We start from the raw sequence: 114432 nt of genomic DNA, 5'->3' as shown, positions 1-114432 counted from the left end.
CACGAGGCGCTCGCCGCGCAGATCCTCACCGAGTCCGAGGCCGGCCTCGCCTTCCGCTGCCCCCTGGTGCGGGACGTGGTCTACGAGAACCTGTCCACCTCCGTCCGCCGCGCGCTGCACCGCGAGGCGGCGAGCGTCCTGGAACAGGAGTCGGGCCGCCCCCCGGCGGAGACGGCCCGGCACATCATGCTCGGCACCCGGCCCGGCGAGGAGTCCGCCGGGCGGCTGCGCGACTTCGTCGCCCAACTGGGCCGCTCACCGGCCGCGCTGGGGGAGTCGGTGCGCGCCCTGGAAGAGGTCGACCGGTACGGCGAGGCCCGGGCCCTGGTCAACGACGTGCTCGGCGCCGCCGAACTGGACCCGGCCGCCCGCAGCGGCATCCTGGTCGCCCTCTCCGGCGCCGCCCTGAACACCGGCCAGGACCACGGCACCGCCGGCCACGCCAGCGACGCCCTGCGCGCCCCCGGCCTCGCCCCCGGCCTCCGGGCCCGGCTCCTGTCCGTCCACGCCTCCGGCCAACTCGCCTACGGGCGCGACGAGCTGGCCGAGGAGATGGCCCGCGAGGCCATCCGGCAGGGCGCCGACAGCCGCGACACCGAGGCCCGCGTCCTGGGCGCCATGACCCTCAGCCGCCTCGCCCTGGAGCGCGGACGCCTGCGGGAGGCGTCCTTCCGGGCCTGCGAGGCCGTCCATCTCGCCCACCTCGGCGGCATCGACACCCTCCACCCGCAGTTACTGCTGGCCCCGGCGCGCGCCGCCCTGGACGACTTCGAACAGGCCGAGATCATGCTGCACCTCGGCGAACGCGACGCGGAGAAGTCCGGCAACACCTGGCTGCGCCCCGCCTGGGCCTACCAGCGCGCCCGCCTGTGGCTGGCCGCCGGGCGACTGGACGAGGCGGAGCGCGCCGCCGACGCCGCCCGGGAGAGCGCCGAACCCCGCAGCCCCCTGGGCGTGCGGGTGCTCGCCACGCTCAGCCACCTGGCGCTGCTGCGCGACGACCTGTCCACCGCCTGGTACCACCTGCGCCGCGCCGGACTCGGCCCGGTGGAGAACCTGCCCTCCCGGCCCGAGGACGTCCTGTGGCGGCACGGGCTGCTGCGGCTCGCCGAAGGCGGCCCCGAGACGGCGTTCGCGACCCTGCGCCCCGTCTACGACGCCCTGCCGCGCCGCACCGCGCTGCTGAGCCGGGAGCCGCAGGCCGCCGCCGTCCTCGTCCGCGTCGCCCGCTGCGCCGGGGAGGGCGAGTGCGCCCGCACCGTCGTGCACGCCATCCGCGAACTGGCCGCCCAGCACCCGGAGATCCCTTCCCTCCAAGGTGCCGCGGCCCACGCGGAAGGCGTCCTGCGCGACGATCCCCAGCTCCTCGAACGCGCCAACGCCGCCTACCGGCACGCCCCCCGCCCCCTGGCGCGGGCGGCGGCGCTGGAGGACACCGGGCTGCTGCTGCGCGGCGTCCGGCCGACCCGGGCGACCGCCCGGCTGCGCGCCGCGCTGAACCTGTACGAGGAGACCGGGGCCCGCTGGCACGCCCGCCGCGTCCGGCGGTGGCTGGACGCCGGCCCCGACGCCTCCCCGGGCGGACCGCCACCCGGGCCCGGCCTCGGCTGGGGGACGCTCACGGAGAGCGAGCGCCGGGTGGCCGTCCTGGTCGCCGAAGGGCTGACCAACCGCGAGGTCGCCAAACGGCTGCACATCTCGCCCCACACGGTGGACAGCCACCTGCGGCACTGCTTCGCCAAACTCGCCGTCAACAACCGGGTCGCGCTGACCAGAACGGTGCTGGACCACCACCGGCCCGATCCCGGGAACACGTGATGGCGCACGCCGCACCCACCGGGACAAGGTGGAGCGACAGGGCCGCGGCGTGCCCGCCGCGCGCCCACGGCGAGCGCCGCCCGCCGGCCGCCGCGCCGCTTCTCCGACGCTCCCACCGCACCTTCACCACCTCCACCGCGAAAGGAACGACCGTGCCCTCATCACCCACCGAACCCATCGCGACCGGCCCGCCCGACCGCGGCGGCGGTCTCCTGGACCGCGTCCTCGGCCCGGCGCCCGGACCCTTCGCGATCCTTCGGCGACCTGCCCATCGGGGGAGGCAGGAGCTGGAGGTCCTGGCAGGACCGGTCCACCGGATCGAGGACCTGGCCGGCCTCGGCGCGCTGTGCGCGAGGGCCGCGGCGGAGGCCACGACGGAGCCCGCTGCGGGGGCCCCGTCGCAGGCCCCGGCGGGGGACGGCGCCCGGTCGGGGGACCGGGCGCCCCGCCCCGGGGACGGGCCCGCCGGTGACGGCGCCGCGCCCGGCCCCGGGTGGGCGGCCGACGAGCGGCACGACGTGCTCGCCCTGCTGCCCTACCGGCAGATCACCGAGCGCGGGTTCGCCTGCCACGACGGCGGCGAACCCGTCCTCGCCCTGCGCGTCCGCGAACGCGAGGACCACCCGCTGGCCGACGCGCTCGCCCGGCTGGAGGCGCCCGGCGCGCCCGCGGCCGGGCGGGCGGCGCTCGGCACCGCCGAGGTCGCCTTCGACGTGGACGACGCCGCGTACGCCCACTCCGTGCGCCGCGTCATCGACGAGGAGATAGGCAGCGGCTCCGGCGCCAACTTCGTCATCCGCCGCACGCTCGGCGCCCGCCTGCCGGGACCGCCGCACCGGACGGCCCTGGCGATGTTCGCCCGCCTGCTGCGCCGGGAGACCGGCGCCTACTGGACCTTCGTCGTCCACACGGGCGAGCAGACCTTCGTCGGCGCCACGCCCGAACGGCACGTCGTCCTCGCGAAGGGCACGGCGGTGATGAACCCGATCAGCGGCACCTACCGGCACCCGCCCGGCGGCGCCGACCTGGACGGCCTGCTGACCTTCCTCGCCGACCGCAAGGAGACCGACGAGCTGACCATGGTCGTGGACGAGGAACTCAAGATGATGGCCCAGGTGTGCGCGGACGGGGGCCGCGTGAAGGGCCCCTACCTCAAGACCATGGCCCGCCTCACCCACACCGAATACCTGCTGGAAGGTGCCAGCGACCGGGACCCGGTGGACATCCTGCGGGCCACCATGTTCGCCCCCACCGTGACCGGCAGCCCACTGGAGAACGCCTGCCGCGTCATCACCCGGCACGAGCGGGGCAGCCGCGGCTACTACAGCGGCGTCGCGGCCCTGATCGGACGGGACCGGCAGGACCGCCCGTCCCTGGACTCCGCGATCCTCATCCGCACCGCCGAACTCGACCCGGAGGGCGCGCTGCGGCTCAGCGTCGGCGCCACCCTGGTCCGGCACTCCGACCCGGCGTCGGAGGCCGCCGAGACCCGGGCCAAGGCCGCGAGCCTGCTGGACGCCGCGGGCCTGCGGCTGAGGGGCGGGGAGCCGGGGGGCGCGGGGGAGGATCCGGCCGGTGAAGTCGACGGGCCGGTGGCAGCTGACATACCGTCAGGGAACGCGTCCCTCGGCGACCATCCCCGCGTCAAAGAAGCCCTCGACCGCCGCAACGACGCCCTCGCGGACTTCTGGCTGCACGGCCGCACCCCGCAACGGTGTGCGGGCGGCGGGCCGCTGGCCGGACTGCGCACCCTGGTCGTGGACGCCGAGGACTCCTTCACCGCCATGCTCGCCGTCCTGCTGCGCTCCCTGGGCGCCCGTACCGACGTACGCCCCCACGACCGGGCCCGGGCCGCGCTCACCGGCGCGGACCACGACCTGGTCGTGGTCGGGCCGGGCCCCGGCGACCCGCGCGACCCGGCCGATCCCCGGATCGCCCATCTGCGGCGGATCGTCGACGACCTGCTCGCCGGGCGCACCGCGTTCCTGGCGGTGTGCCTGGGTCACCAGGTCCTCGCGCGGCGGCTGGGCCTGGACGTCCGGCCGCGCTCCACACCCGGCCAGGGCGCCCAGGCCGAGATCGGCTTCTTCGGCCGGCGCCGGACCGTGGGCTTCTACAACACCTTCGCCGCCTTCACCGGGACCGACCACCTGACCTGCGCCGGGGTGCCCGGCCGGATCGAGGTCGCCCGCGACCCGCGGACCGGCGAAGTCCACGGGCTGCGCGGCCCCGGCTTCGCGTCCGCCCAGTTCCACCCCGAGTCGGTACTGACGAGGGACGGCCGCTCGGCGGTGGCCGACCTCGCCGCCGACGCCCTGACCGTCCGCCCCGCGCGGCGACCCGCCGCGCCCGCACGGAGGAGCGCATGACCAGCCCAGCGGAATCTTCCGCCCCCACGACCACCCGGTACCCCTCCCGCCCGGAGCCCGGCCCCGCGCCGCGCCCCCGGCCGGGCCGGACCGGCGTGACCGCACCGAGCGGACCGGCGGAGACGGGGGAGATCGAGGTCGACGCCTACCTCGCCGACGTCCGGCCCGCCGCCCCGCACCCGTACGCCGCCGAACGCGCCCGGCACACCGTCCGCGACACCCAGCAACCGCCCTGGCAGGACCACCCCGCCCTCGGCCCCGTCAAGGACCGGCTCGCCGCGTCCGTCCCGCTGGTCACCAGTGAGGAAGTGCGGGAGCTGCGCGGCGCGCTGGCGGCGGTGGCCCGAGGGCGGGCCACCGTCCTCCAGGCCGGGGACTGCGCGGAGAGCCTGTACGAGTGCACGCCCGCCCACGCACGGCAGCGCGCGGACACCCTCGACCGGCTCGGCGACCACCTCCAGCGCGGCTCCGGCCGCACCGTGGTCCGGATCGGCCGCATGGCGGGGCAGTTCGCCAAGCCCCGCTCCCGGCCCACCGAACGCGTCGGCGGCCTCGAACTGCCCGCCTTCCGCGGGCACCTGGTCAACTCCGAGGCGCCGACCGAGGACGCCCGCCGCGCCGACCCGTACCGGATGCTCCAGGCGCGGCTGGCCGCCGCCACCGTCGGCGGGGTGCTGCGCGAGGCCCGCGCCGCCCGCGCGGCGCGGCCGGGGACCGCCGCGCACACGGGGCCGTGGACCAGTCACGAGGCGCTGGTGCTGGACTACGAAACCCCGCTGGTGCGCACCGACCCGTCCACCGGCGGCCGGCTCCTGACGTCCACCCACTTCCCGTGGGTGGGGGAGCGCACCCGGCAGCCGGGCTCCCCGAACGTGGCGCTGCTGGCGGACATCGACAACCCCGTCGGCTGCAAGATCGGCCCCGGCACCACGCCCGACGAGGTGCTGCAGCTGTGCCAGACGCTGGACCCGGAGCGCACCCCGGGCCGGCTCACCCTCATCGTCCGGATGGGCCGGACCCGGATCTCCGAGGCACTGCCGCCCATCGTCGCCACCGTGCGGCGCGCCGGGCACCCCGTGGTGTGGCTGTGCGACCCGATGCACGGCAACACGACCACGGCCGGCGACGGCCGCAAGACCCGCTACCTCGCGGACCTGATCGCCGAGGCCGCGGCCTTCCGCTCCGTACTGGAGCGGCAGGGGCAGCACCCGGGCGGCGTCCACCTGGAGGTCGCGGCCGGCGAGGTGACCGAATGCGTCGGCGGCCCGATCCACTCCGAGGACCAACTCGGCCACCGGTACACCACGTTGTGCGATCCCCGGCTCAACCCGGAGCAGGCCGAGCGCTTCCTGAACACCTGGGCGTGATCGGGCGGCCCGGGCTCGGACGTTCCGGGGCGCGTGTACGGAAAGACGCGCGCCCCGGGACCGGGCCAGGTGGAACGCACCAGGAACCAGGAGCCAGGCACCAAAAGCCAGAAACCAGGCAACCCCGCACCCAGGAACCAGGAACCAGAAATCAAGGAACGAGGACGATGGACCTCAGCGACACCCGGCGCGGCACGACCGCGCTGGTCACCGGCGGGGCCGGCGGTATCGGCGCCGCCGTCGTCCGCAAACTCGCCGCCCAGGGCATGACCGTGGCCGCGACCGACACCGACGCCGAGGCGCTGACCCCCTTGATCAAGGAGGTCAGGGAGAACGGCGGCACGGCCCACGCGTACACCGTGGACGTCTCCGACAGCGCCGCGGTGAACGCCACCGTGGACCAGGTGGAACGGGCCACCGGCCCCATCGAGCACCTGGTCAACGTCGCGGGCGTGCTGCGGACCGGCTCGGCCCTGACGCTCAGCGACGAGGACTGGGCCGCCACGTTCGCGGTCAACACCGACGGCGTCTTCCACGTCTCGCGCGCCGTGGGGCGCCGGATGGCCGGCCGCCGCCGCGGCGCGATCGTGACCGTGACCTCCAACGCCGCGTCCGTACCGCGCACTCAGATGGCCGCCTACGGCGCGTCCAAGGCCGCGGCGACCATGTTCACCAAGACGCTCGGCCTCGAACTGGCACAGTACGGGGTGCGCTGCAACATCGTGGCCCCCGGATCGACCAACACCCGGATGCTGCGCTCCATGTGGGCCGACGCGCACGGCCCGCGGGCCACGCTGGACGGCTCGCTGAGCTCGTACCGCGTCGGCATCCCCCTGCGCCGGCTCGCCCAGCCGGAGGACGTGGCGGAGGCGGTCGCCTTCCTCCTCTCCGGCGCCGCCGCCCACATCACCATGCACGACCTGTATGTGGACGGGGGCGCGGCCCTGGGCCGCTGAGCCACCGACCCCGGGGACGGGGCGTCGGGCACCTGAAGGCGGGCGGCGCGTGGCCGCCCGCCGGAGGGGCCCGCACCCGCCGCACCGGCTCCGCCCGGCAGCCGGCGAGGAACGCGGACCAAGCCGGAACCGCCGGACGCCACCGAAAGCCGACGGCCTACCCCAGCCCGCCGATCACCGCCCGACCACCACCGACCACCAACCAAGGAGCCCGCAAGTGCGGATACCCGCCGACGTCACCTACCCGATGCCCTCGGGTGCCCGGCAGCCGGACGAGGGACCACCGTGGCGGCCCGTCCGTGACCGGGCGGTCGTCCTCGTCCACGACATGCAGCGCTACTTCCTGGACTTCTTCCGCCCCGGCACCTCGCCCCGCGACGACCTGGTCCGCAACGTCGCGGCCCTCCTGGACGCCGCGCGCGCCGCAGGGATCCCCGTCTTCTACACGGCGCAGCCGGGCGCCATGTCGGCCGCGGACCGCGGGCTGCTGCGCGACCTGTGGGGGCCGGGCATGAGCGCCGAACCCCGCCACCGGGAGATCCTGCCCGAGGTCGCCCCCAAGCACGGCGACACCGTGCTGACGAAGTGGCGCTACAGCGCCTTCTCCCGGACCGACCTGCTGGAGCGGATGACCGACCTGGGCCGCGACCAGCTCGTCATCTGCGGCGTCTACGCCCACATCGGCTGCCTGATGACCGCCGTCGACGCGTTCAGCGCGGACATCCAGCCGTTCCTGGTCGCGGACGCGCTGGCCGACTTCTCGCCGCGGTACCACGCGCTCGCCCTGGACTACGCGCGCGACCGCTGCGCGGCCACGCCGGTGACCGCCGACCTGCTGCGGACCTTCGTCCCGGAGACGGAGCGTTCCGGTCATGCGGGCTGACGGCGCGATACGCGCTGACGGGGGCACACGGGCCGACGGAGTCATACGGGCCGACGGCGGCACACGGGCCGACAGGGGCATACAGGCCGACCAGATGCGGAGCGTGGAGCGGGACGCGGACGCCGAGCCGCGCCGGATCGTCGTCGGGATGACCGGCGCCACCGGCGCCGTCTTCGGCATCCGGCTGCTGGAGGCGCTGTCGGCGCTCCCGGACGTCGAGACGCACCTGGTGCTGAGCCGCTGGGCCCGCTCGACCATCACCCTGGAGACCGACTGGACCGTGGGCGAGGTGACCCGGCTCGCCGACTTCTCCTACCGGCCCGACGACCAGGGAGCCCGGATCTCCAGCGGTTCGTTCCGCACCGAGGGCATGGTGATCGTCCCGTGCAGCATGAAGACGCTGGCGGCGATCCGCACGGGCTACACCGACGGCCTGCTCGCCCGCGCCGCCGACGTCACCCTCAAGGAACGCCGCCGACTCGTCCTGATGCCCCGTGAGGCGCCCCTGAGCGACATCCACTTGGAGAACATGCTGGCGCTGTCCCGGATGGGCGCCGTCCTCGTCCCGCCGATGCCGGCCTTCTACAACGCGCCGCAGGTGATCGACGACATCGTCGACCACATCGTCGCGCGGACGCTGGACCAGTTCGGCCTCCGCGTCCCGGCCCGCCGCTGGGCGGGGATGCGCGCGGCCCGCCTCCGGGCCGCCCAGTGACGCGGTTGCCGGCGCCACCGCCTCCGAACCACGACGTACCCGACCCTTCCGAAGACGAGGACCCCATGGCGTACGACGACCTCCGCGGCTACCTGGAGGCACTCGACAAGCAGGGCCAACTGATCGCCGTCCGCGACCGGGTGGACCCCGAACCGGACCTGGCCGCCGCCGCCAACGCCGCGGCCCGGATGGGCCCCGACGCGCCCGCGCTCTACTTCGACCAGGTCACCGGATTCGCCGACGCCCGGATCGCGCTGAACGTGCACGGCTCGTGGGCCAACCACGCGGTGGCGCTCGGGCTGCCGCCGGACACGCCGGTCACCGAGCAGGTGGCGGAGTTCGGCCGCCGCTGGGCGACCTTCCCGGTCGTGCCCGAGCGCCGCGCCGACCCGCCGTTCCTCGCCCACACGCTCGAAGGCGAGGACGTGGACCTCTACCAAGTGCTGCCCCTGTTCCGCCTCAACGTCCACGACGGCGGCTTCTACATCGACAAGGCGGCCGTCATCAGCCGCGACCCCGAGGACCCGGAGCACTTCGGCAAGCAGAACGTCGGCATCTACCGCCTCCAGGCCAAGGGCGTCAACCGGCTCGGCATCCAGCCCGGTTCCATCCACGACATCGCCCGCCACATCCGGGTGGCCGAGGAGCGCGGCCAGGACCTGCCGGTGGCCATCGCGCTCGGCAACGAGCCGGTGATCTCCATCGTGGCGGCGACCCCGATGGGATACGAGGAATCGGAGTACGAACTCGCCGGAGCGCTCCGCGGCGCCCCCGCCCCCATCACGAGCGCGCCCCTGACCGGACTCGACGTTCCGTGGGGGAGCGAAGTCGTGCTGGAAGGCGTGATCGAGGGCCGGAAGCGGGAGATCGAGGGCCCCTTCGGCGAGTTCACCGGCCACTACTCGGGCGGGCGGCGGATGCCCGTCATCCGCGTCGACCGCATCTCCTACCGCTCCCGCCCCATCTTCGAGCACCTCTACCTCGGCCTGCCCTGGACCGAGATCGACTACCTCATCGGCCCGGCCACCTGCGTACCGCTGCTCCAGCAGCTCCGCGCGGAGTTCCCCGAGGTCAAGGCCGTCAACGCGATGTACACGCACGGCCTGCTGGCGATCGTCTCCACGGCGGCCCGGTACGGCGGCTTCGCCCGGGCGGTGGGGCTGCGCACCATGACCACCCCGCACGGCCTGGGCTACTGCAAGGTCGTCATCGTCGTCGACGAGACGGTGGACCCGTTCGACCTGCCCCAGGTGATGTGGGCGATGTCCACGAAGGTCAACCCGGTCGACGACGTGATCGTGCTGCCCCACATGTCGATCCTGCCGCTCGACCCGTCCTCCCAGCCGCCCGGCATGAGCGGCAAGCTCGTCATCGACGCCACCACGCCCGCCCACCCGGACGCCCGCGGTCACCACGGCACCCCTGTGCGGGACCTCCCGGAGACGGGGGAGTGGGTGGAACGCCTGCGGGCGCTGGCCCAGACGAACCGGCGCTGACAACCTGTTCCGTTCTGTTCCGTTCCTGTTTCCCTCCCTTCCGTTCTGTTGCGGTTCCGCTCCCTATCCGTTCCGACCGTCACAGGCCCGTCCCGCTTCCCGACACCGGGTCACGCCCCGGAAACCGATCCAGCCACGAAAACCGATCCAGCCCCGGAAACAGACCCACCTCAGGAGTCCCCAATGACGACGTGTCCTCGCTGCCCGGCGGACCAGACGTTCCGCGTCGCCACCGCGCCGGTCGGCGCCGTCTGGGAGGTCCGCCAGTGCGGACGCTGCTGGTACACCTGGCGCAGCACGGAGCCGGCCGCGCGCCGGGACCCCGGTCACTTCCCGGCCGACTTCCGGATGTCCCCGCAGACCATCGCCGAGGCGCCCCAGATGCCCGCGGTCCCTCCGCTCGCCCCGGGCGTCGCGGAGCGCGGACTCCCGTCGTCCTCGTCACCGGGCGCCGATCCGTCCGGCAAGCCCTCCCCGGAACGCGCCGAACGGCCCGCACCGGGCGCCGGACACCAGGAGGGCCGGTCATGAGAAGGCCGCTGTGGGTCAGCCGACGGTACGCGCTCGCCGGAGCGACGGCCCTCACGGCGGGGCTGCTGGCCCGGCACACCGCGACGGCCCGGGCGACGGGTACCGCGGACGTGGCGGGCAAGGGTCCGAGGCCGGGTGATCTCCGGTTCACCGTGACGGACCGGTTCCGGCCGGTCGACCTGCTGCCGCCGCGCTTCGCGCGGTTCGAACGGGGCCGGGCGGCCCCGACACCCGGCCCGGTGCTCGCCCCGTCCGGCCCCGTGGCACCGTTCGCCACCGTCGTCGCGGACGTCGCCGAGGAGGCCGCGGCGATGTCCGTCAGCTTGGGGCTGACCTCGGTGGACGGCCGTACGGCGGTGCGTGCGCGATACGAAGGGGGCCGGGACGGCCGGGTCGCCATCGAGGTCGTACGGCCCACGGGCACCACCACCGTCGCGACCGCCCCCGCCGCGCTGCGCGCGCCCTTCCGGCTGGCCTTCACACTCACCGGCGACACCGTGTCCGCCTTCGTCTCCTCCGACGACCCGGCGCTTCCGTGGCGTCCCCTGCTGACGGACCGTCAGGGAGTGTTCCGGCTGCTCGACCTGCGCGACCCCCGCCTCCTGAGCACCCTGCGCTACTCCTTCCACACCTCCGGCGTCACGCTGCGCAAGGTCCGCGCCGGATACTTCGGCCAGCTGGGGCTGCGGGACCTGCACGTGGTGCGCGAGGTCGGCGGGCGGCCCTACGTCCGGGACGGCCGGGTGTTCTTCGTGGCCGGGTGCGCGGGCGCCGGGTTCTCGCAGGCGGCCCACGCGGGGGTGTGGGCCATGGACCCGGAGCACCCGGCCCGCATGGAACCGGTCGCCAAGCTCTTCTTCGCCCGCGACGGCCTGCGGTACAACGACCACGGCGGCCAGATCCTGCACGACCCGGCGCGTGACCGGTTCATCGTCGTGGCCTGCGGCGGCAACCTCCCGGCCCCCGGCGTCCGCGTCTACCACACCACCACCGAGAAGGACGTGCTCAACGGCGTCCATGTCCTGGACTCCCGGCCGCTGGACCTGCCGTACACCCGCAGCGCCTGGGACCCCGCCCTCGTCCGGTCCGACGGCCGCTGGCACTGGGCGTTCGTGGACGTCACCGCGTACCAGCCGAACCTGTCGTTCCACCCGGTGCTGGCCACCGCCGCACCCAACGGCGACTACCACCAGGGCATCACGCTCACCCACGACGGCCGCCGGTTCCCCCAGCTCGAAGGCTGCCGCTGGCAGCGGTTCGACGGCACCCCGTACCTCCTCACCAGCGACCGGGCCGGCCGCCGCTACCCCGTCCACGACCTGGCCCTCCGCCCGCACGGCTACCTCGACGCCCCGTACCCGTCGGGCACGCCCTTCCCGGGCGTGTTCCCCTGGCGTGGCGCCCGCGATCCGCACGGCTGGCGGCTGGTCACCTTCGACGAGAGCCCGTACGAGGACCACGTCATCGGCTACGGCACGCACGGCGCCGTGGTCGCCATGCGCGGCGGCCGTCGCGGGACGCGCGCCCGGGGGTGAAGCCGACTCGCCACTTCGGGGCGGGAGCGGGACGGAATGGGCCAGAGGCGGAAACACGGGTCAGAGCCGGGAACGGGGGCGGGCGCTGGGGCTGCGGTGGCACCTCGCCTTCGGCGGTGGGGCGGTCCCGGGCCTGAGCCGGAGGGGGAGTCGGGCTGTCGGCGGGAGGGCGTCTCCGGGTTGGTGCCGGACGGCAGTCGGGCTGTCGGCGGGAGGGCGTCTCCGGGTTGGTGCCGGACGGCAGCCGGGCCGTCGGGCGGCAGGGCATCCCCGGGCCTGCGACCAGGGAGCAGCCGGATCACAGGGAAAAGGGCATCCCCGGACCCGCGCCGGAAAGGCAGCCGGACCGTGGGCACCAGGGGCATCCCCGCCCCGACGCCCCCTTCCGCAACCCGGCGCTGTCCGGGACCCTCGGTGCGCCACCCGTCGGCCCACCGCACCCCAGGAGCTGCCGTGCCCCCGGTCCCCTGCCGCCGCACGCCCGTCACCGCCGGACCCACCCGTACGGAGGCGGAGCCGCCCCGCGCCGCCACCAGACGCACGCCGCTCACCCGCCGCGTCGCCCTGCGCGCCGTGGCGGCGACCGCCGCCACCGGGCCGGCCCTGGCCTACGGCGCGGGCCCCGCCACGGCGCACGACACGGTGGCGGCCGACGTCTCCGAACACGGTGACCGGCTGCGCGTGACGACCTTCAACCTCCGGTACGCCTCGGCCACCCCGCCCCACTCCTGGCCCGAACGCCGCCCCGCCATGCGCGCCCTGCTGCGCCGCGCGGCCCCGCACCTGGTCGGCACCCAAGAGGGCCTGTACGCGCAACTCCGCGACATCGAGGCGGACCTCGGCCCCGCCTACGCCTGGCTGGGCACCGGCCGGGCGGGCGGCAGCCAGGACGAGTTCATGGCGATCTTCTACGACCGCCGCAGACTGGCTCCGCTCGCCTACGACCACTTCTGGCTGTCCGACACCCCGTACCTGATCGGTTCGACGAGCTGGGGCAACACCGTCATCCGCATGGTGACGTGGGTGCGCTTCCGGGACCTGCGCACCGAGAACGAGTTCTACGCCCTGAACACCCACCTCGATCACGCCCACCAGTACGCCCGCGAGCGCTCCGCCACCCTGATCACCGACCGGTTGCGCGCCCTGGACCCCGCACTGCCCCGCGTGGTCACCGGCGACTTCAACGTCCCGGCCCACAAGAACCCCGTCTACACCACCCTGCTCGACGGCGGAAACCTCGTGGACACCTGGGACACCGCCGAGGAACGCGGCCCCGCCTACGGCACCTTCCACGGCTACCGACCGCCGGTACCGGACGGCGACCGCATCGACTGGATCCTCACCTCGCCGTCCGTCCACACCCACCGCGCCACCATCGACACCTTCTCCCGGGACGGCCAGTTCCCCAGCGACCACCTACCAGTGCACACCGTCCTGGAACTCTGAGCGACAGCGCACGGGCGGGACCGGACGGCCCCGGGACGCGGCCCCGCCGTCACTCCAGCCCGGTGACCCGCATCGTGATGTTGAGCCGTCCCCCGGCCAGCCCCGTGGCCGGATCACCCGTCCCCGGGTACACCTTCGTCACCCCGTGGTACGCGAACCGCGACGCCCCGCCGAACACGAACAGATCACCCGATGCCAGCTCGATGTCCGTGTACGGCCGAGTCCGCGTCTCGGTATTGCCGAATCGGAAAAGACACGTATCGCCCAGACTGAGCGAGACCACGGGGTCGCCGGTCCGCTCGTCCTTGTCCTGGTGCATGCCCATCTTCGCTCGGCCGTCGTAGAAGTTGATCAACGCGGTGTCCGGGGTGTAGCCGGCAGCCGCCGACGCGTCCTCGTAGGCGTCGGCGACCGCCCGGCGGCCCAGCGCCACCATCCAGTCCGGGAACGGGGCCACCGCGGCGCCGTTGACGTCGTCGGCCGTGCGCCGGTACGCGTACGGCTGCCAGTGCCAGCCCACACAGACCGTCCGCACGGACATCACCCCGCCGCCCGGCAACCGGGTGTGCCGAATCGGCACCGGCCCGCGCGCCCACTCCCGGCAGACGGCGACCAGCTCCCGTTGCTCCTCCAGACTCAGCCAGTCCGGTACGTGCACCGCCCCGGGCGCCGGGCGCGTACGGGGCCGGGGGCCGGGACCGAACCCGGGCAGGACCTCGTTCACCGCGGCCTCCGGGTCCCACCGGAGCCGAGGCCACCCGGCGACCCGGCCCGCACGCGAGCCCACCGTCCCGCTCTCACACGCCCTCCAGCTCCAGCAGCCGCCGCTTGCGCTCCAGCCCGCCCGCGTACCCGGTGAGGGTGCCGTCCGCCCCGATCACCCGGTGGCACGGGCGGACGATCAACAGCGGATTGGCGCCGATCGCCGCCCCCAGGGCACGGACCGCGCCCCGCGCGATACCGGCCCGCTCGGCCAGCCGGCCGTAGCTCGTCGTGGTGCCGTAGGGGATGTCCTCCAGTGCCGCCCAGACCCGCCGCTGGAAGGCCGTCCCCCGGGGCGGCTCCGCGTAGGCGATGTCGAATGTGGTGCGCTGCCCGGCGAAGTACGCCGCGAGCTGCCCGGCGATCTCCGCGAACGCCCCCGGGGCGTTCCGCCACCCCTCCCGCACGGTCGCGCCGCCCTTCTGGCCCGGCGTCGACAGGGAGGCCAGCGCGGTACCGCCGGGGGCGTCCGCCCGCTCCTCACCGACCAGCAGCAGCTCGCCCAGAGGGCTCCCGACCTTCGCGTAGAGCACCGCGGCGTCCCGCCCCGTCATCGCCTCGCCCATCCTTCTTCCTCGCCTCTTCCTCGTATCCGCCGTGCCTGCCGTCTCCGTTCCCGGTGGCACGGGCTCCCCGCCCGCACCGGGACGTCTCTCGAAGACCCATCGGTAGGGGATCGCACTCACGCCACCACTGTGCGGCGGAACGCCTCCGTCCGCTGGCGGAAATCGGACGGGGAGGTCGCGGCCCGGCACTCCCGCGAAGGCGGGCCGTCCGGGGCCACTCACCAAGGGAAACGGTACGCACACCGCACCCGCGAAAGACGAACGCCCCGGCGGCGAGCACACCACCGCCGGTGGGCGTCCGCCCTGCTCTACGCGGCTCCGGAGGAGCTGTCACCGCGTACCGCGAGCGTCCACGTCTCCAGCAGCTCGACGTACCGCACCCGGTCCTGGGCCGTCCACGGCCGGTCCCGGCGGGCGCGCACGAACCGCCGGATCGCCTCATTGGCTTCGGCGGCGGGAACGGGCACAGCGGCCCGTTCGGCGGGATTCGGGGACATGAGCCACATGCTAGGGGCCCCCACTGACAACGCATCCCCTTAACGGAGATCCCTCCTCCGCCCGGCACCCTCCACCACCCGGACCGGCCGCCGCCCATCGCCTTGACCAGGAGAGAACCCGACCCGCCCGACGCGGCAAGCCGACGCATTGTGGCCATTCACACACGTTCCGCTGCCACCTGGGGGCGGGGGACCGGAACGCGCACCGGCCCGACCGGGCCGGTGCGGAGCAGACGATTCCGGGACGAACTTGTGACCTGCCTCGTCGTTCACCGGGCGAGTCCCGGTTGTAGCATCACTTGCTCGCGTACCGGCGGGCCAAAAGCCATGGCTGGTGGCACCCGTCCCGTTCCACGTAATGGTCGACAAGGCCTGCGACACGGGTTGAGGGACATCGGGGGGCCGGCGGAGAATCGAGGGGAAGCCCGCTAACAGGGAAGGTCGCGGAACCGCTTCATCCACCGTCCTGCTGTCTCCGCCAGTTGGGTGTGGGCGGGTACTCAGATCTCGTTTGGTCTTGGGGACGGTTGTGGCTTCGGGCGCGCTCAGTTCTTGGAGGGGGGAAGGCGTCCGCGACGCCGCAGCTCCTCGATGACGTAGCGCTTCAGCTCTCGGATGTCGGCCGCTGTGAGATTGTCGGTCACGGCGATGGCCGCGGCCTGTACGGAGTTCTCGATGTCGGTCTGCAAGTCGTGTGTGGCGGTGAGCGGATAAGACATGTTGAGGGCGGGAAGACTTTCGGCCATGGAGATCTGGGCGGCTCTGTCAAGTACGTCACGGCAGGTGCCCTGAGCCCAGCCGAGAACGAGCTCGATTTTTCGGTAAGTGACGTCACGGACGGGCTCACCTGCTTCGGCCTTGTTATAGGTCGTGATGGTGATCCCGGCCGCTCGTGCTGCGTCGATCTTGTGCAGGCCAAGCTCGATGCGCCGCTTGGCGATCAGCATGGCGAGGCGTTGAAGTGCGGCACTGTCTCGTGGGGCGGCCATGTCTTACATCATCGCAGGAGCCGTCAGGAACAGCTAGGAACAGTGGGAAGCTGACCGATTCATTCACTTTCCAGACGTCAGACAACGGCGAGAAAGTGCCGCATGAGACAAGTTACCGTTACGTATTACTAGAAAACACCATTAGGTGCGGCTACCTTTTCCTGCATGAAATTCTCCCCACCCACCTTTCGGGTGAACGGGGCGGCACTACGCGCCATGCGTATGCGTCAAGGGCTCGGGGTGAGAGAAACCGCCGAGGCCGTCGGGCTCAGCCGCAGTTACATCCAACGGTTGGAAACAGGCATCCGGCAGCGCATGAGACCGGCCACGTACGCCGCACTCCGCGACTTCTTCAATGCCACCGACGAGCAGCTGCTGGTTCAGCAGGAAGACCCGTCCGCAGAGTCGTGAACTGGTCTCCCCGAGGCCGTATCCGCCATCTCCTCCGTTGAGTACGAAGGTATTTTCACACGTGTCGGCCGCGAGGGGCGGAGAATGCGCCATCGCGAGTCGGCCGGACGCGGATGGTGTGATCCCTGTCGAAAAGGCTCGGCTCCTCCTGCGGGCGCGGCGCTGGGCCGAGAGGTACTGCGCGGCCTCTGTGGGAGTTTCTGCCGGTGGTAAGAGAGCCCTGCCGGTGCGGGTGGCATGGAAACGATGCCGCGTTGACCGGCCGGCTCGGCAGCCGTAGGCGTGGAAGTGAGCCGTCATGGGCGGACTTCCACGGCGAGAACCCGCAGGCGGAAGCGTCGTGCCTGCCCCTGTCCCGTCGTCGGCCGCCAATGCGGCGAGCCATGACCGGCGACCACGGGACGAAGAGCGGAAACCGGGCGTTGCGCACATCGGGGACCCAGGGAACCTGGCGTGTTTCACCCGCCATCAGTTGGGGGAGAGGAGTGCCGTTCATGAACGAATCCCACGGATCGCTTCTGCGGTCCGCGGCGCGGGAGCTTCACGATGCCGGACTGTGCGTTCTGCCCGTCAAAGTGAATGACGGAGTGGTCAGCGGCGTCCGCGGCTGGACCTTGTACAAGTCCGTCCGGTCCACGCCTGAGCAGCATGACGCGTGGTTCACCGGAACCCGGCACACCGGGATCGGCGTGGTGCACGGCAAGGTTTCGGGCAACCTGGAGACGATCGAGTTCAAAGGGCACGCTGTTCGCGACGGCCTCCTGGACGAGGTCACCGACATTCTCACGGGGGCCGGGTTCGGCCGGGAATGGCGCACGATTCTCAGCGGTTGGGTCACCGAATCCCCCTGCGGGGACCGATGTTTCCGTGTCCGTGTGGTTGGTGCTTCGGTGCCCCGAAGTACCAAGCTCGCCCGCCGTCTCGCCCGCGAGGTGGAATACACCCAGCAGGAACACCGGCGCCTCGCGAAAAGACCGCGGGCGGAGATCGTTCGCGTCCGGATCGAAACCCGAGGTGAGGGCGACTTCGGTGCCGTGGAACCTTCTTACCTCGGTGTTCGTACTTCCGGCAGGACCTACCGGCGCTATGCGGGCAGCCCTGCCACCATTCCCGTCCTGGCCGCTGACACCATGGCGGTCATCCGTGATGTCTGTCGCATGATCGATTCCCTGCCGAAATCAACGAAAGCCAGGACCGCGCCGTACCTTCGAAGGCCTTTGACGGAAGGGCAAGCCGGCCCCACTGATAACTTCGACGACCGGGTGCCCTGGAAAGACATCATCGGTGTCATTTTCGAACCCGTGCTCAGTCGGGGGCATAGGACCTATTGGCGCGAGAAGGGAAGGGGTAAGGGCGTTTCGGCAGTCACTGAGGAAACGGACAAAGGCAACCGTGTCCGCGTCTTGAGCACCTCCACCCCGTTTTCGCCTGAAACCTCCTATGGCAAGTTTTCCGCCTACGCGCAGGTGCATCACGGCGGGGATCACAGGAAGGCCTTACGCGCTCTTGTCGGGCAGGGATACGGGAGCGATCCCGCGGCGCCTTACCCCGCCGCCGGTTCTGCCGGGATCGTGCGGGATGAGACGCCGTCCGCGGGGATCGCTACCGCGTTGCCCAATGACTTGCCATCAAGGTCCCACGCTGCGGCGCGCCGGACGCGCGACCGCTCCAGGATGGACATGACCAACGAGGCCGAGGCCATGGAGCAGCTTCTGGCCGCCATGGCCGATGGTCGGCTGCCCGGTCTGTACCGGCGCTCCGGTGGTCTGTGCAGGGTGAGCGAGAACGGACAGGACGGTCCGCTGATACGGCAGCTCGATCCTGACAATCTGCGCGCCTACTTCAACGACCACGTGACCACGTTCATCACCACCAATGATCCGATAACCCGGACTCCCAAGAGAGTCCGCACCCTGGTCACACGGAAAACCTGCGCTACCGTCCTCGGACGCGAGGACTGGCCCGTGCCCCCACTTCGTGGAGTCGTCACCTCGCCTGTCGTCCGGCCTGACGATTCCGTTCTCGCAAAACCCGGCTACGACCCCGCCACCGGCCTCTACCTTCATCCCCATGTACCCCTGCGCCGACTGGGGCCCGCACTCACCCGGGGCAGCGTGGACAGGGCAAGGAAAGTCGTCCTGGACACCATGCTGGCCGGCTTCCCGTGGGTGGAAGCCTCAGACCGGGCCCAGTACGTCGGCGCACTCCTGGCCCCGATCCTCCGGCCTCGTCTGCCTGGGCCCACCCCCCTGGTCGTCATCACCACGATGGGATCAGACAGCGTTGCAACCCTGCTCAAAGACGTTTTCAAGTATCTGTACGGGCTCAGTGAGGCGGTGTGGCCCAAGGACGAGGCAGAACTGCGCAAGGTGCTCACCACGCAGCTGCGGGGCACTTGTGAGCCGGTCGTGTGCTTCGATGGCTTCCCGCAAGGCTGCGTCATCTCGTCACCCGTGCTCTCCTCTTTACTGATGAGAGAGACGTGGCGGGACCGCCTCCTCGGCAGCAACGAGATCGTCACCATCCCCAACGATCGGCTGTGGATCGTCAACGGGAACGATCTGCGTACTTCCAGCGACAACAGCGGGCAAACCCTGCGGATCCGCATTGATCCCGCTCGTTCCCATCCTGCTGCGCGTGGTGGCTTCGAGGCCGGTGATCTGCGGCCGTGGCTGACGAAGAATGCTTCTGCCGTCGTCGCGGCGCTGGTCACGATGGTTCGTGGCTGGCTCGCCGCAGGCGCTCCCACATTCCAGGCCCGGACGGGTGACCATTCGTCCTGGGGCGGTGCTGTCGCCGGTCTCCTGGGCCACCTCGGGATCACCGGGTGGCCGGCCGAGAGCGGAGAGGGGGCGATCGGCCCAGTCGGTGAGACGGACACATGATTCCGGGGCAAAGCGCGTCGCATGCCAGCGGTTCAGAGGCGCCGTGCTCTCCGGTTCCGGTACTGCCGCTGGGCCCCGCGGTGTTGTGCAAAACGCCACTGCCGCGCTGCTGCGCCTCCGCTTTCCGGGAACGGCCTACGGAGCGGTGCCTTCCGCTGATGTTCCTCGCCCGCGCCTGGGTGCCTGAAGGTGGTGCTCGCACGGCGAGAGCGGGGTCGTCTCCAGTACCAGAAGACGGACGGCTTCAACGTACGCGGCCAACTGATCGACCCACAACAGACCGGCCTCACGACGCAGGCAGTACGAGTCGCCCGGGGAACCGGAGTCGACAGCCAAGCAAATGCCCCCTTCTTGGCCGGCGGCGGACGGCCACCACGCGAGGTGCACGCGCAAGGCCATGTCGGTGACGCCGTCGAACGTAGGCGCCGACATGTGCAACGGTGCACCGTAGTGATGCACGTCTTCAAGGAAGTGCAACTCTTCTGCGGAGTGGTCGAGTACGCACCAGTGGGGGCAGACAAGAGTGGTCCGTCGGCCACGTACTGAGGCAGTGACATGACGTAGGGCGGTATGCCCCGTGGCAGTCAGCGTGCACAGGGCCGGAACGTCGGCTCGGTCCGGGTCGGGGGGCTCGCCGAGAGACGCAGAAATAGACTCCACGTGAAGTCCTTTCTCAATCTGAGGACTTGGTGACGAGCGAGATGTGAACTCGCTGGTCAGACCGGTGGGGTAGGCGTAGATATCCCGGCTGCTGCCAGTGCGGGAAGTGGGCGGGGACGGGAGATCAGGAACCTAGCTCACGGAAGGGAACCGGCTGGATCGGCACCGTCGGAATCCGGCTCCTCCGGGAAGCAAGGAAAGATCCAAAGCTGCACGGAGTGCCATGATTCCGCACTTTTACCGATGTACGGAGCCATGGCGCCTTGCGCGTGCTGACCTGCGTTAACAGCTGTGAACGAAGGTTCGCTGCTCTCGTGAAGGGCGTGTCGGCGGTGCTGGTTCCGTGCTGGATGACCCGGTGGGCATGGTGGGAACTCGACCAAATCGCGATCCCGAATGACCGCAGATGACAAGCTATGGCTGCTCATTTGTCGCGTGTGTGAGAGACATCAGGCGGTCTCGACCCGACGGACGACTTCCTCGGAGGTGGGGCCGGTTCGTGACGGTGGGCAGCGGTTACGGCTCGCCCAGCAGCGCGGTGACTCCGGATGAGCGGGGTCGTCGGCCGCGCACTCCACGGGTCGGGTGGTGCCCGATCGGAGAACCGGTGGCGCGGGCGTGCACGCTTTCACCGTTTCCTGCCTGGGCTGGGCCGAGCGCAGTGCCGGTTCCCCATGTGGTTCGACCCTCGCGTGGGGCTGGCGGATTGCTGTGCTGACGCGGTTGCCCAACAGATTCGAGCCATGAGAAAGCAGCGCGACAGCTGTGGTCTTCGGGCGGTTGACCAGCTTCGCAAAGAAGGGCTGTCTCTGTTGAAGACCTGCTTCGCCACGCCCTCACCCCGCCGATTCCCCCGCGTGCGGGCTCAGGACACCCGCCGCCACCAGGGCGAACAGGGCAAGGCCGAGCAGGACGCGGTAGATGACGAACGGCATGAAGCTCCGGGTGGAGATATAGCGCATAAACCACGCAATAACGGCGTATCCCACCACGAAAGCAATAACCGTCGCGAAAATCGTCGGCCCCCAGGAAACGTGGCCCTTTCCCGCGTCCTTGAGTTCGTAGGCGCCGGAGGCCAGGACGGCCGGGATGGCGAGGAGGAAGGAATAGCGGGCCGCGGACTCGCGGGTGTAGCCCATCAGAAGGCCGCCGCTGATGGTGGCGCCGGAGCGGGAGACGCCCGGGACCAGGGCCATGGCCTGGCAGATGCCGAACAGCAGGCCGTCCCGCACGTTCAGGTCGGTGAGCGACTTGCGCGTCCTGACGGCGCGGTGCCGTCCGCCGGACTCGTCACGGGCGGCCAGCCGGTCCGCGATGCCGAGGACGATGCCGAGGACCACCAGGGTCGTGGCGATCAGGCGCAGGTCGCGGAAGGGGCCCTCGATGGCGTCCTTGAGGGTGACGCCCAGTACGCCGATGGGGATCGAGCCGACGATGACCAGCCAGCCCATCTGGGCGTCGTGGTCGCGCCGCGTCTCCCGGTCGAACAGGGAACGCGCCCAGGCGGAGACGATGCGGCCGATGTCCTTGCGGAAGTAGATCAGGACGGCGGCCTCGGTACCGATCTGGGTGATGGCGGTGAACGCCGCGCCGGGGTCGTGCCAGCCCGCGAACGCCGCGGTCAGCCGCAGGTGGGCGCTCGACGAGATCGGCAGGAACTCGGTCAGCCCTTGGATCAGGCCGAGGACGAAGGATTCGAACCAAGACATGGGAATTTCGCTATCCAGAGGTTGGACCGGGCTCTTACCAGCGAGAACGGGGGAGAGGCCGGGGCGGGAGCGGTGGGCCGGGCGATGCGGAACGGTGCGGTCGGTCCGGTACGGAACGGCGCGATCGGTCCGGTAGGGAACGGTGCGGTCGGTCCGGTGCGGAGATACGACGGGGAGGGGACGGCGTGACAGGGCCCGGTCCCCTCCGGGCCGTCGTCGGGGTGGCGATCGCCGGGCGATCGGGGGCAGCGTAGCGCCCGAAGGTGACGGGGTGGCTGAAGGGCTTGGATGGCCCTCGCGCCGTGGACGACCGGTTTCGTGGCGGGGCTCGCGGTCGGGGTTCTTCGGTGGCCCCGCGGCCGGTGGTGGCAGGAGTCCGCCGAGGGTGGCGGGGCCCGCCGGTGCCGGGGCGGCAGGGCCTGTCCGGCCGGCGAGACGGCCGGCCGGTGTGGCCAACTGCCGCCCGTACGAAAATCGTTCGACGGGGGAAGCCGGTCACGGAAAGATATGGCACATGTTCCGGCAGCCCTTCCCCGTGCTCCCGTCCGCGGTCGCGGACGCGCCGAAGGCTGCCGTGGAATCGTCGGCGTCCGTCATCGCCGGCCACCTCAGGGAAGCCCTGCCGGGGAGGGCCTGCCGGTCCACCGCCACCACTCCCCTCACCGTGTCCGACGCCCTTGCCCCGTTCACCGCCTGCGCGGGTGCGACCGGCGGCACGCGAAGCTGACCCTCTCCGGAAAGTCCGGCGGACCCCGTAGGGGGAGGGTCGGCGAGACCTCGGGGTCCCCACGGCGTCCCGGCGCCGCATCACCGCGTTGTTGCGAGGAAGCACCGCCATGTCCAAGACCGCTTACGTCCGCACCAAGCCGCACCTGAACATCGGCACCATGGGCCACGTCGACCACGGGAAGACCACGCTCACCGCAGCCATCACCAAGGTCCTCAGCGACCAGGGCAGCGGCGCCTACGTGCCCTTCGACCGGATCGACCGGGCTCCCGAGGAGGTGACCCGGGGGATCACCATCAACCTCGCGCACGTCGAGTACGAGACCGACACCCGGCACTACGCCCACGTGGACATGCCCGGCCACGCCGACTTCGTCAAGAACATGGTCACCGGCGCCGCCCAGCTCGACGGCGCGATCCTCGTCGTCTCCGCGCTCGACGGGATCATGCCGCAGACCTCCGAGCACGTGCTGCTCGCCAAACAGGTGGGCGTCCAGCACATCGTCGTCGCCCTCAACAAGGCCGACGCGGGCGACCCCGAGCTGACGGACCTGGTGGAACTGGAGGTCAGGGAACTGCTCGCCGCGCACGGCTACGACGGCGAGCACGTGCCCGTCGTCCGGGTCTCCGGACTGCGGGCGCTGGAGGGCGACCCGCGGTGGACGCACGCGATCGAGGCGCTGCTGGACGCCGTGGACACCTACGTCCCGATGCCGCGCCGGCACCTCGACGCGCCGTTCCTCCTGCCGGTGGAGAACGTGCTGACGATCACCGGCCGCGGAACGGTGGTCACCGGGGCCGTCGAACGCGGCGCGGTGCGCGCCGGCGACCGGGTGGAGGTGCTGGGGGCGGACGTCGAGACGACCGTCACCAGCCTGGAGACGTTCGGCAAGCCGATGGAGTCCGCCGAAGCCGGCGACAACGTGGCGCTGCTGCTCCGCGGCGTCCACCGCGACCAGGTGCGCCGCGGGCACGTCGTCGCCGCCGTGGGCAGCGTGACGCCGCGACGCCGGTTCACCGCCGACGTGTACGTCCTGTCCGCCGCGGAGGGCGGGCGCCGGACGGCGGTGACCACGGGCTACCGGCCGCAGTTCTACATCCGCACCGCGGACGTGGCCGGCGACCTCGACCTCGGCCCGCGGGGCGTGGCCCGCCCCGGCGAGCGGGTCACCGCGACGGTGACCCTGGACCGTGACGTCCCCCTGGAGCCCGGCCTCGGGTTCGCCATCCGGGAGGGCGGCCGGACGGTCGGCGCGGGCACGGTCCGCACGGTGGAGGCGTGAGAAGTCCTCAGAGGAGGGGCTCCTAGAAGGAGAACGGGTCGTCCGGAGGGAACCTTCCGGACGACCCGGTTCCTTCTCGTCAACCGCGCATCCCCTCGACGACGCTCGCGAACTCGCAGTCGCCGTACCCCGCGGCGATCGCCCGGTCCACGAGGCCCTTGACGGTGGCCGGCACATCGGTGCTGATGCCGCGGTCCTGCGAGGCCTTGACGATGTGACCGAGGCCGGAGGTGTGGATGGCGAGGACGTCCGCGTCCTTGGAGTACCGCCCGGTGCCGATGTCCTCGGCCATGCTCGCCGCGACGGACGGGAACTGGGCCAGGATGGCGCCCAGGTGCGGTACGAGGTCCTGGGGCGGCACGCCTTCCCCGCCGGCCAGCGCGAAGGCGTGGACCATCCCGGCCAGACCGGCGTAGTAGAGGCTCAGCACCGCCACTTCGTGGGCCGTGGCCGTCCCGGCGTCGGGGCCGAGGTAGGGCGCCCGTCCGGCCAGGGCCTTGAGCGTGGCCGCGTGCGCGGTGTGGGCGCGGTGCGCACCGCTGTAGAGGATGGTCCCTTCGGGACTGCCGAGCTGGGTGGGCGGCATCAGCATCGCGCCGCTGAGGTACGCGATGTCGTGTTCGGCCGCCCACGCGGCGAGTCCGCGGTTGTTCCCGGGGGTGTCGGAGGTGAGGTTGACCAGCGCCTTGCCGGTCAGCGTCGGCCCGATCGGCTCCAGGACCCGGCGGACGGCCTCGTGGTCCAGTACGCAGACGATCACCAGGGGGCTCGCGGCCACCGCGTCGGCCGCCGTCCGCGCGCGCAGCGCGCCCCGCGCGACGAGTGCGTCGGCCTTGGCCGGGGTCCGGTTCCACACCGTGGTCGGATGCCCGGCCGCCAGCAGGCAGCGGGCCAACTGCCGCCCCATCGCACCCAGTCCGAGCACGGAGACAGGGGTGGGCTGCGCGGTGGTCGCAGGGGCTCGTTCCATCATGTACTCCTCACATCGTCCCCGGGGGATCGGCGTCGCGGGCGGGGCCGGGCCGGGAGTGTCACGCTCGTCGAGTGGACGGGCAGCGCGCGAACGCTCCGAGCCGCCTGATCATCAAGGCAGCCGCTCCGGGGTTCCTCCGGACCGGGGGCCGTTTCGATCAAGGATGCTGTAATGGCCTTATGCATCAGAACCCTTACGGGGAAGATCCCGTCCGGTTCATGGTCCGGCTCGCGGCCGAGCCACCGCGCACCCCCGAGGAATTCGCCGAACGCTGCCGGGCCGCGGGCATGGCCATCGACCGCCCGGTGGGTGCGGGAGACCTGGCGGAGATACGGGACTACATCCCGCGCTGGGTGGCCGTCGCCGACGCGGGCACCCCCGGAGAACGGGCCGCCCTGCTCAACGCGCTGCTGGCCGACTCCGCCGCCCACCCGCGCGTGACCGACCACGCGGACGGCGGCTGGCACCTCCACTACCGCGACGACGGCCTCGGCCTGGGCGCCGTCGTCCGGGCGGTGGTCAGCGTGGGCACGGCCCTGCATCTGACCGGGCGCGGCATGGACCGCCTCGGCCGCTGCGCGCTGGCCGAATGCGGGCGCGTGTACGCCGACTTCACCCGCGGCGGACGGCAGCGCTACTGCTCCCACGCCTGCGCCAACCGCGACGCGGTGCGGCGCCACCGGGCCCGACGAGCGGCGGGGAGCCGGAGCTGATCCCCCGGCACGCGGGCCGTGCGAGCCCACACGGCCGACGCGCGGCCCGTGCCGGGGAAACCCGCGCCATGCGGATGCGTCGGCGCCGGAACGCGCACGCCCGGCGCGATCGTTTGTGGGGGAACGGGGAACGGCCGGTGGACACGGGCGCCAAGGGGCGGGCCGTCGGGCCGAAAGCGTTCCGCGGAACGGTCCGCGGCGGGCGAGAAGGGGCGGAAGACGATGGCGGACACGGCACTCGTACTGGGCGGCGGCGGATTCACAGGCATCGGGTGGGAGATCGGGGTGCTGGCCGGTCTCGCGCGGGCCGGCGTCGACCTCGCAACCGCCGACGTGGTGGTCGGGACCTCGGCCGGCGCCCTCGTCGGCGCCCAGCTCACCTCCGGGGAGTGCACGCCGCTGGAGCTGTACGAACGGCAGCTCGCGGCCCCGGTGGAGGAGGCCGCGGCGCGGATGGGCACGGTGGCGATGGCGCGGTTCGCGTTCATCGCGCTGCGCTCGCGGGACGCGGCCGAGTTCGGCGTCCGCATGGGGCGGCTCGCGCGGTCGGCCCGCACGGTCCCGGGAACCGGCCCGCGCGAGGCCATCGCCCGGCGGCTCGGCTCGCACGACTGGCCGGCCCGGCGGCTGGTGATCACGGCGGTGGACGCGGAGACGGGGGAGCGGACGGCCTTCGACGACGGCAGCGGGATCGGACTCGTCGACGCGGTGGCGGCGAGCTGCGCGGTGCCCGGCGTCTGGCCGCCGGTGCGCGCCGCCGGGAGACGGTGGATCGACGGCGGGGTGCACTCCAGCACCAACGCCGACCTCGCCGCCGGCTACGGCCGGGTCGTCGTCCTGGCCCCGCTGGCGACGAGCGGCGGCCCGCTGCCCACCCCGCGCGCCCAGGCCGCCGAACTGGTCCGGAGCGGCGCCCGCGTGTGCGTCCTGACGCCCGACCGCGCGGCCCGCGCCGCGTTCGGCCGCAACGCCCTGGACCCCCGCAGGCGCGCCGCCGCCGCCCGGGCCAGCTACCGCCAGGCCACCGCGCACGCGCGGGCGGTGGGGCGGGTGTGGTCGCAGTGATCCCGGGTGGACCTGGGGAGCCGGCCTGTGCGAGGCACGTCGCCCGTCGCGGGGCTTCCGGAGGGAGGATGGGGACAGACCCGGGCCCGGGGCCGTCCGCGAGCTCCGCCGGAGTGGGCGCGCCGCGAGCTGTGACGCGTGGCCGGGCCTCAGACTTCGCAGGGAAGGGAATGGCCAGGCCGCGAGCTCTGACAGCGTGGCCGGGCCGTGCGTTTGAGAGCGTGCCTGGGCCGCGGGCTTCGCCGGACCGGCCGGCCCGTGCTGTGGCGGCGGGCACAATAGGGCGGTGGAACGAGCCCCCGAACCGATACCGGTCACCCGCACCGTCGAGTACGGCGTCGCGAAACTGCTGCCCGACGTGGACCGCCCGCGGGCCTGGCTGCTGACCGTGGACGGTGCCCCGCAGTCCTACGTCGACCTCGACGCCCCCACCCACCTGGAGTTCGAGTACGCGCGCCGGATCGGGCACGTCCTGGACGAGGCCGCCGAACCGGGGCTCCCCTTGGACGTGCTGCACCTGGGTGGCGGCGCGCTGACGCTGCCGCGCTACCTCGCCGCCACCCGCCCGGGGTCCCGTCAGACGGTCGTCGACGCGGACGGCGCCCTGCTGGAGCTGGTCCGCTCGCACCTGCCGCTCCCCGAGGGCGCCGACATCGCCGTCCACGCGCGGGACGCCCGCGAGGCCCTGGAAGCGGCGCCGGAGGCGGGGGCGGACATCCTGGTCGCGGACGTATTCGGGGGCTCGCGGGTGCCGGCGCACCTCACGTCCCTGGAGTACGCGCGGGCCGCCGCCCGCGCCCTGCGCCCGCGCGGGATCTACATCGCCAACCTCGCCGACAGCGCGCCCTTCACCTTCCTGCGGGGGCAACTGGCCACCTTCGCGGAGGTCTTCCCGCACATGTGCCTGATCGCCGAACCGTCCGTGCTGCGCGGACGCCGCTTCGGGAACGTCGTCCTGGTCGCCTCGCGGGCGGTACCGCCGGTCGGCCGGCTCGCCCGGCGCGCCGCGGCCGACGCCTTCCCGGCGCGGGTCGAGCACGGCGCGGCGCTGCGGCGGCTGATCGCGGACGCGGCTCCGGTGCGCGATGCTCAGGCGGTCCCCTCACCCCGGCCGCCGGAAGGTTCCTTCAGCATCGGCTGACGCGACTGGTACGGGCGGAGCAAGGGGTCCGGCGTCTTCTTTTCACGCGCCCTTTTGGAAGCGATTCCGCTTCGTTTCTTCATTCTTTCGCATCTGTCCGCGTCAGCCCGCCCGCTCGGCCCCGGCCACGGCGCCGACCACCTCGGCGTCGTCCGGGACCACCACTGTGGTGTCCTCGGCGGCGGCCGGGGCGGGTTCCGGCGGGCGGCGGGTGAGGCGCCGGACGTCCCGCACGCACAGCACACCGGCCGTCAGCACGACGATGAGCGCGGCGCAGCCCCACAGGGCGGCCGGGCGGCCGACCAGGTTCTGGACGGGACCGGCGAGCGCGGTGGCCAGCGGCACGACGGCGACCGAGCCCAGCCAGTCGTACGAGGAGACCCGGGAGAACTTCTCCTCGGGGATCTCCTGGTGCAGCGCCATCATCCACGTCACCGCGAAGACCTCGACCGACACTCCGGTGAGGAACATGACCGGTATGAGGGTGGCGGCCGGCACCGGCACCGCCAGCGCGGCGGACGGCAGGGCCAGCGGGAAGACGCACAGCGCGCCGGCGAGCAGGATGCGGCGGGGCTTGCAGCGGGTCATCACCAGCGCACCGCCGACCGTGCCCGCGCCGAAGGCGGCCAGCGCCAGTCCCCAGGGCCCGGCCCCGCCGTAGTGCTCCTCGGCCACCAGCGGCCCGTACACCGCTTCGGCCGCCGCGATGACCGCGTTGACCAGCGAGAACTGCAGGACCACCGACCACAGCCACGGCCGGGAGACCACCTCGCGCCAGCCGTCGCGCAGGTCGTGCAGCACGCCCTTGCCCGGGGCCCGGGCGGGGATGTGGCGGACGTCGAGGAAGGCCCGCAGCACCGCCGCGACGGCGAAGGACGCGGCGTCCACGGCCAGCACCCAGCCGGGACCCAGGGCGGCGACCAGGGCGCCGCCGAGCGCCGCGCCGCCGATGTTCGACCCGTTCATGGCCATGCGGAAGAACGCGAAGGCGCGCCCGGAGTGCTCACCGGAGACGCTGGCGAGCACCATGCCCTCGGACGCCGGGGCGAAGAACGCCTGGCCCGTCCCGCCGAGCGCCGCCAGCACCGCCATCTGCCACAGCCGGGGCTCGCCTGTCAGGACGAGCACCGCGAAGGCGCCCTGCGAGACGCAGTTCAGGGTGTTGGCGGCGACCATGACGCGGTGCCGGGGCAGCCGGTCGGCGACCGCGCCGCCGATGAGGAGGAAGACGACCAGCGGCACGGTGCGGGCGGCGGCGACCAGTCCGACGTCGGTGGCGGAACCCCCGGCGCCCAGGACGGCGAACGCCGTGGCGATCAGCGCCCCGGCGTTGCCGAGACCGGCGACCATGGTCGCGGCCGTGAGCAGCAGGTAGTTGCGTCCGGCCCAGGCCGGGCGGGCGCTCAGTCGCATGGCGCCGGGGGAAGGAGCCGGGCGGGGTGGTGGCGCGGGCGGGTGGCCCGGAGGACCGCGTGGCGTCGTGGGGGGTGAGGCTCGCCGCGCGGCGGTTGCTGACCTGGACACATGGGGCTCAACGATAACGGCGCCGGGGACGGCGGACCGGGCCCGGGAGGGGCTTCCACCGCAAGCTACTCGTAGGTAACGTTGCGCCATGTCCTCCGAGACCATGCCGTCGATCGGCGAGATGATGACGGCCACCGTGCCGATGGCCCGCACCCTGAACCTCGAATTCTCCGAGACCAGTCCCGAGCGGGCCGTGGTCCGCCTCCCCGACCAGGCCGACTACCACAACCACGTCGGCGGGCCGCACGCCGGCGCCATGTTCACCCTGGCCGAGTCGGCGAGCGGCGCCATCGTCCTCGCGGCGTTCGGCGACCAGCTCTCGCGGGCGGTCCCCTTGGCCGTACGGGCCGAGATCGGCTACAAGAAGCTGGCGATGGGCCCGGTCACCGCCACCGCGGAACTCGGCCGCCCGGCCGCCGACGTGGTGGCGGAACTCGACGCGGGGGAGCGCCCGGAGTTCCCGGTGCGCGTCGCCCTCACCCGCGAGGACGGCGCGGTCACCGGCGAGATGACCATCGTGTGGACGCTCCGGCCCCACTCCTAGGCCCCGGCGTCACAGCGACGCCTGCCGGGAGGGTCGCCAGGCCCGCCTGATCCGGTCGCTTCCCCTCCTTTCCGGCCCGCCTTGCGCACCGCGCACGGCGGGCCTTCGCGTCCTGTGCGGCCGGTATGACGGCGCCCGGGCGGACGCCGGAAATGGTGAATTGGTTCCGCTGTGACCAGCGGAAATTCCGATTGGCCCGATGCCCGATGAGAGGGCTGTCCGGACGTGGTGACGGGGTGTCGATCAAGTAGGCTTCCCCGGGCGTGGCGTACCGCGCGCGGAGACACGGGGGATTTCCCTCCACCGGCGTCGAGGGAATGCCGGTACCGGCCCACGGGGCCTCGGATCAGGCGGAGGAAGCGACCTTGCACATCCAGGAATGGCTGGAGAACATCCCGGCGGTGAGCGTCTACCTTCTGGTGGGCATCGTCATCGGGCTGGAGAGCCTGGGCATACCGCTGCCCGGCGAGATCGTCCTCGTCAGTTCGGCGATCCTGGCCGCGACCCAGGACCACATCAATCCGTACGTGCTGGGCGCGTGCGCCTCGGTGGGCGCGATCGTCGGTGACTCCATCGGTTATCTGATCGGCCGCAAGGGCGGGGAACCGCTGCTGCGCTGGGCCGGTCGCAAGTTCCCCAAGCACTTCGGCCCCGACCACGTCGCGATGGCCAAGGAGAAGTTCGACAAGTGGGGCATGTGGGCGGTGTTCTTCGGCCGCTTCGTCGCACTGCTGCGCATTTTCGCCGGACCGCTCGCCGGTGTGCTCAAGATGCCGTACTGGAAATTCCTCATCGCGAACGTGCTGGGCGGCATCGTGTGGGCCGGTGGGACCACCGCGCTGATCTACACCCTCGGCGTGGTCGCGGAGTCCTGGCTCAAGAGGTTCTCCTACCTGGGGCTGGTGGCCGCGGTGCTGTTCGGCATCGGTTCGTTCCTCGTGGTCAAGCGGCGCGCGAAGAAGGCCGCCGCCAAGCGCGAGGCCGAGGAGGCGGCGTCGGTGGCGCCGCCGGTCGGCGCGAACGCCGACTGACGAGGCCGCGGATCCGGGGCGGGCGCGGCGGCCGTGAAAGCGTCCCCGTCCCGGAGTTCCCGATCCTCGGGGCGGAGGGGTGCTCCGACCCGACTGTTTTATCCAGAAATCCCGCGTCCGGTGACCCCGATGGTCCCTGCCGGACGCGACGTCGGCAGCGTGTGCCGTCCGCTGCCGGACACGATCTGCCGAGGAGTTCGTCCCCATGAAATGCCTGCGTGCCAGTACCGCGACCGTGGCGGCGGTGAGCTTGCTCGCCACGGGGCTGCTCGCCGGTTGCGGCCGGGGGGACAACGTGGATCGAGTCGACCGGGTCGACGCTTCCAACGTGCCCCGCCTGCGCCCGCACGTGCGCGATGCGAGCAGCGGTGGGCCCAAGGTGGTGCAGCCCACCGGGCCGCGCTCGACCTTCACGACGGCACGGACGACCGGCGACGACGGCACGAAGATCGTCAAGACGCGCTGGCACGGCAAGAAGTCGGGGTTCACCGGCGACATATGGGCCTGGGTGCCGCCGCAGTACAACGACCCCCGGTATGCCAAGAGCGGGTTCCCGGTGCTGATCGCGCTGCCCGGCGCGTACGGATATCCGAACAATTACTGGATCGGCGGCGATTTCCAGCTCCAGGAAAAGGTGGCGGAATGGTCGCAGGAAGGTAAGACGCTGCCGTTCATCCTCGTCATGCCGGTTCTCAATCCGAAGAAGAAGTACTTCGACGGCAGTGACATCCCGGGGCAGCCGAAAATGGGCACCTGGCTCGCCGAGGATGTGCCGGACTTCGCCCGGGCCAATTTTCGTACCTACGAAAGCCGCGACGGCTGGGCATTCATGGGATCGTCGTCCGGTGGCTTCGCCGCGATGAAAACCGTCCTGAAATACCCGAACAAATTCAAGGCCGTCATCGCCAACGGGCCGGACGTCGCGCCGGACTCTCCGATGTGGAAGGGCCACCCCCGGGAGAAGCAGGCCAATGACCCGGGCTGGCTGGCCCGGCGGCTCCGGTCCAAGGGAGCGCCGGACATCTACATGGCCTTCGAGTTGGGTTCCACCGAGGAGGCGGTGCCGATCGTGAAGAAGTTCATGCGGGATCACACGGGCGGTCCTCTCCACACCACGCTGTTCGAGATCCCGAACGGCCGGCACAGCGGTCATACGTACATCCTGAAGATGGCCGATTCGCTGCACTGGATCAGCGAGAAGATGCTGGGCCCGGTGCCCGCGGCGCTGCCGAACACCTCGCGCCCTGAGTCCTGAGACACCTCCGCCCGCGCCCCTCCCGCCCGCCGGTCTCCCGAAGCCGTGGCTTAGCCTGCGGGCGGGCGCGATTCCTATGTGAACGAGGAGAACGGCTATGGCACAGGAAGCACTGATCAGCGGCGTGGGCGGGTCCGAGCCGGACGTCTCGCCGGACGCGTTCACCGCGCCCACGTCCGTCGTGGTCGGTGACGTCACGATGGCGGCCGGTTCGAGCATTTGGTACCACGCCGTGCTCAGGGCCGACTGCGGTTCGATCGTTCTCGGCGCCGACAGCAACATTCAGGACAACTGCACCGTGCACGTCGATCCAGGGTTCTCCGTCCGCGTCGGGGAGCGGGTGTCGGTCGGCCACAACGCCGTGCTGCACGGCTGCACCGTCGAGGACGACGTGCTGATCGGCATGGGCGCCACCGTCCTGAACGGGGCGCGGATCGGCGCGGGCTCGCTGGTGGCCGCGCAGGCGCTGGTCCCGCAGGGGATGGAGGTGCCGCCGGGCTCCCTGGTGGCCGGGGTGCCCGCCAAGGTCAAGCGGGAGCTGACGGCGGAGGAGCGGGAGGGCATCAAGGCCAACGCGGCCATGTACCTGGAGCTGGCGAAGAGCCACCGCGCGGCGCACGAGAGCTGATCGGGGCGGGGCGGGCGGCAGCCGTCGGGGCGGGGCGGGGTTCGGAGAGCGTGACCGGCCCCGCCGGACGCGACGCCGGCCGCCGTCACCCTGTGCCTCCTGCCGCGGGCCGTCCCGGCCGCGGCCCTGCGCCTCCCGCCGTCGGCCGTCCCGGCCGTCCCGCCCGCGGGACGCGGACCTCTCGCCCGCCGCACCGTGCCGAGGCCCGTCCGCGGGACGGGCCCGCCCCCGCCTCACCGCCCCGAGCCCCGTCCGCGGGACCGGAGCAGCCGCGGCAGCTTCCGCAGTTTCTCCAGGTACGGGTACTTCTCGCGCTGCTCGCGGGACTGCCGGTCCAGCTCCTCCACCAGCCGTTGGAAACGTTTCTCCACATCCAGCTCGTCCAGAATGCGGTCCACCTCCGCCAGCAGCGCGCCGTGCAGCTGCCACTGGCGGGGGTGGGTCTGCACTCCGGCCAGGAGCATGTGGGCGACGATCTCGCGGCTTTGCCGACTGGCGGCCAGCTCCTTGACGAGACGTTCCTCCGCCTCCTCGGCGTTGGCGCTGACCTGCGTGGTGATCAGCACCGCGAAGCTCTCCACGGCGCGTGCCATGTGCCGGAACAGTTCCCGCAGGGCCTTGGCGACGTCGTCGGGGAACAGCGGTTCGCGGGTCCGCGCCTTGGAGAGGTCGGTCAGCGTGCGGCACGCGGTGCGCAGCACCACCGCCGAGATCTCCAGGGTGTCCAGGCCGGTGCGCAGCACGACGCGGTAGAGCAGCCCCTCGCGCACCCGCGGGTTGAGCCGCAGGCTGTCCTCCGCCTGCCGGAGGGACGCGTCCACCTGGACGATGTCGTGGTCCAGCCGGCGCGCCTCATGGAGCCGGGCCGCCGCCTCGGCGACCGGGGTGTGACCGGTGACGGAGTCCCCGAGGTGCAGCAGCAGCCGGCGCATCCGGCCCGCCAGGTCCTCGATGGCCGCGCTGGCGGGCTGCACCCAGACCGGCGGGGCGAAGAAGATGTTGAAGAGCATCCCGACGACCGCGCCGATCAGCGTCTCCAGCACCCGGTCCCAGGCCGTGGGGCCCACCCGTGTCACGCCCAGCACCAGCATGGCGCTGATCGCCACCTCCTGGACGAACTCCCCGGCCTTCACGAACCGGCCGATGACCAGCGCGGCCAGGATGATCAGCCCCAGGCTCCACCAGGTCAGTCCGACCAGGGCGCTGAAGCCGATGGCGATGACCACGCCCACCACCACGGCGTTCACCCGGCGCATGCTCGTGGTGAGGGTCGCGTACAGCGTCACCTGCACGACCAGGAGCGCGGTCAGCGGGGCGGTCAGCGGCGCCGGCTCACTGCTCAGCCACAGGGCGACCACGTACGAGATGACGGCGGCCACGGTCGACCGGACCGTCTGGGTGACCACCGGTTCCCTGCGCCGTCGGACCAGATTCAGCAGCGGATCAGTTACATCAGGCACTCTTGGCCTATTCCCGCTCTGCGGCGCCGCAGGCCCCTTGGGCCACGGGGCCACCCGTGCGCCCCGCCGCCGGGTGCCCATCGAAGCGCCGCGGTCACCGCCGTACGAGGTACCGCCGGGCCGTGGTCCAGAGGGCTTTTCCGCCCGCGCCGCCCGCCCGGAGCACCCGGGAGCGGCGTCCGGTCCCCTTGGACGCGGGGCCGTCGCGCCCGCGCCGTCCGCGGGCCGACTAGGACATTCGTTCTTGGCGTGGGTCGGCGGCGCGCCGTCGTGGGGTGAAGATCACAACGGGTGACGGGCGCCGGACGGGCGGGGGCTGAGTACGGTGAGCGGGTGCCCAAGCAGAACGTGTTCTCGTCCGTGGGGTCCTGGCGGCGCCGGGCCGTGTCGCGCGCCGTCCACCGCGGCGCGCGCTGGATACGGGACGCCGGAGCCGTCACGGCCGAGCGGCCCGGCCCGTACCGCTTCCGTCGCCTGGGCGCCGGCACCCGGCTGGCCTTCCCGCAGGGCACGATCTTCGGCGACCCGTGGATCGAGGTGGGCGAGCACTGCATCGTCGCGCAGGGCGTGACGCTGACGGCCGGCATGATGCCCGACCTCGACCTCGGCCCCGACCCGATCCTGACCCTCGGCAACGGGGTGGTGCTGGGACGCGGCAGCCACGTGATCGCCGACGTCCGGCTCACGATCGGTGACGACTGCTTCTTCGGCCCCGGTGTATACGTGACGACGACCAATCACAGTTACGACGACCCGGACGTGCCGGTCGGCAAGCAGTGGCCGCGCAGCGAGCCCGTCACCATCGGCCCGGGCGGCTGGATCGGCACCAACGCGGTCATCCTGCCGGGCGCGCGGCTGGGCCGGAACGTGGTCGTGGCGGCCGGTTCGGTGGTCCGCGGCGAGGTGCCCGACCACGCGGTGGTCGCCGGGGCGCCCGCCCGGACCGTCCGGACCTGGGACCCCGAAGCGGGGTGGCAGCCGCCGCTGCGCACCCCGGCACCCGTACCGATCCCGGAGGGGATCACGCCGCAGCAACTGCTGGCGCTGGCCGAGTGGGAGGCGGAGGGGCAGGGGCCCGGGGGGCCTGCCGGGCGGCTGCCCGTGACTCCCGCCGATGAGCCGTCCGGGGAGCCGCGAGCGCGTCGTAGAGTGCCGGCGCAGCCCGCGTCCCCGGAGTAGAGGGGACAGTCGAACGGATACCGGGCGGAGGCGGCGGAGAGACCGGCGCCCCGCCCCCGCGCACGGCCTGGCCCGCCCCCAGCAGCACGAAAGCGCCTGACAACGCCCCCGGAAACCCCCTCAGGACGCGAGCAGCGCCGACCCCACCAGAGCGAGCCCGGCGCCCGTCATCTGCACGGCCCGCAGCCGTTCCTTGAGGAAGCCGAGGGCCGCGAGGGCGGTGATGACGGGGTAGAGGGAGGCGAGCACCGCGGCCATGGTGACCGGGCCGGTCCGCGCGGCGATCGCGTAGGTGCCGTTGGCGGCGACGTCCGCGAGGCCGACGAAGGCGAGCGCGGGCAGCGCGGCGCGGACCGTCGACCGGCCGCCTTCGGGCAGCGCGGGCTCGCCGCGCCGCACCTGCGCGTACAGCGCGGCCCCGCCGACCGCGACGTTGCACAGCCGCTGGACGAACAGGGCGAGGAACAGCCCGGTGACGGTCGTGGACGCCTCCGCGATCAGGGTCATCACCGCGCCGAACCCGAACGCCGAGAAGAGCGTCAGCACGATCGTCCGCCGTTCCACCGAGGCGCCGCGGAACTGCGGCCCGCCGGCCAGCAGCACGCCCGCCACCGCGACCGCCATGCCCAGCGCCTGCACCAGGCCCGGGCGCTCGCCCAGGACGATGCCGACCCCGACCGGGACGATCACCGTCCCCAGCGAACTGAGCGGCGAGACCACGCCCATCGGACCGAGGGCCAGCGCCCGGTAGAAGGCGAGCATCGCGGCCGGTCCGACCACGCCGGCCGCCACCGCCCACCACAACTGCGGCCCGGCCTCCCGCCACCCACCGGTGGCCAGCACGATGGCGCCCAGGACCAGGGTGGCGAGCGCCTGGGAGAGGACCACGACCGTCAGGGCGGGCATCCGCCGGGTGAGCAGCCCGCCGCCGAAATCGGCGAACCCCCACAGCAGGCTGGTGGCCAGGGCGAAAACGGCAGTCATGGGGAAACCTCGCAGTAAAGTGCAGTGTGCTGAACGCGGCAGTACAGCGCACCGTAGTGCAATAAGATCGACCAGGCATTCACTATATTGGACGGATGAGAGCGTGACGGATCTCGACCAGCTCACCCAGTCGCTCGCCCGCAACCTCAAGCGCTGGCGCGCGGAACGGGGTTACACGCTCGACGCCCTGGCCGCCCGGGCCGGAGTGAGCCGCGGAATGATCATCCAGATCGAGCAGGCCCGGACGAACCCCAGCGTCGGCACCACCGTCAAGCTCGCCGACGCGCTCGGCGTCAGCATCACCACCCTCCTCGACTACGAACAGGGACCACAGGTGCGGGTGGTCGGCCCCGGCGAGGCGGTGCGCATGTGGTCCACCGAGGCCGGCAGCCACACCACCCTCCTCGTGGGGGCGGAGGCCCCCGGCCCCTTCGAACTGTGGGACTGGCGGCTGATGCCCGGCGACGAAAGTGCCTCCGACCCGCACCCGCCCGGGGCCACCGAACTGATCCACGTCGCGGAGGGCGAGTTGACGCTCGTCGTGGACGGGACGGAACACCGCGTGCCCGCGGGGTCGTCGGTCACCTTCGAGGCCAAGGTGGCGCACGCCTACCGCAACGACGGTGACGAGCCGGTGCTGATGACGATGGCCGTGAGCATCCCGCTCGGCCACTGAGACGCCCGGACCCGCCCCTCAACCGTCCTGTTAGCGTGCCGGGCATGCCTGTTCCCATGGACGCCTTCGACGACCCCCGGCCCGCCCTCACCCGCCTCGACCTGCTCTGCGAGCCGGTCGCCGCCGCCCTGCGCGACTGGCGCGGCACCGTTCCCGCCGAGCAGGTCGTCCACGTCGACACGGACCCCGCGATCGCGGACACCGCTCTCCTGGTCGAGCGGTACGGCGCCTGGCTGCTGGACCAGTCCGCGAACTGCGTGGTGGTGGCGGGCAAGCGCGGCGGCGAGGTCACCCTGGCGGCGTGCGTGGTGCCCTCCAGCACGCGGGTGGACGTCAACGGCGTGGTGCGCCGCCAACTGGGCGCCCGCAAGGCCTCGTTCGCCCCCATGGACGCGGCGATCGGCGGCACCGGCATGGAGTACGGCGGCATCACCCCGATCGGACTGCCCGCCGACTGGCCGCTGTTCGTGGACGCCGCGGTCACCGACCTGCCGTACGTCCTGCTCGGCAGCGGCAGCCGGCGCGGCAAGCTCATCGTCCCCGGCAAGGCGCTGGCCGGACTGCCGGGCGCCGTGGTGCTGGAGGGGCTGGGGGTGGCGGGGTAGCGGTCGCGCTGCTGTGCCTGTGGGGGCGGATCGGCGTACGGCTTGGGGGTGAGGCGCGCATGGGGCGTCGTTCCGGGCCGTTCCCGGCGGTTGCGCGTCCGCTTCGGCGCTTCGAACGCGGAGCCCGTCACCGCGCGGGGCCCGTGGGGCGCTCCGGCCGCCCAGGTCCCTCGCGCCTTGGTCCCTGGGGGCGGCGTTTCGGGAGCCCGAGACCGTTCAGGACGGGTGGAGCGTTTCCGCCGCCCGGATCCCTCCCGCCGTCCGGCGGTTCGGTGTCCGCTTCGGCGCTTGGAGAGCCGCCACCGCCCGGCGCCCCTCCCACAGGTCCCGACCGCCACCCCGCCTCCGGTCCGTCAGCGCGCGTCGTCGCGGGAGCGCAGATCCAACGAGAGCGGGACGGAGTGTTCCGTGAAGCCCAGGCTCCGGTACAGGGGCTCGGCGTCGGCGGTGGCGTGCAGGTCGACGCGGCTGACACCGCGCGCGGCGAACCAGTCCAGCAGCGCCCGGGTGGTGGCGCGGGCGTAGCCCCGCCCCCGGTAGCGCGGATCGGTGCACACGCTGAAGACGAACCCGAACCGCCCCGACGGGTGGCCGGGCGCCGCCAGCCGCTGCTCGACCCGCCCGACGGCGCAGGCGGCGAGGTGCGGCACGTGCCCGCCGTCCGCCCCGCCGCCGTCCCCGTCTATGACGAAGGCACCCAGCGGCGCGTCCGGTTCGCCGAGCTGGCGGCGGGCCGTCTCCTCGGCCGTCCTCTCCCAGTCGCCCGGCTCGTCGCGCCCGTTCATCGCCGCGAACATCAGGCGCCGCAGCCGGACCAGTTCGGCGGCGTCCGAGGGACCCGCCATACGTGTAACGATCATGGACGGACGCTAACGCACCGTTCGCCCGGGGCCGGTCGGGGGGCGGCGCGGGCGGAGCCACGTCGATCGGGCGTCGGCGCGGCATCCGATGGGCGGAGGCCGGGTCCGCACATCGCGGACGTGCGGGAGGGGCGGGCCTGCGGCGCCGGGCGCAGACGCCGGTACGCCGAGCCGTTCCTCCGGCGCCCCTATCAGCGCCGACGGGCCATGCGCCGTTCCCGGGGCCGCTCGCCCGGGGCGGGCGGCCGTCCGGGCCCTTTGCGGGCTCCCGGCGCGGGCGCACGCTGGCCGTGCCCGGGACCGGTCGGCGCGGCCGGGTGACGGGCCGGGCACGTGCCAAGGGGGATGGCCATGCTGGAACGTGGGGGAGTCACCGCGGGGTGGTTGCGCGTCGTCGACGGGACGGCCCGGCGCTGGGCCGACGGGACGCTGCTGGGCGAACTGGCCAGGATGGAACCGGACGTCGCGGGCGCCGCCTGCACGGCTCTGCGGCGCGCCGGAACGCTGCGGACCCACCACCGCGACGAAGTCATGATCATGGAAGGGGCGCGGAGCGCGTACGTCCTGCTGTTGAACGGATTCGCCAAGGTTCTGACCGTCGATCGTTCGGGCATGGCCGCACTGACCGACATCCGGACGGCCGGTGACGTCGTCGGGGAGATCGCGGCCTTCGACGACGCGCCGCGGACGGCCACCGTCGTGGCGGCCGAGCGGATGGTGGTCCGCCGCATCGGCCAGGACGAATGGCTGCGCTGGGTCCAGCGTGACCCGGCGGCGGGTATCGCGATCAGCCGGTCCCTGGCATACCGCAGCCGCGTGGCGGCCCGCCGCCTCACCGAGTTCCGGCACGGCCCGGTCCTCGTCCGGCTGGCGAGCGCCATCCTCGACCTGGGCGAACGGTACGGCGAGCCGGTGCCCGGCGGATTCCTCGTCAGGCCCGCGCTCACCCAGGCCGAGTGGGGCCAGCTGATCGGCGCCCGGGAGCGGCGGGTGCACCACGCCCTGCACCAGCTCTCCGCCGACGGGGCCCTCACCTTCGCGCGGCGGCGGATCACCGTGCACTCCCTCGCCACCCTGCGGGGGATCGCCTCCTGGCAGGGAGAACCGTGCTGAGCCCGGCCGGGCCGGCCGGCTCCTGGCGCGTCGTGCGGGCGGCGGACGCCGTGGAGGCCGCGCCGGTCCACGTGCGGTGGCCGGAGGACGGCGAGCCGCGCCTGCTGCCCGCACCGGAGTCCGTACGGCGGCGCTGGCGGGAGCGCCTGCGGCAGGTGCGGTTGGAGGGGGAACCCGGGGGCGGGCTGTCCGTCGGGGGGATCGGTTCCGCCGACGCGCCACCGTGGCGCGGTACGTGGACGGGCGGGAACGGGGACGAGGCGGACGGTACGGGTGGTGTCCGGTACGGGATCGGTGCGGTCGGCTTTCCGCACGCCTCACTGGACGGATGGCTCCTGGCCGACGGCGACCGGGCGCGGCTGGACGCCCTGTGCCTGCTCCCCGGCAGCGGCGGAACGTGGGCCGCGGCCGTCCGGACGCGCATCGCGCTGACACGTACGGCACCGGCACGCGCGGTACCGGGGCGGTCGGCACCGGCACGCGCGGCTCCGCCCGCAGAAGACTCCGCGGAAGGCGGCGGAACGCGGCGGCGGGCGGAGCCGTGGGGACGCTCGTTCCGTGGCACCGTCGTGCCCGTGGACGAAATGGGGAACGAACTCCCCGGCCACGGGCTCGACATCACCTTCGGTCACCCGCCCCGGCTGTGCCGCGAGACCACCAGCCCGGCCATGGCGCTGTGCAGCACCGCACCGCTCGTCGAGGCAGCCGTCCAATGGATCGCGCACTGCGCCGACAGCGCGGACATCCGGGCGGAGCAGGTGCCGGACGCGGCCACACACCACCTGACCGTGGAGTACGGACCCCGGCACGAGGACATCGGCGCGCCGATCTGGAACGTCCGGCGCGACCTGCCGTCCCTGCCCGGCTTCGCCCTCCCGGTCAAGGCGGACCACGGCCGGGCCCGGCTCGTCCTGCGGGGCACCGAACTGACCGGCGTTGTGGAGCTCACCGGCCGGATCCCCGTAACCGGCGAACCGGTCACCTATCGGGCCCGGTTCGCGGCGGAGGAGAACACCACCCCGCCCCCGTCCCCCGATCCCGTCCGCGAGGCGACCACGCCGCCGGATGCGCCGCCGACCGAGCCGCTGGGCGCGCCGTCGGGCGTGCCGCAGATCGAGCCGTCGGGCGTGCCCGAGCCGGACCTGCCCCTGCCCGCCTCCCGCGACCTGCTGGAGCGGTGGTGGAGCCCGACCGGGCCCCTACGGTGGGCCGACCTGACGGAACGGGACGCGGCTGCCTGGGCCGTGCGCACCCCGCACCGCGCGGCGTCGTACGACGGCGGGCTCGTGCTCCGCTTCTTCGAGCCGTGGCAACTGGCCGTGGGACTGCTGCGGGAACCAGGAGCGGACGCGGATCGGCCCCCCGAACTCGTCGTGCTGCGGCGGGCGGAGCCGACTCGCGGGGTGTCGGAGATGGTGCCCGCAGGCGCGGGGCCGGTCCACGGAGGGCGGCAGACAGTGTCTGCGGGGTCGGAGTCGGCCCAGGGGGTGCCGGGGGCGGGGCCCGCAGGCGCGGGGCCGACCCGCGGAGAGCAGCAGACAGCGTCTACGGGGTCGGAGCCAACCCACAGAGATTCGCAGACAGTGTCTACGAGTTCGGATCAGGCCCACGAGGCACCGTGGGTGGTTACCACAGGCGCGGAGCCGCCTCACAGAAACCCGCAGACATCATCCACAGGACTGGAGTTGCCCCATGGCCCACCGCAGACAGTGTCTACAAGCCCGAAGCCGGAAGCCGCCCCGCACGACCGCTTCGCCCTGCGTGACGTAGCCCAACGGCTGGTGGTCGCCGGGCGCCACGCCGAGGCGCGCCCGCTACTGCGCCACGCGTCCGCCGCGTACGAGCGGGCCGCAGCGCAAGCCGAGGAGACCTGGCGGGACACGGGGTCCGCGCGATGGCGCGAAACCCTGATCGGCGAGTGGACCAGCCTGCTGTTCCTCCTCGACCACCAGACCATCTGCGACGCCGCCCTGGGCGATCACGAGGCGCTGGTGGACCGCCTGGCGCGGTCGGGGGAGATACGGGCGAGGCTGCTGGAGGCGGGCCGCGACCCGGGCCGGGTCCCCTACCGCCCGGAACTGGTGGCCGACACCCTCAAGGCCGCGTTGGGACAGACCCAGTACGCCGAGTACTGGCGCACCATGCTCGACCACGACGAGGAACGCGTGGACCAGCTCCAAGCCGTGGAACCCTTCCACAGCCGACTGGTACGGGCCCTGACGCGACTCGGCGAGCCCGGGGCCGCCCTCCTCGCCGCCGAGGCCGGCCGCGGCCGGGCGTTCGCGGACCTGATCGGACGAGCGGTGCCCCGGCCGCTGCGGGCGCGGCGCGCCTGGGTCTTCGGCGCCCCGCCGCCACCGAACGAGGAACGGCTGCGCCTGCTCCTGTCCCGTAGCGGACAGCCCGCCGTGGTCTACCACCTCAGCGGCGACCTGCTCGTGCGGTGGGTCGCGCTCCCCGGCGGCGACACCGTCGCGCACGCCCAGCGGCTCGACGTCCCCGAACTGGCCGCCGCCGTGCGGCGCGTACGAGTCGGCGGCCCCACCGCCACTGCCACGCAACTCACCCGCCAAGCGGACAGCGTCGGCCACCCCGGGGGCACCGAGGACGCCCTGCGACACCTGGGACAACTGCTGTGGCCGGCCGAAGTGGACGACCTGCTGCCCGACGACCCCGACCACGCCGTCACGCTGGTGCCGCACGGCCCGCTCGCCCACGTCCCCTTCGCCGCCCTCCCCGACGACGCGGGCCGCCCGTTGGTACGCCGCCACGCCTTGACCGTGCTGCCGGCGCTCTCGCTGCTCGAAGGACTCCTCGACCGCCGGGACACGCGGCGGGAGGAACGGCCCGCTCCCGCACGCCTGCTCGCCTTCGTCGCCCCCGAGCCGCTTCCCGACGGGTTGCTGCCGCTGGACGTGGCGGCCGAGTGGTTCCCCGCGCTCGTGGACGCCTACGGTCCGGCGCGCAGTACGGCCCACTACGGCCGGAACGCCACCGCCGAGCACCTGGCGCGGGAAGCCGCGGCGGCGGGCATCCTGTGCTTCGTCAGCCACGCGTCGACCTATGACGGTTCGGCGGGGACCGACCCGATGGACTCCTACGTGGCCCTGGCCGCGACGGCCGCCCACGACGGACGACTGCGCGCGGCCGAACTGGGCGGCCTGCGCACCGGCGCCGACCTGGTCGTCCTCGCCGCCTGCGAGAGCGGCCTCGGCCGGTCGACCGCGGACGGCGTGATCGGGCTCGGCCGGGCCTTCCTGGTGCGCGGCCCCACGGCCGTCCTCATGACGCTCGCCCCCGTACGGGAAACGGACGCGTTGACGGTCGTCCTGGGCTTCTTCGAGGGGTGGCTGCGCGAGGGGAGGACCCGTGCCGCCGCCCTGCGCCGCGCGCAACTGGAGCTCGCGGACACGTGCCCCGGGGACCCCGCCCGGTGGTCCCCCTACATCCTGCTCGGCCTCGGCGGCAGGGGACTCGTCCCCCCGGCCCCCGCCCACTGACCGAAAGGGCGCGGGCTCCCCGTCCGCCTCTTCGACGGGAAGGCCCATCCGCCCCTTTGACAGGAAGAAAGAAGATGACCGTGACATCCGACATCGGCCCAAAGGACTCCCGGCTCCCGAAGGGCCACCCCGCCCCGGCGAGCTCCGTGCCACAGCACTTCCCCTGGCCCGACGATGTGATCGCCACGGCCGGGCTGTACTCCGAATCCGTCCTGCTCGGCGACGAACCCCCGGCCGCCGCCAACCAGGAGAGCACGGTCTCCTTCTACCAGCCGCTGGTCTACCGACTGGACGGGGAACATCCGAACGCCGCCACCGGATCCGCGCACGTCCTCGTCTGCCTCCCCTACGACCTGGCCCCTCTCGGCGGCGCCCGCTCCTACGGAGAACTGGAGCTGGTCATCGACTTCGGCGACAGCCGGGTACGAGCCCTGGACGTGACGCCCGCCCCGGGCGGAGTGCAGCCCGACGGCACCCTCGTCTCGGTCTTCGGGCGCGGCGACCACCGCGTGCGGTGGGTGTTCCGGCCGCCGTCGCACGGGCTGCGGGCGGACGGGCACTGGAACCAGGCGTACCTGCGGCTGCCCCCGGGACTGACGCGGATCCGCTGCCGCGTCACCTGTGAGGTGACCGTCCGCCGTACGATCCTGGGCCGCCCGATGGGCACGCGGGCACGGACGGCCAAGGAGACGGATTTCCTCATCGACATCGCCGACGCCTGGCGGGGAGCGCCCCCGGCGTCCGGGCTGCCCCATCCCATGACGATCCCGGGCGCCCCCGCGGACCGGACGGCTTCCAAAGAGGGAGAGGAAGAGGAAGGGGACGAGGACCACCAAGCCCCCTGGATGCGGCGGCTTTTCCTGGCCGTGGACGTGGAGGGCTACAGCCGACGCCACAACACCCACATGGCGCGCATCCAGCGCGACCTGTCGCGCGCGGTGCGGGCCGCCTGCGCGTACGCCTCCGTCGACTGGCATCGGTGCGGCCGGCAGGTCGCGGGGGACGGCTACCTGATCATCCTGCCCCCCGGCATCGACGAACCCGCGACGGTGGCCCGCATGGTGGAAGGGCTGGTTTTCGCCCTCCACACGGCCAACAGCGACGAGGAGCGCCCAGTGGACATCGGAGCCACCCGGATGCGCGCGAGCCTGCACCAGGGGCTCATCCAAGTGGGCCCGAGCGGCTTCGTCGGCCAGGCCGTCGTCGCGCTGTTCCGGATCCTGGACTCCGCCGAGCTCCGCCGTGCGCTGAAGTCGAGCCGGACCGCGGACCTGGCCGTGGCCTGGTCGGACGCCCTCTACCAGGACATCGTGCGACACGCCTATCCGGGGCTCGACGCCCGTTCCTTCCACCAGGCGCACATCCACCTGCCGGAAAAGAACGACTTCACCGCCACCGTGTGGATCGAACTTCGCCCGCGCCCCGGCCAGAAGCCGGACGGTCCACAGCCGGACCAGCACCACGGATGACGCGCCTCCCGGCTACCCACAGGAGTCGGCGCACGGGGCCTGGACGAACGACGCGGGCGCGGATCTCGGCGAAAGCCGCTGAACCCGCACTGGGACCGGTTACCCGACGGTCCGGGCCGCTGTACTGGCGACCGGGAGCGGAGGAATTCCCCCGAGAGGCTTTCCCGCTCGGTCAGCGTCGCACGAGAAGCAGGGAGACGCACCCCCATGCCGACCATTCCCGTCACCATCCTGGGACCGAAGGAATCCGGAAAGACCGTCTATCTGTCCAGCCTTTTCCGGCGGCTGGCCGTGCAGCGCGAGGACGTGGGTTGCTTCGTCACGTGCCCACCACGGCAGAGCGACGAACTGAACCGCGCTTACAGCCGCGTCATCGGCCCCGACGGCTGGCCCGACCCCCATGCCCTCGCACACACCTGGGAATGGCGGTTCACCTGCTCGGTCCGTACCGAGCACGGCCGGATATTCAGCCCTTTCACCATCAACTACCTCGATTACACCGGAGATCACCTCGCACTGCCATCCGAGCAGGGAACGGGCAACGGGCGCGCGGTCTGGCGCTGCGTCCAGGACGCGGAGTTCCTGATGGTCCTGCTGGACGGGGCGAAGATCCTGCGCTGTTTCGACGGCGACTTCGGTCTGGTCCGCGCATTCGTGCCGGTGTTCCACGCGATCGAACAGAGCCGCGCGGTCGTGTACTTCCTGCTGACCAAATGGGACCTCCTGGAAGCGGCCGGCCATTCCCTCCGCTCGGTACTGGACTGTCTCCTCCTAGACCCGGACTTCGACGCCTTCCACCGGATCCGGCTCCGGCAGAGCCGCGCCGTGGCGCTCCGCTTCTTCCCCGTCAGCTCGGTAGGGAAGGGGTTCGCCGTCCAGGCCCCGGACGGTCGGATGCTCAAACGACGGCGGTACCGGGCTCCATGGATCAGCCCACTCCACGTCGAGATGCCGTTCATGGCCGTCCTCCCGGACCTCTTCCGGCGCGAACTCCACGAAATAGTCTCAGAGATCGCCGGGGACGAGGCATGGCGAGGAAACGGAACCCCCGCCGAAAGGGAACGGCAACTGAAACGGCTCCAAACCATAAGGAACGAGCCGACGCTGATACACGACTCGCTGGACGCCCGCGCCGCCACTTCCCCCGTTCTGCAGTCGATGAGGAAAACAGTGGCGGACGCCTTCATCGACGACCTCGACCGCCGGATAACGACATGCACGTCGGGAGGGGAAAAGGACTCCGCCGCAGCGCTGCGCCACCGGATGCTGGAGGCCCGTTCGGAAAGAGAAGCGGTGGCCGGCATGGTCGGCATGACCGAGGCCACCCTCAGCGAATTCGAAGCCACCCACTCAGGATCACTCGCCGCAGAACGCTGAACGGCAAGGAAGGCTCGTCGCACCAGCTCCGCAACGATGCCCAACCCGAGAAAAAACAAAGAACATTGCCGACCGGGGCCCGAACGACCCCGGAAATAAAGGGGGACACCGCCATGTGGATGGCCGGATTCGGAATCGCCGCACTGCTGTGGGGGGCGCTGAGCATCATCGGCGGCGCCGACAGCCCGTTCTTCCCCTGGTTGCTGGTCATCGTGGGCGTCGTCGCCCTCCTGGCCGCGAACCGTTGGCACGGCCCACGCCGGCACCCGGGCGAAAACGGATCGGTCATCGAGGAACGCCACTACTTCGGTGACCACGCCCCGCCCGAACACGAACGCCACTGGTAAGCCGCAGAAGCCGCCCACGCCCACCCACCGGCCCGCAAAGGCGGGAGCCGACAACACCGGCTCCCGCCACCCCATTAACCGCTCACCCCACAACGACGCCCCTCCGCGCCCACAAACGGCACCGACCAAAACCGGGCCGACCCAAATCCTTTCCACCCCCCACAAAGGGGCGGACGCACAACCGACGGAAGGGGACGTCCCGGGGTGCCCCCGCAGCGGACTGGGGCGCGGCGGCCGGTAACTAAATCTCGTCGGGTAAGCGCAACTGCCGCGAGGAGGTACCCCGGGGCGGCCCCGACCCTAAAAACAACGAAGCGCCCGCCCCACAACCCCACCCCGCCGAAGGCGAAACACCCCCACCCACCGAAAGCGCACCAAAAAGCCCGAGGCAATCAACCGCAGAGAAAGCCCCACTAACCCAACGAACGGAGATCGATCGCCGGACAGCGGTCCATAACCATCGCAAGCCCCGCCGCACGGACCCGCTCATACGCCGCCTCGTCGACGACACCAAGCTGGAACCACACCGCCCGCGCTCCGATCGCCACCGCCTCGTCGGCCACCGCCCCGGCCAGGTCACTGTTGACGAAGACGTCCACCACGTCCACTGGGAACGGAATCTCGGAGAGCGCGGCGTAACCCTGCTCCCCGTGCACGGTCTCCGCCTTCGGATGGACGGGAACGACGCGCTTCCCGATCCGCTGGAGCACCTCGGCCACGCCGTACGCGGCACGCAGCCGGTTGGTGGACAGACCGACGATGGCCCAGGTGTCGCCGGATTCGGTGAGGATCCGACGGGCCTCCTCAAGGTCGCCGTACACGTACCCCACCTCCCGCTGTCATCGACGCATCCGTCATAGACAACGCGAGCACGCAACTGATCATTCCAAAGAACGGCCAGGGACGGCGGCCGACCGCAAGGCAGATGCGCGGCGACCGACCCGCTCAAGGCAGGGCGGCCCAGCCCTCTCAAGGCAGGGCGGCCCGGCCCGCTCAAGAACCGGAACCGGCCCACCCAAGGGCAGGCCCCACAACGGGGCCACTCAGCTCTGAGGCCGCCGCCCATGATTGGCAGCGTTCTTCCGCCGCGCCTTCTTCTTCCGGCGCCGTTTCGACGACATGCCGTCTCCTCTCCGGTCAGGGCTCCCCGAGCTTTCTAGGGGTCGTCCAAGTAGAACGGTTTGCGAGGATTCATACCACTTTGCCGCGTCTCGTAACGGGAGGCAGACCGCATAGGGTGGCCTGATGCAGGAGCAGTACCGGACCCTCGCCCGTGCGGGCGTGCACGAGATCGAGATCAACAGGTCGCGTTTCCTCTGCACGCTCGCGCCCGTCGCCACCGAGCAGGAGGCCCAGGAGGTCATCGCGCGCGTCCGCGCGGAGCACCCCACGGCCCGGCACAACTGCTACGCGTACGTCCTCGGCGCGGACGGCGGCGTACAGAAGGCATCCGACGACGGCGAACCCGGCGGCACGGCGGGGGTGCCGATGCTCCAGATGCTGGTGCGCCGTGAGGTCCGGTACGCCGTCGCCGTCGTCACCCGCTACTTCGGCGGCATCAAACTCGGCGCCGGCGGCCTCATCCGGGCCTACGGCGGCGTCGTCGGCGAGGCGCTGGACGCGGTCGGCACCGTCGTCCGGCAGCGCTACCGGCTGGTCACGGTCACCGTCGACCACCAGCGCGCGGGACGCGTGGAGAACGACCTGCGGACGACCGGGCGCGCGGTGCGCGAAGTCACGTACGGGGCCGACGTACGGATCGAGGTGGGGCTCCCGGAGGCCGACCTCGACGCCTTCCGCGCCTGGCTGGCCGACGCCACGTCGGGAACGGCGGCCCTGGAACTGGGCGGCGAAGCGTACGGGGACGCCTGAGAGCGCGCCGGAGCGAAAGGTCTGAGAGGACGCTCCGGGACAGCCGGCCTGCCGCCGAGCGCGTCCCGGCCCCCGGCATCGCCTCCGCACGGGGACGCCTGAGAGCGCGCCGGAGCGGAAGACCTGAGAGGACGGCTCCGGGACGGCCGCCCCACCGCCGAGCGCGTCCCGGACCCCAGCATCGCCCCCGTACGGGGACGCCTGAGAGAGGCCGGAGCGGAAAGCCTGAGAGGACGGCTCCGGGACAGCCGGCCCGCCACCGAGCGCGCCCCGGCCCCCGGCACCGCCCCGAGAGGTGAGCGGACCGCACACGCACAGACCCCCGCCGCTCACACCCCGTACACCCCCACCGCCCCCCTCACCCCGGGTGGCAGAATGAGCCCCGTGGGGGGCAAGCGCCGCCAGGGGCCAACGTGGCCGGCGTCCGTCCGCCGCACCGCACCGGTGGCCCGCCGGTCGCGGCCCCGGAACGAGACACGCAGGTCGGAGCGGCTCCTTGAGATTCGTCCACACTTCCGACTGGCATCTGGGGCGTTCCTTTCACCGGGTGAACCTGCTCGACGCCCAGCGCGCTTTCCTCGACCACCTCGTCGCCACCGTCCGTGAGCACGACGTGGACGCGGTGCTCGTCTCGGGCGACATATACGACCGGGCCATCCCCCCGCTCGCCGCCGTCGAGCTCTTCGACGAGGCGCTGCACCGCCTCGCCGACCTCGGCGTCCCCACGGTCATGATCTCCGGGAACCACGATTCCGCCCGCCGTCTCGGCGTCGGCTCCGGCCTGATGGAACGGGCGGGGATCCACCTGCGGACCGATCCGGCGGGCTGCGCCACCCCGGTCGTGCTGGCGGACGCGCACGGCGACGTCGCCTTGTACGGCCTGCCGTACCTGGAACCCGCCCTCGTCCGCGCCGAGTTCGGCACCGAGAAGGCCGACCACGCCCAGGTGCTGGGCGCCGCCATGGACCGCGTGCGGGCCGACCTCGCGGGCCGCGAGCGAGGGACCCGCTCGGTGGTGCTCGCGCACGCCTTCGTCACCGGCGGCGCGCCCAGCGACAGCGAGCGGGACATCACGGTCGGCGGCGTCGCGTCCGTGCCCGCGTCCGTCTTCGACGGCGTCGACTACGCCGCGCTCGGGCACCTGCACGGCTGCCAGACGATCACCGAGCGGGTCCGCTACTCGGGTTCCCCGCTCGCGTACTCCTTCTCCGAGGTGCACCACCGCAAGTCGATGTGGCTGGTGGACCTGGACGCCGACGGCGCGGTGCACGCCGAGCGGCTCGACTGCCCGGTGCCACGCCCCCTGGCCCGCCTCCGCGGCCGGCTGGAGGACCTGCTCGCCGACCCGGCGCTGGACCGCCACCAGGACGCGTGGGTCGAGGCGACGCTCACGGACGCCGCGCGCCCGCACGAGCCGATGGCCCGGCTGGCGAAACGGTTCCCGCACGTCCTCAGCCTCTCCTTCGAGCCCGAGGACGGTCCGGCCCACTCCCTGGCCTCCTACGCCCAGCGGCTGCGCGGGCGCAGCGACCAGGAGATCGCCGAGGACTTCGTGGCGCACGTCCGGGCCGGGCGCGCCGCCGACGCGCAGGAGCGGGCCCTGCTGCGCTCGGCCATCGAGGACGTACGGACCGACGACGCGGCACGTGAGGGGGCGCGATGAGGCTGCACCGGCTCACCGTCACGGCCTTCGGGCCGTTCGGCGGCACCCAGACCGTCGACTTCGACCGCCTCTCGCAGGGCGGTCTGTTCCTCCTGCACGGTCCGACCGGCGCGGGCAAGACCTCGATCCTGGACGCGGTCTGCTTCGCGCTGTACGGGTCGGTGCCCGGCGCCCGGCAGAGCGGGCAGGCGCTGCGCAGCAACCTCGCCGACCCGCTGACGCTCACCGAGGTCGTCCTCGACCTGACCGTCGGCGGACGGCGGCTGGAGATCACCCGGCTGCCGGAGCAGCCGCGCCCCAAGAAGCGCGGCACCGGCACGACGCGGGAGAAGGCGCAGAGCCGGCTGCGCGAGTACGTCGGCACGGACGGCGGGCCGGGAACGGCCCCCGGCACCGGCCCTGGATCGAGTCCCGGCCCCGGACCGGGCCCCGCCACCGGCCACTGGAAGGCGCTCAGCCGCTCGCACCAGGAGATCGGCGAGGAGATCACACGGCTGCTCGGCATGAGCAAGGAACAGTTCTGCCAGGTCGTGCTGCTGCCGCAGGGCGACTTCGCGCGGTTCCTGCGCGCCGACGCCGAGGCCCGCGCCAAGCTGCTGGGCAAGCTGTTCGACACCGGCCGGTTCGCCGCGCTCGAAGAGGAACTGGCCGACCGGCGCCGCGCCGCCGCCGAACGGGTCACCGCCGGCGACGACGGGCTGCTGGCGCTGGCCCACCGCATCGAAGAGGCCGCGGGGGCGAGCCCGGACCTGGCCGACCCCACCGTCCCGGCCCCCGGACGGGCGGCCCGCACCGACACCCCGCCCCGCCGCGGCCGACGGACCGGCACCACGGCGGCCGGCGGCCCGGTCGCGACGGTGCCGCGACAAGCCGACCCCCACCGCACCGAGCACGAGAGCACGGCGCCCGGCCCGGGCGACCCCGGCTTCGCCGAAGCCGTCCTGGTCCGCGCCGCCGTCGCCCGGTCCGGCGCACGCGAGCGCCTGACCGCCGCCGCCTCGGCGGCGCGGCTCACCCGGGAGGCCGAGACGGCGGCGGCCGGGCACCTGGAGGCGGAGCGCGAGCGCGACCGCCTCCAGCGGCGCCACGCGCACGCCCGCGAACGCGCCGAGGCGCTGGCCGGTCAGGCGGCCGAGCACGAACGCGTCCGGGCCCGCCTGGAACGGGCGCGGGCCGCGGCCGAGGTCGCCCCCGCGCTGGCGCTCCGCGACGCCGCCTGGACCGCGCACGACGCGGCCCAGCACGCCGAACGCCGGGCCCGCGCCGCCCTGCCCCCCGACCTCGCCGGCGCCGAGGCCGACCGGCTCGCCGCCCTGGAACGGGAACTGCGGCAACAGCTCGGCTCCCTGGAGGCCGCCCGGCGCGCCGAACGCCGGGCCGCGGACATCGCCCGGGAGCGCACCGCCCTGGAACGCGAGGCGCGCGCCGACGAACAGACCCTGCTGGACACCGCCCAATGGCTGGCCGGCTGGGAGACCGAGCGAGCGCGCCTGCACCAGCGCGTGGACGCCGCCCAAGAGGCGGTGGCCCAGGCCGACGCGCTCGCCCTGCGCCTCGACACGGCGCAGCGGCAACGGGACGCGGCCCGCCTCCGGGACCAGCTCGCCACGGACCTCCGCGCCGCCGAGGAAAAGGCACAACGGGCCAAAGAACACACCCTCACCGCCCACGGGAACTGGCTCACCCTCAAGGAACGCCGCCTGGCCGGGATCGCCGCCGAACTGGCCGCCGCCCTGAAGGACGGCACCCCGTGCGCCGTCTGCGGCGCCACCGAACACCCCGCCCCGGCGCGCGCCACCGCCGCGCACGTCGACCGGGAGGCGGAGGAGCGGGCCCTGGAGGCGTTCCAGCGGGCCCAGTCCGCCGAAGCCGACGCCCGGACGGAAACCCACCTCCTCCAGGAACGCCTGACCGCCGCCACCGCTCAGGCCGGCGACGCGTCCGCGGTCGACCTCGCCCACGCCGTCCAGGAACTGCGAGCGGCCACCGACCTCGCCCGCACCAAGGCCGCAGGTCTGCACGCCGCCCGCGAGGCGCTGGCCCGCGCCGAGCGGGAGCACGAGCGACGCGACGCCGCACGCCAGGACGCCGAGCGCCGGGCCGCGGCCCGCACCTCCCGCCGGGAGGCCCTCGACCGCGAACTGGCCGTCCTCCACGACGAGCTGACACAGGCGCGAGGGGAGAGCGTCAGTGTCGCCGAGCGCGCCACCCGGCTGGAGCGGCAGGTGGCGCTCCTGGGCGCCGCCGCGGCAGCGGCCCGTACCGCGCAGGAGTGCGCCGACAAGCTGAAGGAGAGCGACGCGCGGCTGTCCGACGCCGCCTACCGCGCGGGCTTCGACACCCCGCAGGCGGCCTCCGAGGCCCAGTTGGACGACGCCCGCTGGCGCGCCCTCCAGCACCGGCTCGACCAGTGGCAGGCCGAATCGGCCGCCGTGGCCGCGGAGCTGGCCGACCCCGAGGTGACGGCCGCCGCGGCGCTGCCGCCCGCCGACCCGGACGGGGCCCGCCGCGCGCTCGACGCCGCGTCCGCCCGCTCCCGCGCCGCCGCCGCGGCCCACACCGCGGCCGCCGAACGCTGCGCCGCCCTCGACCGGCTCGCCGCCCGGGCCCACACCGAAGCCCGCGAACTGGCCCCCCTGCGCGCCGAGTACGAGCGGATCGCCCGGCTGGCCGGACTCGCCGCCGGCACCTCCGCCGAGAACGCCCGCCGGATGCGCCTGGAGTCCTACGTCCTGGCCGCCCGCCTCGAACAGGTCGCCGCCGCCGCCAGCGTCCGCCTGCACCGCATGTCCTCCGGCCGCTACACCCTCGTCCACTCCGACGAACGGTCCGGCGGCTCCCGCAGGTCAGGCCTGGGACTGCACGTCGTCGACGCCTGGACCGGCCACGAACGGGACACCGCCACCCTCTCCGGCGGCGAGACCTTCTTCGCCTCGCTCGCCCTCGCGCTCGGCCTCGCCGACGTCGTCACCGACGAGGCCGGCGGCACGCGGCTGGACACCCTCTTCATCGACGAGGGGTTCGGCAGCCTGGACGAGCAGACCCTGGACGAGGTCCTCGACGTCCTGGACTCCCTGCGCGAACGCGACCGCAGCGTCGGCATCGTCAGCCACGTCGCCGACCTCCGGCAGCGCATCCCCGCCCAGCTCCAGGTCCTCAAGGACCGGAAGGGGTCGTCGGTGCGGCACCGGGTAGCGGGGGAGTGACGGGTTCTCCGGGGCCGGGATCGACGCGGGCTCGGGGAGGGGCGTCCGGGCGCGTGGGATTCGCGGGGCGAGCGGGGTGCCTCCACGGCTTCCGTCGGAGGCGGGCGGCGTCCCGCCCGTGGTGGCGGTCAACCCGGGGTGGCGGTCAACCCGTGGTGACGGCCCGCCCCTGGCGCCGAGCCGCCGTCTTCAGAGGGTGATCGGCCGGCGCGGGAGGGGCGAGGAGTAGACGACGCTGGTCGTCACCGAGCCCAGGGCGCCGATCCGGCCCGACACCTCCTCCAGGTGCTTCATCGACCGCGCCGCCACCTTGATCACGAAGCAGTCGTCGCCCGTGACGTGGTGCGCCTCCAGGATCTCCGGCGTCGTCTCCAGCAGGTCGTGGAACGGCTTGTAGTTGCCGTTGGGATAGCGCAGCCGGACGAAGGCCAGCACCGAGAGCCCGATGCCCTCCGGATCGACCACCGCCGTGTAGCCGGAGATCACCCCGTTCTCCTCCAGGCGGCGCACCCGCTCCGTCACCGCGCTGGCGGACATGTTCACGGCACGCGCCAGCTCCGCGTATCCGGCCCGGCCGTTGCGCTGGAGGACGTCGAGGATGCGCCAGTCGGTGGCGTCAGGGGAATAACCGGTCATGGGTGGTGTCTAGCAGTGGAATCCCCGAAGGATCAAGCTTTTTGCCGACGATCATGCGTTCGCAGACCGCCCCGCCATCCATAGATTTATGGCCATGACCACGCGAACGATCACCACGCCGCCCGCCTCCGCCCCCGGCTCTGCCCCTGTCGCCCCTCCTGCCCGGGTACTCGCCGTCCCGCCGGCCGCGCCCGGCGACGCCGCGGCCTACTTCGCCGCCCGCCTCGCCTTCCACACCGACGTCGCCGACGTCCACGCCTCGCTCGCGTCCGGTGCCGGCGGGTTCGCCGTCGTGGACTCCCGCAGCACCGAAGCCTGGGACCAGGGCCACGTCCCCGGCGCCGTCCACCTGCCCACCGCGGACATCCCGCGCCTGGCACCGGACACACTGGACCCGGACGTTCCCGTGATCGTCTACTGCTGGGGCCCCGGCTGCGACGGCGCCACCCGCGCCGCCCTGGCACTGGCGCGCCTCGGCTACCGGGTCAAGGAGATGCTCGGCGGCATCGAGTACTGGATCCGGGAGGGTTACGCGGTCGAGACCTGGGAGGGCACCGCCCAGCACCCGGCCGACCCGCTGACGGCTCCGGTGGGGGCGGACGATTGCGGGTGCTGACAGGTCCCGACAGGGCACTGAAGGCCGATGACGGGACCCGCCGAGTGAGCGCGCCGACGGCGCGGCCGGACCAGCCGTCCCGCGCCGCCCGCCCGCGCCCGCTGAGTGCCCCGGCCCGCCGGGGCACTCAGCGAGGCCCGAACGGATGGGCCGGGACCTGCCCGGCCCCGGCCCACCCGCCCGTCGACCCGTTCCTCAGATCCGGGACAGTTCGGCCAGCAGGTCGTCCAGTCCCAGCGAACCCTGGGACAGCGCCGCCATGTGCCACGCCTTGAGGTCGAACGCCGCGCCGTGCCGGGCGCGGGCCGCCTCCCGGCCGCGCAGCCACGCCCGCTCGCCCAGCTTGTAACCGATCGCCTGCCCCGGGACGCCCTGGTAACGGATCACCTCGCTCTCGACGTGATCGGCCGAACGCCCACTGTGCGCGCCCAGGAACTCCTGCGCCAGCGCCGGCGTCCAGCGCTCGCCCGGGTGGAAGGGGGAGTGGTCCGGTATCTCCAGTTCCAAGTGCATGCCGATGTCGACGATGACGCGGATCGCGCGCATCATCTGCGCGTCGAGGTACCCCAGCCGCCGTTCGGGATCGGTCAGGAAACCGAGCTCGTCCATGAGCCGCTCGGCGTACAGCGCCCAGCCCTCGCAGTTGGCGCTGACCTGCCCCACCGTCACCTGGTAGCGGGAGAGTTCCGGCGCCTTGAGCGTCCACTGCGCCAATTGCAGGTGATGCCCGGGGACGCCCTCGTGGTACCAGGTGGAGACCAGGTCGTAGACGGCGAAGCTGGTCATCCCCATCGTCGGCAGCCAGGTGCGGCCGGGGCGCGTGAAGTCCAGCGACGGTTCGGTGTAGTACGGGGCGGCGGCGGTGCCGGGCGGGGCGATGTGGGACTCCACCCGCTTCACGGGCTCGGCGAGGTCGAAGTGCGTGCCGTCCAGCGCCGCGATGCTCTCGTCCATGAGGGTCTGCAGCCACTGCCGGGTCTCCTCGACCCCCTCGATCCGCTGCCCGTGCTCCTCCAGCCAGGCCAGCGCCTCCCACGGCGTCTTCGCACCGGGCAGGATCTTCGCCGCCTCCGCCCGCATCTCGTCCAGCAGACGGTGGAACTCCGACCAGCCGTACGCGTACGCGTCGTCCAGATCGAGATCCGTACCGTTGAAGTACCGGGCGAAGCGGACGTACCGCTCACGGCCCACCACATCGGGGGCACCGGCGACGCCGGGGGCGTAGTGCCCACGGAACCAGTCGCGCAGCTCCACGAGGGCCCCGGTCGCCACGGCCGCGGCCTCCTGGAGCTCGACGCGCAACGCCTCCGGCCCCGCGTCGGCGAACTCCCCGAACCAGCCCCGCCCCGTGCCGATCCACTCCTCCAACTGCCCGATCACCGTGGCGACCTGGCGCGGCCCGGCCGGCAGCTTCTGCTCCAGCCCGGCGGCGAGCGAGGCCCGGTAACCCGCCAGCGCCTCGGGCACCGCCCGCAGCCGCCGGGCGATGGCCGCCCAGTCCTCGTCCGTGTCGGTCGGGGTGACGGTGAAGATCTCGCGGACGGAGTGCACCGGCGAGGAAAGGTTGCTGACGGCCCGCAGCCCCTCCCCGGCCTCGTGCACGGCCAGCTGCGCGGTCAGCCGCTCCCGCAGCAACCGCGCACACCGCCGCTCCGCCTCGGCATCCGCCCCCGGCCGCGCCTCGGCCTCGGCCAGCTGGTTGAGCGTCGTACGCGCCAACCGGGCGATCTCCTCCTGCCCTGCGGGCGAGAAATCGGGCAACCGGTCCGCGCTGCGCGCGACACCCAGATAAGTGCCCGCGATGGGATCGAGATCGATCAGTGCGTCAACATACGCGTCAGCCACCTGACGGGGCAGCGGCCCGCCGGTGGCGGCAGTGGTGTGGGACATGGCGCCATCTTCGTATGTCCGTGCGTGTGCGTCATCCCAGTATTCGGGCGGGCGTTGGGCTTCGGGCGGGTGCGGACGAGCGGTCTCCGCACGGACACGCAAAAGGGCCGGCTGGTAGGCCGACCCCCTCGCGCGACGCGCCATGCACGCCGGTTATCCGGTACGGGCTTCCGGCCCGGCGGGCGCGTTCCCGGGCCTCTGCGCTGACACCTCGCTTGCGGGCAGACATTTTGGAGTTCACTGCCTCCGGTTGGGCACACTGGATAAGCCGCCGGGGACCAGGGGCGGCAACGACGCCGATAAATCGCGGGTCGCCGGCGAACCACACTTCTTTGACACGTCCGGCTCTGACTCGACGTACCCAGAATTGCAGACTGCTTCCCAAGTAGTCTGCGTGTCTGAGGCTGATGGTCTTCTCCGAGTGCTCAGGATTCGGCAGGACGAACCGTGTCGTTCCGTTTTTCGCTGTTTGTGCGGCTCCGGTGTGGATCTGCCAGGGATAATTGCGCAGTACGCGACGGATGCCGAGAAGCGGCAGAAGGCCACCGACGCCCAGCATGGCACCGTAGAAGACAACGAGCATCAGCGGTATCCATACCACAAGTGTCCACCCAGGGGTGGTGGCCACGGCGATCATCCAGCCGATGACAGCACTCACCGAGAGCAGCGCCACGCAGCACCGGAAAAGCACGGTGCGCAGCCAGGCCCATGGGGTGCCGGGGGATTCCCAGGCTGTTTTGTACGATGTCGGCTGCATGAGTAGCTGTGGGCTCCTGTTTTGTCGCCGATTGAGCCGAACAGGCGTAGCGCTACGGGAGGGGCTGGTTGCCCAGGGCGGGAGAATGCGTCACCAGCCAATAGGTCCAGGATTGGACAGAGGGGGAAGTCCGGCGCTCCCGAGAATCCCGGAAGCGTTATTGACTGCCGGACAACAGTTATCCGGTGCGCGCTCCCGCGCGCCGGGCGCGTTCGAGTGCCTCGGGGCTGACGCCGCGTTTGCGGGGGGACATTTTGGGATTCACCGCCTCTGACTGCGCGCACCGAAGCAAGCGATGGGGTCCGGGCGTGGCTACGACACCGATGAATCGAGGGTCACCGGCGAACCAGACTTCTTGGACACGTCCGGATTTGACTCCTCGCCTCCAAAACTCAAAACCGCTCCCCAAGTAGGTCCCGAACCTGAGTGTTACCGTTTTTCCGGCACGTTCCGGATCGGGAAATGCGAACTGTGTTGTGCCATTCTTCGCTGTTTGTGCGACTCCTGTATGGACCTGCCATGGGTAAAGCCGAAGCACCCGGCGTGTCCCGGCGAGCCGGAGGATTCCGCCACCCCCCACCATGGCGCAATAGAGAAGGACGACAAACAATGGCATCCACACGAACAGGGCCCACCCAGGCGTCAGCGCCACTGCGATCATCCACACGACGAGAGTGCCAAGCCAGAAGAGCAACACTCCCCAACGGAAGAGCGTGGTACACAGCCAGGCACGTGGTGTACTCGGATGCTCCCAAGCCGTTTTGAAAGATGTCGGTTGCATGAGTAGCTGTGGGCTCCTGTTTTGTCGCCGGTTGAGCCGAACAGGCGTAGTGCTACGGGAGGGGCTGGTTGCCCAGGGCGGGAGAATGCGTCTCCAGCCAATAGGTCCAGGATTGGACAGAGGGGGAAGTCCGGCGCTCCCGAGAATCCCGGAAGCGTTATTGACTGCCGGACAACAGTTATCCGGTGCGCGCTCCCGCGCGCCGGGCGCGTTCGAGTGCCTCGGGGCTGACGCCGCGTTTGCGGGGGGACATATCGGGGTTCAAGGCTTCGGGCTGAGCCGGACGAATGAGGCGCCGGGGCCCTGGAGTGGCGATGACGCCGACGAAACGTGGGTCGCCTGCGAACCATACTTCTTTGACGCGGCCGGCCCGGACCCCACGGATCCAAAAGCGGAAGTTACTGCCCAGGTAATCTCCCATGCGCAGAGTGACTGTCTTTTCGGGGCGCTCCGGGTTCGGGAGGACGAATCGCGTAGTTCCGTTTTTCGCTGTTTGCGCGGCTCCTGTATGCACTTGCCAGGGGTAGAGGCGAAGCACTCTACGGATCCCAAGAAGTGACATGGTGCCGACGATTCCCAGCGTGACGCCGTAGATGATGATGAACATCAACGGGACCCACACCCACAATGCCCATCTGGGTGTCGCGTCGGCAGCGACCCACAACCCGACAAAGGCTCCGAACCAGCACAGCGCGACACCGCAACGAAACAGCACGGTGCGGAACCAAGCTGAGGGCGTTCCCGGATGTTCCCATGCCGTCTTGAACGATGTCGGTTGCATGAGACGTGTCCTTCCTGAGTCAGCCGAAGATGGCACGTGCCGAGGCTACGCCCTCTGGTTCGGGGATTGATTCCCGCATGTGCTCAGGAAGTGGGTTATCGAAACTCACCATGTGCGTGATTCCCAGAAGAATGTCACGATACTGCTCATGCCCGGCAGTTGCTGTCGTGCTCAACGTGAGGACCGCGATGCGTTTACCGTCTGGGTGCGGAAGATATCCGGTCGTTTGGAACACATCCTGCTCTTCCCATTGTGTTCGGCTCTGTGTGATCGCGGCCGGTCCGCACGGCAGTTCGACGAGTTCGGCCCTTTGTGTGTTGGGAAGCGACATCGCTGCTTTGGCTGCGCTGAGTTTCGCCGGGGTCCACGGAATGCCTTGCCAGGCGATCGTGAACACGCAGCGCATTACGGATCCGTCATCGGCTTGGTGTACGCCCATGGCGAAATGGGCGATGCTCGACTGCCGGAGGAGTTGGCTCGTGGTCCAGGCATCTTCCAAGTCTGCGAGGACGGCCATGCGTTGCTCCTGCGGAACCAACTCCAGAAAAGCACGGATAGCGTCCTTCGACGCGCCTTCGGCCTCAGGATCGTCGGCAGGTGCTTGGAGCGGGATCTCAAAGAAACCGGCAGGCAACGCGAACCAGATGGCGCAATCGTTGTCGACAGCGGAGTCGTCGACGACGTATTCATATGCATCAGCTGTGAGCACGGAGCAGCACCCTTAGTGTCTTGACGAGCGTATTGCCGTGCCCCGCACCGTCGAATGTGGCGGCTCGCGCCGCATCCAGACCCGTGCTGGTTTTCTCTGCGTTTTCATTTTTGAGGTCTTCGAACATGTTCTTCCCGACTCCGTAGACACCAGTGCCCGCTCCGGCGCCCGCGACCGAGAAGTCAACGATCTTTGCAGCCCTGGCAGGATCGGCCGCACCTTTTACCAGCCATGTGGTGAGGGGGTTCTCGGCGCGCGAGATCCGGTCGGCCGCCAACATCGTCTTGGTACCGGCACTCCCTAGTTTTTGTGCGAGGGTGAGTGTTTCCCCCGCCGCCGACGCAGACCTGAAGGCCCCGACAGCCCCGCGTGCTACGGCACTTGCCCCAGGGATGACGCCCATGGCGTCACCGACGATTCCCACCGCGTTGCTCCAGAAGTCGGCATCAAACTCACCTTTGGTGAACCCGTCCTTCAGTGACGGCCAAACCTTTGGATCTGCGAGCCGGGAGCTCAGCGTCGCTGCGCTCGCCGCCGCCGCCAGGAACATCAGGGCGATGCCCAGCGGCCCCGTCGCGATAAGGGCGAGCAGTCCCGCGATGGCTGCCACGGCGCCCAAGACGTCCGTCAGGTTGTCCTTGAGCCAGTCGACAGCGCTCTCGAACCACCCCGGCTCCTCCGGAGCGAGCTTGTCCGTCGCGTCGCGGAGGGTGCGGGCGCTGTTGCGGGCGGAGGAGGAGTGTTCCTCTTGGAGGTCGCGGGCGCGTTTGAGGACGGAATCCAGTTCGCTCTGGGCGTTGTTGACCGCGTCGACCGCGCTGTTCAGGGCGGTGGTGGCGTGGTTGAGCCGGGACTGGGCGCTCTGTAGCTCGGCGTCCGTCGGGAAGGTCTGGCCGGCGAGTTTCAGGTCGGGGTTGCCCCGGGCCTGCTTCTCGGTTTTCTGGGCCGTGCCGAGCTTGTCCTTCGCGGCCTTGGCCTCGCCGTCGAGCTTCTTGGCCTGGTCCTGGTAGCCGGTGAGGTCCTTTTCCCAGCCGCCGAGCGCGGTCGCGGCCTTGAGGAGGGAGGTGTGGGCCTTTTTGAGGTTGTCGGGCAGGGCTCCGTCGAGCTCTTCGCGGAAGGCTACGGCGGCGTCGCCCTTCCATGAGGACCCGGCGCGCAGCCGTTCGACCAATTGGTGGGCGTGCTCAAGCGTTTGTGCGGACGCCTTGAGCTTGGCCTGCAGTGCGGCCACCGTGCCGATGGTGCCGGGGGCGGGGTTGAAGCCGAGGTGGGGATAGGTCTGTGTCATTTGGTGCCCGCCTTGCCGCCCGCCTTTTTGAACGCGTCCTCCAGGCCCTTCTCGACCTCTTCGTAGTTCTCCCGGGTCTTCCCCACGGCTTCGGTCAGCTTCTTGGTCTGTTCGGAGATCTGCTCGGAACCGTACTTCCAGTGCTCCTGGAATTCGTTGCAGGCGCCATCCAGGTCCTTGGTGCCGATGCCGCTGGACGAGGTGTCGCGCATCTGCTTGCGCACTTCCTCCAGGGCGGAATGCGCTTGTTCCAACGTACGCATGAACTGGCCCAGTTCCCCAAGATCGACGGAAAAATTGTTTCCCATGATCACCTTTGCGTGAGTCGCTCTGCCCGCCGGGCTGCGAGCTTACCTGGCGGTGTCAGCGCGAAGAGCACGGGTGGGGAATGTCGAGAGCGGGGAGCGGAATACAGTCAGCGACATTTCGATGAAAATGGGCGAAAGGCGGCCGTTTTGTTTCTGATCATGGTTGCGATAGGGCCCTCATTGATGCCGGACCCGGCCTGTCGATCTTCGTCGAAAGACCGGGTCCGTAATTGGCCGAAAGAGTTCGGACTGTCTGTCTATCTATCGGTGCTCCGCCGGTCCCGGGCGCGGGGCGGGAATCACGCGGTCGGGGCCGGGCCCGTGGGCAGGTTTTCCGGGCGGGCCGTGATGACGAGGGTGCCTTCCTCGATCTGGTAGTCCAGGGGGACGCCGAGGCCGCGCATCGTCGCCACCATCCCGGTGTTGGACGCCTGCGTGATCGCGTACACGCTGTCGCTCCCCGCCTCGGTCGCCATGGCGACCAGGCGGCGCAGCAGTTCGCCGCCGATGCCGCGCCGCTGCCAGGCGTCCTCGACCAGCAGCGCCACCTCGGTCTCCTCGCCGTCCCACAGCAGGTGCCCCAGCGCCACCAGCCGCCCGGAGGCGGTTTCCACGGCCAGCGTGCGGCCGAACCGCGGGCTCAGCAGGTGTTCCAGGTACCGGTCCGCCTCGGCGGTGGGGCCGGGGTAGCGCAGGCCGAGGGTGTCCGGCGAGCAGCGGGCGTGCAGGGCGCGGGCGGCGGCCAGGTCGGCGGTGTCCGCCCGCCGCACGGTGATGGCTTGGCCCTCGGGCAGCGTCAGCACGTCCCGGCGCGGTGGGATCCGGGGCCCGAGGCGGGTGTCGAGGTCGAGCAGGGCGCGGACCCGGGCGAACTCGGTCGGGGTGAAGGGCAGGTGCGGGCGCTCGATGCTCAGGGTGCCGCCGGACGGATCACGGAAGGTCATGGTGTGCTCCGCGAGCACCCCGTCCTGAGGCACCTCGTCCCGCGACACCTCGTCCCGCGGCGTCTCCCCGTCCGCTGACCGGCCACCGGACGCCCCGGCGGGCACCGAGCGGATGGTGCACCGGCCGAGCAACTGCCGCAGCGACAGCGGGAGCGCGGCGCCGTCCAGGGCGGTCCGGGTGGCCAGCCCGAGCACGCGGGCCGGGACGTCCACCAGGTCGTGGGCGTCGGCGCGCTCCATCCAGGTGTGCCGTCCGCCGGCCCCGGCCAGCGCCCGGCTCAGCTCGGCGGACGGCAGCCCGGCCGGTGTGCGGAGCAGGAACTCGTCCACCGTTCCGGACGCGAGCGGATGCGTCTGCAGGCTGAGGATGTCCACGCGGAGGCCGGCGAGCGCGGTGCACACCGCCGCGAGGCTGCCCGGTTCGTCCCGGACGGTCGTGCGGACCCGCCACAGCGCCGTCTCCGGCCGGCCTTCCTGCCCGGCGGCCGGAGCGGTGGGCGCCGTGGCGCCGGTATCGAGCGGAGTCGTGGGCCCGGTATCCAAAGGGGCTGTCGGCCCACTGTCCCTCGGCGGTGAGCCGGCGCGGCGCGTGAACCACGTGTGGAACCCGGCCGTGGCCAGCAGCGCGGCGGCCGACCCGCACAGCACGACAGGCCCGGAGGGGCCGTGCACGACGGTGTTGGCGACGGCGTCGGCCACCGCCACCGCCGAGAACAGGGCGGCCAGTTCGACGAGGTCCCGCCGCCAGTGGGGGCGGGACCTGGGGGCAGGGATCTTCTCCGTCATGGCGACAGCCTCGTACAGCGGTGTTGCCTGATCACGAACATGCTGTGACCGATGGGTAAAGGACATGTCCGACACGTACGAGTCCGGGATCCCGGCGACCTCGGCCCGCCCCCCTGGAACACGCCGTGGCCGATGGGCGGTAAAGGACATGTCCGACACGTACGAGTCCGGGATCCCGGCGACCCCGGTCCGCCGCCCCGGAACATGCCGTGGCCGATGGGCCGTAAAGGGCACCGTAAAGGACATATCTGACACGGACGTGTCCGGAAGCTCGGCGGCCTCGGTCCGCTGCCCCGTCACCGGCTGGTGAGCGCGGCCTACTGGCCCACCCGCCCCGGCTGGAGCGTCCGGCTGAACAGCACCCCGCCGCCGTCCTCCCGCAGCCGGACCGTCAGCTCCCCGCTGTCCCCGTCGATGTCCACCTCGCCGAAGAACTGCGGGTGCTCCGCCGGGGAGACGTTGGCACGCGACGGCGCCTTGACGAAGACCTGCCGGGGGCCGAACGTGCCGTCCAGCCCCACCGCCGGGAACCCGCCCGCGTTCAGCGGCCCGGAAACGAACTCCCAGAACGGCGCGAAGTCCTTGAAGGCGGCCCGCTCGGGGGAGTAGTGCTGGGCCGAGGTGTAGTGCACGTCGGCGGTCAGCCAGACGGTGCCGGTCACGCGGTGGTGCTTGATGTGCCGCAGCAGCTCCGCGATCTGCAGCTCACGGCCGAGCGGTGCGCCGGGGTCGCCCTGCGCCACCGCCTCGAAGTCCGTCTTGCCGTCCGCGACGACGAGTCCCAGCGGCAGGTCCGAGGCGATGACCTTCCACACCGCGCGGGACCGCGACAGCTCCCGCTTGAGCCACCTCAACTGCTCGCCGCCCAGGATGCCGCCCCGGTCCACGGGCTGCCGGTTGGGCGAGTTGGCGTCGCGGTACGTCCGCATGTCCAGGACGAAGACGTCCAGCAGGGGCCCCTGCCGCAGGACGCGGTAGACGCGTCCCTGCCCGTCGGGACGGAGCGTGCCGAGGGGGAAGTACTCGGCGAAGGCGCGCCGGGCCCGCGCCGCCAGCACGTCCACGTTCTTCTCCGTGTACCGGGCGTCGTCCAGGATCTGCCCGGGGTACCAGTTGTTGCGCACCTCGTGGTCGTCCCACTGGACGATCGTGGGGACCTGCGCGTTGAAACGGCGCAGGTGGCGGTCCAGCAGGTTGTAGCGGAAGTTCCCCCGGTACTCGGCCAGTGTCTCGGCGACCTTCGCCTTCTCCTCGGTGATCACGTTCCGCCACACCCGGCCGTCGGGCAGCGTGACCCGCTCGGCTATCGGGCCGTCCGCGTAGATGTTGTCGCCGCTGCACAGGAAGAAGTCGGGGTCGCGGCGGCGCATCTCCTCGTAGATCCGGTAGCCGCCGAGATCGGGGTTGATGCCCCAGCCCTGGCCCGCGAGGTCCCCCGACCACAGGAAGCGCACGTTCTCGCGCCGCCGGACGGGCGCCGTGCGGAAGGTCCCGGCGACCGGCTCGCTCGTCCGCCGGTAGTCGTCCGGGTCGGCGAGCACCACGCGGTAGTGGATCTGCTCGCCGGACGGCAGGCCGTGCAGCGCGGTGCGGCCGGTGAAGTCCGTCCCGGGGCCGACGAGCGGCCCGTGCCAGGTCCTGGCGTTGCGGAAGGACTCGGTGGCGGCCGTCTGGACGATCATCCGGGCCGGCCGGTCAGACCGTACCCACACCACGCCCGACGAGGACGTCACGTCCCCGGCCTGGACGCCCCACGCGGCGCGCGGGCGCCCCGCACGGATCTGGCCGGGCGCGGCCACGGCGGGCGCGCCCCCGGCCGCGGGGAGGGCGAGGGCGGCCGAGGCGACCGCCGCGCCGTGCAGCACCGAGCGCCGCCCGAGGGCTCTGCCGGGTCCGTGCGTCGTCATGGGAATCCTCCGTGCTTCGTCGTACGCGGGTCCACCGCCCACAACCGCCCTGGTCAGCGGGCGAGCGGGGCGGTGATGACCCGTTCGTACCGGTGGCCGGTTCCGGGCGGGCGAACGGGAGGTGAACGGGGGAGTGGGGGACGAGGATGCGGGGATCGGGGTGCGAGGGACGGCGGGGCGGACGAGGCGGCCGGCACGGTCGGGGACGTCGGATCCGTCCGCGGCTCACCGTCCGGCTGACGGCGGCACCAAGAGAGACACGGCGCGCTCGATGTCACCGGGCGGCAGATGGGCGTACCCGAGGACCAGCCGGACCCGGCCGTCGGCCTCATGGATGCCGTTCCGCGCGGCACTGAGGTAGTGCGACAGAGGGCGCACCGCCACCCCAGCGCGCCGCGCCCGTTCCAGGAGGCGTTCCCGCGGTCCGTACGCCTCCGGAAGGGTGACGATGGCGTGGAGCCCGGCCGCGATGCCGGTCACCTCGGCGTCCGGGCAGAGTGCGGCGAGCGCGGAGGTCAGGGCGTCCCGGCGGGCGCGGTAGGCGCGTTGGCAGCGGCGCAGGTGGCGGTCGTAGTCGCCGCGGGCGACGAAGTCGGCGAGCGCCCACTGGTCGAGCACCGGATGGCCGAGGTCGAGCGTGCGCTTGCGGACCGTCACCGCGTCGGCCAGCGCCTCGGGGACCACCAGCCAGCCCAGCCGGAGCCCCGGCGCGAGGGACTTGCTCACCGACCCCGCGTACGCCACCCGGTCCGGGTCCAGTCCTTGCAGTGCGCCGACGGGCGCCCGGTCGTAGCGGAAGTCCCCGTCGTAGTCGTCCTCGATCAGCAGCCCGTCGACCCCGCGGGCCCACGCGAGCAGGGCCGACCGGCGGGCAGGGGAGCAGGCGATGCCCGACGGGAACTGGTGGGCCGGCGTCAGCAACGCCGTCTGCGCGCCGCTCGCGGCCAGCGCGTCCAGCCGCGGCCCCTCGGCGTCCAGCGGCACGGGGACGGTCCGCAGACCGGTGGACGCGAAGAGCCCGGTGTGTTCCGGACTGCCCGGGTCCTCGACCGCCACCGCGCGCTGCCCTTCGGCGCTCAGGACGAAGCCGAGCAGGGTCAGCGCCTGTGCCACCCCCGAACACACCACCACCCGCTCCGGGTCGGCCACCACGCCCCGCCGCCGGGACAGCAACGCGGCGAGGGCGGAACGCAGTTCCGGCAGCCCGCGCGGATCGGGATAGCCCAGGCCCCGGTGCGGCAACCGGGCCAGCGCCCGGCGGTGCGCGGCCGACCAGGCGGCGCGCGGGAAGAGCGAGAGGTCGGGGACGCCGGGCCGGAAGTCGAGGGCCGGGCTGTCGGGCGGCACCGCGACGACCGGTTCCGTTGCTGTTGCTGTTGCTGTTGCTGTTGCTGTTGCTGTCGCGGTCCGGACCGCACCGCCCACCCACGTGCCCGAGCCGCGCACACTGCTCAGATAGCCCTCGGCCGTCAACTGCTCGTACGCCTCGGTGATCAGCCCGCGCGAGACACCGAGGTCCGCGGCCAGCTCCCGGCTGGCGGGCAGCCGGGTCCCGGTGGCGAGCCGCCCGGAACGCACCGCGTCCCGCAGCGCCTGCTGGAGCACCCGGCCGCGGCGCCGGGGCGGGGCGGACGCGGTCGGCAGCAGCAACTCCCAGGCGGCCGACCACGAAGCGCGGCCGGTGTGTGCCGGGTCTTCGCTCGCTGCGGGGTTCCGAGGCGGCCTTCTTCCGGCGGGGGCTGATTCCTCGGCGGGGGCTGATTCCTCGGTGAGCGGGGACGAGGCAGCGGGCGGTTGCGGATCTCCTGGTCCCCGCGCCCCTCGTGACGAAGTGGTCCCCGATGACGTCATGGAAGTGGACCTTAAGACGGACCGCACCCCCCGCCTACCGTCCGTCTCATGCACCGGACACCCCAACACCCGCCGCACAGGACCGCCCGGCCCGACTCGAAGGCGACGAACCCGGCTCCGTACGCGCCCACGCCGCCGGGGACGGCCAACGATGAGATGCCGGGGACAGCCAATGATGAGACGCCGGGGACAGCCAATGATGAGACGCCGGAGACGGACAACGATGAGATGCCGGAGACGGACGACCATCGGCCGTCGGGGACGGACCATGACGAGCGCCCCGGGACAGGCGACGACGCCCCCTCGGAGGCCGAAGCCGAAAGCCGTGAGCCGCCGAAGACCGAGGCCGGCAACCGTGCCCCCTCCGGGGCAGCGGCAGGCAGCCGCCGACCGCTGGAGACCGGCACTGCCCCCAACGCCCGACTCCGGGAACGGACCTCGGAACCTGATCCCATAGCGAGCCACCGCCCCGGGCGCGACGATCCCGGAAGTCACCACGCCCGGCGGCTCCGGACCGGCGCGTTCCTCGCCGCCGTCGCCTGCTTCCTGGTGGGCGGGTCGTTCACCGCGAACAGTCTGCTCGGGGACTACCCGTACGCGGGCGGCCAGGCCCTCCGGTACGCCGTCGCCTGCCTGCTCCTGTTGCCGCTGCTCGGCCGCCGGGGGACGGCACCGCTGCGTGCCCTGTCCCCGCGCCAGTGGGGGCGGCTCGCGGCGCTCGCGGCCGTCGGCATGGTCGGCTTCAACTTCGCGATCCTGGCCGCCGAACGGACCGCGGAACCGGCCGTGCCCGGCGTCCTCGTCGGCTGCGCGCCCATCGTGGTCGCGGTGATCGTCCCGCTGCTGGGCGGGCGGCGTCCGCTTCCGGCCGTCCTGTACGGGGCGTCGCTGGTGGCCGCGGGCGCGTTCACGGTGCAGGGCTGGGGCCGGACCGACGGTGCGGGTCTGTTGTTCTCCGTGGCGGCGTTGTGCGGAGAGGTCGGATTCGCCGTGCTGGCCGTGCCCGTCATCGCACCGCTGGGGCCCCGGCTCCTGTCGGCCGCGGCGTGCGGCATCGCGGCGGTGGAGGCAGCGGCGTTCGGTGTGCTGACGGACGGCCCGGGGTGGGTCCGGCTGCCGGACGCGACGGAGGCCGCGGCGCTGGGATGGCAGGCCGCGGTGGTCACGGTGATCGGCTTCGTGTGCTGGTACGCGGGCATCCAGCGGATCGGCGCCGAACGGGCCACCCTCTTCTCCGGCCTGATACCGGTGTTCGCCGCCCTGACCGCCCCGCTGGCCGGAACCGGCGGCTACGGCCCGGCACAGGCGGGCGGCAGCCTGCTGGTCGGCCTGGGCGTGGCCCTCGGCTCCGGGATGCTGCGCCGCCGGGGGACGGTGAGGACGGAGGCAGACCCCCTAGTAGTTCCCTGACCGCCTCCCCGACCGCGGAGTTGGGCACCTTGGCGCCAAACCGTCGTCGACGGACGCACCGCCGACCAGGTACGCACGCCGCCGCAGTGTGCCGCACACCACGTCCCCGAGCCGTCGATTCCGCTCATTCTCGCTGGACAACGTGGTGGCGTCCCGCTGGGATGGAAGGGTGCACACCGACTCCGTGACCGACGTGTTCGAGGAACACCGCCCCATGCTCCACGGCGTGGCCTACCGCATGCTCGGCCGGGTGGCCGACGCCGAGGACGTCGTCCAGGAGGCGTGGCTGCGCTGGTCGGCGGCCGACCACGAAGGGGTGCGCACGCCGCGCGCGTACCTGGTCCGGGTCACGACCCGGCTGGCGATCGACCGGCTGCGCCAGGCCCAGGCGAGGCGTGAGTCGTACGTCGGCCCGTGGCTGCCCGAACCGCTGGTGACCGACTTCGGCGGCCAAGCCCCGGACTCCGCCGAGCGGGCGGTGTTCACCGAGTCCGTGACGCTGGCGATGCTCGTCGTCATGGAGTCCCTCTCGCCGTTGGAACGCGCGGTGTTCGTGCTGCGCGAGGCCTTCGGCTACGGGTACGAGGAGATCGCCGGCATCCTCGACCGCGGCGAGGCGGCGGTGCGCCAGCTCGCGAGCCGCGCGCGGCGCCACGTCGAGGAGGGCAAACCGCGGTTCGAGGTGGATCCGGCCAGGCAACGCGACCTGACGGAACGGTTCCTGGCCGCTGCCGCCGGCGACGACCTGGACGGGCTGCTCAGCCTCCTCGCCGACGACGTGCGGCTCGTCGGCGACAGCGGCGGCAAGGCGAAGGCGCCGCTGCGCGTCATCGAGAGCGCCGACAAGGTCGGGCGCTTCCTGCTCGCGATCGCCGGCACCGCCGCCGAAAACCTGGAGTTCCGGTTCCTGGAGCTCAACGGGGGGATGGCGCTGATGGCGCTGTACGGCGGCGTGCCCGACGCCGTCTTCCAGGTCGACATCGTGGACGGCCGGATCCAGACCGTCTACATCATCCGCAACCCGGACAAGCTGGAGTTCCTGGCGGACCGGTAGCCGAAGGACGGGCAGCGGGGCGCGGGGCGCCGTACGGCGAGGCGTCGGCGCCCTCGGTGGCGTGGCCGGTGGTCTCCGTCCGGCGTGCGTGCCGGACGTGTCTTCGACGGGCTCCGCGCGTCGGCTCGTCCCATGCGTGGGCCCCGGTGATCGGCGTCCCGACGGCCGCCGTGAAGCGCTTCCGAAGAGCCCCGCCAGCGCCCCCGAAGTGCCTCCGAATAACCCCGCCAGCGCCCCCGAAGTGCCCCCCGCATGGGGCCGTATCGCGCCGATCGACTCTGACCGGAATTCCTCGGTCCGTGACCACCCAGCCCCCCGCCCACCCGCGGCGACGGGGCCGCCGGCGCTTGGGAAGCCTGAGGGGAACGGTTCGGCGCAGGCCCGGACCGACGCGAGCGGGAGTGGCGCGTCAGCGCGTCCCGCCTGGCCGGTGAGCCGCCTCCGTGCCGTACGGCGCGTTTGATCGCGGACGCGCGGGGGCAGACCGGGGCCCGTGCCGATAGAGGACCGGAGGACTCCGCTACGCGCCCGCGCCTCTCCTGTACGGATCCTGTACGCAACCGGTGACGGGCACCCCGCAGCGGTTTCCCCGGGATTCCTCCGCCCCCCCGCCGTACGGAAGCGGGCCACCCCGCGCTCGCGCCGGACGGCGAACGGTCCGACCGAAACCTGTCCCTGATTGGTCTTGACCAAGGGTGGGGGCCGCCATATCGTCGCAGGGATACTGCAACAACCTTTAATAAAGAAGCGCTCATATCGGAGAGCGCACGGGCCGACACCGGAATTCCGGTGGGGCGACCCGTCGGGGAAACGGCCATCGCGGAGGACAGGGTGGGGACCACGCAGCTCGAAACGGCACCGGAGCCGAAGTACTGGCACCTGAAGACCGTGCTCAGCGAGGCGCTCGACTCGGAGTTCGCGGTCGGGGAGATCCTGCCCAACGAGCGGGACCTCGCGGCCCGGTTCGGCGTCGCCCGCGCCACGCTCCGGCAGGCGCTGGAGCAACTGGAGCTGGAGGGCAGGCTGCAACGCCGCCGTGGCGTGGGCACCACCGTGGCCCCGCCCCGGATGGGTGTCGCCGTGGACCCCGCGCGGCACACCTGGCCCGGCGCACCCGGCGACGACTGGGAGCCCGTGGAGGCGACGGAGGCGGAGACGGTTCCCGCCGCGGTGGCCCGGCTGCTGGAGACCGTGCCCGGCGAGCCGGTGCACGTCGTGCGCCGCAGCCGCGTCACTCACGGTCAGCCGGTCGCGGCCGAACTGCTCTACGTCCCGGCCTCGTCCCTGCGCGGGGCACCGGAGACCGGCAAGGGGGCGGAGGGAGCGGAGCAGCCGGCCGACGCCGCGGCCCGCGCGCGGGACGTGCTGCGCCGGCTCCAGGGTCTGGAACTGGAGGGCCAGGACCGGGCGGTGGAACTGGGCTCGGCGCGCGCGGACGACGCCCGACGGCTCGACCGCCTTCCGGGCGCCCCCGTCCTCGTCGTCACCACGCGCTACTTCGCGCGGGGCCGTACCGCGGCCGTCGCCGTCTCCACCTACCGCGCCGACACCTGCCGCCTGACCTTCGGCGACAGCGAGGCGATGACGGTCCTGGCCGGCTGAGAACGGGGACGGGCCGCGGTCGCGGAGGCGTACGGGGCCTGTCGCCCCGCCTGCGGGGGCGCGATCACCCACCGCGCACCCCACCCGCACCACGGACGAACGGGCCGCCGGGAGACCTCTCCCGGCGGCCCGTTCGTCATGACGCCCGGCGGTTCACCGGTGGGCCGTGGCCGTGCCCTCCACCGCGAACAGCTGCTCCTCCACGTGGTCCAAGGCCAGCCGCAGCGCCCCCGTGGCCACCGCCGCCTCGCCCAGCAGCGACAGTTCGACGCGCGGGGGGCGCAGGCAGTACCGGTCGAGCTCGGCGCGCAGCGGGTCCAGCACGTCGTTGAGGCCGGCCGCCCAGCCGCCGACGACCACCAGCTCCGGGTCCAGGGCCAGCACCAGGGCGGCGACGTCGTGCACCAGCCGCTGGATGAAGCGGTTCACCGCGTCCCGGGCCCGCGCGTCACCGTCCCGCGCCAGCGCGAACACCCGCGCCACCTGGGCCTCGTCCAACGGGTGCAGCGGCTGCCCGGTCGTGGACAGCAGCTTCTCCGGACGCGCCCCGCGGCCCAACAGGTGCAGCGCCCCGATCTCCCCCGCCGCGCCGCCGAACCCGCGGTGCAGCCGCCCGCCGATCAGCGAGCCGGCACCCGGGCTGAGCCCCGCCAGGACGAACACCACGTCGTCGGAGTCGGCCGCCGCGCCCTTCCAATGCTCGGCGAGCGCCGCGGCGTTCGCGTCGTTCTCCACCAGTACGGGGCAGCGGAAGGAGCGCCGCAGCCGATCGCCCAGAGGCAGCCCGGTCCAGCCGGGGAGCGCCGTGCCCAGCCGCACGGTGCCGTCCGCCTCCACGATGCCGGGACTGCCCACGCCGACCGCGCGCAGCGAACCACGCGCCACACCCGTACGCCGCAGCACCTCCGCGACCACGGCGCGCACCCGCTCCAGCCGCTCGTCCGCCGAGGCGGACTCCAGGACCGGGCGTTGCGCCGAGCCGATCACCCGGCCGGCCAGGTCGGAGAGCAGGCCGGCGACGCGGTGCGGGCCGATCTCGATGCCGAGCAGGTGCCCGGCCTCCGTGCGGAAGCGGAACCGGCGGGCCGGACGGCCCTGGCGGCGCGCCGCGCCTTCCTCGGCGGGGGCCTCGGCCACCAGCCCGGCCTCGATCAGCCCCTCGACCACGCCTTCGACGGTGGGCCGGGAGAGCCCGGTCACCTTGACGAGATGGCTGAGCGTGGGGGAGTGGGCACCGCGCAGCGCGTGCAGGACCACCGTGGAGTTGATCCGTCGCAGCAGGGAGGGGTCCCCTCCGGTGAGCCGCCCCAACGTCCTTCTCCCTCGCATTGCCGGTGAGGCGGATCGTAGCCGGTCAGCCGGTGTGCGGCGAGTGGCGGGGCGGCCGGCGCCGGGGCCGGGCCGTCGGGCGCGCCGGGCGGGTGAGCGGCCGTCCACCGTGGACGCGCGGGGGTCCGCGGTTCGGCGCGGCGCTCGCACGGGCCCCGCCAACGCCGCGGTGGTGACCGATCTCACCCGGGACTCGCGCACCGGGCGCCGCTGATGGCGGGGAGACGCGTCCTCGCGCGTCGTGAGCGCGCCCAACGAGGCGGAACCGCGGGCGGCCGACGGCCGGCGACCGGCCCTATGAGGGCCAGGGCAGGTCCAGGACGTGGGGCAGCCCCAGCCGGTAGCGCGCGGCGTCCAGCGCCTTGGCGGCCTCGAACTCCGGCGGGCGGTAGGCCGGGAACAGCCGCGCCGGGCGGGCGCCGGAACCGGCTGCCTCCAGGACGGCGTTGGCGGCCCGGCGGCCCGCCTCGTTCGCGGTCTCCATCGAGGTGAAGTCGACGTTGCTGTAGGCGCGGACCCAGTCGGCGGCGAGGAAGAGGTTGGGAACGGCGGTCGCCGCGTCCGGCCGCAGGTCCCAGGAGCCGGCGTCGTTGAGCGTGTAGGGGTCGTCGTTGGCCAGTTCACCGGTGCCGGTCTCGGTGATCGCCGGGTCCAGGTGCCAGGAGTGCAGGACGCCGTCGGGAAGATAGCTGCGGCCGGTGTCCTCCAGGGCGGCCTTCATCTGCGCCCAGACCTCGCGGGCCACCTGTTCCCGGGTGCAGCGGCGGGCGGGCTTGCCGTACAGGATGCCGGGCTCGTCCCAATTGGAGACCACCACGGAGAAGGAGTCGCGCGCCTCGCCGTCACCCCAGGTCCGGGCGAAGTCCGGGCGCCAGAACTGCGACTGGCTGATGGACACCAGCGACCACGGCGAGTCGAGATAGGCCACGTGCCCCCGCACCACGGGCACCGGACGTCGCAGGTAGAACTGGATGCCCTGCGACCAGGTGCTCCGCAACCGGTCCATGGCGGCCAAGTGGGGGTCGGCCGCCCGGATGGCCGGGTTCCACAGGGCGCGCGCCTGCTCCAAGGGGGTGGCCACCACGAACCAGTCCGCCTCGATCCGCACCGTCCCCGCGCCCGTACGGGCCCGGGCGGCGGCGATCCGGCCCTGACGCAGCTCCAGCGCCTCGACCGAGTGGTCCCCGGCGAACCGCACGCCCAGTGCCCGCAGGTGCCGCGCCCACGGGTCGATCCACGCCTCGCTGGTGGGGGAGTCGAAGACGCGGTCGCCGGGCCCGTCCACGCCCCGCTGGAGGAGCGCGTACACGATGCCCTCCAGCCCCTGCCCGCAGGTGCGCGCGCTGGCGTCCGCGGGCTTGAGCGCCTGGATGACCTGCGCCCCGCCGCCCCAGATCCTGCGGTACTCCTCCGACTTGCCCTCCGCCTTGATGAAGTCGAGCCACTTGGTGTGCTCCCACTGCCCGAACTTCCGCTGCCTGCTGCTCGTCAGCAGGATCGCCAGTTGCCGGGCGAAGAACGCCGACTCGTCCACGGGCAGCCGCGTGAGCTGGGAGAGGGCACCCACCACCATGCGCCGGAGGGCGTCCGGGTCCAGTGTCCGTCCTTCGAACGGCGTGGTGGGAAGCGGCAGATCGTGCCGGGCGCCGTCACGGGCGAAGCAGATCCACGGTACGGAGGTGAGGTTGCCGTGCACGGTGCGACCGCCGTCGACGGGGATGCGCCGCAGGGTGTCCGGCAGGTTGTGGTAGAAGCCGAAGACGCCGCGGTGGCCGTGCTCACCGGGCAGATCCGCGCGCCCGCCGGTCCCCGTGCCGGGGACGGGGATGCTGCGCGCCTTGCCGCCCAACTCCCGGCGCCGCTCGTACACCGTCACCGCGAACCCGCGCTCCGCCAGCTCGTGCGCGGCCGTCAGCCCGCCGACCCCGCCGCCCAGCACCGCCACGGTGCCGGTCCGGCCCCGGCCCCGGGCAGCGGCGCGAGCGGTGCCCGCCAGACGCGGGAGGGCGACGGCGCCGGCGGTGGCGGCGCCGTATCGCAGCACCTGTCTGCGGGCGGGCCGCTCGGCCGCCGTGGCCGGGCGCGGGGGGTGGTGGCGGTCTTCGCCTGCGTGTTGCTGTGCCATGAGGGGTGTCCCTTCGCTCGCTGCGGATGGCCCGGACGAGGCTCAGGCACGCTTGCCCCGCCCGTGGCGGAAGGGAACACGAGACGCGGGGCTACCGGCGGTAAGACGCCGAGGTCCGCTCTCCGGTGTGGGGGTGGCGCCAGGAGTTGACGCCGTGTCGGCCGAGGGCGGGCCGCCGGAGCAGCGGGGACGAGAACCGACCGCCGGTCAATTGTCAGACCCTGGCGGTTTACTGACGGCATGACCACCACGCGGCACGACACCAACGGTCCCAGGCATCGGCAGGCTCCCTCCACACCGGCTCCCTCCACGTCGGCCGGTCGCCCCGCCCCGGGCGCCGCACCCCACACCGGGCCGGGAGCCCTGCCTCTCACCACGGCACGGCATGTGGCCGCGATCGACCTGCTGCGGGTCCGCGCCTTCCCGGACGCCCCGGTTCCCCTCCGCTCGCCCCCGGGCGAGAGCGGGCCGGGTTACCACCTGGCGCTGCTGGAGGAGAGCGAGCCGCTGTGGGACGCCGACCCCGCGGACGTCGAGGAGGCGGCGCACGCGTCCGGGGCGGGGCTGGCGGCCCTGGTGTCCGTCCTGTCCCTGCGATGGGGGCCGCCCGAGGTGCTGGACCTGACCGTGGAGCGGGAACGGGCCGCGATGGGTATGCCGGTCCCGGCACCGCTGGAGCGCCTCAGCGGACTCCTGGAGGAGGCATGCTCCTGGCGGATCGAGGGACGGTGGATCACGGTCGGCGCCGGACGCGGCGAGGGCGGGCCGCCCTGCCCGGAGCCCGGCCCTTCCTTCCACCTCCTGGCGGCGGTCGGGGAGGGGACGATGTCCAGGTCGGCGCCTCGGCAGGGAGCGATAGCCGGGCCGGGGCCGGGGACCCCTCCCGCCGGGCCATGAAGGTCGTCACGGGGCGGAGCGCCCGGCCGGCGGGGTCGGCGGCCCGTCCCTGGATCTCCCGTCAGTGGTCTCCGTCCCGGGGGTCCCGGCAGTGGTCCCCGTGTCCCCCGTCCCGGGTCTTCCGTCAGTGGTCCCCGTTGCGATGGTGCCGCCACGGATGGCGGAGCCGGATGTAGATGTCGCGAGCCCGGCGGCTCTCCGCCATACGGCTGCGCGCCACCAGGCGGTGGGCCTGGGCGGGGGTCTCCACCATCGGGCCCGAGCCGCGCAGCGGCTTCCCCGCCGTCTCGTGCAGGAAGAAGGTCGAGATACAGCCGATCACGCCGGCCACCATCAGGTAGTACGCCGGCACCATGTTGCTGCCGGTGGCTTCCACCAGCGCGGACGCCACCAGCGGTGTCGTACCGCCGAAGATCGAGACGGAGATGTTGAACGCGATGGACAGGGCGCCGTAACGCAGCCGGGTGGGGAAGAGCGCGGGGAGGGTGGACGCGGAGGTGCCGGCGAAGCAGACCAGCAGCAGACCCAGGATCAGGCAGCCGAAAGCGGGTTGGAGGACGCCGCCGTGACGGATGAGGAGGATGGCCGGGTAGGCGAGCGCGACCAGCGCCACGCTCCCCGCCATGAACACGGGCCGGCGCCCCCAGCGGTCCGAGGACCGGCCGACGGTCGTGATGGTCAGCGCCACCACGACCATCGTGCCCAGCACCAGCAGCTGCGCCGTCGTCTCGTCCTCGCCGAGGGTCTCGGTCATGAAGGTCGGCAGGTAGGACGTCACCATGTAGTTGGTGACGTTGTACAGGAGCACCAGCCCCATGCAGATCAGCACGGCCTGCCAGTGCTGGGTGAAGATCTCCTTCAGCCGGCCCTTGCCGGACTGCCGCGCCTCCTCCACGGGGGATTCCTCCCCGTCCGCCGTGCCGTCGCTCTCCGCCCTGTTGCGCGCCGCCTCCACTTCCTGCTGGAAGGCGGGCGTCTCCTCCAGCTTCATCCGCATGTAGAGCCCGATCAGGCCGAGCGGCCCGGCGACCAGGAAGGGAATGCGCCATCCCCAGTCCGTCAGGCCGTCCGTGCCCAGTACGGCGGTGAGCACGGTGACCAGTCCCGAGCCGAGCGCGTAGCCGACGAAGGTCCCGAAGTCGAGCCAGCTCCCGAGGAAGCCGCGCCGCTTGTCGGGCGCGTACTCGGCGATGTAGGTCGTGGCTCCCGCGTACTCGCCTCCCGTGGAGAACCCCTGCACCAGGCGGCACAGGAGCAGCAGCATGGGAGCGGTGAACCCGACGGAGGCGTAGGTGGGCAGGAAGCCCACCGCGAAGGTCGCGATCGCCATCATGATCATGGTGGCCGCCAGCACCCGCTGCCGGCCGATGCGGTCCCCCAAGGGGCCGAAGACCAGCCCGCCGAGCGGACGCACCACGAAGGCGGCGGCGAAGGTGGCGAACGTGGAGACGACCTGGGCGCCGGACGAACTGGCGGGGAAGAAGACCTTCCCCATCGTCGCCGCCAGGTAGGCGTAGACGCCGAAGTCGAACCATTCCATGGTGTTGCCCAGCGCGGCGGCGGTGACGGCCCGCCGCACCATCGGCCGGTCGGTGACCGTGACGTCCTCGACGCTGAGCGTCCGCTTGCGGCGGCGCAGCAGCGTGCGCACCATCTGGTCGGTCGCGGCGCTCCTCCCACCGTCGCGCGACCGCTTGTTCCGCCGGGAGGGCGGCGGCTGAGGCTGACTTGTGGTCATCTCGTCCTGTCGCTAGGAGCTGGCACGGCCGGGAACGGCACATCGATATCTCCGAGTATCAACCCAAAGATCCAATTCGGCAGCTCAGGACGAGGCGAGGGGGTGCCAACGGGGGACAACCCGGCCGCCACCCGGGTACGGGACCGGAAGAAGAGCGGCCCGGGGTCGGGACAGGAAGAAGAGGAAGAACAGGAACAGAAGAACAGGAACAGAAAGAGGAAGAAGCGAAGAGGGAGGAGCGGGCGGCGCTACTCCTCGTCGTCCGCGAACGCCGCCGCGCGCAGCCGGGCGAACTCCTCGGCGAGTGCCTGGGGCGGCCAGTGGGCGTTGAGGCCGCTCGGGTTCGGCAGGACCCATACCCGGGTGGCGCCGATGGTCCGCTCCTGCGGGCCGACCTTCGCGCCCTTCTCGTCGAACGCCACCCGATAGGCGGTCACCCCGGCGACGGCCAGCCACCGGGGCCGCAGCGCGGCCACCTTCTGCTCCAGCAGCCGCCCGCCCTCGCGGAACTCCTCCGGCCGCAGCTCGTCCGCCCGGGCGGTGGCGCGCGCCACGACGTTGGTGATGCCCACGCCGTGGGAGAGCAGTTCCTGCTCCTGCGCGGGCTTGAGGATGTGCGGGGTGAACCCGGCGGCGTACAGCGCGGGCCAGAAACGGTTGCCGGGCCGGGCGAAGTGGTGGCCGGTGGCGGCGGACATCAGCCCGGGGTTGATGCCACAGAACAGGACGCGCAGGTCGCTCGCGATCACGTCGGGGACGAGGCGGTCGCGGGCGGCCAGCAGCTCTTCGGCGCTCGGACGCATGACGGGGCCCTCCTACCGGCGCCCGAGCGGGTCCGGGACCCACCGGCCGGGCGCCGGGGCCGGGGGCCGGGTCGGGATCAGGCAGTGGGCGGGTACCCGTGCCGGAACCGGACGGCGGACGGATACCCGCGCCGGGGCCGGGGGCCACCGGCGGGGCATCGTCCGGCTTGTCACGGGCGCACCGCCCGGCTCGTCACGGGAACACCGTCCGGCTCGTCACGGGCACACCCTCCGGCTCGTCAGAGGATGGCGCCGGGCGTGTAGGCGGCGGCCTCCGGGTGACGCTCGGTGATCTTGGCGATGCGGGCGACCACGGACGCGACCTGGTCGGCGGCGGCGCCGGTGAAGGACAGCTTGTCGGCCATCAGGGCGTCCAGCTGAGCCCGGTCCAGCGGGATCCGCTCGTCCGCGGCCAGCTTGTCCAGCAGCTCGTTGCGCTCCGCGCCCTGCTCGCGCATGGCCAGCGCGGCGGCCACCGCGTGCTCCTTGATCGCCTCGTGCGCGATCTCCCGGCCGACCCCGGCGCGCACGGCACCCATCAGGACCTTCGTCGTGGCCAGGAACGGCAGGTAGCGGTCCAGCTCGCGGGAGGCGACGGCGGGGAAGGCGCCGAACTCGTCCAGCACGGTCAGGAACGTCTCCAGCAGACCGTCCAGGGCGAAGAAGGAGTCCGGCAGCGCGACCCGGCGCACCACCGAGCAGGACACGTCGCCCTCGTTCCACTGGTCGCCGGACAGCTCGCCGGCCATCGACGCATATCCGCGCAGGATGACCATCAGGCCGTTGACGCGCTCGCAGGAGCGGGTGTTCATCTTGTGCGGCATCGCGGACGAGCCGACCTGCCCCGGCTTGAAGCCCTCGGTGACCAGCTCGTGTCCGGCCATCAGCCGGATCGTCTTGGCCAGCGAGGACGGCGCGGCGGCGAGCTGCACCAGCGCGGTCACCACGTCGTAGTCCAGGGACCGCGGGTAGACCTGGCCGACGGAGGTGAACGCCTGCCCGAAGCCGAGGTGGGCGGCGATCCGCTGCTCCAGTTCGGCGAGCTTGCCCGCGTCCCCGCCCAGCAGGTCCAGCATGTCCTGGGCGGTGCCCACCGGGCCCTTGATGCCGCGCAGCGGGTAACGGGAGAGCAGGTCCTCCAGGCGCTCGTACGCCACCAGCAGCTCGTCGGCGGCGGTCGCGAACCGCTTGCCGAGGGTGGTCGCCTGCGCCGCCACGTTGTGTGACCGGCCCGCGATCACCAGCTCGGCGTGCTCGGCGGCCAGCCCGCCAAGGCGCCCCAGGACGGCGACGGTGCGGTCGCGCATCAGCTCAAGGGACCGCCGGACCTGCAACTGCTCGACGTTCTCGGTCAGGTCCCGGGAGGTCATGCCCTTGTGGACCTGCTCGTGGCCGGCGAGGGCGTTGAACTCCTCGATGCGGGCCTTGACGTCGTGCCGGGTGACCTTCTCGCGTTCCGCGATCGACGCCAGGTCCACGTTCTCCAGGACCCGCTCGTAGTCGGCGAGCGCCTGCTCCGGCACCTCGACCCCGAGGTCCCGCTGCGCGCGCAGCACGGCCAGCCACAGCTGCCGCTCCAGCTTGACCTTGTACTCGGGGGACCACAGGACGGCGAGCTGCGCGGAGGCGTAGCGGCCGGCCAGGACATTGGGGATGCGGGGCTTGGCAGTCACGTTCCCAGAGTCTACTGGCGGTTTCCGCAGGCCAGCGCCCCGGCCCTGCTTGTGGCTTGCTACAAACGCGGGCTGTTCGGGGTGGGCTGGGTGGTCGTGGATCGGGGTGAACCCGTACGGGATGGCGTGGGGCGGCCCTTACGGGACGTGATCGCCCCATCCGGCCCATTCCCGGTGCGGCGGGGGTTCAACCAGGGACAGAGGGGGGACTGCCCGCCAGGTCCGCCCCGGGAGGAGCCGTCAGGAAAAGACGCCGGGAAACGCATCAGGAAAAGGCATCGGGAAGAGACGTCAGAAGGAAGCGCCTGAAGCGTCAGAAGGAAGCGTCAGAAAGATGCGCCAGGAGGAGGCGTCAGAAGACGCTGATGCCGACCAGCAGGATCAGCACCAGGACCACGAAGAGGGATTGGGCCACATATCCCGTGCGAGGGGCGAACGAGCGCAGGTAGTGCGCGCTCTCCACCACTTGGGCGTTGTCGGTGTCGTACACCACGGTGAGCGGCTCACCGACCCGGGGTGGCGGTTGCGGCGGGGTCACGACCGCCCGGACGTGCACGCCGGGGCGTGGGCTGAAAACACACCGGATCCGGGAGACCTCGACGCCGCCCCGGTAGAGGCGTTCCTCGCACACGGCCTCCGCCTCCGCCCCCCTCTTCCCGAGCCTGCGGTTGCGAATCTGGTGCGGCACGCAGAGCAGAGCGAAACCGCCGACCGGAAGGCACAATGCGCCGATCACGGTGAGAAAGGCCATTGCGGCACCGGATGACACGTGCACGTACCCCCAATATCGCGCCCGCCGAAACTGCCGCGGGGAGCCTACCTCACACCCATCCGGCACCTTCTCGGCTCGTGCCCGACCGGGAACGCACCGCCTTTTCCTCCCGAGTGCCGGACGAGCTCGTCGGCGTGAACGGCGATGAATACGGCCACGGCTCCGGCGCCCTGGCGGCGGGTGCGCAGAACCTCGCTCAGGGCGGCTGCTTCGCGCGGCATCGGGTGCGGCGAATGTTCCGGGGCCGCGATCGCCGCGGCGACAGCCGCATGGTCCATGGCCACGGCCCCGGCCATCACGGTCCGCTCCACACGGATGCGGCTCACGATCGTCTCCGCCGCCGCCCTGGCAGTCGGCCGTCAGGCCGCTTCGCCCTCGGGCGCCACCGGCGCGGTCTTCGTGGCCGCGGCCCTCGCCGCCTCGGTGCGCCGGCGGCTCCCGCTCGCCTCGGCCGGGGCCCCGCCCGGCCGTTTCGTCACCGGCGCGCGGGGCCGTCCGGCCTCGGCCGCCGTCGGCAACGGCGTGATCGTGCTGCCGGCCGTCCGGCGCGCCTGGACGGCCACGGCCTGACCCGCGCAGGCACACGGCGGGGCCCGGCCGAAGGTGGTGTGCCGGACTCCGCCGTGCCGGAGGCTACTTGACGCAGGTTTCGTCGCCCGTGGGCAGTTCGCCGGTGGCCAGGTAGCGGTTGACCTTGGTGTCCACGCAGGCGTTGCCGTACTCCCCGTAGAGCGCGTGGCGGTTGGCGCCCTTGAGGGTGATCAGCCGGGAACTCGGCAGCATACGGTGCAGCGCGACACTGCTGCGGTATGTGGTGCGCGGGTCGCCGGTGGCGGCCACGATCAGGCCCGGGGCGTCCCGCCGTATCTGGGTGGGCGCTTCACGCGGCCGGTCCCAGAAGGCGCACGGGCCGATGTTGAGGGCCAGCGGGCCGAGCAGCGGGTGCTTGGCACGGTTGCGCTGGATGTCACGCCAGTAGACCTCGGGGTCACGCGGGGCGGGCTTGTCGCCGCAGATGATCGCGGCCTGCACCTCGCCGAAGTTCCCGCCGGTGTTCAGGAGCCGCAGCAGTTCGGCGAACTCGGGGGACAACCGGGTCGGGTGCCCGGCGGCGGCCCGCACCAGTACGGAGAGCTGCTCGGCGAGCTGGGCCCGTGCCCGGTCGGTGTCGTCGGAGATCGCGTTGAAGAGCAGGAACGGCACCTCTGTGTCGTCGAGACGGTAGCGTTCCGGCGCGGTGCCGACCGTCAGCGGGCGCCGCGCGGACGCTTCGACGATCCGGCCGATGGTGGCCAGCACCTCGCCGCGCGTACGGCCGAGGTGGTACGTGGCGTGGCGGCGCGCCGCCCACGCGGCCCAGTCGGCGAGGGCCCGCTCGTTCTCCCGGAGGGCGGACCGCACCAGCCGCGGGTTGTAGTCCTGCGGGGCGAGCGCCCCGTCGAGCACCACCCGGTCGTAGCGGCCGGGGAACATCTGGGTGTAGACGGTGCCCAGGTAGGTGCCGTACGAGTAGCCCAGGTAAGAGATCTTCCGCTCGCCGAGCGCGCCGCGGATGACGTCCATGTCGCGGGCCGTGTTACGGGTGCTGACGTGCGGCAGCACCGACGGATCGGCGGCCCGGCACTTCTCGGCCAGGCTCTTCTGGAGGGCGACCTGACGCTCGAAGCTCGCGCGGCTCAGACCGGCGGAGAAGAAAGTGGTGCCGACGGGCCAGCCGCAGTGCAGCGGGGTGCTGCGGCCGGTGAAGCGCGGGTCGAAGCCGACGATGTCGTAGCGCGGGCCGACCTTCCCCATCGCCTTGCGGATGTGCGGCGGCGAGTCGATGGCCGTGCCGCCGGGACCGCCGTTGTTGAGCAGGATCGAGCCGATGCGGTGGCGGCTGTCGGTGGCCTTGAGGCGGGAGACCGCGACGGTGATCGTACGGCCCCGGGGCGCCGCGTAGTCGAGCGGCACGGTCGCGTTCGCGCACCGCACGCCGGCCTTGTCCAGGTCGCGGCCCACCGCGTCGTCGGGGCCCTGGACGCAGCTGCCCCACTTCAGGCGCTGCTGGTAGTAACGGTCGAGCCCGGCCCGGTGGCCCCGGGGCGCCGCCGTCCCGGGCGTGGCGGCCGTGGCGGCCGTGGCCAGGGCGGGGGAGGCGCTGAGGCAGGCGACGAGGGCCAGGGCGGCGGCCGAGGCGCGGCGCACGGCCGGGAGGGGAGCGGTCATCGAGTCTCCTCGGTCCGGTGGTGGCGGGCGGGGGAGCAGAAGGCGGCGTCGGCGGTGGCGCGGAAGTCGGCCTCGGCCTCTTCGGTGCGGGGGACCGCGGTGAGGACGAGGCCGAGGCTCCGGCCGTCGGGCCCGTAGGCGCCCAGCGCGCGGTGTCCGCCGGGCACCGTCCCACCGTGCGACCACCACCAGCCGCCGCACTTCAGCGGCGAGGCGATCAGCCCGAGTCCGTACCGGGCGCCGGGCCACAGGCGTGCCGGGTCGGCGGGGACGGTGCGCTTCATCTCGGCCAGCCAGCGCGCGGGGAGCAGTTCACCGCCGAACAGGGCGCGGAAGAAGCGGCTCGTGTCGGCGGGGGTGGAGACCAGCGCGCCGCCCGCGCCGCCGAAGCTCATGTTCCACTCGGTGCCGTCGGCCAGTGGCGCGTCGGGGTCGTCGGTGGTGGGGTAGTAGCTGCGCGAGTGCGGTCCCCGGATACGCGGGCTGTCACCGGGCCAGTACGTGTCGCCCAGGCCGAGGGGCTCGATGATGCGGCGGGTGACTTCCTCTTCGACGCGGCGCCCGGTGACCTGCTCGACGACGAGGCCCGCGACGACGGTGTTGGTGGTCGAGTAGTGCCACTTCTTCTCGGGGCGCGGCATCTTCAGCGCCATGGCGATCAGTTCGCGCGGCTCGTAGTGCCGGAACCGCCACTGTTCCAGGGGCAGCTGGACCAGGCTCTCGGTGTGGTCGGGAAGGCCGCTGGTGTGCTGGAGGAGCTGCCGCACGGTGATCTTCCGGCCGTCGTGGCCGTTTTCCCGGATCAGCCCGGGCAGGTAGCGCTCGACCGGCGTGTCCAGCCCGAGCCGGCCTTCCGCGGCGAGCTGTACGACGACCGTGGCGGTGAACGTCTTGCTGACGCTGCCGATCCGCATCCGGTCGGCGGCGTCCATCGGGCGCCCGGACCGCAGGTCGGCGACGCCGCGGGCCACGTTCCAGCCGCCGCAGTCCGGGCCGGTCGCCTCGGCGGCGACACCCGGGATGCCGTGCCGGGTGACGAGCGTGTCCATGGCGGCGGCGAGTGCGTCGCGCTCCGTATCGCAGGCGGCGGACCTGGCGGGGTGCCGCGCGGTGTCCACCGGTGCCGCGCCGGTCGCCGCTGTCGCCATGGGGGCCGCGAGGACCAGTAGGGCGGTGGCCGAGGCCACCGCCGCCGAGCGCCGCGGGAGCCGCCGCGCTCTGATGGATAACTTCTCCATGGTGATCGGTATGTGTCGCATGACGGCAGACGATAGAGGCGCGAAGGCCGCCACTCACTACGGCTGGCCCCCGGCGGCGGGTGCGGCCAGCACCCCCACGGGCTCCCTGGTCACCGGCTCTCCACGGGCGCACCGAACTCCCGCGCGCAGGCCGCCGAGCCTGCGGCGGGGGCGGCCCGCCGCCGTCCGCCGGCTCGTCCCCGCCGCCGGGCATCGACCTCGACACCGTGACGATCCCGGAACGGCGGACCCGGATGGCGGACGGCTCGCCGACCTCCTCGGCGCCGCCCCGCGCCTGTCCGTGCCCGCCCACCACGGTCGGCCCGCCCATCGGCCACCGACGCCGTCCTCGTGACACGGCTCCGGGAGGCGGGCGCGGCCGTCCTCGGCAAGGCGAATCTGTCCGAATGGGCGAACTTCCGTGCCGCGAAACCGACGTCGGGCTGGTCGGCGGTCGGCGGGCGGACCCGCAATCCGTACGTCCGGGACCGCAATCCGTGCGTCCTGGACCGCGATTTGTGCGTCCTGGACCGCGATCCGTGCGGCTCGTCCGCCGGTTCGGCCGCCGCGCTCGCCGCGTCGCTGTCCCAGGTGGCGGTCGGCGCCGAGACGGACGGCTCCGTCGTGTGCCCGGCCGGGAAGAACGGGGTGGTCGGTTACGACTGCGGAACCCAACAGTCCCACGGCTCGCCCGAGTTCGCCTCGTCAACGAGCTGAGACAGCCGGAGACGCCGGACCAGGCGACTGTGAATGCGTGAGGCCGTCATGGTGGGGCGGGGACGAGCCCGGCGCCGGTGAGGCATCTCTCAAGGATGTCGCTGCGGCACTGGAGCCGTCGCGGGCCCCGCCGGACGGCGGTGAAGGGGGCCTCGGGGTCGGCGAGCGCGCGATGGGCCGGGGTGGTGCGGCGCGGGATGGGCCAGGTGCCTTCGAACAGGTCGAGGTCGAGGCCGGGTGCGCGGAAGGGCGCCTGGTGGACGGTGAGTCAGTCGCGGTCGGCCGGTGTCGGCGGCTGGGTGACGTCGCCCGCGGTGGCCGCCGGTGAGCGGCACCCGCAACGGGATGCCGCCACCGTCGGTCGGCACGTGGTGCGCGGAGCCCGGCCGCCTCGCAGCCACCGGACTCATCCTGACGACATGGTGTGCCCCACCCGTCGCCAGTCCGTCACGGGGCCGGGGTTCGTGTGGTCCGCGGGGCTGACCCAGAAGGCTTCGCCCAGCTCGGCGCTGAACTGGGCGCCTGTCCGGCCGTCGCCGGAGGAGCGGCCGGACAGGCGGCGGCCGATCCAGGGGAGCAGGTGCTCCCGGGCGAACCGGGCGTCCGCCGTGCGGCGTGCCGCCCAGCCGGGCCGTATGAAGGCGGGCAGCGGCGCGTCCCAGTCGGACTCGGGTGGGTGTCCGAGCGCCTGCCAGACCGCCTCGGCCACCCGGCGGTGGCCTTCCGCGTTCAGGTGCAGGCGGTCCGCCGCCCACATCCGGGGGTCGGCCAGGGCCCGGGACGCGAAGAGGTCCACGACCACCGCCCCGTGCCGCCGCGCCAATGCGTCGATGTGCGCGTAGAGCGCGTCCATCCGTGGGCGGAACCGTTCCAGCACCGGGCCCCGGCGTCCGGGGCTGCGCATCAGGACGAGTTGCCGGCAGCGCGGGGCCAGGTGCTCGACGGCCTGCTCCAGCCGGCCGCACACCCGGTCCAGGTCGCACTTGGGCCGCAGGACGTCGTTGAGCCCGCCGACCAGCGTCACCAGGTCGGCGCCCAGCGCGGCGGCGGGGCGGACCTGCTCGTCGACGATCTGTCCGATGAGCTTGCCGCGCACGGCCAGGTTGGCGTAGCGAAACCCGGGCGTGCGGGCGGCCAGCCGCGCCGCGAGCAGGTCGGCCCACCCGCGGTAGGAGCCGTCGGGGAGGTGGTCGGACATGCCCTCGGTGAAGCTGTCGCCCACCGCGACGAAACTGGTGTAACCGGCATTGATCTCCATGGCGCGGGCGATCCTAGCCGCCCCGCCCAGCGGGACCGCGACCGGGCCGCCCCTCGGGGACGGCCCGTGACCGGTGGCGGCCACCGCTCGGGGCGGCCACCACGCGGCGTCCGCTCCGGCGCGCCCTTCAGGGAAGCCCGGCACCGCCCCGGAACCCGGCCGGGCACCGGCCCGAGCCCGCCCAGAGGCACCAGCCCCATCCGGCCCCCGAACCAGCTTCCGAAACCCAAGCCAACTCCCGGCCACGAGCCGACCTCCGGACCCCGAGCAGCCCCCAGCCCCGAGCCCGGCCTCCGGGACCCGAGCCGACCCCCGGCCTCCGGACCCCGGTGCCGATGCCCCATGGCCCCCGGCCCCCGGCAGCCTCACCCCGAAGGCTGCTGCAACACCAGCTCCCGCAGCACGTCCTCCATCGTCACCAGTCCGGCCAGCCGCCCGTCCGTGCCGATGACCGCCGCCAGGTGCGTGCCGGAGGCGCCCATCGCCGTCAGGACGTCGTCCAGTGGCGTGGTGGCCCGCACGCGGGCGATCCGGCGCAGGGCCGAGATCGGGAACGGCAGGTCCCGGGGGCTGGCGTCCAGGGCGTCCTTGACGTGCAGGTATCCCAGGATGCGCCGGGTGTCGTCCACGACGGGGAAGCGGGAGAAGCCGGATTCGGCGGACAGGTGCTCCAGTCCCTCGGGCGTGATGCCCAGCCGAGCCGACACGACCTTCTCCACCGGCAGCACCACGTCGGCGACCGGGCGGCGGCCGAGTTCCAGGGCGTCCCGCAGCCGTTCCTTGGCCCGGTCGTCCAGCAGGCCGGCGGCCTGGGAGTCCTCGACCATCTTCGCGAGCTGGTCGTCCGAGAACGTCGCCGCCACCTCGTCCTTGGCCTCCACCCGCAGCAGCCGCAGCAGCCCGCTGGCGAAGGAGTTGACGGCGAAGATCACCGGGCGCAGCGCCCGGGTCAGCGCGACCAGCGGCGGTCCCAGCAGCAGGGCCGTGCGCACCGGCTCGGCCAGCGCGACGTTCTTCGGGACCATCTCGCCGAAGAGCATGTGCAGGTACGTCGCCGCGGCCAGCGCGATGACGAACGAGATCGGGTGGGTCAGCGCGTCCGGCACGCCGATCGCGTGGAAGAGGGGTTCCAGCAGGTGGGCGATGGCGGGTTCGGCGACGGCGCCGAGCACCAGCGTGCACAGGGTGATGCCGAGCTGCGCCGCCGCCATCAGGCCGGAGACGTGCTGCAGGCCCCACAGGACGCTGCGCGCGCGCCGGTCGCCCTCGTCGGCGTACGGCTCGATCTGGCTGCGGCGCACGGAGATGAGGGCGAATTCCGCGCCGACGAAGAAGGCGTTGATGACCAGCGTGAGCAGGCCGATGAAGAGTTGCAGCGCGGTCATCGGGCCGCCTCCTCGGTGTGGCCGGGTGCGCTGCCGGACAGCGGGGCGCGCAGCAGCACGCGCGCCGCGCGGCGGCCGGACGCGTCCTCGACCTCCATCCGCCACCCGGCGACCTCCAGCGCGTCACCGCGCTCGGGAATGTGGCCGAGTTCGGTGGCGATCAGGCCGGCGAGCGTCTCGTAGGGGCCCTCGGGCGCCTTGAAACCGATCTCCTGCAGCCGGTCCGTACGGGTGGCCCCGTCCGCCAGGTACAGGCCGCGGCCCTCGGGGTCCTGGCCGGCGGGGGCCAGGTCGGGGGTCGCCAGCGGGTCGTGCTCGTCGCGGACCTCGCCGACGACCTCCTCGACGATGTCCTCCAGCGTCGCGACGCCGGCCGTGCCGCCGTACTCGTCGATGATCACGGCCATCGTCCGCTTGCCGGACAGCCGGTCCAGCAGCCGGTCCACCGGCAGCGTCTCCGGGACCAGCAGCGGCTCGCGCAGCAGCTCGGCGACCGGGTGGCGGGAGCGCAGCTCGGCCGGGATCGCCAGGACGTCCTTGACGTGCGCGGTGCCGACGACGGTGTCCAGCGTCCCTCGGTAGACGGGGAAGCGGGACAGGCCGGTGGCGCGGGTCGCGGCGGCCACGTCCTCGGCCGTGGACTGCACGTCCAGCGCCACGACCTGCACGCGCGGGGTCATGACGTTCTCCGCGGTCAGGGCGGAGAGGTTGAGGGTGCGGACGAACAGCTCGGCGGTGTCCGGCTCCAGCGCGCCCTCCCGCGCCGAGTGGCGGGCCAGCGCGACCAGCTCCTGCGGGCCGCGGGCGGAGGCCAGTTCCTCGGCGGGCTCCAGGCCCATCCGCCGCACGGAGCGGTTGGCGGTGTTGTTGAGGTGGTGGATGAGCGGCTTGAACGCCGTGCTGAAGGCGCGCTGCGCGGTGGCGACGCGCTTGGCGACGGGCAGCGGGCTGGAGATCGCCCAGTTCTTGGGGACCAGTTCGCCGACGACCATGAGGACGACCGTGGAGAGCGCCGTGCCGAGCACCAGCGCCACCGAGTCGGCGGCGGAGCGCGGCAGCCCGAGGGCGTCCATCGGGCCGGTCAGCAGGGCGGTGATCGACGGCTTGGAGAGCATGCCGATGACCAGTCCGGTCACGGTGATGCCCAGTTGCGCGCCGGAGAGCTGGAAGGTGAGGCCGCGGACCGCCTTGAGCGCGCTGTCGGCGCCGCGCTCGCCGCGTTCGGCGGCGCGCTCCAGATCGCTCCGCTCGACGGTGGTGAGCGAGAACTCCGCCGCGACGAAGACCCCGCACGCCAGGGTCAGGAGGAGGGCCAGGGCCAGGAGGAGCAGCTCGGTCATCGGGTCACCTCCGTCCCATGGTCGGACAGACGGCGGAGGTGTGCGCTCTGTGAGAAGGCTGGTCGACGACTCGGAGGTTCGCCCATGGCTGGACGCTCACTCCTTTCACTGGGATACAGGGACCCCTCCATCGTAAAGGATCGGCAAAGCGCGCAGGTTGTGGTGGGTGCGGAGGGGTGCGCGAGACGGCAGGGCACGGGGGGCGGCGACGGACGGCGGTCACGCGTCCAGGGACTTGACCCAGCGGCTCCACTCGGGCTGGGGGGCGTACCCGGCCGCGTTCCAGGCGTGGTGCGCGAGGGTGTTGCGGTCCAGCACCATCGCGTCCACGCGCCGGCCCCCGAGCGCGGCGAACCGGCGCTCGGCGGCGTCCAGCAGCGCCCGCGCCACCCCCCGCCGCCGGTGGGCGGGGAGCACCGCGAGCCGGTAGAGAGAGCAGCGCCATCCGTCATAACCGGCTATCGCGGTACCCACGAGGAGGCCGTTCGACTCCGCCAGGAGCAACGCGTCCGGATCCCGCTCCAGGAGCCGCAGGACGCCGTCCAGGTCGTCGGTGATCGAGGTGCCTTCCGCCGCCTCCCGCCAGAAGCGGAGCACGGCCTCGGCGTCGGCGGGGACGGCGGTGCGGATGGTGGGGGCGGTGGCGGAAGCGTCGGTGGGGGCGGCGGCACGGGCGGTGGGCGCGTCGGTGGGGGCGGCGGCAGGGGCGTCGGTACGGACGGTGGATATGCCGGACGCGTCGCCGGCCACAGGGGAATCGCTCATGATCAAAACCCAAGCACGGGCCGGACGCCGCCCGCCACCGATTCTCGCGGTGTGAGACCCGGCCCACTCGCGGCCACCCCTTGCGGCACCCGCCCTACTCGTGCGCCACCGCCGCCAGCACGTTCATCCGCGACGCCCGCAGCGCGGGCAGCAAGGCGGCCAGCAGGCCCACCAGTACGGAGCCGATCACCACCGCGACCACCGTCGTCCACGGGATCACGAAGGACGTCAGCCCCTCCAGCTCCAGCACCTGCTGGGTAGCCGCGCCCCACACCAGCCCCAGCGCGAGTCCCAGGACCGCCCCGAACAGGGCGATCACCACCGACTCCAGCCGGATCATCCGGCGCGTCTGGAGCCGCGAGAGCCCCACCGCGCGCAGCAGCCCGATCTCGCGGGTCCGCTCCACGACGGACAGGGTGAGCGTGTTGACCACCCCGAGGACCGCGATGATCACCGCCAGCGCCAGCAGCCCGTAGAGCAGCCGGAGCAGGCCCTGCACCTGATTGGTGATCAGCTTCTTGTAGTCCGACCGGTCGTTGACGTCCAGCTGCGGGTACGGGGCCAGCGTGTGCTTCAGGGCCCGCTGCACCCGTTCCTGATCGGCCCCGGGCGTCGCGCCGACCAGCAGCAGCGAGTCGTACGCCTGCGGCTGGTACACCTCCAGGGTCGCCTGGCTCATGATGACGCCGCCCTGCGTGCTGCCCCCGGCGTTGTCGGTCAGCGCGCCGACCGTGAACCGCGCCGCACGCCCCGAGGGCAGCACCGCGCGCAGCACGCCCCCTAGGCGCAGCCCGTGGTCACGCGCGAACCGCTGGTCCACGGCGACCCGGCCCGGCGCCAGCGCGGAAGCGGTGTTCCCCGCCGTGTACGACATCTTCAGCACCGAGCCGAGGCCCGGACCGAAGGCCGCCCCCGTCGTCTTGCGCCGGTCGCCGTCCGGCAGCCGCAGGTCCAGGGAGACCAGCCGCTGGCTGACGACGGTCCGCACGCCGTCCGTGTCCCGCACACGGTCCGCGACCTCCCGCGAGAAGGGGAGGTAGGAGGGGTTCTGGACGATGAAGTCGGCGCCCAGGGTGCGGTCCACCTCCCGCTCGGCCGAGTGGGCCAGCGAGGCCCCGGTGATGGCCAGTCCGGTCACCAGCGCCAGCCCCACCATCAGCGCCGTCGCGGTCGCCCCCGTCCGCCGGGGGTTGCGCAGCGCGTTGCGCCGGCTCAGGCGGCCCACCGCGCCGGACACCGGGACCACCACCCGGCCGAGCACCCGGATCACCGGCCGCACCAGCACCGGCCCCAGCACCACCCCGGAGAACAGCGTCAGCACGATGCCCGTCACCAGCAGCCCGCCCGCCGGTCCCACCCGCGTACTGAACGCGCAGCCCACCAGCGCCGCCGCGCCCGCGGCGGCCATCACCAGCCCCACCGCCGTCCGCACGCGCAGCGGCCGGCCCGTCCCCGCGACCTCCACATGGGCGAGCGCGGCCATGGGCGAGACCCGGCCGGCGCGCAGCGCGGGCAGCAGCGCGGCCACGAAGGTGACCCCGACCCCCACCGCGTACGCCGCGACCGGCGTCGGCCAGCGGAAGGCCAGGTCCGCCGCGTTCAGCTTCAGGCCCTGCGCGTTGAGCAGCGCGATCAGCCCCGCGGCCAGCCCGACGCCCGCGCCCAGCCCCACCGTCGCCCCGACCAGGCCCAGCAGCAGCGCCTCCACCAGGACCGACCGGCGCACCTGCCGGCGGTCGGCGCCCAGCGCCCGCAGCAGCCCCAGTTCCCGCGTGCGCTGCGCGATCAGCATCGAGAAGGTGTTGACGATCAGGAAGGTCCCGACGAGGACGGCGACCCCCGCGAACCCCACCATCACGTACTTGATGATGCTCAGGAAGCCGGCCAGCTGGTCCGTGGCGGACTTGCGCTGCTCGTCGCGGGTGTGGACCTGGTACGGCCCCGTGTCCTTGAGCGCGGCGGAGACCCGGCGCTTGAGCGTCTGGTCCGGCACCCCGGGCGCGGCGTCGACCGCGATCGTGGTCGCGGCGCGTGTCGAGCCCAGCAGCTCGCGCTGCGCCGTCCGGGTCTCCAGGAAGAGCAGCGTGGCGCCCGGGTTGGTGGTGCGGAACGCGGCGATCCCCACCACCCGCACCGGGAAGGTGTGCCGGGGAGCCAGGACGCGCAGCCGGTCACCGACGCGCACGCCCTTCTGGTCGGCGGTGTCCTGGTCGAGCATCGCCTCGCCCGGACCGCGCGGCGGGCGGCCGGCGGTCACCTCCAGCGGATTGCGCTCGCCGACGTACCAGTTGGTGGCGATGGTGGGGCCGCCCACCGCGGGCCCCAGCGAGCGGTTGCGGGAGTCCGCCAGGGCGACGTTCTGCACCTGCACGTTCAGGTGCGTGCGCGCCACCCCGTCGACGCGCGCCACCCGCTCGCCCAGCCCGGCCGGGAGGGTGGCGACCGGGGCCGTGACGTTGCCGGCGTCCCGGTCGCGCGGCGCGACCTCGACGTCCGAGGCGGTGGAGGCGAACAGCCGGTTGAACGTGGCGGTCGCGGTGTCGGAGAGGAGGAGGCTCCCGGCGACGAACGCCACCGAGAGGACGACCGCGAGCGCGGAGAGCAGCATCCGTCCCTTGTGCGCCAGGAACGAGCGGAGCGTGGCCCGGAGCACGGGGGATCACCGCCCGCCGGAGGCGGGACCGGGTGCCTGCGGGGAGGGCGGGCCCGAGAGCCCGGTGTCCTTCCCCGGCGGCGCGCCCGGCGCGTCGGAGAAGATCTGCATCCGCTCCAGCACCGCCTCCGCCGTCGGCCCCGCCATCTCGTCCACGATCCGCCCGTCGGCGAGGAAGAGCACCAGGTCGGCGTGGGCGGCGGCGTTCGGGTCGTGGGTGACCATCACCACCGTCTGGCCCAGGGTGTCCACCGCGGCCCGCAGGAACCGCAGCACCTCCAGGCCCGAACGCGAGTCGAGGTTGCCGGTCGGCTCGTCGGCGAAGACCAGTTCGGGCCGCGCGGCCAGCGCCCGGGCGCACGCCACGCGCTGCTGCTGGCCGCCGGAGAGCTGCGCGGGCCGGTGCCGCAGCCGGTCCCCGAGGCGGAGGGTGTCGATGACCTCCCGCAGCCACGGGCCGTCCGGACGGCGGCCCGCGATGTCCATGGGCAGGGTGATGTTCTCCTCCGCCGTCAGGGTCGGCAGCAGGTTGAACGCCTGGAAGACGAACCCCACCCGGTCCCGGCGCAACCGGGTCAGCTCCCGGTCGCCCAGCCCGGTGATCTCCCGCTCGCCCAGCCACACCCGCCCCGCCGAGACCGTGTCCAGCCCCGCCAGGCAGTGCATCAGCGTGGACTTCCCCGAGCCGGAGGGCCCCATCACCGCCGTGAACCGCCCGCGCCCGATGGCCACGTCGACCCCGTCCAGCGCGACGACCCGCGTCTCACCCATCCCGTACGTCTTCGTCAGCCCGGCCGCCCGGGCCGCCGCTTCCCCGCTGGGTGCCGTACCCGTGACAGGTGTGGACATGGCCGCCTCCCCGTGGGTGCCAACTCCTCCGTGGGGGCCGACAGTAGGGGAGGGGCCCGGGGCCCGGTATCCCCCTGGCGGACCGGGCGGACGGCCGCGGAATCGTCCTCACGGAGGAGCCGGAGGGGCGCCTACGGGACCGCGGCAGGATGGCCGGGGGATCGACCGGGTGGGCGGGGAGGCCGGTGGTTTCCGACGAGGCCGCCGGGTCCCGGGGGAGAGCGGCGGACGGTCGGCGGGGCCGGAGAGGCGGACGGGAAGCGGGGCCGGACGGTCAGCGGGGCCGGGCGACCAGGGCGAACCGGTGGCAGGTCACCGTCAGCGGCCGGCCGGCGCGCATCTCCTCGTGCAGGGCCCGCAGCCGGTCGGCGTAGCGCTCCGGGGTGAAGTCGGGCACCTGCCACGGCGTGATCCGCAGGAACAGCGCCAGCGCGCCGATGTCGCGGAAGGTGGCGGCGATCCGCGCCTCCTGCCGCCAGACGATCTCCAGCCCGGCGTCCGTGAGTTCCTCGGCGGCCGACGCCAGGTCCCAGTCCCGGTAGTCGTGCTCCGGGGCCCCCAGAGCCTGGTTGACCTCCTCCAGGTCGCGCCCGCCGACCTGCTGGGTGACGAACGTGCCGTCCGGCGTGAGCACCCGGCGGATCTCCTCCGGGTCGTAGGACTCGTGGCGGCTGGTGATCAGCGCGAACGCGTCGTCGGGGAAGGGCAGCTTGTCGTCGTCGCCCACCTCGGCGACCTCGATGCCCAGGGGCTCCAGGTTCCGGCGGGCGACCGGGACGTTGGGCGGGTAGCTCTCGGTCGCCGCCGTACGGGCGGGCAGCGGCGCCAGCGACGTCAGGACCTCGCCGCCGCCCGTACCGAGGTCGAGCAGCGAGGGGGCCTGCGGTAGCCGTTCCCGCACCAGGCCGGGGTAGCTCCAGGGCAGCGCGGTCTCGGTCTCGGTGAACCGGCCGCGGAAGACGCCCATGTCCCAGCCTTCGAAGGGCGTGGTCAGGCCTTCGGCGAGCAGTTCCTCGTAGGTGCGGTGGTCGTCGGGGGCCCGCCCGGTCCCGTGGTGCGGGGGGCGGGCGTCGAGGGCGGCGCCCTGGTGCGGGTGGTCCGGGGCGTGGTCGTCATGGGTCATGGGTTCGATCTTGGCAGGTGAGACGGACGCGAGGGGGCGCCTTCAGGCCATGATCATTACGAGGGGGACGGGCGCGGGCGGGCCCACCGAACGGGACACCGTACGGGCCGGGCGGGACCGGGTCGCCCACCGCCCGCCCGGGGCGCCGCCACCCCCGCGGCTTAGAATGGTCCCTCGGCCGCGTCGGCGCGGGCCCGCCGGGCGGTCGTCTCCTCCCGCGCGAGCCTGCCCACCGCCGACGTCCGCCCACCGCACGCCGTACGGACGATCCAGAGCAGGACGCACCCACGTATGCCCCACCACTCCGCGCCGTCGGACGCCCGGCCCGCCCCGGCCGCCTCCGCCGCCCCATCAGACACCCCACCGGCCGACGGCGCCTCCGCCGCGTCACCGGCCACCGGTGCCTCCGCCGCGCCGCGCCCTCCCGGGGCCGACGGGGCCTACGCCCGCAAGGCCGTCGTCGCCTCCGCCGTCGGGTACGGGCTCGAAGGCTTCGACCTCCTCATCCTCAGCTTCGCGCTCTCCGCGATCACCGCCGGACTGCACCTGAGCTCCACTCAGGCGGGCTGGCTGACCACCATCACCCTCATCGGCTGTGTCGTCGGCGGCCTGGTCTTCGGCCTGCTCTCCGACCGGTTCGGCCGCATCCGGGTCCTGACCTGGTCGATCGTCGTCTTCGCGGTCTTCACCGGACTGACCGCGCTGTCCCAGGACTTTCTCCAGCTCGCCGCCTGCCGGTTCGTGGCGGGAGCCGGCATCGGCGGGGAGTTCGGCATCGGCATGGCGCTGGCGGCCGAGGCGTTCCCCAGCCGCAAGCGCGCCCGCGGCACCTCGTACGTCGGACTGGGCTGGCAGGCCGGTGTCCTGGCCGCCGCGCTGATCTCCGCACCGGTCATCAACGCCTGGGGCTGGCGGGCGCTGTTCGCGCTGGGCGTGCTGCCCGCCGTCGCGGGGTTCCTCTTCCGCCGGACGATGCACGAGCCCGCCGTCTTCACCGCCGACCGCGAGCGCCGTTCCATGGGCGCGCCGCTGCGGGCGCTGTGGGACACGCCGGTGGCCCGCCGCTCGACACTCGGCGTCCTCGTCCTGACGTCCGTGCAGAACTTCGGGTACTACGGCGTGATCACCTGGCTGCCCAGCTACCTCTCCAAGGAGTTCGGCTACAGCCTCACCAAGTCCGGTGCCTGGACCGCCGTCACCGTCGTCGGCATGGCCTGCGGCATCCTGGCCTTCGGCCGGCTCGCCGACCGCATCGGCCGCCGCCCCACCTTCTGGATCTTCCAGGCCGGTTCGGTGCTCTCGGTGCTCGCCTACGCCACGCTCTCGACCCCGACCGCCCTGCTCATCGGCGGCGCCGTCATGGGCGCCTTCGTCAATGGCATGACCGGCGGCTACGGCGCCCTGATCGCCGAGCTGTACCCCACGCACGCCCGCGCCACCGCGCAGAACGTGCTCTTCAACCTCGGCCGCGGGGTGGGCGGGTTCGCGCCGCTGGTCGTGGCCCTGATCGCCGGTGCGTACGGCTTCCAGAAGGCCATCGGCCTGCTCGCCGTCATCTACGTCCTGGACATGGCCGCGATGCTGCTCATCCCGGAACGGAAGGGCGCGGAACTGGCCTGACGGGCGTCCGCGGGGCGGCGCGGGGGTGCGGCGTGTCCTCGTACGTCAGGTGGTGACGACGATGGCCGAAGCCGTGCCCCGGCGCCCCGCCCCCGCCCCGCTCCCGCCTACGCCCCGTACTCCGCCGCCCACCCCGCGGCGTCCGCCGTGCCGTCCAGCGCGGGGGCCAGCCAACCGGGTGCCGCCGCGCGGAAGGCGGACGGCGGCAGGGCGCCCGCGCCCTGGGGCAGCAGCCCCAGCAGCGGCGCGCCGGCCGCCTCGGGCAGGTCACCGATGTTGCAGCGGGCGGCCAGGCCGGGTTCCGCCGGCCAACTGCCCACCACCACACCGGCACAGGTCAGCCCGTGCGTCCGCAGGGCCAGCGCGGTGAGCGCGGTGGCGTTCAGGGTGCCCAGGCCCGCCTGGGCCACCACGAGGACGGGCGCCTCGGCCAGCCGGGCGGCGTCGGCGAGCGTGCCGCCCGCCTCGTCGAAGCGGACCAGCAGCCCGCCCGCGCCCTCGACCAGCACCAGATCGTGCGAGGCCGCCAGCTTCGCCGCGGCCTCGGCGACCTCGGCGGGGCGGACGGGCGGCAGCCCGGCGCGGCGGGCGGCGGTCTCGGGCGCCAGGGGCTCGGGGTAGCGGGCGAGTTCGGCGGTGGTGACCGCCGCGCCCGCCAGGCGGGCCACCTCCGCCGCGTCGCCCGGCTCGTCCGGTCCCATGCCGGTCTGCGCGGGCTTGAGCACGGCCACCGACCGGCCCCGGGCCAGCGCCGCCGCGGCGACGGCGGCCGTGGTCACGGTCTTCCCGATCTCCGTGCCCGTTCCGGTCACGAACAGCACCGGCATGTCATCTCTCGCTCTCTTGGTTCTTCCGGATGGTGGGGCGTTGCCGTTCCCCCACCCCTACGGTGACGACGTCCGCCCCCGTCACCCCGCCCGCGCCGCCGCGCCCACCGCCGCGCAGATCCGGGCCACGTCCTCGTCCCCGGTGACGTACGGCGGCATGGTGTAGAGCAGGTCGCGGAACGGGCGCAGCCACACGCCCGCGCGGACCGCGGCCCGCGTCGCGGCGGCCATGTCCACCGGGTGGTCCAACTGGACGACGCCGATCGCGCCCAGGACGCGGACGTCCTTGACGCCCGGGATCCGCGCCGCCTCCGCCAGGCCCTCCCGCAGCCCGGCCTCGATCCGCTCGACCTCCCGCCGCCAGTCCTGGGACAGCAGCAGGTCCAGGGAGGCGCCGGCGACCGCGGCGGCCAGCGGGTTGCCCATGAACGTCGGGCCGTGCGCGAGCACCGGCATGTCGCCGCGGGCGATGCCCTCGGCGACGGCGGAGCGGCACAGCGTCGCGGCCATCGTCAGGTAGCCGCCGGTGAGCGCCTTGCCGACGCACATCACGTCGGGGGTCACCCCGGCGTGGTCGGCGGCGAACAGGGCGCCGGTCCGCCCGAAGCCCGTCGCGATCTCGTCGAAGATCAGCAGCACGCCGTGCTCGTCGCAGGCCTGACGCAGCGTCCGCAGGTAGGCGGGGGAGTGGAAGGACATCCCGCCCGCGCCCTGCACCACCGGTTCCACGATCACGGCGGCCAGTTCGCCGGCGTGCCGGGCGATCAGGTCCCGCAGGTGGGCCTCGTACGCCGGGTCGGGCGCGGCGTCGAAGCCGGGGGGCGGCGCGTCGGCGAAGACCTGCCGGGGCAGCACGCCGCGCCACAGCTCGTGCATGCCGCCTTCGGGGTCGCACACCGCCATCGGCTGCCAGGTGTCGCCGTGGTAGCCGCCGCGCCAGGTCAGCAGCCGCTGTTTGCGCGGCTTTCCGAGCGACCGCCAGTACTGGAGGCACATCTTGACGGCGACCTCGACGGCCACCGAGCCGGAGTCGGCGAGGAAGACGTGCTCCAGGCCCTCGGGCGTGATCTCGACGAGCCGGGCGGCGAGCCGCACGGCGGGCTCATGGGTGAGCCCGCCGAACATGACATGGCTCATCCGCTCCATCTGGTCGCGGGCGGCGGCGTCCAGCACCGGGTGCCGGTAGCCGTGGATCGCCGACCACCACGACGCCATGCCGTCCACCAGCTCGTCCCGCCCCTCGACCGGTTCGGCCAGCCGCAGCCGCACGCCGGCGGCGGAGGCCACCACCAGCGGCTCGGCGCGGCCGGGCATCGGGCCGTAGGGGTGCCAGACGTGCGCCCGGTCCAGGTCGAGGAGCTGACGGGTGCTCAGGGACGGGTCAGGCATTGGGCGGCAGGTCCGTTCCCGCGCCGCGGCGGCGCACGGAGACGAGGTCGGTGCGGGCCGCTCCGGCGGGCGCGGGGACCTTCGCCTCGTCCGTCGCCTCGTCCGCCTGCTCGTCGGACGAGGGGACCCCGGCCACCGGCGCGTCCGTCCGGTGCGCGGGCAGCGTCGTGGTGTCCGCGTCCTCCACCTCGAACCCCGCGTCCGCGATCATCGCCAGGTCCTCCTTGCCCGCCTGGCCCTCACTGGTGAGGTAGTCGCCCAGGAAGATGGAGTTGGCCAGGTGCAGGGCGAGCGGCTGGAGGGAGCGCAGGTGCACCTCCCGGCCGCCGGCCAGTCGCACCTCCACGTCGGGGCACACGAACCGCACCATCGCCAGGATGCGCAGCGCCCGCTGCGGGGTGAGGTTCCACTCCTTGGCCAGCGGCGTGCCCTCGAAGGGGATGAGGAAGTTGACCGGGACCGAGTCCGGGTCCAGGTCGCGCAGCGCGAAGACCACGTCCACCAGGTCCGCGTCGCTCTCGCCCATGCCCGCGATGAGCCCGGAGCAGGCGGACATCCCGGCGGCCTGGGCCTGCTTGACCGTCGAGACGCGGTCGGAGAAGTCGTGCGTGGTGCAGATGTCGCCGTAGGTGGCCTCGGAGGTGTTGAGGTTGTGGTTGTAGGCATCGGCGCCGGCCTCGCGCAGCCGGGCCGCCTGTCCGTCGGAGAGCAGCCCGAGGCAGGCGCACACCTCGACGCTCTCGTTCTGCTCCTTGATGGCGGCGATGGTCCGCGAGACGCGGTCCACGTCCCGGTCGGTGGGCCCGCGCCCGCTGGCGACCAGGCACACCCGCTTCGCGCCGCCGGCCACCCCGGCCGCGGCGGCCTCGGCGGCGGCGTCCGCGTCCAGCCAGGTGTACTTGAGGATCTCCGCCTTGGACCCCAGCCGCTGCGAGCAGTAGGAGCAGTCCTCCGGGCACAGCCCCGACTTGAGGTTCACCAGGTAGTTGAGCTTCACCCGCCGCCCGAACCAGTGGCGGCGTACCTTTCCGGCCGCGGCCACCACGTCCAGCAGTTCGTCGTCGGTCGTCGCCAGCACGGCCAGCGCCTCTTCGCGGGTCGGCACCTCGCGCCGGAGCCCCTTGTCCACCAGTGTGTTCAGCAGGTCCATGGCGATGATCCTGTCCTACGCCACCCCTCCCGGCAAAGGAGGAACCCGACAACGGCTCACGTCCCGGGTGTGTGTATTGCCACACCGTACACACGGCTAACGACCGCTAACGTCTATCGACAGCCCACAAACGACAAGGATGCCGATGCCCGTGGAACCCTCCCCACCGACGCCCGCGCACCCCGCCGCGCCACCCGGCCCGGCCGGCGCCCGCGCGGCCGTGGCACCCCCCGGCCCGGCGTGCGGTGCTCAGCGGGACGAGGTGTCCGAAATCCGACCGGGCGCCGCCTTCGACTGGATCGACGAGGCGAGCGAACGGCGCCGCGCCGCCGGCCTCGTGCGGACCCTGCGGCCCCGCCCGGTGGACTCCGGGCTGCTGGACCTGGCGAGCAACGACTACCTGGGCCTGGCCCGGCACCCCGTCGTCACCCGCGGCGCCGCGCGGGCCGCGCACCGGTGGGGCGCCGGCGCGACCGGCTCCCGGCTGGTCACCGGCAGCACCGAACTGCACGCCGAACTGGAACGCGAACTCGCCGCGTTCTGCGGCTTCGAGGCCGCCCTGGTGCTCTCGTCCGGCTACGCGGCCAACCTCGCGGCCGTCACCGCGCTCACCGCGCCCGGCACCCTCATCGTCTCCGACGCGGACAACCACGCCTCCCTCATCGACGGCTGCCGCCTCTCCCGGGCGCGCACCGCCGTCGTCCCGCACGCCGACCCGGAGGCCGTCCGCAAGAGCCTGGACGGGCACGGCGGTCGGGCGTTGGCCGTCACCGACGCCGTCTTCTCCGTGGACGGGGACGCCGCGCCGCTGCCCGCGCTCGCCGACGCCTGCCGCGCGCACGGGGCGGCGCTGCTCGTGGACGACGCCCACGGGCTGGGTGTCCTGGGGGAGGGCGGACGCGGCGCGCTGCACGCGGCGGGGCTGGCCGGGGACCCGGACGTGGTCGCCACCGTGACGCTCTCCAAGTCGCTCGGCAGCCAGGGCGGGGCGGTCCTCGGCCCGGCCCGGGTCATCGCGCACCTGGTCAACACGGCCCGGACGTTCATCTTCGACACCGGCCTCGCCCCGGCCGCGGCGGGCGGCGCGCTGACCGCCCTGCGGCTGCTGCGCCGCGAACCGGAGCGCGCCGCGCGGGCGCGCGCCGTGGCCCGCGACCTGCACGCGCGACTGACCGGCGCGGGACTGACCGCCGCGCGCCCCGACGCCGCCGTGGTGTCCGTCCACGCGCCCTCGCCGGAGGCCGCGCTCCAGTGGGCGGCGGACTGCCGGGACGCGGGGCTGGCGGTCGGCTGCTTCCGGCCGCCGTCCGTGCCCGACGGGATCTCCCGGCTGCGGCTCACCGCCCGCGCGGACCTGAGCGAGCGGCAGATCGAGACGGCGGTCGGCACGATCCTGCGGACCGCGCCGACCGCCTGAGACGGCTCCGGATCACCTCACCGGCGCAAAGCCGGTATGGGTGAGCCCGCCGACGAAACACCTCCAGGCCCCGGCGGTGAACAGCAGGGCCGGGCCCGCGGAGTCCTTGGAGTCACGCACGGCGAGCAGCCCGGCGCCGAGCCGGGCGGTTTCGACGCAGTTGTTCAGTCCGTTGCTGCGGGCGCTGTGCCGCCAGTGAACGCGGCCGAGCGCGGAACTGGACGCTACGTACCGAGGCGATGCTGACATGGTGCCTCCTCACACGCCGTCACCGGAGCGGTGGGCACCGGCGACGGCGGCGATGAAAACCGATGATTCCTCGTAGGAGAGGGCGCGCCCCCGCAGCGTGTCGAACGCCTCGCTGTACGCCCTGAGGTCTTCTTGTCGCTCCAGATAAAGGCTACTCGTCAAATGGTCGAGAACAACCACGTCCAGATCGGCAATGAGCGGAAATGAGAAAATAACGAAAGGCCCGGTGGTGCCGATATGGACACCGGCCGAGAACGGCAGCACCTGAATGTCCACATGAGGCAACCGGGAAAGCTCCAGCATGTGCCGTAGCTGGGCGCTCATCACCGCGCGGGTGCCGACCTGCCGCCGTAGCACCGCCTCGTCCAGCACCGCTCGCAACCGTAACGGCCGCTCGCCGCGCAGCACTTCCTGGCGCGCGACCCGCACCTCCACCAGGGCGTCCACCTGCTCACGCGGCAGGCCCGGCAGCGCGGCGCCGGTGACCTCCCGCGCGTAGTCGGGCGTCTGCAACAGGCCGGGCACCAGCGTGGTCTCCAGCGTCCGCGCGACACAGGCCTGGGTCTCCAGGGTGATGAAGTCCCGGTACTCCGGCGGCAGTAGGTGGCGGTAGCCGTACCACCACACGCGCCGGGAGGCCGAGGGATCGTCGCCCGCGTCGCCGCCGCACAGCGCCGTGAGCAGCGCGCGCAGCCGCTCGTCACGGACCTCGTACACGTCCAGCAGCCGTGCTACGTCGGCGGGTTTGGCGCCGCTGCGGCCGGTCTCGATCCGGCTGATCTTCGACTGGTGCCAGCCCGCCGAGCGGGCCGCCGCCTCACTGGTGAGTCCCGCCCGCGTCCGCTGGCGCCGCAGTTCCTCGCCGAGTTTGCGACGGCGTACTTCCGGCCCGTACCGCATCGGTCTGTCTCCCTTTCAGTTCAGACGTTCCGACCGACACCGATAGGCCGTTGCGGCGGCCGAATACGGTCTCTCCCGGCAAGATTCACTTCTTCGGGCGACAGATATATGCATACGTTGGTGGGCCGTCGACAACGACGGCACCATGTGTGCCAACCCGCCGCGCGGCGGCGGTTCCGAGGCCGACGGGCCCTGCGGATCGCGGGCCAGCCCCCGGATCCGGCCCTCGGCGGAAATGGGAAGGCATCGCGATGGCAGACCACCAGGACGCGTCACTCACCCTGCCGAGCGTGCCGGCCTCGGTCGCCGTGGCCCGCAGGTTCGTCACGGGGGTGCTCGGCGAATGGGGTCTGCCCGGCGGCACGGAGGCCACCGAGGCGATCCGCCTCATCGTCTCCGAACTGGCCACCAACGCCATCCAGCACACCTTCGGCCAGTCCCCGGAGTTCACCGTCGACGTCCAGCTCGACCGCGACGAACGGCTGCGGATCGGCGTCACCGACAGCCACCCCCGCTGGCCGCAGCGACTGCCGGCCGCCGTGCAGCAGGACAACGGCCGGGGCATGGTCATCATCCGCTACCTCGCCGCGGAGGCGGGCGGACGGCTGACGGTCGTGCCGACGCCCTCCGGCGGCAAGACCGTGTGGATCACCCTGCCTTGGGAGCCACCGGCTCCCTGAGGGGCGTGGACCCGGACGCCTCGCCCTTCTCAGGGGCGGTTCGGCGGCGGGAGGCGTGGCCGCTTTCGGGGACGGTCCGGCGGTGAGGCGCCCGGCCGCTCTTCGGACGGTTCACCCCCGGCGAGGCGCCCGACCCCCCTGGGACGGGTTCACCGGCGAGGCGCCTGACCGTTCCGCCGTGGCTCGTCTTCCCACCGGTCCGCGGCCCGCTTGACGTGTCCGTTGCGGTGGCCCAGGACGCGGGGGAGCACCGCCCACAGCGCGCCGCACATCACCAGCGTCGCCGCGCTCGCCACCACGCCCGCGCCCCGGCCCACGACCACGTCGACGACCAGCATCACCGCGCCCGTCAGCGCCAGGGCCAGTACCGCCATCCCCACCCCGGCCAGCCGTGAGGACACCATCACGATCAGCCGCTTCGCGCGCCGCTGGAACAGCATCCGGTGGGCCGCGACGGGCGCCGTGAGCAGCACCGCCGCCAGGACGGCCAGCAGCAGCGTCGCGACGTAGGTGTCCCGCTGCACCTCGTCCAGGGAACCGAACCGCGGCGTGAACGCCAGGGTCAGCAGGAACGCGAACAGGATCTGCACCCCCGTCTGCATGACCCGCAGTTCCTGCAGCAGCTCGGAGAAGTTGCGGTCGTAGCGCTCCAGTGTCGTCTCGTTGCGGTCCGGGCACCCGTCGGAGGGGGCGTCCGGGAGCGGGGGACGGTCGCGGTGGCCGGTGGTCGGGGAGCTCATGCCCTACGGGTAACCGGGTATGGCGTGAACAGTCGCCTCGGGACGGGCACCCGGGGACGTCCAGGGGGAAGAGAGCCGGGCGCGCGCCGGAGGAAGGGGCGGGTACGGGGACCGGCGGGGTCGCCGTGGCAGCGGCCGTACGGGTGCCCCCTGGGGGCCGGGCCCGGCGCGGTGGGCCCGACCCGGCCATGACACGTCAGGGCACGTCAGGACACGCGGCCGTACAGCACGTTGCGCGTCCAGATCTTCTCCAGCCGCACCACCGCTCCCGTCTTGGGGGCGTGCCAGATCTTGTTCGAGCCCGCGTAGATGCCGACGTGGTGGATGCCCCGGGAGGACTTGAAGAAGACCAGGTCACCGTGTTTGCGGGCGGATGCCGGAATGTGCCGGGTCCGGTTGTACTGCGATGCGGCGGTCCGCGGCAGGCTCTTGCCCGCGCGCTTGAACGAGTAGAGCGTCAGGCCCGAGCAGTCGAAACGGTGCGGCCCCGTCGCGCCGTACTGGTACGGCGCGCCCTTCTTCGAGGCGGCGATCCGCAGCGCCTGGGCCGAGACCGAACCGGCCTCGGCCTCCGGCGTGCCGCCCGGGATCAGCGTGCCGGCCCCGACCGTGGCCACGGCCAGGGCGGAGACCATGCCGGCGCGCGCCAGCACGGGAGCAAGTGAAATCCGCGCGTTCATGCGCAACCCTTCGTCAGTCGCCTGCGAAGGAAGACCTGTCGGGTTCGGGCAGGCGAAGAATGCCCGGCCGAGGGCTCGGCTTCACCCCAAGGGACCCTGCGGCCGGAAGGCCGGCGGCCCCGTCGTGCTCGGGTCCTCCGCTCCTGCCGTCAGGCGCATCGACCGGGCATCCGGGGCGGCGGCAGGATTCGGCGCCCGTCCGGACCGCCCCGCCGCTGTGGCGGGGGCTTGTCGTCTCAGGGATCGTCACGCACCAAGGGGTCCGGTTCCGAGTTGAAACGGCCATATGTGAGGCTGGCCACGACTGACCCATTCAGGTGGACAACGCCCGCTTCGCTCCCCGCCCGCGACCCGTGCCGACGCCCGTACCAGGAGCGGAACGACATATTCCGCGCGACACGTCAACAGATCGCGCAAATCGAACTCGTCATCAGTTGTCGGTGCCCCTCCGCCGATCGTGCGAGCCCGACCGGCTCCGGTCGGAGCAACGCCGTCGCGGGAGGGGCGACTGATGGCGTGCCACCTCTGCGTTCTTTGCGGCAGGCGCCGGGCTCGCCGGGCGCCGACGGGCCGTCCGGGGCCCGGGTGGCGGGGCGGCGGGCAGGGTGTGACGGCTCTTCGGACGCGGTCGGAGCGGGGTTGGTTGAGCCTTCCGGCGGACCGTGAGGTGTGTTGGTGATGACGGTCCGATGGGAGGTGCCGGCACGGGGGCAGGCGGGAGCCGGGCATCGTGCTCGTGTTCGACGACCCGGCCGCCGCCCCGCCCTCAGCCGCGCTGCTCCTCCTGGGCCTGTGCCAGCCGCTCCTGGGCCTCGGCCAGGTCCTCCGCGGTCGGCGCGTCGTCCTGAGTCAGCTTCAGCCGCCAGTAGCCGGTGAAGTCCACGGACCGCTTGTCCAGCCCGCGCTCCTGAAGGAGGTGACGGCGCAGGGTCCGCACCGTCCCCGCCTCGCCGGCCAGCCAGGCGAACACCCGGCCCGGCCCGAACGCCGCACCCCGCACCGCCCGGACCAGCGCGTCCCCGTGCCCGGGCGGGACCGCGCCACGGTGCACCCAGTGGACGGTGACCTCGGCACGCGTAGCGAACCGCTGTTCCTCGGCGGCGTCCGCCACCTCGATGTACGCCGCCGCGCGGGCGCCCTCCGGGAGGGATTCGAGGAGCGTGCCGATCGCGGGCAGCGCGGACTGGTCCCCGGCGAACAGGTACCAATCGGCGTCACCCAGCGGACGGGCGTACACCGCTGACGGCCCGTACCGGCCGAGCGTGTCACCGGGACGGGCGGAAAGCGCCCACCGCGTGGCCGGGCCGCCGTTGTCGTGCAGCAGGAAATCGATGTCGATGAGGTGCTGCTCGGGGTGATGGGCGCGGACCGTGTAGCTGCGCATATACGGCCGTTCGTCCTCGGGAATGGCGAGCAATGCCTGATACCACCGCATGGCGTCGCCGTCCGGGTCGGGTTCGGGAAGCCGGGGGACGCTCTGCCCCGGCCGCGGGAAACAGAGTTTGAGCTGCTGGTCGGGCCAGGTGGCGAAGGTGTCCAGACCGGCGCCGCCGAAGGTGATCCGCACCATGTGCGGGGACAGCCGGCGTACGTGCGTGACGTGGATGAGGGAGACGGGATTTTCTTCCATCGCAAGGACTCCGAGAGCGAAACGGGAAAGGAAGGGGACGAAACGGGAAAGGAAGGGGCTGGAAAGGAAGAGGAAGGGGCTGGAAAGGAAGGGGAAGGGCCGCAAAGGAAAAGAGGGGGAAGTGGGGAGCGGTGTGGCCGGTATGCCCGCGGTGTCGCCGGTGGCCGGCGGGCCCGGCACTCCGTTCGCTGGTAACCTTATGCCGTAAAGAATTCGCTCGGACACGTTACTTTATGGCGTAAGGAGTCGCAAGTGGTGGTCTTCGCCGGTCAGGGGGACGCACGTCGTTCGATGGCGCTGCTGTGGCGGACCGCGCCGTCCGCCGCCTCACGCCCGGGACCCAAGCCGGTGCTGAGCGTGGACGCGATCGTCGAGGCGGCCGTCGACATCGCGGACGCGGAGGGGATGGCCGCACTGTCCATGCGCGCGGTCGGCGAGCGGCTCGGCCGTACGGCCATGGCCCTATACACCCACGTCCCGGGCAAGGGCGAACTGCTCGACCTGATGTACGACCGCGTCCTCGCGGAGCTCCCCACCGCCTACGACACGGACCCTGGCTGGCGCGTCGCGCTGACCGCCTGGGCCGAACAGACCTGGGCCTTCTACCTGCGGCACCCCTGGGTGCTCCAGATCTCGCAGGCCCGCCCGGTGCTGGGCCCCAACGAGTACGCGGGCATGGAGGCCCTCGTCCGCGTCCTGGACACGACGGGGCTCCCGCCGCACGTGCTCCGGCGGATGATCGGCATGCTCTTCCACTTCGTGCGCGGGGCGGCGCAGACGGTCGCCGAGTCCCGGCAGGCCGCGGCGGCGACGGGGGTGACCGACGACGCGTGGTGGTTCGCCCGCTCGGCCCAGCTCAGGGACGTGGCCCCGGACTTCGCCGAACGGTTCCCAACGCTGCTCCGGCTGGAGACCGAGGGGGCGTCCGCGCCCGGCGACGAGGACGTGCCCTACCTGGAGCGCGAGGCGAAGGAGACGTTCACGGTCGGGCTCGGCGTCCTGCTGGACGGCATCCAGGTGGCGGTGGACCGCGCGGCGGCCGACGGGCCGGGGGAGGGGTGAGACCCGGGACGCCCCCAGGGGCGACGCGTCACCGGGACTTGTGCCGCCCGCTCCCCTCCGCCCCGGCCTCTCGGCGTTCGACCCAAGGTCCTCGGCGGGCCGCGCTCGTGGCGGCCACTCGCACCCCGGCCCGGCGGCTCAGCCCTCGGCCGGTGGCGGAACGGCCACGAGCCCGGCGCGCCGCTCGCCGTCCAGGACCCGCAGCGCCCGGGCCAGCGTGGGCGCGTGCAACTCGTTCTCGCCACGGTTGTGCATCAGCGTCAGCGCGTCCCGCAGCTCCACGGCCGTGCGCACCAGCGCCTGGGCGGCGCGCAGGGCGCTGTAGGTCTGCGTACCGCGGGCCGGGTTGACGCGGCCGAGCAGATCGAGCGCCTCCAGATAACGGTCGAGCACCTCGCCCTCCGCCCGCGTCAGCGCGGGCAGCGGCGGCAGTTCGGGGGGCAGCACGCCGCTCACCGGGCGCCGGTGGGCGCGGGCGGCGTCTTGCGGCTGCGGGTGAGTCCGTCGATGAGGCCGTAGTCGATCGCGGCCCGCGCGTCGAACATGGTGTCCCGCTCGATGTCCGCGGCGATCCGCTCGGCGGGCTGCCCCGTGTGCCGTACGAGCATCGCCTCCACCAGCGCCCGGGTCCGCAGCATCTCCTCGGCCTGGATCCGCAGGTCTTCGGTCTGCCCTTGGACCGGTTCGCTCAGGGACGGCTGGTGGATCAGGATCCGCGCTCCCGGCAGGGCCAGCCGCTTGCCCGGCGCGCCGGCGGTCAGCAGCAGCGCGGCGGCGGAGGCGGCCTGGCCCAGGCAGACCGTCTCGATCTCCCCGGAGACGAACTGCATCGTGTCGTAAATGGCGGACATCGCCGTGAACGAGCCGCCCGGCGAGTTGATGTAGAGGGAGATGCCGCGTCCGGGGGCGTCGTAGTCGAGGTGCAGCAACTGCGAGATCACGTCGTTGGCGGCGGTGTCGTCGATCGGGGTGCCGAGGAAGACGATGCGCTCGCTGAGCAGCTTGGAGTACGGGTCCATGGTGCGGACCCCGGAACTGGTGCGCTCGGTGAACTCGGGAAGGACGTAGCGGGCTTCGGAACGGTGCATGTGCCGACTCCTTGGGGCCTCAGACCATCAAAAATGTACAGGACGTACAGACTGTTCGGATGGCGAGCATCGTTCAAGCGGGCGACGGACGTCAACGGGTGACGGGGAGTCGGGAACGCGCTGAGAGCGAACACGGGGCGCTGTTGCGCGCGCCCGGCGTCCGGTGCGGAACCGGGGCCGGTCCGACCGGCGATGGGCCGCCCTCCCCGCCGGACGCCCCCGCGCGTGCCGCCGGACCCTCGGTGACCTGCGTCGAGCCCGCTCCCCGGGACCGGTGGAACGGGCCGGCCGGCGCCTAAACTGGGGGGCATGGCCTACGAGATTCCGGTGACGCAAGCCCGGGCGGAGCTGGCGGACCTGATCAACCGTGTCGTCTACGGCAACGAGCGGGTGGTCGTGACCCGGCACGGCAAGCCGCTGGTCGCCCTGGTGACCGCCGACGACCTGCGGCGGCTGGAGCAGGACGAGCGGCGCGAGGAGAGCGCGACGGAGGAGCGGGTGATCAGCACGGTCTCCAGCGTGCGCGAGCTCCCGGCCCCCACCGGAGAGCGCAGCCGCTTCGGTATCGCCGCCGAGCACCGCGGTACGGGCGCCGCGGAGCACCGGCCGGGTTACGAGGGCTGAGTACGGGGGGCGACGCCGCGGGCGGAGCATGGAGCCGCAAAGCGCTATCGGCGCGGGCGCGGCGCCTTCCGGCGACCCGCTCCCCCGCGCCGGGCACGTCGCCTTCCGAGATCCGATACTTCTCGCCGGGCACGGCGCCTCTCACCGGTTGCCCCCGCGTGGCCGGACGCCGACGCCTTGACCGCGCGTCCCGCCCGATCCCCCGCCCGAGGGCCCGTCGATCTCCCATCCACCGGGCCGCCCCATCAGCACGGGCCCCGGCGAAGCCGCCCGCCTGCCGCCGACCCATCCGGCCACCCGTCGTCCGTACCGCCAGATCCCGCCGAACATAACGGCTATCAGCGGCCAAACCCCGCCCAACCCCCGCAACCTTGACGGTGCGTAATCCGCCATCACCGCACCGTGCGCGTGCCCGTAACAGAACGTCAGCGGAGTTAACGCAGACGAAACGCCGCCGAACTAACCTGCGATGTTGGGGCAGTTGATGGACGAGCGCTGAATGTGAGTTTGCTCCTCCTTTAATAACTGTGTGATACATCTGCCCTGTGGGTGTGTGCACGCCCGTGACCTGGGCTTATGTGCCGGGTAGGAAGACGGTGAGGTAAAAGGTATGCAACTGACCCCGCATGAACAGGAACGTCTGTTGATTCATGTGGCGGCCGATGTGGCCGAGAAGCGTCGGGCCCGCGGACTGCGGCTGAACCATCCGGAAGCCGTCGCCCTGCTGACCTCCCACATCCTCGAAGGCGCCCGGGACGGCCGGACCGTCGCCGAGCTCATGTCGTCCGGTCGCAAGGTGCTCACCCGCGACGACGTCATGGAAGGCGTGGCCGAGATGATCCACGACGTGCAGGTGGAGGCCACCTTCCCGGACGGCACCAAGCTCGTCACCGTCCACGAGCCCATCAACTGACGGCGGGGGAACAGCAGATGATCCCAGGAGAGATCCTCTACGCGGACGAGCCGGTACGCCTGAACGAAGGGCTCCCCGTCACGCGGATGACCGTCCTGAACTCCGCCGACCGCCCCGTGCAGGTCGGCTCCCACTACCACTTCGCCGAGGCCAACCCGGGCCTCGATTTCGATCGTGCCGCCGCCCACGGCCGGCGCCTGAATGTCGCCGCCGGATCCGCCGTGCGCTTCGAGCCCGGCATCCCCACCGAGGTCGAGCTGGTGCCCATCGCGGGCAAGCGGGTCGTCGCGGGTCTGCGCGGCGAGACCGGAGGATCCCTCGATGGCTGACCTGTCCCGTTCCGCCTACGCCGACCTGTTCGGCCCGACCACCGGTGACCGGATCCGGCTGGCCGACACCGACCTGGTCGTCGAGATCACCGAGGACCGCAGCGGCGGTCCCGGCCGGGCGGGCGACGAGGCGGTGTTCGGCGGCGGCAAGGTGATCCGCGAGTCGATGGGCCAGTCCCGCGTCACCCGCGCCGAGGGCGCCCCCGACACCGTCATCACCGGCGCGATCGTCCTGGACCACTGGGGCGTCATCAAGGCCGACGTGGGCATCCGCGACGGCCGGATCACCGCCCTGGGCAAGGCCGGCAACCCGGACACGATGGACGGCGTCCACCCCGACCTCGTCATCGGGCCGGAGACCGAGGTCATCGCGGGCAACGGCAAGATCCTGACGGCCGGTGCCATCGACACCCACGTCCACTTCATCTGCCCGCAGCAGGTGGACGAGGCGCTGGCGTCCGGCGTCACCACGCTCATCGGCGGCGGCACCGGCCCGGCCGAGGGCAGCAAGGCCACCACCATCACGCCCGGCGCCTGGCACGTCGCGCGCCTGCTGGAGTCGATGGACTCCTCGCCCGTCAACGTCGGCCTGCTCGGCAAGGGCAACACCATGTCCCTCGCCTCGATGCGCGACCAGCTGCGCGCGGGCATCCTCGGCTTCAAGATCCACGAGGACTGGGGTGCCACCCCCGCCGTCCTGGACGCCTGCCTGCGGGTGTGCGAGGAGAGCGGCGCGCAGCTCGCCATCCACACGGACACGCTGAACGAGGCCGGGTTCCTCGGCGACACGCTCGCCGCCATCGCGGGCCGCTCCATCCACGCCTTCCACGTCGAGGGGGCCGGCGGCGGCCACGCGCCCGACATGATCGCGATGGTCTCGCAGCCGAACGTGCTGCCCGCCTCCACCAACCCGACCCGGCCGCACACCGTCAACACCGTCGAGGAGCACCTCGACATGCTGATGGTCTGCCACCACCTCAACCCGGCGGTCCCGGAGGACCTGGCGTTCGCCGAGTCCCGCATCCGGCCCTCCACCATCGCGGCCGAGGACATCCTGCACGACCTCGGCGCGATCTCGATCATGTCCTCGGACGCGCAGGCCATGGGCCGCATCGGCGAGGTCGTGATGCGCACCTGGCAGACCGCGCACGTCATGAAGAAGCGGCGCGGCACGCTCCCCGGCGACCTGGCCGCCGACAACCACCGCGCCCGGCGCTATGTCGCCAAATACACCATCAACCCGGCCATCGCGCAGGGCATCGACCACGAGGTCGGTTCCGTGGAGGGCGGCAAGCTCGCCGACCTGGTGCTGTGGGACCCGGCGTTCTTCGGCGTCAAGCCGCTGCTCGTCATCAAGGGCGGTCAGATCGCGTACGCGCAGATGGGCGACGCCAACGCGTCCATCCCCACCCCGCAGCCGGTGCTGCCCCGGCCGATGTTCGGCGCCACCGGCCGCGCGCCCGGCGCCAACTCGTTCAATTTCGTCTCCGCGCAGGCGGTCGAGGACGGGCTGCCGGAGCGGCTCGGCCTGGCCAAGTCCATGGTGCCCATCCGCAGCACCCGGGGTGTCACCAAGGCCGACATGCGGGTCAACGACGCGCTGCCGGACGTCAAGGTGGACCCGGACACCTTCACGGTGACCATCGACGGCGAGGTGGTCGAACCGGCCCCCGCCGCCGAGCTGCCCATGGCCCAGCGCTACTTCCTCTTCTGACGGTTTCCGACGGTTCACTGATGAACGACACACCCATACGGGACGGCGCGGCCAGGCCGGGAGGCCCCCGATGAGCCGCGCGGCCCTGCTCGTCCTGGCCGACGGACGGTTCCCCGCCGGAGGGCACGCGCACTCCGGCGGCGCCGAACCGGCCGTCGCCGCCGGACGGATCACGGACGCGGCGTCCCTGGAGGACTTCTGCCGCGGCCGGCTGCACACCTCCGGGCTGGTCGCCGCCGGCCTGGCCGCCGCGGCGGCCACCGGATACGACCCGCTCCTGCTGGACGAGGCCGCCGACGCCCGCACCCCCGCCCCGGCGCTGCGGGCCACCGCGCGCCGGCTGGGGCGGCAGATGATGCGGGCCGCCCGCGCCACCTGGCCGTCCGCCGCGCTGGACGCGCTGGCCCGGGACCGGCCGCGCGGCGCCCACCAGCCCGTCGTGCTGGGCCTGGCGGCCCGCTCGGCGGGGCTGACGCCGCTGGACGCCGCGTACGCCGTCGCGTACGAGAACGTCAGCGGCCCGGCCACCGCTGTCGTCCGGCTGCTGAGCCTGGACCCGTTCGACGCCACCGCCGTGCTCGCCCGGCTCGCCCCGGACCTGGACGCGGTGGCGGAACGGGCCGCTGGCGCGGCGGCGCGGCTGGCCGCGGAGGGCGTGGACGCGCTGCCCGCGGCCTCGGCCCCGCTGCTGGACCTCACCGCCGAGCAGCACGCGGCCTGGCCGGTCCGGCTCTTCGCGTCCTGAGCCTTCTGGGCCTTCCTGAGGCTTCCTGAGGCTTCCTGAGCGAGCGGCGACCGCATGGGACGGCCGTCCCAGGTACGCGGGCCGTCCCGGTACGCGGCGGAACCGCCCCCGTCCCATCCCCCTGCACCCCCGACCCCTTGGAGCAGTCATGCACCTCGACCACGGCGACACCTTCCCCGAGCGCCACACCTACAGCGCCGCCGACCCCCGGCGCCCCGACGGCACCCGGCGGGCGCTGCGCATCGGGCTGGGCGGGCCGGTCGGCACCGGCAAGACCGCCACCGTCGCCGCCCTGTGCCGGGCGCTGCGCGACGAACTGTCCATCGCGGTGGTCACCAACGACATCTACACCCGCGAGGACGCCGAGTTCCTGCTGCGCGAGGCCGTGCTGCCGGCCGAGCGGATCACGGCCGTGGAGACCGGGGCCTGCCCGCACACCGCCATCCGCGACGACATCTCCGCGAACCTGGAGGCCGTGGAGGACCTGGAGGACCGGGTCGGCCCGCTGGACCTGATCCTCGTCGAGTCGGGCGGCGACAATCTGACGGCGACGTTCTCCAAGGGGCTGGTCGACGCGCAGATCTTCGTCATCGACGTGGCGGGCGGCGACGACATCCCCCGCAAGGGCGGCCCCGGCGTCACCACCGCCGACCTCCTGGTGATCAACAAGACCGACCTGGCCCCGTACGTCGGCGTCGACCTGGAGGGCATGGCCCGCGACGCCAAGGCGCAGCGCGGCGAACTGCCCGTCGCCTTCACCGCGCTGAAGTCCGAGAACGGCGTCCGGCCGGTCTCCGACTGGGTCCGCGAGCGGCTCGCCGACTGGACCGCGGGCGCCGCATGACCCTCGCCCCACCGCCCGCGCCCGCCCCTGACGCCATCGCCCCCGCTCCCGCGCCCGCGAGCGGGCTGCGCGCCACCGCCCGCGTCGTCGCCCGCGCCGCCGCGGGCGGGCCCGTCCGCCTGCCCGTCCTGGACGGTGACGGGCCGTTCGCGCTGCGCCGCGTCCGCTCCTCCGGAGACCAGGCCGGGGTCTGCGTCGTCGGCGCCATGAGCGCGCCGCTCGGCGGCGACCGACTGCGCATGGAGATCACCGCCGAGCCGGGCGCGTCGCTGCGCGTCACCGCCGCGGCGGCCACCGTCGCGCTGCCCGGCCGCACGGGTGCGGAAGCGACCTACGACGTGGAGCTGACGGTGGGGGAGGGGGCCCGGCTCGACTGGCTGCCCGAACCGCTGGTCAGCGCGGAGGGCAGCGACCTGCGGATGACGACGACGGTGCGCCTGGCGCCCACCGCGCGTCTGGTGCTGCGCGAGGAGCAGGTGCTGGGCCGCGCCGGCGAACGGACGGGGCGGCTGCGCAGCCGCCTGGTCGTCCGCCGGGCGGGCCGCGTCCTGCTGGACCAGGAGACGGCCTACGGGCCGGGCGTTCCCGGCTGGGACTCCGCGGCCGTCCTGGGCGGGCACCGCGCCGTCGGGCAACTCCTGGTCGTGGACCCCGCCTACGAACGGGACCCGCTGCCGACCCGGCTGCTCGGGGAGGCGGAAGCGTCAGGGAAATCGGACGCGGCCGGGAGGACGACGGCTGACGCGGGGGCGGCGGCCGGGTACGCGGTGTGCGCGCCGCTCGCCGGGCCCGCCGCGCTCGTCACTGCCGTCGCACCGGACGCGCTGGCACTCCGCAGACTGCTGGAGTCCGCAAGTATTCCTACAGGTTGGTAAAGAATTAGCCATACAGTCTGTTCACAGCAGACGAACAAACGACAGGATCACCCTGCAACTCTGTGATCACCGCCGCCTCACGCGGCGCTTCCTGCAGGGGGATCCCCGAAGTGAACCGAAAAGCAGCGCTGGGCGCGGCTAGCACCCTGGTGACCGGCACGCTCATAGCCGGAGCGATAGCGGCCACCCCCGCGACCGCCGTCGAGCGCCACCACTCCACCGACGCGGCGGCCCGGGGCGTGCAGATCGCCGCCGCCCGCGCGGCCCGTGCCGGCATCGACTGGCAGACCTGCCCCGCCGACTGGGGCCTGAAGGCCCCCATCCAGTGCGGCTGGGTCACCGTCCCGCTGGACTACACCAAGCCCAACGGCCGCACGATCAAGATCGCCGTGGACCGGGCCGTCAGCACCGGCACCAAGAAGGAGCGCCAGGGCTCCCTCATCTACAACCCCGGCGGCCCCGGCGGCTCGGGCCTGCGCTTCCCGGCGCGCGTCACGAGCAAGAGCCCGCTGTGGGTCAAGACCGCCAAGGCCTACGACTTCGTCGGCTTCGACCCGCGCGGCGTCGGCCACTCCGCGCCGATCTCCTGTGTGGACCCCCAGGAGTACGTCAAGGCCCCCAAGCTCGACCCGGTGCCGGACAGCGAGGCCGACAAGCGCGTGCAGCGCAAGCTGGCCCGCGAGTACGCGGACGGCTGCTTCGAGCGCAGCGGTGACCTCCTGCCGCACATGACCACGCCCAACACCGCGCGTGACCTGGACGTCATCCGGGCCGCGCTGGGCGACAAGAAGCTCAACTACCTCGGCGTCTCCTACGGCACCTACCTTGGCGCCGTCTACGCCACGCTCTTCCCGAACCACGTCCGCCGGATGCTCGTCGACTCCGTGGTGAACCCCTCGCGCGAGAAGATCTGGTACCAGGCCAACCTGGACCAGGACATCGCCTTCGAGACCCGCTGGGGCGACTGGAAGAAGTGGGTCGCCAAGAACGACGCGACCTACCACATCGGCGACACCCCCGCCAAGGTCCAGAAGCAGTGGGAGAAGCTGCGCGCCACCGCCAAGAAGCACCCGATCGGCGGCGTCGTCGGCCCGGCCGAGCTGACCGGCTTCTTCCAGAGCGCGCCGTACTACGACTCGTCGTGGGCCTCGGTCGCGTCCGTGTGGAGCGCCTACCTCGCCGGTGACGCCAAGCCGCTGATCCAGAGCGCGGGCCCCGACCTGAGCGACAAGGCCGGCAACATCGCCTCCGAGAACAGCAACGCCGTCTACACGGCCGTGGAGTGCGCCGACGCCAAGTGGCCCACCAGCTGGCAGAAGTGGAACCGGGACAACACCCGCGTCCACCGTCAGGCCCCGTTCATGACCTGGTCCAACGCCTGGATGAACCTGCCCTGCGCCACCTGGAAGACCAAGCAGCACAACCCGGTCGAGGTCAAGACCGGCCGCGGGCTGCCCAGCGTCCTGATCGTCCAGAGCGAGCGGGACGCCGCCACGCCGTTCGAGGGCGCCGTCGAGCTGCACAAGCGCCTCAAGGGCTCGCGCCTGATCGTCGAGAAGAACGCCGGTTCGCACGGCGTCACCGGCCAGGTCAACCCGTGCATCAACGACCGCGTGGACACCTACTTCCTGACTGGCAAGATCGACGCCAAGGACGTGACCTGCGCGCCGCACGCCACCCCGCAGCCGGCTCCGGCGAAGGCCAAGGCCGGCGCCTGATCGCGGTAGGGCCGAGGCCCGGCGCGTGACGGCGTTCCGGGGCGCGTGACAGCGCCCCGGCCGCCGGAGCGCGACCACCGCGCGGCCCCGCCGCGTCCGCCGCGGGCCGCCCACGCGCGACGTGCGTTCGCGTTGCGGGGCCCGCGGGGCGGAGCGCCGCCGCGGTGAAGGGAGCCGAAGGGGGGGGGGGGGGCAGACCCCCCCCCCCGGAATTGGGGTCAGGGCCCGCCCCCCCCGGGGGGCCCCCCCGGGGGCG

The 114432-nt window shown here is 72.8% G+C and carries 94 protein-coding genes, 3 pseudogenes and 1 riboswitch (1 of these 98 only partly in view); of the genes and pseudogenes, 51 read left to right on the top strand and 46 right to left on the bottom strand.

Annotation, left to right across the window (positions count from 1 at the left end):
• The 10 genes from ABZX96_RS15385 to ABZX96_RS15340 form a co-directional block, all read left to right on the top strand.
• Positions 1-1818 carry the 3' portion of a LuxR C-terminal-related transcriptional regulator gene (locus ABZX96_RS15385; RefSeq protein ID WP_355543814.1) on the top strand. The gene continues 912 nt to the left of window position 1, outside the view, so 1818 of the gene's 2730 nt are visible here — the last part of the coding sequence; its start codon lies beyond the left edge, outside the window; it ends in the stop codon at positions 1816-1818.
• Positions 1819-1970: 152 nt separating this feature from the next.
• Complete coding sequence (locus tag ABZX96_RS15380) at positions 1971-4187, top strand: anthranilate synthase family protein (RefSeq protein WP_355543811.1); 2217 nt, start codon at positions 1971-1973, stop codon at positions 4185-4187.
• Positions 4184-5554: a 3-deoxy-7-phosphoheptulonate synthase gene (locus ABZX96_RS15375; RefSeq protein ID WP_355543808.1), complete on the top strand. Its 1371-nt coding sequence runs from the start codon at positions 4184-4186 to the stop codon at positions 5552-5554. Before ABZX96_RS15380 ends, ABZX96_RS15375 begins: the two co-directional genes overlap by 4 nt.
• A 167-nt stretch (positions 5555-5721) precedes the next feature.
• The gene (locus ABZX96_RS15370; protein ID WP_355543805.1) at positions 5722-6510 is read left to right on the top strand and encodes a 2,3-dihydro-2,3-dihydroxybenzoate dehydrogenase; all 789 of its coding nucleotides are present in this window, start codon (positions 5722-5724) and stop codon (positions 6508-6510) included.
• Between the two features lie 217 nt (positions 6511-6727).
• On the top strand, positions 6728-7393 hold the full coding sequence (locus ABZX96_RS15365) for an isochorismatase family protein (RefSeq protein ID WP_355543802.1): 666 nt from the start codon (positions 6728-6730) through the stop codon (positions 7391-7393).
• A gap of 94 nt (positions 7394-7487) precedes the next feature.
• Entirely contained in the window at positions 7488-8108 is a 621-nt protein-coding gene (locus ABZX96_RS15360) for a non-oxidative hydroxyarylic acid decarboxylases subunit B (protein WP_355543838.1), read from the top strand.
• 65 nt (positions 8109-8173) lie between these two features.
• Entirely contained in the window at positions 8174-9604 is a 1431-nt protein-coding gene (locus ABZX96_RS15355; protein ID WP_355543799.1) for a non-oxidative hydroxyarylic acid decarboxylases subunit C, read from the top strand.
• Positions 9605-9787: 183 nt separating this feature from the next.
• A complete protein-coding gene (locus ABZX96_RS15350; RefSeq protein WP_355543796.1) occupies positions 9788-10135 on the top strand; it encodes a non-oxidative hydroxyarylic acid decarboxylases subunit D in 348 nt (115 codons plus the stop codon).
• A complete protein-coding gene (locus ABZX96_RS15345) occupies positions 10132-11670 on the top strand; it encodes a hypothetical protein (protein WP_355543793.1) in 1539 nt (512 codons plus the stop codon). The genes ABZX96_RS15350 and ABZX96_RS15345 overlap by 4 nt, the downstream gene beginning before the upstream one ends.
• Before the next feature lie 564 nt (positions 11671-12234).
• Positions 12235-13116, top strand: coding sequence for an endonuclease/exonuclease/phosphatase family protein (locus tag ABZX96_RS15340; protein ID WP_355543835.1), 882 nt, complete (start codon positions 12235-12237; stop codon positions 13114-13116).
• A gap of 49 nt (positions 13117-13165) precedes the next feature.
• Here the strand turns inward: ABZX96_RS15340 and ABZX96_RS15335 are convergent, their stop codons facing one another.
• The 4 genes from ABZX96_RS15335 to ABZX96_RS15320 all read right to left on the bottom strand — a co-directional run bounded on the left by ABZX96_RS15335 (position 13166) and on the right by ABZX96_RS15320 (position 15888).
• Positions 13166-13840, bottom strand: a complete 675-nt coding sequence (locus ABZX96_RS15335; RefSeq protein WP_355543790.1) for an alpha-ketoglutarate-dependent dioxygenase AlkB — start codon at positions 13838-13840, stop codon at positions 13166-13168.
• Positions 13841-13913: 73 nt separating this feature from the next.
• On the bottom strand, positions 13914-14444 hold the full coding sequence (locus ABZX96_RS15330) for a methylated-DNA--[protein]-cysteine S-methyltransferase (RefSeq protein WP_355543787.1): 531 nt from the start codon (positions 14442-14444) through the stop codon (positions 13914-13916).
• A gap of 308 nt (positions 14445-14752) precedes the next feature.
• Positions 14753-14941 carry a hypothetical protein gene (locus tag ABZX96_RS15325; RefSeq protein ID WP_355543784.1) on the bottom strand — a complete coding sequence of 63 codons (189 nt, stop codon included), beginning with the start codon at positions 14939-14941 and terminating at the stop codon, positions 14753-14755.
• Between the two features lie 545 nt (positions 14942-15486).
• Positions 15487-15888: a helix-turn-helix transcriptional regulator gene (locus ABZX96_RS15320; protein ID WP_355543781.1), complete on the bottom strand. Its 402-nt coding sequence runs from the start codon at positions 15886-15888 to the stop codon at positions 15487-15489.
• Positions 15889-16095: 207 nt separating this feature from the next.
• Here ABZX96_RS15320 and ABZX96_RS15315 point away from each other — a divergent pair, with 207 nt between their 5' ends.
• Both ABZX96_RS15315 and ABZX96_RS15310 read left to right on the top strand, forming a co-directional pair.
• Positions 16096-16341: a helix-turn-helix transcriptional regulator gene (locus ABZX96_RS15315; protein WP_355543778.1), complete on the top strand. Its 246-nt coding sequence runs from the start codon at positions 16096-16098 to the stop codon at positions 16339-16341.
• Positions 16342-16835: 494 nt separating this feature from the next.
• Positions 16836-19226 (top strand): hypothetical protein, encoded by a 2391-nt coding sequence (locus ABZX96_RS15310; RefSeq protein ID WP_355543775.1) that lies wholly within the window; start codon positions 16836-16838, stop codon positions 19224-19226.
• 1496 nt (positions 19227-20722) lie between these two features.
• On the opposite strand, the gene ABZX96_RS15305 is transcribed toward ABZX96_RS15310, so the two are convergent.
• The gene (locus ABZX96_RS15305; RefSeq protein WP_355543772.1) at positions 20723-21595 is read right to left on the bottom strand and encodes an undecaprenyl-diphosphate phosphatase; all 873 of its coding nucleotides are present in this window, start codon (positions 21593-21595) and stop codon (positions 20723-20725) included.
• A 514-nt stretch (positions 21596-22109) separates the two neighbouring features.
• Between ABZX96_RS15305 and ABZX96_RS15300 the strand changes: the two genes are divergently transcribed.
• The gene (locus ABZX96_RS15300) at positions 22110-22322 is read left to right on the top strand and encodes a hypothetical protein (protein ID WP_355543769.1); all 213 of its coding nucleotides are present in this window, start codon (positions 22110-22112) and stop codon (positions 22320-22322) included.
• 109 nt (positions 22323-22431) lie between these two features.
• Entirely contained in the window at positions 22432-23604 is a 1173-nt protein-coding gene (gene tuf / locus ABZX96_RS15295; RefSeq protein WP_355543766.1) for an elongation factor Tu, read from the top strand.
• Between the two features lie 79 nt (positions 23605-23683).
• On the opposite strand, the gene ABZX96_RS15290 is transcribed toward tuf, so the two are convergent.
• The gene (locus ABZX96_RS15290; RefSeq protein WP_355543763.1) at positions 23684-24574 is read right to left on the bottom strand and encodes an NAD(P)-binding domain-containing protein; all 891 of its coding nucleotides are present in this window, start codon (positions 24572-24574) and stop codon (positions 23684-23686) included.
• 182 nt (positions 24575-24756) lie between these two features.
• Between ABZX96_RS15290 and ABZX96_RS15285 the strand changes: the two genes are divergently transcribed.
• From ABZX96_RS15285 to ABZX96_RS15275, 3 genes are all read left to right on the top strand, one after another.
• Positions 24757-25290 (top strand): CGNR zinc finger domain-containing protein, encoded by a 534-nt coding sequence (locus ABZX96_RS15285; protein ID WP_355543759.1) that lies wholly within the window; start codon positions 24757-24759, stop codon positions 25288-25290.
• A 222-nt stretch (positions 25291-25512) separates the two neighbouring features.
• Positions 25513-26355 carry a patatin-like phospholipase family protein gene (locus ABZX96_RS15280; protein ID WP_355543756.1) on the top strand — a complete coding sequence of 281 codons (843 nt, stop codon included), beginning with the start codon at positions 25513-25515 and terminating at the stop codon, positions 26353-26355.
• A gap of 286 nt (positions 26356-26641) precedes the next feature.
• Positions 26642-27496: a fused MFS/spermidine synthase gene (locus tag ABZX96_RS15275; RefSeq protein WP_355543753.1), complete on the top strand. Its 855-nt coding sequence runs from the start codon at positions 26642-26644 to the stop codon at positions 27494-27496.
• Between the two features lie 102 nt (positions 27497-27598).
• On the opposite strand, the gene ABZX96_RS15270 is transcribed toward ABZX96_RS15275, so the two are convergent.
• On the bottom strand, positions 27599-28909 hold the full coding sequence (locus ABZX96_RS15270; RefSeq protein ID WP_355543750.1) for an MFS transporter: 1311 nt from the start codon (positions 28907-28909) through the stop codon (positions 27599-27601).
• A 199-nt stretch (positions 28910-29108) separates the two neighbouring features.
• On the opposite strand from ABZX96_RS15270, the gene ABZX96_RS15265 reads away from it, so the two are divergent.
• The 4 genes from ABZX96_RS15265 to ABZX96_RS15250 all read left to right on the top strand — a co-directional run bounded on the left by ABZX96_RS15265 (position 29109) and on the right by ABZX96_RS15250 (position 32478).
• Positions 29109-29564: a DUF4442 domain-containing protein gene (locus ABZX96_RS15265; RefSeq protein ID WP_355543747.1), complete on the top strand. Its 456-nt coding sequence runs from the start codon at positions 29109-29111 to the stop codon at positions 29562-29564.
• A gap of 365 nt (positions 29565-29929) precedes the next feature.
• Positions 29930-30595, top strand: coding sequence for a DedA family protein (locus tag ABZX96_RS15260; RefSeq protein ID WP_355543744.1), 666 nt, complete (start codon positions 29930-29932; stop codon positions 30593-30595).
• 205 nt (positions 30596-30800) lie between these two features.
• Positions 30801-31850 (top strand): alpha/beta hydrolase-fold protein, encoded by a 1050-nt coding sequence (locus ABZX96_RS15255; RefSeq protein WP_355543741.1) that lies wholly within the window; start codon positions 30801-30803, stop codon positions 31848-31850.
• A 97-nt stretch (positions 31851-31947) separates the two neighbouring features.
• Positions 31948-32478 (top strand): gamma carbonic anhydrase family protein, encoded by a 531-nt coding sequence (locus tag ABZX96_RS15250; RefSeq protein WP_355543738.1) that lies wholly within the window; start codon positions 31948-31950, stop codon positions 32476-32478.
• A 233-nt stretch (positions 32479-32711) separates the two neighbouring features.
• Here ABZX96_RS15250 and ABZX96_RS15245 read toward each other — a convergent pair whose 3' ends face one another.
• Positions 32712-33938, bottom strand: a complete 1227-nt coding sequence (locus ABZX96_RS15245; protein WP_355543735.1) for an aromatic acid exporter family protein — start codon at positions 33936-33938, stop codon at positions 32712-32714.
• Positions 33939-34271: 333 nt separating this feature from the next.
• On the opposite strand from ABZX96_RS15245, the gene ABZX96_RS15240 reads away from it, so the two are divergent.
• Positions 34272-35117: a DapH/DapD/GlmU-related protein gene (locus tag ABZX96_RS15240; RefSeq protein WP_355543732.1), complete on the top strand. Its 846-nt coding sequence runs from the start codon at positions 34272-34274 to the stop codon at positions 35115-35117.
• Positions 35118-35237: 120 nt separating this feature from the next.
• On the opposite strand, the gene ABZX96_RS15235 is transcribed toward ABZX96_RS15240, so the two are convergent.
• Positions 35238-36101 (bottom strand): DMT family transporter, encoded by an 864-nt coding sequence (locus tag ABZX96_RS15235; RefSeq protein ID WP_355543729.1) that lies wholly within the window; start codon positions 36099-36101, stop codon positions 35238-35240.
• 103 nt (positions 36102-36204) lie between these two features.
• On the opposite strand from ABZX96_RS15235, the gene ABZX96_RS15230 reads away from it, so the two are divergent.
• Together ABZX96_RS15230 and ABZX96_RS15225 are read left to right on the top strand one after the other, a co-directional pair.
• The gene (locus ABZX96_RS15230; RefSeq protein WP_355543726.1) at positions 36205-36777 is read left to right on the top strand and encodes an XRE family transcriptional regulator; all 573 of its coding nucleotides are present in this window, start codon (positions 36205-36207) and stop codon (positions 36775-36777) included.
• A 44-nt stretch (positions 36778-36821) separates the two neighbouring features.
• The gene (locus ABZX96_RS15225) at positions 36822-37382 is read left to right on the top strand and encodes a YbaK/EbsC family protein (protein WP_355543723.1); all 561 of its coding nucleotides are present in this window, start codon (positions 36822-36824) and stop codon (positions 37380-37382) included.
• A gap of 353 nt (positions 37383-37735) precedes the next feature.
• Here ABZX96_RS15225 and ABZX96_RS15220 read toward each other — a convergent pair whose 3' ends face one another.
• Positions 37736-38242, bottom strand: a complete 507-nt coding sequence (locus ABZX96_RS15220) for a GNAT family N-acetyltransferase (RefSeq protein ID WP_355543720.1) — start codon at positions 38240-38242, stop codon at positions 37736-37738.
• Positions 38243-38593: 351 nt separating this feature from the next.
• Between ABZX96_RS15220 and ABZX96_RS15215 the strand changes: the two genes are divergently transcribed.
• The 5 genes from ABZX96_RS15215 to ABZX96_RS15195 all read left to right on the top strand — a co-directional run bounded on the left by ABZX96_RS15215 (position 38594) and on the right by ABZX96_RS15195 (position 46048).
• Positions 38594-39355: a Crp/Fnr family transcriptional regulator gene (locus ABZX96_RS15215; protein WP_355543717.1), complete on the top strand. Its 762-nt coding sequence runs from the start codon at positions 38594-38596 to the stop codon at positions 39353-39355.
• On the top strand, positions 39349-42855 hold the full coding sequence (locus tag ABZX96_RS15210; protein WP_355543714.1) for a CHAT domain-containing protein: 3507 nt from the start codon (positions 39349-39351) through the stop codon (positions 42853-42855). The genes ABZX96_RS15215 and ABZX96_RS15210 overlap by 7 nt, the downstream gene beginning before the upstream one ends.
• A gap of 74 nt (positions 42856-42929) precedes the next feature.
• Positions 42930-44324, top strand: a complete 1395-nt coding sequence (locus ABZX96_RS15205; protein ID WP_355543711.1) for a hypothetical protein — start codon at positions 42930-42932, stop codon at positions 44322-44324.
• A 207-nt stretch (positions 44325-44531) separates the two neighbouring features.
• The gene (locus ABZX96_RS15200; RefSeq protein WP_355543708.1) at positions 44532-45701 is read left to right on the top strand and encodes a hypothetical protein; all 1170 of its coding nucleotides are present in this window, start codon (positions 44532-44534) and stop codon (positions 45699-45701) included.
• 119 nt (positions 45702-45820) lie between these two features.
• Positions 45821-46048: a hypothetical protein gene (locus ABZX96_RS15195; protein WP_355543705.1), complete on the top strand. Its 228-nt coding sequence runs from the start codon at positions 45821-45823 to the stop codon at positions 46046-46048.
• Positions 46049-46461: 413 nt separating this feature from the next.
• On the opposite strand, the gene ABZX96_RS15190 is transcribed toward ABZX96_RS15195, so the two are convergent.
• Positions 46462-46869 (bottom strand): CoA-binding protein, encoded by a 408-nt coding sequence (locus ABZX96_RS15190; protein ID WP_355543702.1) that lies wholly within the window; start codon positions 46867-46869, stop codon positions 46462-46464.
• Positions 46870-47293: 424 nt separating this feature from the next.
• On the opposite strand from ABZX96_RS15190, the gene ABZX96_RS15185 reads away from it, so the two are divergent.
• From ABZX96_RS15185 to ABZX96_RS15175, 3 genes are all read left to right on the top strand, one after another.
• Complete coding sequence (locus ABZX96_RS15185) at positions 47294-47920, top strand: YigZ family protein (protein ID WP_355543698.1); 627 nt, start codon at positions 47294-47296, stop codon at positions 47918-47920.
• A 496-nt stretch (positions 47921-48416) separates the two neighbouring features.
• Positions 48417-49583, top strand: a complete 1167-nt coding sequence (locus ABZX96_RS15180) for an exonuclease SbcCD subunit D (RefSeq protein WP_355543695.1) — start codon at positions 48417-48419, stop codon at positions 49581-49583.
• Positions 49580-52789 carry an SMC family ATPase gene (locus tag ABZX96_RS15175; RefSeq protein WP_355543692.1) on the top strand — a complete coding sequence of 1070 codons (3210 nt, stop codon included), beginning with the start codon at positions 49580-49582 and terminating at the stop codon, positions 52787-52789. The genes ABZX96_RS15180 and ABZX96_RS15175 overlap by 4 nt, the downstream gene beginning before the upstream one ends.
• 189 nt (positions 52790-52978) lie before the next feature.
• On the opposite strand, the gene ABZX96_RS15170 is transcribed toward ABZX96_RS15175, so the two are convergent.
• Positions 52979-53425, bottom strand: coding sequence for an Lrp/AsnC family transcriptional regulator (locus tag ABZX96_RS15170; RefSeq protein WP_355543689.1), 447 nt, complete (start codon positions 53423-53425; stop codon positions 52979-52981).
• An 88-nt stretch (positions 53426-53513) separates the two neighbouring features.
• Between ABZX96_RS15170 and ABZX96_RS15165 the strand changes: the two genes are divergently transcribed.
• Entirely contained in the window at positions 53514-54041 is a 528-nt protein-coding gene (locus tag ABZX96_RS15165) for a rhodanese-like domain-containing protein (protein ID WP_355543686.1), read from the top strand.
• 195 nt (positions 54042-54236) lie between these two features.
• Here the strand turns inward: ABZX96_RS15165 and ABZX96_RS15160 are convergent, their stop codons facing one another.
• The 8 genes from ABZX96_RS15160 to ABZX96_RS15125 form a co-directional block, all read right to left on the bottom strand.
• Entirely contained in the window at positions 54237-55931 is a 1695-nt protein-coding gene (locus ABZX96_RS15160; protein WP_355543683.1) for a DUF885 domain-containing protein, read from the bottom strand.
• Between the two features lie 1716 nt (positions 55932-57647).
• Positions 57648-58250 (bottom strand): hypothetical protein, encoded by a 603-nt coding sequence (locus tag ABZX96_RS15155; RefSeq protein WP_355543680.1) that lies wholly within the window; start codon positions 58248-58250, stop codon positions 57648-57650.
• A 19-nt stretch (positions 58251-58269) separates the two neighbouring features.
• Positions 58270-58959, bottom strand: a complete 690-nt coding sequence (locus tag ABZX96_RS15150) for a hypothetical protein (protein ID WP_355543677.1) — start codon at positions 58957-58959, stop codon at positions 58270-58272.
• The gene (locus tag ABZX96_RS15145) at positions 58946-60247 is read right to left on the bottom strand and encodes a hypothetical protein (protein WP_355543675.1); all 1302 of its coding nucleotides are present in this window, start codon (positions 60245-60247) and stop codon (positions 58946-58948) included. Before ABZX96_RS15145 ends, ABZX96_RS15150 begins: the two co-directional genes overlap by 14 nt.
• Positions 60244-60555, bottom strand: a complete 312-nt coding sequence (locus ABZX96_RS15140) for a hypothetical protein (protein WP_355543672.1) — start codon at positions 60553-60555, stop codon at positions 60244-60246. Before ABZX96_RS15140 ends, ABZX96_RS15145 begins: the two co-directional genes overlap by 4 nt.
• A gap of 299 nt (positions 60556-60854) precedes the next feature.
• On the bottom strand, positions 60855-62285 hold the full coding sequence (locus ABZX96_RS15135; RefSeq protein ID WP_355543669.1) for a GNAT family N-acetyltransferase: 1431 nt from the start codon (positions 62283-62285) through the stop codon (positions 60855-60857).
• 317 nt (positions 62286-62602) lie between these two features.
• Positions 62603-64192, bottom strand: a complete 1590-nt coding sequence (locus ABZX96_RS15130; protein ID WP_355543666.1) for an alkaline phosphatase D family protein — start codon at positions 64190-64192, stop codon at positions 62603-62605.
• Positions 64193-64417: 225 nt separating this feature from the next.
• Positions 64418-65842 carry a PLP-dependent aminotransferase family protein gene (locus ABZX96_RS15125; protein ID WP_355543663.1) on the bottom strand — a complete coding sequence of 475 codons (1425 nt, stop codon included), beginning with the start codon at positions 65840-65842 and terminating at the stop codon, positions 64418-64420.
• Positions 65843-66496: 654 nt separating this feature from the next.
• Here ABZX96_RS15125 and ABZX96_RS15120 point away from each other — a divergent pair.
• The 3 genes and pseudogenes from ABZX96_RS15120 to ABZX96_RS15110 form a co-directional block, all read left to right on the top strand.
• Positions 66497-67414: pseudogene (locus ABZX96_RS15120) on the top strand (DMT family transporter); the annotation flags it as partial.
• 208 nt (positions 67415-67622) lie between these two features.
• A complete protein-coding gene (locus tag ABZX96_RS15115) occupies positions 67623-68507 on the top strand; it encodes an RNA polymerase sigma-70 factor (protein ID WP_355543660.1) in 885 nt (294 codons plus the stop codon).
• Positions 68508-69338: 831 nt separating this feature from the next.
• Positions 69339-70109 carry a GntR family transcriptional regulator gene (locus tag ABZX96_RS15110; protein ID WP_355543657.1) on the top strand — a complete coding sequence of 257 codons (771 nt, stop codon included), beginning with the start codon at positions 69339-69341 and terminating at the stop codon, positions 70107-70109.
• 153 nt (positions 70110-70262) lie between these two features.
• Here ABZX96_RS15110 and ABZX96_RS15105 read toward each other — a convergent pair whose 3' ends face one another.
• Positions 70263-71420, bottom strand: coding sequence for an ROK family protein (locus tag ABZX96_RS15105; RefSeq protein ID WP_355543654.1), 1158 nt, complete (start codon positions 71418-71420; stop codon positions 70263-70265).
• Positions 71421-71733: 313 nt separating this feature from the next.
• Complete coding sequence (locus tag ABZX96_RS15100) at positions 71734-73563, bottom strand: FAD-dependent oxidoreductase (RefSeq protein WP_355543651.1); 1830 nt, start codon at positions 73561-73563, stop codon at positions 71734-71736.
• Between the two features lie 240 nt (positions 73564-73803).
• Here ABZX96_RS15100 and ABZX96_RS15095 point away from each other — a divergent pair, with 240 nt between their 5' ends.
• Positions 73804-74460, top strand: a complete 657-nt coding sequence (locus ABZX96_RS15095; RefSeq protein WP_355543648.1) for a hypothetical protein — start codon at positions 73804-73806, stop codon at positions 74458-74460.
• Between the two features lie 124 nt (positions 74461-74584).
• On the opposite strand, the gene proP is transcribed toward ABZX96_RS15095, so the two are convergent.
• The 4 genes from proP to ABZX96_RS15075 all read right to left on the bottom strand — a co-directional run bounded on the left by proP (position 74585) and on the right by ABZX96_RS15075 (position 79425).
• Complete coding sequence (gene proP / locus ABZX96_RS15090) at positions 74585-76114, bottom strand: glycine betaine/L-proline transporter ProP (RefSeq protein WP_355543832.1); 1530 nt, start codon at positions 76112-76114, stop codon at positions 74585-74587.
• A gap of 332 nt (positions 76115-76446) precedes the next feature.
• Positions 76447-77001: a G/U mismatch-specific DNA glycosylase gene (gene mug, locus ABZX96_RS15085; RefSeq protein ID WP_355543645.1), complete on the bottom strand. Its 555-nt coding sequence runs from the start codon at positions 76999-77001 to the stop codon at positions 76447-76449.
• Positions 77002-77240: 239 nt separating this feature from the next.
• Positions 77241-78674 (bottom strand): adenylosuccinate lyase, encoded by a 1434-nt coding sequence (gene purB / locus ABZX96_RS15080; protein ID WP_355543642.1) that lies wholly within the window; start codon positions 78672-78674, stop codon positions 77241-77243.
• Positions 78675-79026: 352 nt separating this feature from the next.
• Positions 79027-79425, bottom strand: a complete 399-nt coding sequence (locus ABZX96_RS15075; RefSeq protein WP_355543639.1) for a hypothetical protein — start codon at positions 79423-79425, stop codon at positions 79027-79029.
• Between the two features lie 297 nt (positions 79426-79722).
• Here ABZX96_RS15075 and ABZX96_RS15070 point away from each other — a divergent pair, with 297 nt between their 5' ends.
• Positions 79723-80016, top strand: coding sequence for a hypothetical protein (locus ABZX96_RS15070; RefSeq protein WP_355543636.1), 294 nt, complete (start codon positions 79723-79725; stop codon positions 80014-80016).
• Positions 80017-80079: 63 nt separating this feature from the next.
• On the opposite strand, the gene ABZX96_RS15065 is transcribed toward ABZX96_RS15070, so the two are convergent.
• Complete coding sequence (locus tag ABZX96_RS15065; protein ID WP_355543633.1) at positions 80080-81654, bottom strand: alpha/beta hydrolase; 1575 nt, start codon at positions 81652-81654, stop codon at positions 80080-80082.
• The gene (locus ABZX96_RS15060) at positions 81651-82892 is read right to left on the bottom strand and encodes a serine hydrolase domain-containing protein (protein WP_355543630.1); all 1242 of its coding nucleotides are present in this window, start codon (positions 82890-82892) and stop codon (positions 81651-81653) included. Before ABZX96_RS15060 ends, ABZX96_RS15065 begins: the two co-directional genes overlap by 4 nt.
• Positions 82893-83228: 336 nt before the next feature.
• On the opposite strand from ABZX96_RS15060, the pseudogene ABZX96_RS15055 reads away from it, so the two are divergent.
• Positions 83229-83552, top strand: a pseudogene (locus ABZX96_RS15055) (amidase family protein); the annotation flags it as partial.
• Positions 83553-83920: 368 nt separating this feature from the next.
• Here ABZX96_RS15055 and ABZX96_RS15050 read toward each other — a convergent pair.
• The 8 genes and pseudogenes from ABZX96_RS15050 to ABZX96_RS15015 all read right to left on the bottom strand — a co-directional run.
• Positions 83921-84016, bottom strand: a pseudogene (locus ABZX96_RS15050) (IS5/IS1182 family transposase); the annotation flags it as partial.
• Entirely contained in the window at positions 84016-84867 is an 852-nt protein-coding gene (locus ABZX96_RS15045; protein WP_355543627.1) for an SGNH/GDSL hydrolase family protein, read from the bottom strand. The gene ABZX96_RS15045 and the pseudogene ABZX96_RS15050, both read right to left, overlap by 1 nt.
• Positions 84868-85232: 365 nt before the next feature.
• Positions 85233-86252 (bottom strand): hemolysin family protein, encoded by a 1020-nt coding sequence (locus ABZX96_RS15040; protein WP_355543624.1) that lies wholly within the window; start codon positions 86250-86252, stop codon positions 85233-85235.
• Entirely contained in the window at positions 86249-87592 is a 1344-nt protein-coding gene (locus ABZX96_RS15035) for a hemolysin family protein (protein ID WP_355543622.1), read from the bottom strand. The genes ABZX96_RS15040 and ABZX96_RS15035 overlap by 4 nt, the downstream gene beginning before the upstream one ends.
• Positions 87593-87811: 219 nt before the next feature.
• The gene (locus ABZX96_RS15030) at positions 87812-88222 is read right to left on the bottom strand and encodes a GNAT family N-acetyltransferase (protein ID WP_355543829.1); all 411 of its coding nucleotides are present in this window, start codon (positions 88220-88222) and stop codon (positions 87812-87814) included.
• 229 nt (positions 88223-88451) lie between these two features.
• Positions 88452-91010 carry an FtsX-like permease family protein gene (locus tag ABZX96_RS15025; RefSeq protein ID WP_355543620.1) on the bottom strand — a complete coding sequence of 853 codons (2559 nt, stop codon included), beginning with the start codon at positions 91008-91010 and terminating at the stop codon, positions 88452-88454.
• Between the two features lie 6 nt (positions 91011-91016).
• Complete coding sequence (locus tag ABZX96_RS15020) at positions 91017-91859, bottom strand: ABC transporter ATP-binding protein (protein WP_355543617.1); 843 nt, start codon at positions 91857-91859, stop codon at positions 91017-91019.
• A 274-nt stretch (positions 91860-92133) separates the two neighbouring features.
• Entirely contained in the window at positions 92134-92982 is an 849-nt protein-coding gene (locus tag ABZX96_RS15015) for a class I SAM-dependent methyltransferase (protein WP_355543614.1), read from the bottom strand.
• 291 nt (positions 92983-93273) lie between these two features.
• On the opposite strand from ABZX96_RS15015, the gene ABZX96_RS15010 reads away from it, so the two are divergent.
• Entirely contained in the window at positions 93274-94602 is a 1329-nt protein-coding gene (locus tag ABZX96_RS15010) for an MFS transporter (protein WP_355543611.1), read from the top strand.
• Positions 94603-94709: 107 nt separating this feature from the next.
• On the opposite strand, the gene bioD is transcribed toward ABZX96_RS15010, so the two are convergent.
• The 3 genes from bioD to bioB all read right to left on the bottom strand — a co-directional run bounded on the left by bioD (position 94710) and on the right by bioB (position 97968).
• The gene (gene bioD, locus ABZX96_RS15005; protein WP_355543608.1) at positions 94710-95429 is read right to left on the bottom strand and encodes a dethiobiotin synthase; all 720 of its coding nucleotides are present in this window, start codon (positions 95427-95429) and stop codon (positions 94710-94712) included.
• A gap of 81 nt (positions 95430-95510) precedes the next feature.
• Positions 95511-96818 carry an adenosylmethionine--8-amino-7-oxononanoate transaminase gene (locus tag ABZX96_RS15000; protein WP_355543606.1) on the bottom strand — a complete coding sequence of 436 codons (1308 nt, stop codon included), beginning with the start codon at positions 96816-96818 and terminating at the stop codon, positions 95511-95513.
• Positions 96811-97968 (bottom strand): biotin synthase BioB, encoded by a 1158-nt coding sequence (bioB, locus tag ABZX96_RS14995; protein WP_355543603.1) that lies wholly within the window; start codon positions 97966-97968, stop codon positions 96811-96813. Before bioB ends, ABZX96_RS15000 begins: the two co-directional genes overlap by 8 nt.
• A 262-nt stretch (positions 97969-98230) precedes the next feature.
• Here bioB and ABZX96_RS14990 point away from each other — a divergent pair, with 262 nt between their 5' ends.
• A complete protein-coding gene (locus ABZX96_RS14990; RefSeq protein ID WP_355543826.1) occupies positions 98231-99385 on the top strand; it encodes an 8-amino-7-oxononanoate synthase in 1155 nt (384 codons plus the stop codon).
• Positions 99386-99397: 12 nt separating this feature from the next.
• On the opposite strand, the gene ABZX96_RS14985 is transcribed toward ABZX96_RS14990, so the two are convergent.
• On the bottom strand, positions 99398-99634 hold the full coding sequence (locus ABZX96_RS14985; RefSeq protein WP_355543600.1) for a DUF397 domain-containing protein: 237 nt from the start codon (positions 99632-99634) through the stop codon (positions 99398-99400).
• Positions 99635-99643: 9 nt separating this feature from the next.
• The gene (locus ABZX96_RS14980) at positions 99644-100534 is read right to left on the bottom strand and encodes a helix-turn-helix transcriptional regulator (RefSeq protein ID WP_355543597.1); all 891 of its coding nucleotides are present in this window, start codon (positions 100532-100534) and stop codon (positions 99644-99646) included.
• Positions 100535-100785: 251 nt separating this feature from the next.
• Between ABZX96_RS14980 and ABZX96_RS14975 the strand changes: the two genes are divergently transcribed.
• The gene (locus tag ABZX96_RS14975; RefSeq protein WP_355543594.1) at positions 100786-101214 is read left to right on the top strand and encodes an ATP-binding protein; all 429 of its coding nucleotides are present in this window, start codon (positions 100786-100788) and stop codon (positions 101212-101214) included.
• A gap of 149 nt (positions 101215-101363) precedes the next feature.
• Here the strand turns inward: ABZX96_RS14975 and ABZX96_RS14970 are convergent, their stop codons facing one another.
• From ABZX96_RS14970 to ABZX96_RS14960, 3 genes are all read right to left on the bottom strand, one after another.
• Positions 101364-101954 (bottom strand): DUF6328 family protein, encoded by a 591-nt coding sequence (locus ABZX96_RS14970; RefSeq protein WP_355543591.1) that lies wholly within the window; start codon positions 101952-101954, stop codon positions 101364-101366.
• A 206-nt stretch (positions 101955-102160) separates the two neighbouring features.
• A complete protein-coding gene (locus ABZX96_RS14965) occupies positions 102161-102634 on the bottom strand; it encodes a C40 family peptidase (RefSeq protein ID WP_355543588.1) in 474 nt (157 codons plus the stop codon).
• A 3-nt stretch (positions 102635-102637) separates the two neighbouring features.
• Positions 102638-102800: riboswitch (cyclic di-AMP (ydaO/yuaA leader) on the bottom strand.
• 600 nt (positions 102801-103400) lie between these two features.
• The gene (locus ABZX96_RS14960; protein WP_355543585.1) at positions 103401-104264 is read right to left on the bottom strand and encodes a siderophore-interacting protein; all 864 of its coding nucleotides are present in this window, start codon (positions 104262-104264) and stop codon (positions 103401-103403) included.
• Positions 104265-104516: 252 nt separating this feature from the next.
• Here ABZX96_RS14960 and ABZX96_RS14955 point away from each other — a divergent pair, with 252 nt between their 5' ends.
• Entirely contained in the window at positions 104517-105326 is an 810-nt protein-coding gene (locus tag ABZX96_RS14955; RefSeq protein ID WP_355543582.1) for a TetR/AcrR family transcriptional regulator, read from the top strand.
• 138 nt (positions 105327-105464) lie between these two features.
• On the opposite strand, the gene ABZX96_RS14950 is transcribed toward ABZX96_RS14955, so the two are convergent.
• Together ABZX96_RS14950 and ABZX96_RS14945 are read right to left on the bottom strand one after the other, a co-directional pair.
• On the bottom strand, positions 105465-105773 hold the full coding sequence (locus ABZX96_RS14950; RefSeq protein ID WP_355543823.1) for a hypothetical protein: 309 nt from the start codon (positions 105771-105773) through the stop codon (positions 105465-105467).
• 5 nt (positions 105774-105778) lie between these two features.
• Entirely contained in the window at positions 105779-106414 is a 636-nt protein-coding gene (locus tag ABZX96_RS14945) for an ATP-dependent Clp protease proteolytic subunit (protein WP_355543580.1), read from the bottom strand.
• A 309-nt stretch (positions 106415-106723) separates the two neighbouring features.
• Here ABZX96_RS14945 and ABZX96_RS14940 point away from each other — a divergent pair, with 309 nt between their 5' ends.
• The 8 genes from ABZX96_RS14940 to ABZX96_RS14905 all read left to right on the top strand — a co-directional run bounded on the left by ABZX96_RS14940 (position 106724) and on the right by ABZX96_RS14905 (position 114176).
• Positions 106724-107038: a type II toxin-antitoxin system Phd/YefM family antitoxin gene (locus ABZX96_RS14940; protein ID WP_355543577.1), complete on the top strand. Its 315-nt coding sequence runs from the start codon at positions 106724-106726 to the stop codon at positions 107036-107038.
• A 610-nt stretch (positions 107039-107648) separates the two neighbouring features.
• Positions 107649-107951 (top strand): urease subunit gamma, encoded by a 303-nt coding sequence (locus ABZX96_RS14935; RefSeq protein ID WP_355543574.1) that lies wholly within the window; start codon positions 107649-107651, stop codon positions 107949-107951.
• 17 nt (positions 107952-107968) lie between these two features.
• A complete protein-coding gene (locus tag ABZX96_RS14930) occupies positions 107969-108280 on the top strand; it encodes an urease subunit beta (RefSeq protein ID WP_355543571.1) in 312 nt (103 codons plus the stop codon).
• A complete protein-coding gene (locus ABZX96_RS14925) occupies positions 108273-109994 on the top strand; it encodes an urease subunit alpha (protein WP_355543568.1) in 1722 nt (573 codons plus the stop codon). The genes ABZX96_RS14930 and ABZX96_RS14925 overlap by 8 nt, the downstream gene beginning before the upstream one ends.
• A 70-nt stretch (positions 109995-110064) precedes the next feature.
• Positions 110065-110739, top strand: coding sequence for an urease accessory UreF family protein (locus tag ABZX96_RS14920; RefSeq protein ID WP_355543565.1), 675 nt, complete (start codon positions 110065-110067; stop codon positions 110737-110739).
• A gap of 148 nt (positions 110740-110887) precedes the next feature.
• Positions 110888-111583 carry an urease accessory protein UreG gene (gene ureG / locus ABZX96_RS14915; protein WP_355543562.1) on the top strand — a complete coding sequence of 232 codons (696 nt, stop codon included), beginning with the start codon at positions 110888-110890 and terminating at the stop codon, positions 111581-111583.
• The gene (locus ABZX96_RS14910; RefSeq protein ID WP_355543559.1) at positions 111580-112458 is read left to right on the top strand and encodes an urease accessory protein UreD; all 879 of its coding nucleotides are present in this window, start codon (positions 111580-111582) and stop codon (positions 112456-112458) included. The genes ureG and ABZX96_RS14910 overlap by 4 nt, the downstream gene beginning before the upstream one ends.
• A gap of 110 nt (positions 112459-112568) precedes the next feature.
• Positions 112569-114176 (top strand): alpha/beta hydrolase, encoded by a 1608-nt coding sequence (locus ABZX96_RS14905; RefSeq protein ID WP_355543556.1) that lies wholly within the window; start codon positions 112569-112571, stop codon positions 114174-114176.
• Positions 114177-114432 lie beyond the last annotated feature (256 nt).

The organism is Streptomyces sp. NPDC003077 (genome assembly GCF_040611095.1).
Classification (GTDB): domain Bacteria; phylum Actinomycetota; class Actinomycetes; order Streptomycetales; family Streptomycetaceae; genus Streptomyces.
The sequence above is the reverse complement of the archived record's forward strand: the minus strand, read 5'-3'. Positions and strand labels throughout refer to the sequence as shown.

Excerpts from the sequence above, each read along its gene's own strand:
- ABZX96_RS15300 (WP_355543769.1), top strand. The coding sequence starts at position 22,110 with ATGTTCCGGCAGCCCTTCCCCGTGCTCCCGTCCGCGGTCGCGGACGCG.
- ABZX96_RS14985 (WP_355543600.1), bottom strand. The coding sequence starts at position 99,634 with ATGTCAGCATCGCCTCGGTACGTAGCGTCCAGTTCCGCGCTCGGCCGC.
- ABZX96_RS15035 (WP_355543622.1), bottom strand. The coding sequence starts at position 87,592 with ATGACCGAGCTGCTCCTCCTGGCCCTGGCCCTCCTCCTGACCCTGGCG.
- ABZX96_RS15200 (WP_355543708.1), top strand. The coding sequence starts at position 44,532 with ATGCCGACCATTCCCGTCACCATCCTGGGACCGAAGGAATCCGGAAAG.
- ABZX96_RS15215 (WP_355543717.1), top strand. The coding sequence starts at position 38,594 with ATGCTGGAACGTGGGGGAGTCACCGCGGGGTGGTTGCGCGTCGTCGAC.
- ABZX96_RS15010 (WP_355543611.1), top strand. The coding sequence starts at position 93,274 with ATGCCCCACCACTCCGCGCCGTCGGACGCCCGGCCCGCCCCGGCCGCC.
- ABZX96_RS15290 (WP_355543763.1), bottom strand. The coding sequence starts at position 24,574 with ATGGAACGAGCCCCTGCGACCACCGCGCAGCCCACCCCTGTCTCCGTG.
- ABZX96_RS15355 (WP_355543799.1), top strand. The coding sequence starts at position 8,174 with ATGGCGTACGACGACCTCCGCGGCTACCTGGAGGCACTCGACAAGCAG.
- ABZX96_RS14970 (WP_355543591.1), bottom strand. The coding sequence starts at position 101,954 with ATGAGCTCCCCGACCACCGGCCACCGCGACCGTCCCCCGCTCCCGGAC.
- ABZX96_RS15170 (WP_355543689.1), bottom strand. The coding sequence starts at position 53,425 with ATGACCGGTTATTCCCCTGACGCCACCGACTGGCGCATCCTCGACGTC.
- ABZX96_RS15330 (WP_355543787.1), bottom strand. The coding sequence starts at position 14,444 with ATGGGCGAGGCGATGACGGGGCGGGACGCCGCGGTGCTCTACGCGAAG.
- tuf (WP_355543766.1), top strand. The coding sequence starts at position 22,432 with ATGTCCAAGACCGCTTACGTCCGCACCAAGCCGCACCTGAACATCGGC.
- ABZX96_RS15375 (WP_355543808.1), top strand. The coding sequence starts at position 4,184 with ATGACCAGCCCAGCGGAATCTTCCGCCCCCACGACCACCCGGTACCCC.
- ABZX96_RS15135 (WP_355543669.1), bottom strand. The coding sequence starts at position 62,285 with ATGACGGAGAAGATCCCTGCCCCCAGGTCCCGCCCCCACTGGCGGCGG.
- ABZX96_RS14920 (WP_355543565.1), top strand. The coding sequence starts at position 110,065 with ATGAGCCGCGCGGCCCTGCTCGTCCTGGCCGACGGACGGTTCCCCGCC.
- ABZX96_RS15235 (WP_355543729.1), bottom strand. The coding sequence starts at position 36,101 with ATGACTGCCGTTTTCGCCCTGGCCACCAGCCTGCTGTGGGGGTTCGCC.
- ABZX96_RS14910 (WP_355543559.1), top strand. The coding sequence starts at position 111,580 with ATGACCCTCGCCCCACCGCCCGCGCCCGCCCCTGACGCCATCGCCCCC.
- ABZX96_RS15015 (WP_355543614.1), bottom strand. The coding sequence starts at position 92,982 with ATGACCCATGACGACCACGCCCCGGACCACCCGCACCAGGGCGCCGCC.
- ABZX96_RS15060 (WP_355543630.1), bottom strand. The coding sequence starts at position 82,892 with ATGGAGAAGTTATCCATCAGAGCGCGGCGGCTCCCGCGGCGCTCGGCG.
- ABZX96_RS15305 (WP_355543772.1), bottom strand. The coding sequence starts at position 21,595 with ATGTCTTGGTTCGAATCCTTCGTCCTCGGCCTGATCCAAGGGCTGACC.
- ABZX96_RS15285 (WP_355543759.1), top strand. The coding sequence starts at position 24,757 with ATGCATCAGAACCCTTACGGGGAAGATCCCGTCCGGTTCATGGTCCGG.
- ABZX96_RS15045 (WP_355543627.1), bottom strand. The coding sequence starts at position 84,867 with ATGGAGATCAATGCCGGTTACACCAGTTTCGTCGCGGTGGGCGACAGC.
- ABZX96_RS14980 (WP_355543597.1), bottom strand. The coding sequence starts at position 100,534 with ATGCGGTACGGGCCGGAAGTACGCCGTCGCAAACTCGGCGAGGAACTG.
- ABZX96_RS14945 (WP_355543580.1), bottom strand. The coding sequence starts at position 106,414 with ATGCACCGTTCCGAAGCCCGCTACGTCCTTCCCGAGTTCACCGAGCGC.
- ABZX96_RS15350 (WP_355543796.1), top strand. The coding sequence starts at position 9,788 with ATGACGACGTGTCCTCGCTGCCCGGCGGACCAGACGTTCCGCGTCGCC.
- ABZX96_RS14930 (WP_355543571.1), top strand. The coding sequence starts at position 107,969 with ATGATCCCAGGAGAGATCCTCTACGCGGACGAGCCGGTACGCCTGAAC.
- ABZX96_RS15175 (WP_355543692.1), top strand. The coding sequence starts at position 49,580 with ATGAGGCTGCACCGGCTCACCGTCACGGCCTTCGGGCCGTTCGGCGGC.
- ABZX96_RS14940 (WP_355543577.1), top strand. The coding sequence starts at position 106,724 with ATGGCCTACGAGATTCCGGTGACGCAAGCCCGGGCGGAGCTGGCGGAC.
- ABZX96_RS14935 (WP_355543574.1), top strand. The coding sequence starts at position 107,649 with ATGCAACTGACCCCGCATGAACAGGAACGTCTGTTGATTCATGTGGCG.
- ABZX96_RS14960 (WP_355543585.1), bottom strand. The coding sequence starts at position 104,264 with ATGGAAGAAAATCCCGTCTCCCTCATCCACGTCACGCACGTACGCCGG.
- ABZX96_RS15065 (WP_355543633.1), bottom strand. The coding sequence starts at position 81,654 with ATGACCGCTCCCCTCCCGGCCGTGCGCCGCGCCTCGGCCGCCGCCCTG.
- ABZX96_RS15280 (WP_355543756.1), top strand. The coding sequence starts at position 25,513 with ATGGCGGACACGGCACTCGTACTGGGCGGCGGCGGATTCACAGGCATC.
- ABZX96_RS15195 (WP_355543705.1), top strand. The coding sequence starts at position 45,821 with ATGGCCGGATTCGGAATCGCCGCACTGCTGTGGGGGGCGCTGAGCATC.
- proP (WP_355543832.1), bottom strand. The coding sequence starts at position 76,114 with ATGGTGCGCACGCTGCTGCGCCGCCGCAAGCGGACGCTCAGCGTCGAG.
- ABZX96_RS15100 (WP_355543651.1), bottom strand. The coding sequence starts at position 73,563 with ATGGCACAGCAACACGCAGGCGAAGACCGCCACCACCCCCCGCGCCCG.
- ABZX96_RS15160 (WP_355543683.1), bottom strand. The coding sequence starts at position 55,931 with ATGTCCCACACCACTGCCGCCACCGGCGGGCCGCTGCCCCGTCAGGTG.
- ABZX96_RS15145 (WP_355543675.1), bottom strand. The coding sequence starts at position 60,247 with ATGACACAGACCTATCCCCACCTCGGCTTCAACCCCGCCCCCGGCACC.
- ABZX96_RS15270 (WP_355543750.1), bottom strand. The coding sequence starts at position 28,909 with ATGCGACTGAGCGCCCGCCCGGCCTGGGCCGGACGCAACTACCTGCTG.
- ABZX96_RS15130 (WP_355543666.1), bottom strand. The coding sequence starts at position 64,192 with ATGACGACGCACGGACCCGGCAGAGCCCTCGGGCGGCGCTCGGTGCTG.
- ABZX96_RS15095 (WP_355543648.1), top strand. The coding sequence starts at position 73,804 with ATGACCACCACGCGGCACGACACCAACGGTCCCAGGCATCGGCAGGCT.
- ABZX96_RS15325 (WP_355543784.1), bottom strand. The coding sequence starts at position 14,941 with ATGTCCCCGAATCCCGCCGAACGGGCCGCTGTGCCCGTTCCCGCCGCC.
- ABZX96_RS15315 (WP_355543778.1), top strand. The coding sequence starts at position 16,096 with ATGAAATTCTCCCCACCCACCTTTCGGGTGAACGGGGCGGCACTACGC.
- ABZX96_RS14925 (WP_355543568.1), top strand. The coding sequence starts at position 108,273 with ATGGCTGACCTGTCCCGTTCCGCCTACGCCGACCTGTTCGGCCCGACC.
- bioB (WP_355543603.1), bottom strand. The coding sequence starts at position 97,968 with ATGGACCTGCTGAACACACTGGTGGACAAGGGGCTCCGGCGCGAGGTG.
- ABZX96_RS15360 (WP_355543838.1), top strand. The coding sequence starts at position 7,488 with ATGCGGAGCGTGGAGCGGGACGCGGACGCCGAGCCGCGCCGGATCGTC.
- ABZX96_RS15155 (WP_355543680.1), bottom strand. The coding sequence starts at position 58,250 with ATGCAACCGACATCGTTCAAGACGGCATGGGAACATCCGGGAACGCCC.
- ABZX96_RS15075 (WP_355543639.1), bottom strand. The coding sequence starts at position 79,425 with ATGGCCTTTCTCACCGTGATCGGCGCATTGTGCCTTCCGGTCGGCGGT.
- ABZX96_RS15265 (WP_355543747.1), top strand. The coding sequence starts at position 29,109 with ATGTCCTCCGAGACCATGCCGTCGATCGGCGAGATGATGACGGCCACC.
- ABZX96_RS15000 (WP_355543606.1), bottom strand. The coding sequence starts at position 96,818 with ATGCCTGACCCGTCCCTGAGCACCCGTCAGCTCCTCGACCTGGACCGG.
- ABZX96_RS15345 (WP_355543793.1), top strand. The coding sequence starts at position 10,132 with ATGAGAAGGCCGCTGTGGGTCAGCCGACGGTACGCGCTCGCCGGAGCG.
- ABZX96_RS14965 (WP_355543588.1), bottom strand. The coding sequence starts at position 102,634 with ATGAACGCGCGGATTTCACTTGCTCCCGTGCTGGCGCGCGCCGGCATG.
- ABZX96_RS15165 (WP_355543686.1), top strand. The coding sequence starts at position 53,514 with ATGGCCATGACCACGCGAACGATCACCACGCCGCCCGCCTCCGCCCCC.
- bioD (WP_355543608.1), bottom strand. The coding sequence starts at position 95,429 with ATGCCGGTGCTGTTCGTGACCGGAACGGGCACGGAGATCGGGAAGACC.
- ABZX96_RS15185 (WP_355543698.1), top strand. The coding sequence starts at position 47,294 with ATGCAGGAGCAGTACCGGACCCTCGCCCGTGCGGGCGTGCACGAGATC.
- ABZX96_RS15020 (WP_355543617.1), bottom strand. The coding sequence starts at position 91,859 with ATGTCCACACCTGTCACGGGTACGGCACCCAGCGGGGAAGCGGCGGCC.
- ABZX96_RS15225 (WP_355543723.1), top strand. The coding sequence starts at position 36,822 with ATGCCTGTTCCCATGGACGCCTTCGACGACCCCCGGCCCGCCCTCACC.
- ABZX96_RS15370 (WP_355543805.1), top strand. The coding sequence starts at position 5,722 with ATGGACCTCAGCGACACCCGGCGCGGCACGACCGCGCTGGTCACCGGC.
- ABZX96_RS15040 (WP_355543624.1), bottom strand. The coding sequence starts at position 86,252 with ATGACCGCGCTGCAACTCTTCATCGGCCTGCTCACGCTGGTCATCAAC.
- ABZX96_RS15220 (WP_355543720.1), bottom strand. The coding sequence starts at position 38,242 with ATGATCGTTACACGTATGGCGGGTCCCTCGGACGCCGCCGAACTGGTC.
- ABZX96_RS15310 (WP_355543775.1), top strand. The coding sequence starts at position 16,836 with ATGAACGAATCCCACGGATCGCTTCTGCGGTCCGCGGCGCGGGAGCTT.
- ABZX96_RS15140 (WP_355543672.1), bottom strand. The coding sequence starts at position 60,555 with ATGGGAAACAATTTTTCCGTCGATCTTGGGGAACTGGGCCAGTTCATG.
- ABZX96_RS15255 (WP_355543741.1), top strand. The coding sequence starts at position 30,801 with ATGAAATGCCTGCGTGCCAGTACCGCGACCGTGGCGGCGGTGAGCTTG.
- ABZX96_RS14975 (WP_355543594.1), top strand. The coding sequence starts at position 100,786 with ATGGCAGACCACCAGGACGCGTCACTCACCCTGCCGAGCGTGCCGGCC.
- mug (WP_355543645.1), bottom strand. The coding sequence starts at position 77,001 with ATGCGTCCGAGCGCCGAAGAGCTGCTGGCCGCCCGCGACCGCCTCGTC.
- ABZX96_RS15205 (WP_355543711.1), top strand. The coding sequence starts at position 42,930 with ATGACCGTGACATCCGACATCGGCCCAAAGGACTCCCGGCTCCCGAAG.
- ABZX96_RS15320 (WP_355543781.1), bottom strand. The coding sequence starts at position 15,888 with ATGCTGATCGCCAAGCGGCGCATCGAGCTTGGCCTGCACAAGATCGAC.
- ureG (WP_355543562.1), top strand. The coding sequence starts at position 110,888 with ATGCACCTCGACCACGGCGACACCTTCCCCGAGCGCCACACCTACAGC.
- ABZX96_RS15070 (WP_355543636.1), top strand. The coding sequence starts at position 79,723 with ATGGCCACGGCCCCGGCCATCACGGTCCGCTCCACACGGATGCGGCTC.
- ABZX96_RS15250 (WP_355543738.1), top strand. The coding sequence starts at position 31,948 with ATGGCACAGGAAGCACTGATCAGCGGCGTGGGCGGGTCCGAGCCGGAC.